Consider the following 111,058-nt stretch of genomic DNA (forward strand, 5'->3'; position numbering starts at 1 on the left):
TTTCGTGAAAGCTATGCGCAAAGCCGCAACATCCCGCGCAACCGGGTCTACAAGGACGACGCGCTGGTCGAGCTGGCCTCGACCAAGCCGACCAGCCTGAACGACCTCGGCCGGTCCCGCCTGCTGCTGCGCGAGGCGCGCAAGGGCGACATCGCCGACGGCATCCTCGCCGCCGTCAAGGCCGGGAACGACTGCCCGCCCGAGGACTTCCCAAAGGTCGACACCAGCCGCGACAAGATGCAGGTGAACCCGGCCCTGGCCGACCTGCTGCGCGTCCTTCTGAAGGCGAAAAGCGATGCCTCCGGCGTCGCTGCGCGGCTGATCGCGCCGACCTCGGATCTCGACGCGATTGCTGCGGGCTACCGCGACGTGCCCGCGCTGTCGGGCTGGCGGCACGAGGTCTTCGGCGCGGATGCGCTGCGGCTCTGCAAGGGCGAGGTCGGGCTGGCGGCCCGTGGCGCCCAGGTGGAAATCTTCGAACTCTGACGGTCGCGCGGGCGGCCTTCCGGCTCAGCGCCGGACGGTCATCACGTTGCGCACGCCCGCGACGCGGATGGTCCGCACCTCGCGCAGCACCTCGTCCGACACGTAATGCGCGGCGGTGATCCGGCGGGTCTGCACCGGGCCCACGACGGCAAAGCGCCGCGCGGTCTTGCGAGCCTTCAGCGTATAGGCCAGCACCCCGTCGACCGCCTCGTCGCCTTCGGTGTCCGGATCGACCTTCACCTCGTAGGCGCCCTGGTAGTCGGCCACGCCCTCGACGCGGATGATCGCGCCGCCGGGGATACGCTCCACGGTCAGGCCGGTGATCTGGTCCACCGGCGTGCCGGCATAGACACGCGGCTGGCGGCGCAGCGAAAAGCCCGACGACTCGGGGATCAGCGGGTTCGCATCCGCGCGCGGCGTCGACCGGGCCCCGCCGAACCAGTTCATCGGATTCAGCCGCGACCCGCCGCATCCGGCCAGAAGCGTGGAAGAGATCAGCAGCAGGGCGATGGTCTTGCGCATTCGTGGCCGGCCTTTGCGTCGCGTGGTCCCCATGGGGTTAACCGATCGGCACGGCGTTGAAAAGCGGCAAGGCGCCCCATTTGCCACTCCCCTCTGGACCTCGGCCCCCGGTGCGCATACCTCGGGGCGGAACAGGGGGATGCGCATGGCACAGGACGCCTTCGAAGACATCGTCGCGGATTTCGAGTTCCTCGAGGACTGGGAAGACCGCTATCGCCACGTGATCGAACTGGGCAAGGCCATGCCGCCGCTCGACGACGCGCTGAAATCGCCCGCGACCAAGGTCGACGGCTGCGCCAGCCAGGTCTGGCTGCATCCCAGGATCGAGGGCGGCACCTTCACCTTCGACGGCGACAGCGACGCGCTGATCGTTCGCGGCCTCATCGCCGTCCTGCGCGCGCTCTACAACGATCTGCCGGTGGCCGAGGTCCCCAAGGTGGATGCCGGTGGCCAACTCGCCCGCCTCTCGCTGCAGGATCACCTCTCCGCACAGCGCTCCAACGGCCTGCGCGCGATGATCGCCCGTATCCGCGAAACCGCCGCCGCAGCAGCCTGACGCCCAATTCCGGGCGCGGATCCCCTGCTTCTTCTGGTTCCAAATACTTCGGGGGAGTCGCGGCCTTCAGGCCGCGGCGGGGGCAGAGCCCCCACTTGGGCGCGGGGCGCGCCAGCCCCGCGCAACCCCGCCCGGCAACATCACCCGGACGGGACACCGCGCACCTGCGTCACTCCGTGACGGTGACGCTTTCCATCCGGTCCGGCTCGCCCACGACCTGGCCGTTCCCGCCCTGGCCGCGCTTGATCGCGTCGATCACGTCCATGCCTTCCGTCACGCGCCCGACGACCGTGTACTGGCCGTTCAGATGCGGGGCGGGGGCGAACATGATGAAGAACTGCGAATTGGCGCTGTCGGGATCCTGCGAGCGCGCCATGCCGACCGTGCCGCGCTCGAACGGCACGTCCGAGAATTCGGCCTTCAGGTCCGTCTCGGACGATCCGCCCATCCCGGCGCGGCGCATGTCGCCGCCCTGTTTCGCGAACTCCACATCGCCGGTCTGGGCCATGAAGCCCTCGATCACGCGGTGGAAATAGACGCCGTCATAGGCCCCCGCCTCGGCCAGCGCCTTCAGCCGCGCCGCATGCGCGGGCGCGACATCCTCGGCCAGCTCGATATGGACGGTGCCGTTCGCCTCGCCCCGGATCTCGATGTCGAGACCGGCGGCAAGGGCGGGCAGGGCGGGCAGCCCTGCCAGAACCAGTGCAAGCGCGACCTTACGCATCTGCCGCCACCTTGACCGAGATCATCCGGTCCGGGCTCATCGGCGGCTCGCCGCGGACGATCTTGTCCACGTGCTCCATGCCCGACACGACGCGGCCATAGACCGTGTACTGCCCGTTCAGGAAGTGGTTGTCCTTGAAGTTGATGAAGAACTGCGAGTTGGCCGAGTTCGGGTTCTGCGACCGGGCCGCGCCCAGCGTCCCGCGGTCATGCGGCAGGCGCGAGAATTCGGCCGGCAGGTCCGGCAGATCCGACCCGCCCGTGCCCGCGCGTCGGATGTTGAAGTCGTTTTCCATGTTGGCGAACTGCACGTCGCCGGTCTGGGCCATGAAGCCGTCGATCACCCGGTGAAAGGCCACGTTGTCATAGGCGCCCGAGCGCGCCAGTTCCTTCATCCGCTCGCTGTGCTGGGGTGCCACGTCGGGCAGCAGCTCGATGACGACGGTGCCGTCCTTCAGCTCCATCAGGATGGTGTTCTCGGGGTCCTTGTAATCGGCCATCGCGGCGCTCCTTTGACGTATGGAAACACACTATAAACGAGTGTTTGCGCTACCCCTAAGGCCTGCGGCCCATTTTGCCAAGGTGCCCCTGTTGACCCTTCCGCGATCACCCGCCATGAAGCGCGCGGACATTGGGCTTCAAGGGATTGGAACATGGGCTGGAAGACGCTGGACGAGATGGATCTCGCGGGCAAACGGGTTCTCTGCCGCGTGGATATCAACGTCCCGGTGGACAAGGGCAAAGTCACTGACGACACCCGCATCCGGCGCATCGTTCCGACCGTGCTCGACATCCTCGCCAGGGGCGGCAAGCCCGTCCTGATCGCCCATTTCGACCGCCCCAAGGGCAAGGTCGTGCCGGAAATGAGCCTGCGGGTCACGCTGCCCGCCCTGCGCGCCGCGCTTGGCCGGTCCGTGACCTTCGTCGAAACCCTTGAAGCGCTCGAGGCCGGGACCGAGGAACAGGGCGAGGCCGATGTCCTGCTGCTGGAAAACATCCGCTTCCATCCCGGCGAGGAAAAGAACGATCCCGACTTCTGTGCCCGTCTGGCCGGGCTCGGCGACATCTACTGCAACGATGCCTTTTCCGCCGCGCACCGTGCCCATGCCTCGACCGAGGGCGTCGCGCGTCTGCTGCCCTCCTGCGCGGGCCGTCTGATGCAGGCGGAACTCGAGGCGCTCGAGGCCGCGCTCGGCACGCCGAAACGGCCGGTGGTGGCAGTGGTCGGCGGGGCCAAGGTGTCGACCAAGCTCGACCTGCTGGGCAACCTCGTCGAAAAGGTCGACCACCTCGTGATCGGCGGCGGCATGGCCAACACTTTTCTCGCCGCGCGGGGCATCGACGTCGGCAAGTCGCTGTGTGAACACGAAATGACCGAGACGGCCGAGCAGATCCGCCTCAAGGCGCTGGATCTGGGCTGCAACATCGTCCTTCCCTCGGACGTGGTGGTCGCGCGCGAGTTCAAGGCCGGGGCCGAGAACGAGACGGTTCCGGCGACGGAATGCCCCGACGACGCGATGATCCTCGATGCCGGGCCCGAGGCCGTGAAACGGATCGAGGACCTGTTCGCGGGCGCCGCCACGGTGATCTGGAACGGCCCCCTCGGCGCGTTCGAGATCGAGCCCTTCGACACCGCCACCAACGCGGCGGCCCGTGCGGCGGCCCTGCTGACCAAGGCGGGCAAGCTGATCTCGGTCGCGGGCGGCGGCGACACGGTCGCGGCGCTGAACAAGGCCGGCGCGGCCGAGGCGTTCACCTATGTCTCGACGGCGGGCGGGGCCTTCCTCGAATGGATGGAAGGCAAGACCCTGCCGGGCGTCGCCGCGCTCGAGGGCTGATCGCCGGACTTGATCCGGACGGCCCTCAGGGTGTTTGATGAACGCATTCCTCCAGCGAAAGGGATGCTTTCATCATGCGATTTTACCCGACCATTACCGCCGCGCTGACTGCGGCCTTCATTATTTCCCCCGCCGCGCAGGTGCAGGCGCAGGATGGTCCCAGCCTGTGGGACATCATCAAGCCGGAACGGCTGATCGAACGCGCGGTCCAGACCGGGATCATGGCGCTTCGGACCCAGATGGACGTGGTCTATGGCGACATGACCGTATCGCCCATGACCGGCGAACTGCGGCTGAGCGACGTGACGCTCTATCCGCCCGTGCCATGGCAGACCAAGGAATTCTGCACCGTCACGCTCGACCGGCTGACCTTGCGCTCCGCCGCGCTGGACGAGGTCGACCGGATGCGTTTCGTGGGTCTCGCCTCCGGCGTGTCGGTGTCGCCCGACTGTCTCGACCTGCCGGTTCGGGCGATGGCCGGGGGGATCGGGCTGGTCGGAACGATCCGGGTGCCCACGGTGACGGTGGATCTGGATTACGATGTGCCCTCGGGCGGGGCGTTCGTGCATATGCGGGCGATGATCGACGGCTTTGCCGCGGCCGACCTGACCGCCGATTTCGACTACCTCTGGTTCGAGGATGACGAACCCCGCGATCCGATCCCGGTGGCCTACCTGAAATCCGCGGCGCTCGGGCTGGAAAACCTCGGGGGCTGGGACAGCGTCAAGGGCTTCCTGCCGCCGCCGCTGCTCGATCCCCAGACGGCCGGGCAGGCGGCCGTGCAGTTCCTGCAGTCCGCAATGATCGGCCTGACCGTCGACGCGCCGGAATGGGCGGACACGCAGACCGCCGTCCTGAACTCGGTCTCGACGACCTGGGCGGCCTTCCTCGCGGACCCGCGGGCGATATATCTGGACACCGGTTTCGATCCGGCGGAACCCGTCTACCTCGATCTTGAGACTTATGACGACGAAGGACCGGGCCGCGCGCTGATCGACCTGCAGCCCCGACTGGGGCTGCGCCCGATGCAATCGGCGCCGGCACTCTTGCCGGCGGCCCTCGTTGGGCAGGCGATGAACGATGCCTCGACCCTCTCCGAGGCCGACCGCCGCAAGCTGGGCCTCGCGTTCCTCACCGGCACGGGCGTGCCGCGTCACGTCGCCTTTGGCACGTCGCTCCTGACGCCGCTGGCGGACAAGGGCGATGGCGAGGCGGCGCTGGCACTGGCCAGGAGCACGGCGGGCACGGATGACGAACAGGCCTACAAGCTGGCGATGATCGCCGGGGCCACCCGGACCAAGGGCGCGGTCGCCGTGCTGGACGATATCGAGGCCCGGCTGGGGTTCGAGGACATCCTGCGCATCCAGTTCGACATGGTGGGCAAGGTCGATCACCCGGTCGAGCCCCTGCAGACCGTGGCGGGCATCCGCGAACAGGCGGTGGCGCGGGCGACGGGCGAGGGGGTGCTGCGATCCTACAGCATAGCCGCGCTGTGGTCCGGGCTGGGGGCCGCGCTCGGCGATGCGGAAAGCGCGCTGATGCTGGAGCTCATGGACGAACGCGCGCGGCTGGCCGGACCCGAGGCGCAGGCACTGTGGCGCAAGACGTCGGACGAGGCCGCGGTTCTGGGGCTGCGGGCCTGGTCGCAGATGGACCTGCCCGGTCGATATACCCCGCAATAACGGGGGGCATCGCGTTAGCGCCACCAGAATTGCATCCCCGTCGCCCGTCGCCTAGAACCGGCGCGGGCGGGCGCGCAGGCTCCGTGCGCCCGGATTTTTCACAGGGATTCAGGCGAAAAGATCATGGCGAACGCGAAACAGGCAGACCAGATGCGCAACGGCGGCGGCTTTGTCGCCGCCCTCGACCAGAGCGGCGGCTCCACCCCCAAGGCGCTGAAGCTCTACGGGATCGAGGAAAGCGCCTATTCCTCGGATGCCGAGATGTACGGCCTGATCCACGAGATGCGGACCCGGATCATCAAGTCGCCTGCCTTCACCGGCGAGAAGGTGCTGGGCGCGATCCTGTTCGAACGCACGATGGACGGCGAGATCGACGGGATCCCGGTCGCGGAATACCTGTGGGACAAGCGCGGCGTCGTGCCGTTCCTGAAGGTCGACAAGGGGCTGGCCGACGATGCGGGCGGCGTGCAGGTGATGAAGGCGATGCCCGATCTCGATGCGCTGCTGGAAAAGGCCGTGTCCAAGGGGATTTTCGGCACCAAGATGCGGTCGGTGATCAACGCGGCCACCAAGGACGGTATCGCGCAGGTCGTGGCCCAGCAGTTCGAGGTCGGCAAGCAGATCCTCGGCCACGGGCTGGTGCCGATCATCGAGCCTGAGGTGACGATCTCGATCGCCGACAAGGCCGAAGCCGAGGACATCCTGCGCGACGCCATCGCGGCGGAACTGGACCGGCTGGCGCCCGACCAGGACGTGATGCTGAAACTGACGCTGCCCGAAACGGCGAACCATTATGCCTCGCTGATCGCGCATCCCCGCGTGCTGCGCGTCGTGGCCCTGTCGGGCGGGTATTCGCGCGAGGAGGCGAACCGCCGCCTGTCCGAGAACGCGGGCATGATCGCGTCCTTCAGCCGCGCGCTTACCGAGGGGCTGTCGGCGCAGCAGTCGGACACGGATTTCGACGCGACGCTGGCGCAGACAATCGACGAGATCCACCAGGCGTCGATCGCGGGCTGATGCGCGGTTGCGCGGGGCCGGGGGCCCCGCGCCGAAGAGGGGGCTCTGCCCCCGCCGGCCCGTTCCGGGCCGACTCCCCCGAAGTATTTCTGACCAGAAGAAGCAGGGGCGGCTGCGCGGTTTCGTTGCGGGGGCGCATCTGTGGCACAGTGGGCCGGTGAATTTGCGGTGAGGGGGATTCCCTTTGCGAATCAGCTGTGTCATGGTGCCGTCATCGCCCGAAGAAGGCGGTGAATGAGGCAGTAATGACCGTCAGCAGTCGTCCCGCCATCGGAGCGGTGGTTTTCTTTGTCGTGGCTTTCGCGCTCGGGCTCTATTTCACCTTTGCCGCCGTGCAGGGGGATTACGGGCTGTTCCGCCGCGCCGAGATCCAGGCCGAGAAGCAGGAGCTGTCGCGCCAGCTGAGCCTTCTGCAGGCCGAGGTCGCGCGGCTGGAGAACCTGACGCGGCGCATGTCCGACGATTACCTCGACCTCGACCTGCTGGACGAACAGGCGCGCGAGGTGCTGGGCATGACGCGCACGGACGAGATCGTCATCCGCTAGACACGCGAAAGGGGCCGCCCGTGCGGACGACCCCATCCCGGAGAAGCTCGGGGTGTATCAGCCAGCCTGGCCGGCCGGCAGGAGCACGCGGTCGATCACGTGGACCACGCCGTTCGACTGGTCGACATCCGCCGTGGTGACGGTGGCGATGCGGCCGTTTTCGTCCTTCAGCTTCAGTTCGCTGCCTTCCATGTAGGCCTCGAGGTTGCAGCCGCCCACGGTCGGCACGACATGCATCCCGCCGTCGTCCGAGATCATGCCCGCGATATCGGTCGAGAAGGCCTCGGTCGCGACCACGTGGCAGGTCAGGATCTGGCGCAGCTGGTCAACGTTGCCTTCCTCCATCAGCGCGTTCAGCGAGGTTTCGGAGATCATGCCGAAGGCGCTGTCGGTCGGGGCGAAGACGGTGAACGGCCCGTCGCCCATCAGGGTTTCGGCCAGGCCCGCGGCCTTCACCGCGGCGACCAGCGTGCTGAGGTTCGGCGCATTGGATGCGTTCTCGGCGATGGTCATGTCTTCCATCATCGGCGCGCCGCCGACGGTCGGATTGGCGGCGAGCGCCGCCGTTGCGGCCAGTGCCCCGGTTGCGGTGATGGCGGCTGCTTTGAAAAAGCGCGAAATGGTCATGGATACCTCCTGTTTGTCTGCTGAGGATCTCGTCCTCGGATGCCCCAAACTACGGCGGCTTCGCGGCGGCAGTTTCGAAGTTCACGAATTCGTCATCGGGCGCCCTGCAAGCTCGCCGAGGCGAGCGAATGCGGTTCCGCTTGCCAGGTGCAGGCGTCGATGCGCTAATCGATGCGTGGACCTGCAGAACCGGGTGACAGCGCCCGTGACCTCTGCATCTTGGGGAGGGAGGGGCCATGAAGACCGATCACGATCATCTGCGTCACGCCGTCGAGATTGCGCGGCAGAGCCGGGCAGGCGGCAACCACCCGTTCGGCGCGCTGCTTGTCGGACCGGAGGGCGAAGTGCTGCTGACGTCCGGCAATACATATGCCACCGACCGCGGCACAGGTCATGCGGAGGCGAATGTCGCGCAGGCGGCGGCCCGGGCGTTCGAGCCGGATTTCCTGGAAGGTTGTACGCTGGTCACTTCGGTCGAGCCCTGCTGCATGTGCGCCGGGGCGGCCTACTGGGCCGGCATCGGTGCGGTTGTCTACGGTATGAGCGAGAAGCGACTGGCCGAACTGACGGGCGACAATCCAGAGAACCTGACGCTCGACCTGAGTTGCAGGCAGGTGTTCGCGGCGGGGCGACGTCCCGTGGCTGTGCGCGGGCCGTTCCCGGAACTCGAGGCCGAAATTGCCGAAGGTCACAAGGGCTTCTGGTGATCCTCAGGTCGGTTTCACGGCCATGCATTGCCGGATCGCCGCGTGCGTCAAATTCGCTCTCGCATGCCGTGACGGAATGTTGTAGCAATTAGTTTAACGCTAAACCATCTTCGGGAGGAGCGCGCTTATGGCGACCCGCAAGAGCACGGCCAAGCCCAACGTCTCGGCCGACGACCTCAAGGCATATTACCGCGACATGCTGCTGATCCGGCGCTTCGAAGAGAAGGCGGGCCAGCTATACGGCATGGGGCTGATCGGCGGCTTCTGCCACCTCTACATCGGCCAGGAGGCCGTCGTCGTCGGGCTGGAAGCGGCGGCGAGCGAGGGCGACAAGCGGATCACCTCCTACCGTGACCATGGTCACATGCTGGCCTGCGGGATGGACCCGAACGGCGTGATGGCCGAGCTGACCGGGCGCGAGGGCGGCTATTCCAAGGGCAAGGGCGGCTCGATGCACATGTTCAGCCGCGAGAAGCATTTCTACGGCGGTCACGGCATCGTCGGCGCGCAGGTGCCGCTCGGCGCCGGGCTGGCCTTCGCGGACAAGTACCTTGAGAACGACCGCGTGACCTTCGCCTATTTCGGTGACGGGGCCGCGAACCAGGGCCAGGTCTACGAGACGTTCAACATGGCGGCGCTGTGGAAGATTCCGGTGATCTTCGTGATCGAGAACAACCAGTACGCCATGGGCACCGCGCAGAAGCGGTCGACCTCGACCGAGGACATCCACACCCGCGGCGCGCCGTTCGGCATTCCGGGCGAGATCGTCGACGGCATGGACGTGCTGGCGGTGAAGGACGCGGGCGACAAGGCCGTCGCGCACTGCCGCGCGGGCAAGGGGCCGTATATCCTCGAGGTGAAGACCTACCGCTACCGCGGCCACTCCATGTCCGACCCGGCGAAATACCGGACGCGCGAGGAAGTGCAGAAGATGCGCGAGGAGAAGGACGCGATCGAACACGTGCGCGACCTGCTGATCTCGGGCAAGCACGCGACCGAGGATGACCTCAAGGCCATCGACAAGGAGATCAAGGACATCGTGAACGCCTCGGCCGACTTCGCCAAGGACAGCCCGGAGCCGGATGTCAGCGAGCTCTACACCGACATCTACGCCACCGACATCCCGCAGGGTGCTGCGGTCGAAGAAGACGCCTGAGGGGGAGAACGACGATGGCAACCAAGATCCTGATGCCCGCGCTGTCCCCCACGATGGAGGAAGGCACGCTGGCCAAGTGGCTGGTCAAGGAGGGCGACACCGTCTCCTCCGGCGACATCATGGCCGAGATCGAGACCGACAAGGCGACGATGGAATTCGAAGCGGTGGACGAGGGCGTGATCGGCAAGATCCTGATCGCCGAGGGCACCGAGGGGGTAAAGGTGAACACCCCGATCGCCGTGCTGGTCGAGGAAGGCGAAGATGTCGGCGACGTGGAGGCCGAAGCGGCGCCCGCGCCGAAAGCCGAGGCCGAGGCGGAGGCAAAGTCCGACGACAAGGCGCCGGCGAAGGCCAAGGCGCCCGAGGCACCGAAGCCCGACCAGACCCCGGACTGGCCCGAAGGCACCGAGATGAAGTCGCAGACCGTCCGCGAGGCGCTGCGCGACGCAATGGCCGAAGAGATGCGCGGCAACGCCAACGTCTTCGTCATGGGCGAGGAGGTGGCCGAGTATCAGGGCGCCTACAAGGTCACGCAGGGGCTGCTGGACGAATTCGGCGGCAAGCGGGTCATCGACACGCCGATCACCGAACACGGCTTTGCCGGCATCGGCGTCGGCGCGGCCTTTGGCGGCCTGCGTCCGATCGTGGAGTTCATGACGTTCAACTTCGCCATGCAAGCCATTGACCAGATTATCAACTCTGCCGCCAAGACGCTCTACATGTCCGGTGGTCAGATGGGCTGTCCCATTGTGTTCCGGGGCCCGAACGGTGCCGCGGCACGGGTCGGCGCGCAGCACAGCCAGGACTACGCGGCGTGGTATTCCATGATCCCCGGCCTCAAGGTCGCGATGCCCTATTCGGCGGCCGACGCCAAGGGCCTGCTGAAAAGCGCGATCCGCGATCCGAACCCGGTGATCTTCCTCGAGAACGAGATCCTCTATGGCCGGTCGTTCGAAGTGCCGGTGATGGACGATTTCACCGTCCCCTTCGGCAAGGCCAAGATCTGGCGCGAGGGCACGGACGTGACCATCGTCAGCTTCGGCATCGGGATGCAGTACGCGCTGGAAGCCGCTGACAAGCTTGCAGAAGACGGGATCGACGCCGAAGTCATCGACCTGCGCACCCTGCGGCCCATCGACTACGACACGCTGATCGCGAGCGTGCAGAAGACGAACCGCTGCGTGACGGTCGAGGAAGGCTTCCCCGTGGGCTCCATCGGCAACCACCTGTCGGCCTACATCATGCAGAACGCCTTCGACTATCTCGACGCGCCGGTCATCAACTGCACGGGCAAGGACGTGCCGATGCCCTATGCCGCGAACCTCGAGAAGCTCGCGCTCGTCACCACCGCCGAGGTCATCGAGGCGGTCAAGCAAGTGACCTACAGGTAGGGGGACCGCGACATGCCGACCGAAATCCTGATGCCCGCCCTCAGCCCGACGATGGAAGAGGGGACGCTGGCGAAATGGCTGGTCAAGGAGGGCGACACCGTCTCCTCCGGCGACCTGCTGGCCGAGATTGAGACCGACAAGGCGACGATGGAATTCGAAGCCGTGGACGAAGGCGTCATCGGCAAGATCCTGATCGCCGAGGGCTCCGAAGGGGTCAAGGTGAACACCCCGATCGCCGTCCTGCTGGAAGAGGGCGAGAGCGCCGACGACATCGGCGAGACCAAGGGCAAGGCCGAGGCCAAGCCCAACCCCGAGGAAAGCACCGAAAAGGCCCCCGCGCCGAAAGAGGCGCAGGACGGGCCCAAGGCGGCACCGGTCGGCAAGTCCGACACCAAGGCGCCCGCCGCGCCCAGGGACGCGGATGGCAAGCGCATCTTCGCCAGCCCGCTGGCCCGCCGGATCGCGGCGGACAAGGGGCTGGACCTGAGCGGCATCAAGGGCTCGGGCCCGCACGGCCGCATCGTGCGCGCCGATGTGGAGGGGGCGAAACCCGCCGCCGCTTCCGCGTCGAAGGAGGCCGCCGCGGCCCCGGTCGGCAAGGCCGCGCCCGCCGCCATGGCCTCCGGTCCGTCGACCGACGCCGTGCTCAAGATGTACGAGGGGCGCGAGTACACCGAGGTCAAGCTGGACGGCATGCGCAAGACCATCGCCGCCCGTCTGACCGAGGCCAAGCAGACCATCCCGCATTTCTACCTGCGCCGCGACATCCGGATCGACGCGCTGCTCAAGTTCCGGGGCGACCTGAACAAGCAGCTGGAACACCGGGGCGTGAAGCTCAGCGTCAACGACTTCATCATCAAGGCCTGCGCCCTCGCGCTGCAGGCCGTGCCCAAGGCCAACGCCGTCTGGGCCGGTGACCGCGTGCTGGAGCTGACCCCCTCGGACGTCGCCGTCGCGGTGGCCATCGACGGCGGGCTGTTCACGCCGGTGCTGAAGGACGCGGAGTCGAAATCGCTGTCCAAGCTCTCGACCGAGATAAAGGACCTCGCCGCCCGTGCCCGCGACCGCAAGCTGGCGCCGCATGAATACCAGGGCGGCAGCTTTGCCATCTCGAACCTCGGGATGTTCGGCATCGACAACTTCGACGCGGTCATCAACCCGCCGCACGGCGCGATCCTCGCCGTCGGGGCAGGGGTCAAGAAACCGGTCGTGGGCGAGGACGGACAGATCACCGCGGCGACGATCATGTCGGTCACGCTCTCGGTCGATCACCGGGTCATCGACGGTGCCCTCGGGGCGGAGCTGCTGCAGGCCATCGTCGACAACCTCGAACACCCGATGGCGATGCTGGCCTGACAGGGGCCTGCACAGGCAAAGGGCAACCGGCATCCCCCGGCATCATGCGGCGCATGGTCCGGGGGAATTCCGGAGGATGTGACCAATTGGTCCTTTCATATATCCGTCCGAGGCATTAGATACCCTCGGACCATACGGCCCGCCGGGAGACGGGCCACACTCAGGGAGTTACCCCCATGCTGAACAATATCGGACTTCCCGGCCTTCTGCTGATCGCCGTGGTCGTGCTGGTTCTTTTCGGTCGCGGCAAGATCTCCTCGCTCATGGGCGAGGTCGGCAAGGGCATCACCGCCTTCAAGAAGGGCGTGAGCGACGGCACGAAAGAGCTGGACGACGCAAGCTCGGAGGGCGCGCGCGATGTGACCCCGGCCGAGAAAGACAAGGCCTGACAGCCTTTTCCGGGTGATCCTTCATGTTCGACCTCGGCTGGACCGAGCTTTTGCTGATCGGCATCGTGGCGCTGATCGTGGTGGGTCCCAAGGACCTGCCCGTCCTGTTCCGCAACGCCGGTCGCTTCGTGGGCAAGGCCCGCGGCATGGCGCGCGAGTTCTCGCGCGCGATGGAAGAAGCGGCGGATGAATCCGGCGCCAAGGACATCTCCAAGACCTTCCGCGATGCCGTGAACCCCAAGAAGATGGGGCTGGACAAGCTGAAGGAGGCCACCGACTTCCGCAACTGGGAGCCGGACAGCGAGACCGGCAAGCTGGCCGAGGATCGCGCCGCCGCCGCCAAGAAGATCCACGCCGCCACCGCCGCCGCCGCCGAAAAGCGCAAGGCGCAGGAGGCCGAGACCGCGGCGCAGGCCAAGGCCGCCGCCGAGGCCACGCCTGACGCCGGGCAGGGCGACGCACCGGCTGATCCGGCGCCTGCCGCGCCGTCCGAGGACACCACCCGCACATGACCGCAGGCGACGAGATCGACGACAGCCAGGCCCCGCTGATCGAGCATCTGGCCGAGCTCAGGAACCGGCTGATCCATTCGGTCGTGGCCTTCATCATCGGGATGGTGATCTGCTTCACCGTCTGGAACCCGATCTTCAACTTCCTGACGCAGCCGCTCTGCAACGCGCTGGCGCAGCGCGGGCAGCTTGGCGACTGCGGGCTGATCCTGATCAAGCTTCAGGAAGGCTTCTTCGTCGCCATCTCCATCTCGCTGCTCGGCGGGCTGGTGCTGTCGTTCCCCTACATCGCGCTGCAGATGTGGCGTTTCGTGGCGCCGGGGCTCTACCGCAAGGAAAAGAACGCCTTCCTGCCGTTCATCATCGCCTCGCCCGCGATGTTCTTCCTCGGCGCGGCCTTCGCCTTCTACGTCGTGACGCCGCTCGCCTTCGACTTCTTCCTCGGCTTCCAGCAGCCCGGTTCCGTGATCGGAGAGGGCGGGGCGGAGAACGGGATCGCCGGGATCGCCTTCCAGGGCTCGGCGCAGGAATACCTGTCGCTGACGATCAAGTTCATCGTGGCCTTCGGCCTCTGCTTCCAGTTGCCGGTCCTGCTGACGCTGATGGGGCTGGCGGGGCTGGTGTCCTCGGAGGGCCTGCGCGCCGTTCGGAAATACGCGGTGGTCGGCATCCTCGTCCTGGCCGCGCTCGTGACCCCGCCGGACGTCATCACGCAGGTCATCCTGTTCGTCGTTGTCTACGGCCTCTACGAGATCTCCATCTTCCTCGTCCGCCGGGTCGAGCGGAAGCGCGACGAGCGCCTGCGTGAGGAAGGATACTTCGACGACGAGGATGAGGACGAGGAAGACGATCCGCTTCTCGCCGAATTCGACAGGGACAATGACAAATCCTGATCCGCTGATCCGCATCGCGGAGGCGCTGGAGCGCATGGCGCCCGCGCCTCTGGCCGCCCCCGATTTCTCCGCCGCCGACGCCTTCGTCTGGCATACGGAGCCCGAGCGGCTGGAACCCGTCGGCCGCGTCTCGCGCGTGGGGCTGGAGCTGCTGGTCGGCATCGACCGGTCCCGTGACACGCTGCTGACCAACACGCTGCAGTTCGCGCGCGGCCTGCCCGCCAACAACGCGCTGCTCTGGGGCGCGCGGGGGATGGGCAAGTCGAGCCTCGTCAAGGCCGTCCACGCCGAGGTGCTGCGCCAGGGGGTGCCGCTCAAGATCGTGGAACTCCAGCGCGAGGATCTGCCCTCCGTCGCCCGGCTGCTGTCGGTCCTCGGCGGGTCCTCGGACCGCTTCCTGCTGTTCTGCGACGACCTGTCGTTCAGCCACGACGACCAGCACTACAAGTCGCTCAAGGCCGTGCTGGACGGCGGCATCGCCGGGCGTCCGGACAACGTGCTGTTCTACGCCACCTCGAACCGCCGCCACCTGATGCCGCGCGACATGATCGAGAACGAACGCTCCTCGGCGATCAACCCCTCCGAGGCGGTCGAGGAAAAGGTCTCGCTCTCGGACCGCTTCGGCCTGTGGCTGGGCTTTCACCCCTGCGACCAGGACGAGTACCTTCGGATGATCCGCGGCTACTGCGCCGCCCACGGGGTCGAGATCGACGAGGACACCCTGCGCGCCGAGGCGATCGAATGGCAGGCCACCCGCGGCGCGCGTTCGGGCCGCGTGGCCTGGCAGTACTTCACCGATCTCGCAGGCCGCCGGGGCGTCGCGCTAAGCTGACCACGGGCCCTCGTCGGGCCCTGACGCGCCCGCCTCGGCCAGCGCCGGTCCCCTGCTTCATCTTGCCGAAAATATGCCGGGGGTCCGGGGGCAGAGCCCCCGGTCCGTCCCGCTCAGCCCGCACTCACCTCAGGTAGGGCAGCGGATCCGTGCTCTCCAGCCCCTTGCGGACCTCGAAGTGCACATAGGCCGAGGACCCGCCGGGCACCTCCGCCAGTTTCTGCCCGCGGCTGACCTTCTGCTTTTCCTTCACCGCGATCTTGGTGACGTTGGAATAGATGGTCAGCAGCTTGCCCTCGTGGCGCACCACGATCACGTGGTTGTTGTCCGCATCCGAGGTGATCGCCGCCACCTCGCCACCCGAGGCCGCACCGATGGCGGTGCCGGGCGCAGCCGAAATGTCGATGCCGTCGTTCTTGCCCTTGGCATATTCGCGCACGATGTTGCCCTTGACCGGATAGGCCATCTGGGCCGCCGCCTTCGCGGTCTCCTTGCCGACATCCGCGACCGGCTTGGCCGGTTTCGCCGCGGCGGCGGTCTGTGTCGCGAGCGGCACCGTCTTCTCGGCGGGCAGCGGCTTCGCCGCGCTCGGCGGCGTCGGGGTGGGCGAGCCCTGGCCCGGCGCGGTCGTCGCGGAAGACGCCGTGGCGGTGGCCGAGGCGGCCGCGGGCACCACGGTGGCGGGGGCGGAGGCGGCCGCGACCGGGATCATCAGGTACTGGCCTTCGCGGATGGTGTAGTTGCCATCCAGCCCGTTCCATTCGGCCAGCGAGGTGACCGAGACATTGTAGAGCCGGGCGACCGTATAGGCGGTCTCGCCCCGCACCACCTTGTGGCGGTCGGGTTCGGTGCGCGCGACCGCCGGCGACGCCGCCGGGGCGGTGGCGGACGCAGCAGCCGGGGCCAGCGTCGTCGTCTCGACCCTGCGGTCCCCGGCGCGGTCGATGGCGCCCCCGGCGATCGAGGTGATGTCGGTCCCGGCCGCGCCGGTCGCGGCCGTCGGTTCGGCCACCCGGTTGGGCAGCGACACGACCTCGCCCTGCCGCAGCTGCGTGTCCGGGTTCAGGCCGTTGTGCCGGGCCAGCTGATCGGCATCCGCGCCGATCCGGGCCGCCATGCTGCGCACGGTGTCGCCGTTGCGGGCCACCGCGACCTGGTAGTTCGGGTAGGAGATGATCCCGCGGTCATCGGGCCGTGGCCGGTCCAGCGTCGCCATGCGCGCGGCCTCGGCCGTGTTGAACTGGTTGAAGGCCCCGCGCATGTCGAGGTCCACGCCGTCGGTGCAGGCCGCCATAAGGGCCAGCGCCGATACCGCCGCGACGCCGCGCGCGGTTCTGCGGATAGTGTCCGTCATCTGTTCGTTCCTCACCGCCGCCCCTGTTGTCCGGGGCTGTTGTGCTGCCATGCCGCGCCGCCTTTGCGCGACCTCTCAATCCTTTGCCAGACCCTCGACCAGAGGCACGAAACGGACCGGGCTCAATTCGTCGTATTCCAGCCCGGTCTCCGTCCGGCGGACGCGGATCAGGCTTTGAACCGTGTCGGACTGTCCGACCGGCAGCACCATAATACCGCCAATCTTCAATTGCGCCAATAGGGGGCCGGGCGGGTCTTCGGCCGCTGCGGTCACAATGATGCGGTCAAAGGGGGCCTGATCCCCCAGACCGTGTGATCCGTCGCCGACAATCGCGGTAATGTTGTTGAGATCGAGCGCGTCGAACACCTCGCGCGCGGCCTGCACCAGCGGGGCGTGGCGGTCGATGGTGTAGATGCGGCGGGCCAGCTGGCTGAGCACTGCAGCCTGGTAGCCCGAGCCTGTGCCGACCTCCAGAACCTTGTCCCGCGGCTGCACGTTCAGCGCTTGCGTCATCAGCCCCACGACCGAGGGCTGGGAAATCGTCTGGCCGCAGTTGATCGGCAGCGGCGTGTCGTCATAGGCGCGATCGGCAAAGATGCCCCGGACGAAGGCGCCCCGGTCGATCTTTTCCATCGCCGTCAGCGTGCGCATGTCCGTCACCCCGCGCGACCGCAGGGTGTAGAGGAACTGCATCTTCCGTTCGGCGATCTCGTCCGTCATTCGATGGTCCTGAGCCGGTCCAGCATGTCATGTGCGGTCAGATCCGCCCGCATCGGCGTGACCGAGATATAGCCCTCGAGGTTCGCATGGGCATCCGATCCCGGCAGCGTCGGTATCTGCTGGTCGCCGCCCTTGATCCAGAGGAACTTCCGGCCCGAGGGGGCATAATGCGGTTCGGTCGAAAAGCGGGTGTTGCGGCGGAAGCCCTGCGTCGTCACCCGCGCGCCCTTGACCTTGTGGGCGGGCATTGGCGGGAAATTGACGTTGTAGAACAGCCGGTAATCCCCGGTGTCCTCGGGCTGTGCCGCGAGGATGGAGGCGATCAGCGCCGCGCCATGTTCCGCCGCCGCCTCGAACGGGTCGTCGATCTGGTAGTTCTCGGGCCCGAGATACTGGGACAGGGCAAACGAGGGGATGCCCTGCAGCGCGCCTTCCATGGCCCCGCCGAGCGTGCCGGAGTAGAGCGCGTTCTCGGCCGAGTTGTTGCCCTTGTTGACGCCGGACAGGATCAGGTCGACCGGCCCGCCGTCCACCACGTCGTGCAGCCCGGCCAGCACGCAGTCCGCGGGCGAGCCTTCGGCGGCAAAACGGCGCGTGCCGAGTTTCGAGACCATCATGGGATGCGTGTAGGAGATCTTGTGCGCCACGCCCGACTGTTCGAAGGCGGGCGCGACGGTCCAGACCTCTCCATCCGGCCCGGCGAGCGTCGCGGCGATGCCTTCCAGCGTCTTCAGGCCGGGGGCGGAAATGCCGTCGTCGTTGGTGATGAGAATGCGCATGTCGCCCGCCCTTTTTTCTTTCCCCGATGAATAGGCGAGGGGCGGCGCGGTCGCAAGCGGATGGGGCAGGCCGGGGGACCGGCCCTAGCCGAGTGTGGCCAGAAGGCGCGCGGCCTCGTCGAAGGGCTTCGCCAGCTTTTCCCGGTCCTCGCCGGGATGGAACCGTGCGCGCAGCGCCGTCGCCATCGGCGCGGGCGTCGCGACGTGGACCTGTGGCCCGGTCGACACGGTTTCCAGCGCCCAGGCCCGCGCCAGCGCGATCTGCGCCCGCTTGGAGGCCCCGTAGGCGCCGTGGAACTTCAGATCGGCCGCCGGATCCTCGAAGAACAGCGCAGTGCCGTCGCGGCCCAGCAGGGGCGCGACATAGGGGATCAGGATGCCGGTGGCGGTCACGTTGGTCGCCAGCGTCTTGTCCCAGTCCTTGGCGTCGATGAACGCGGCGGGCGTGAGCGGCGGCACATGGATCGCCGTATGCGCCCAGATCGCCACGCCGCCCCAGCGGTCGTGGATCGACCGGCAGAGCTGCGCCATCGCGTCCCGGTTGGTCACGTCCATCGGCGCCAGCGTCGCCTGACCGCCCTTCGCGCGGATGCGGTCGTCGAGCTCTTCCAGCCCGCCCACGGTGCGGGCGACGGCGACGATGTGATGGTCGGGCGCCAGTGCTTCGGCCAGGGCTGCGCCAAGGCCGCGCGACGCGCCGGTGATAAGGGCGATGCGGTCAGTCATGCCGCGCGGTGTGAGCGGAATTCGCGGCGGCGTCAAGCGCCGGGAATGGTCAGCCGCTTCGCGATGCCCGCACTGGCGATGACGATGCTGTCGTCGGCGATGGCGACGACCGGTGCGCCGGTCACCTTGTCGCCCACATGCACCGTCAGGGTGCGTCCGTTCGGCAGCCGCAGCAGGGCCGAGCGGCTGGCATCGCTGCCGAAGACACCCAGCACCAGCGGTTCGGTCGGATCATAGGTCACGGTCTGCGTCGCCTCGCGGCTCACGTCGGCCGAGACGGGCAGATCGGGCGCATCGCCGCCACGGGTCGAAACATGGGCCTGGGGCGCGGGGGTCGTGTCCAGATCATCGGGCCGCGCCCGCGGCCTGAGCGAGGATTTCAGAGCGTTCATGTCGGGGGTCACCTTGTTCGCCGGGCACCTGTTTTCCCGGTCGCGGCGGCCTGCTACAGCGTCGCCGCGCCGCAGGAAACCCGTCATTTCCCGGGGTGGCGACGTTTCGCCGCCTGTCCCGGTCATATCGGCAGGAACTTACCGTTCCCTTGCCTCAGCTGCCGATTTCGGCCCGTCTGAGCGCAACAATGCGTGAGATCAAATCGTCCGGCACACTCAGGTCCCACGGGACCCGAAGCGTTCCGCCCTGGGCCGTCATGCCGTCCGGCAGGTCGCTGACACCCGCCAGCGTGCTCCCGGAATGGGGGTAGATCGCGTAATGCGCCTTCCACGCCGCATAGCCCATCACGACCTTGCCGCCGGGCAGGCGGAAACCGGGCATGGCGTAGGAGATGACCTCGACCGCGTCGGGCACCTGAGCGGCGATCCGACGCCGCAGGTCGTTCAGACATGCGGCGCGGTCCGGGGGCAGGGTGGCGAGATAGGCGTCGTGATCCGCGGGCGCGGTCACTCCGCCGCCTTCAGCTCGAAGCCCTTCTCGATCATGTCGGCGGGTTCGATCGGGTATTCGCCCGAGAAGCAGGCGTCGCAATACTGCGGGCACTTGGCGTTGCGGCCCCCGGCCTCGCCGACGGCGCGATAGAGCCCGTCGAGCGAGATGAACTTGAGGCTGTCCACCGCCAGATGATCGCGCATCTCGTCCTCGGACATCGTCGCCGCCAGCAGTTTTTCCCGCTGCGGCGTGTCGACGCCGTAGAAGCAGGGCCACGCGGTCGGCGGGCTCGCGATGCGGAAATGCACCTCGGCCGCGCCGGCATCCAGGATCATTTCCTTGATCTTGCGGCTGGTGGTCCCGCGCACGACCGAATCGTCGACGAGGATCACGCGCTTGCCCTCGATCAGCGCACGGTTGACGTTCAGCTTCAGCCGGACGCCCATGTTGCGGATCTGTTCGGAGGGTTCGATGAAGGTCCGGCCCATGTACTGGTTCCGGATGATCCCCATGCCGTAGGGAATCCCCGACTCGTGCGCGAACCCGATGGCCGCCGGCGTGCCGCTGTCGGGCACCGGGCAGACGAGGTCCGCGTCGACCGGTGCCTCGCGGGCCAGCTCCACGCCGATCTGGCGGCGGGTCTCATAGACCGACCGGCCACCGAGGATCGAATCCGGGCGGCTGAAGTAGACGTGTTCGAAGATGCAGAAGCGGGGCGCCTGCGGGCGGAAGGGGCGGCGGCTCTCGATACCCTTGTCGGTGATGACGACCATCTCGCCCGGCTCGATCTCGCGCACGAAATCCGCGCCGATGATGTCCAGCGCGCAGGTCTCGGACGACAGGACATAGCCGTCGGCGACCTTGCCCAGAACCAGCGGCCGGACGCCAAGCGCGTCGCGCACGCCGATCAGCTGCGTCGCGGTCATGGCGACGACGGAAAACGCGCCCTCGACCCGGCGCAGCGCGTCCTCCATCCGTTCCGGCAGGCCCTTCTGCAGGGACCGGGCCATAAGGTGGATGATGCATTCGCTGTCCGACGAGGACTGGAAGATCGAGCCGCGTTCGATCAGTTCGCGCCGCAGGGCGTCGGCATTGGTGATGTTGCCGTTGTGCGCGATCGCCGCGCCGCCCATCGAGAATTCGCCGAAGAAGGGCTGCACGTCGCGGATCGCCGTCTGGCCCTTGTTGCCCGCCGTCGAATAGCGGACGTGGCCGATGGCGATGGTGCCCGGCAGCGTGTCCATGACCGACTGCGAGGTGAAGTTGTCGCGGATGTAGCCCATCCGGCGCGCCTGGTTGAAGCCGAGCTGGTCGTCATGCACCACGATCCCGCCGGCTTCCTGCCCGCGATGTTGCAGTGCGTGCAGGCCGAGCGCGGTAAAGCTCGACGCATCGGTCGTGCCGATCACGCCAAAGATGCCGCACTCTTCGTGCAGCTTGTCGTCATCCCACGGGTGGCCGGGCCATGACTTCGGGGTTTCGGGCGAGGAGGTGGACAAGGGGCAGCTCCGAATCCGTTCGCGTCTGTCCCCTAGTTAAGCCTTTGTGCCCCGAGTGTCACGAAAGGATCACAGAGTGTTGTCACCCTTTTGCCGCGGCGCGGCAAAGATGCCGGTCCGTCGGCTCAGGCGGTGCGGGCAAAGCCGAACGGACGCAGGATGAGCCGGCGCAGCCAGCCCGCGGGGGCGGCAGCCGCGCTGCGGCCGAGGCTGTGCGCCTGTTCGCTGCGCATCATGCGGCTGCGCGCGATGTAATAGGCGGTGTCGATCGAGCCGTCGGGGCGGGTGCGGATGTCTTCGAACTGGTGGTCCATGATGGGTCTCCTTCTGATGTGACACCATCCTGCGCCCCATTGCCGACCGGCGCTTGAAGACCGCCTTCTGAAACCCTTGAGATACCCCTGATTTCGCAGGGTTCCGGCTTGAGAAACTCGGAAACCGCGCCTTAACTGGTTCCATGATCTACCGTTTCGCAGATTGCGCGCTGGATACGGAGCGCCACGAACTGACCCGCGCAGGCGGGCCGGTGCATGTGGAGCCACAGGTCTTTGCCCTGCTGCGCCTGCTGGCCGAGGGCGGCGGGCGGCTGGTCACGCGGGACGAGATGGTGGCGGCGGTCTGGTCCGGCCGCATCGTGTCCGAGGCGACGATCAGCGCGCGGATCAACGCCGCGCGGGTGGCGGTCGGGGATGACGGTCAGCGGCAGGCGGTCATCCGCACGGTGGTGCGGCGTGGATTGCAGCTGGCGGTGCCGGTGGAAACGGGGGCCGGGGATGCCGGGCCGGGGCAGGCGACCGCAATAGCGCGACCGGTCGAAAGCGCGCATCAGGTGGTGCGGATCACCCGGTCGGCCGACGGCACCGGCATCGCGTGGGCCAAATCGGGCGAGGGACCGCCGCTGCTGCGGGCCGGGCACTGGCTCTCGCATCTGGAGCTCGACTGGCAGAGCCCGGTCTGGCGCCCGCTGATCGACCGCTTCGGGGCGACCCGCTCGCTCTATCGCTACGACCCGCGTGGCACGGGCCTGTCGGACCGGGACTGCGGGCCGCTGACGCTGGACGCCTTCGTCGCGGACATGAAGGCGGTGGCGGATGCGGCGGGTCTGGACCGGTTCGCGCTCTATGCCGTGTCACAGAGCGTGCCGGTCGGCATCGCCTTCGCCGCGCGCTACCCTGACCGGGTCAGCGCGCTGGTCCTGCACGCGGGCTTTGTCCGTGGCGCGGCGGTGCGCGACCGCGAGGAGGGGACGGCGCTGTCCGAAACCTTCCTCAGCCTGATCCGCAATGGCTGGGGCACACCCGGCAGCGCCTTCATGCGCGCGTTTTCCTCGCTCTTCCTGCCGACGGGCACGGCCGAGCAGATCGACAGCTTTCTCGACATGCAGGTCCAGTCGGCCACGCCCGAGTTCGCCGAACGCCTGCGCCGGGCGATCAACGAACTGGATGTCCGCGACCTGCTGGCCGATGTCCGCTGTCCGGCGCTGGTCAGCCATGCGCGGGGCGACGCCGCGCAGCCCTTCGATCAGGGGCGGGCACTGGCGTCGGGGATCCCGGACGCCCGCTTTGTCGCGCTGGACAGCCCGTCACACATCATCCCGCCGCAGGAACCCGCGTGGGAGGCGGTCATGTCCGCCATAGAGGAATTTCTGGCCGAGCAGGGGGCCTGAGATCAGGAACAGGCGCCGACGAGGCGTTCGTACTGTTCGGTGATCCAGCCAAGTGCGCGGGTCGGATCCTCTTCCTCGATCCGGCCGGTCAGCTGGGCGAACACCTGTGCCGAACGGCTGTCGTCGACCATCGTGATCTGCTGCGAGGTCAGCACGGTGTCGTAGACGAAGAAGGCGATGGCGACCAGCAGCACACCGCGCGCCGCGCCGAAGAAGAACCCGAGCGCCTGGTCCAGCCCGCCGAGGACGGTACGCTGGACGAGCGAGGAAAAGAGCGGCGTGAACAGCGAGGCGATGACCAGCGCGACCGCGAAGACGGCGGCAAAGGCGGTGATGATCGACAGTTCGCAGCTGTCCGCGATGAAGTCGCCGATCACCGGCACTTCCTTGACCAGCGGCTGGACCTGCGGCGCAAAGATGAAAGCCAGAACCGCCGCGACGACCCATCCGGCGATCGCCATGACCTCGCGCAGGAACCCGCGCGAATAGGCGAGGATCGCCGACAGGATGATGACCGCGGCGACGACGCCGTCGATGATCGTGAAACCTTCCATTCGCCTGCTCCCCGGCCGCCAGTGGTGCGGATCAGCCCGCGCCGAAAATCTCGCCCACGAAAGCGGTGAGGTCTGACATACGCGTCACTGTCATCCCGCTTTCACCGCCCGGCTTGCCTCCGGCCGGTGCGATGGCCGAGGAAAAACCAAGTTTCGCCGCTTCTTTCAACCTGTTTTCCGTCTGGGACACCGGACGCAGTGCGCCGGACAGGGAGATTTCGCCAAAAACGACACAGTCTGCGGGCAGCGCGGTGTCTTCTCGGGCGGAAAGTAGCGCCGCGGCCACAGCCAGATCCGCCGCCGGCTCGCCGATCTTCATGCCGCCGGCGACGTTCAGATAGACGTCGAGGCCGGCAAAGGGGATGCCGCAGCGGGCCTCGAGCACCGCGAGGATCATCGCCAGCCGCCCGCCGTCCCAGCCCACGACCGACCGGCGCGGCTGCGAATGCGGGGTGGGGGCGACGAGGGCCTGAAACTCCACCAGAACCGGCCGCGTGCCCTCGATCCCCGCGAAAACGGCCGAGCCGGGCGCGGGCTGGCCGCGTTCGGACAGGAACAGGGCCGAAGGGTTGGTGACTTCGCTCAGCCCGCCGCCGGTCATCTCGAAGACGCCGATCTCGTCCGCCGGCCCGAAGCGGTTCTTGACCGCGCGCAGGATGCGGAACTGGTGCCCGCGCTCGCCCTCGAAATAGAGCACCGTGTCGACCATGTGCTCGACCACGCGGGGACCGGCGATCTGGCCCTCCTTGGTGACGTGACCGACAAGGATCACCGCCGACCCGCGTCGCTTGGCGAAGGCGGTCAGCTCGTGCGCCGCCGCGCGGACTTGGCTGACGGAGCCGGGGGCGCTGTCGACGCTGTCGGACCACATGGTCTGGATCGAATCGACCACCACGAGGTCCGGCCTGAGCTGGTCCAGCGTGGTCAGGATGTCGCGCAGCACCGTCTCGGCGGCCAGCTGTACCGGCGCGTCGGTCAGGCCAAGCCGTTCGGCGCGCATGCGGATCTGTCCTGCCGCTTCCTCGCCCGAGATGTAGACGACCTTGAGCCCGGTCCCGGCGAACCGCGCGGCGGCCTGCAGCAGCAGCGTGGATTTCCCGATCCCCGGATCGCCCCCGACGAGGATGGCCGAGGCCGGCACCAGCCCGCCGCCCAGAACGCGGTCCAGTTCGCCCATGCCGCTGGCGGTGCGAGGCAGGGGCGCCTCGCGGGTGCTGAGGTCGGTCAGGTCGATCGCCCGGCCGCGCGCAGTCCCGAGCGATGTCTTGCCCGAAGCGGCGGAGAGCGGTGCTTCCTCGACGATCGAGTTCCATGCGCCGCAGGCGTCGCACTGGCCCGACCACTTGGTGTGGACGGCGCCACAGGCATTGCATGTGAAGGAGGTTGTCGCGCGGGCCATGGCCGCTTCTTGCCCCGGCGGGCGCGGACGGTCAATCGCGCAGCGACGTCCCGCCCGGCGTCCGGATCATTCGGCGGCGGGTTTCGTCATGCCGATGACGTTCAGGCGCTGCTGGCCGGTGAGCGGCGGAAAGTCCTCCGCATCGGCATGTTCGTCCTCGTAGCTGTCCAGTTCATAGCCCGACAGCTTCATCGCATCGGCCAGCGAGGTGACACGCTCGGCCTCTTTCCTGCGGACGCGCGCGGGGGCAGGGGCAGCGACGACCGGTGCGGCCGGAACCGGTGTCGGCACGGCACGCGGTTTCCTGTCCTGCTGCACGTCCTTCTGGACGGCCGCAGCGACACCCATGCCTAGTTCGGGCAGCAGGTCGTCCAGTTCGGCCAGCATCCGGTCCAGCTGCGACCGCGCGATGCTTTCCTCCATCTCGACGGCATCGAGCCAGCGGCGCAGGTCGTTGGTGATCGCCTTGGCCGTGTCGAGACGGTCGTTGAACTGTTCGATCTCTTCCTGACGTTGTTTCAGGAAGGTCCGCGCGCGGTTCACTTTTTCCTCGGAATAGATCGACGCCAGTTCGTGGCTGACCTGGCTCATCTGCGCCGCGGCCTCGAGGATCTCGGGCTCCAGCCCGTCGAGGTCGGGGTGGTCGCGCAGGAATGCGATGCGTTCGCGGACGGCATCGAATTCGTGGCTCATGCGGAACACGCCTTCGCGGTCGGCGGCATGGGCCTTGTGATAGGCATGGGCGACGTCGTGCATCGAGATGTGGAAGTTCCGGTGCGAGGTTTCCAGCGCCATGATCCGGCCGTTGGAGGGGACGAAGCTGCACAGCCCGATCGCCAGCACGGTCAGACCGATCAGCGCCCACATACCCGCGCCTTCGACCGGTGCGCCGTTCCACGCAAGTGCCAGTTCGGGCCAGGGCAGAACACCGAAGGCACAGAGCAGGGTGACGGTGACGAGGGAGAGTGCCAGCAGCGCCAGCGCCGCGGTGGCGAGAGGTTGCACAATGCGCGTTGCCAGAAGCGCGGGCGTGCCCTGCCGCGGTGCCGTCACACCGTTCCGTGTCGTATTCATATCCTGTCGCCCCCTGCAGACTCGCAAACCATGACCGGCAAAAAACCGCGAATCGGCGTCTTTCTGCCGATTAGTTAACACAGGTTTTCGGATTTGGTTCCGTCCGGTCCGTCACTTGGCTCTGCGCCAAGCGCTCAGGCGGACGGTTTCGAGGCATGGGACAGCGCCAGCGAGGCCAGCACGCAGCCGGTGAAGAGATAGAGGCCCCAGCCGGTTTCCACCCGCCCGATACCGATGCCCTTGGCGATGGCAATATATAACGAAATCAGGAATATGTCGGCCATTGCTAACCTGCCGAACCAAGTCAGGACAGGCTTCGCCCGCGGGACGAGAAAGCCGGTCTGGAACGCGAGTAGCGCGAGCGTCTTGGCGTATGGTGCGAGGATCGCGAAGAAAACCACGATTGAGGCAAGAAAACGGTCTGTTTCCCATAACGACACAATCCCGGACCATACGGAGATCTCGGACAGGCCGAACAACGGCAACAATCCCGCGCGCAGCAGCGGTGCGTTCCATGCGACTGGATAGAGCAGCAACAGCGCCGCATTGCCGAGGATCAGCAGACGCCCGAGCGGCGGAACGCTCACCGGACCGCCTCGATGGGCCCCTCGGCGCGACCGTGGATGAACTGGTCGAGATAGGGATCGCCCGAGGTGTCCATCTGTCCCACGGGGCCGGTCCACTGGATCACCCCGTCGTGCAGCATCGCCACCCGGTCCGCGATGGCGCGGACGCTGGTCATGTCGTGGGTGATCGTCATCGCGGTCGCGCCCATCTCGGTCACGATCTCGCGGATCAGTTCGTTGATGACGCCCGCCATGATCGGGTCCAGCCCGGTGGTGGGTTCGTCAAAGAAGATGATCTCGGGGTCCGCACAGATCGCGCGGGCAAGGCCCACCCGTTTCTGCATCCCGCCCGACAATTCGGCCGGGAATAGGTCCGCCACGTCCGGCTTCAGCCCGACCCGGCGCAGTTTCTCGACCGCGATGGCCTTGGCCTCGTCCCGCGGCCGCTTGAGCGAGCCGCGCAGCAGGCGGAAGGCGACGTTTTGCCAGACCGGCAGACTGTCGAACAACGCACCACCCTGGAACAGCATGCCGAACCGGGCGAGAAAGGCGTCGCGGTCGCGGCCCTCGCCGCCCTCGACCGTGATGGTGCCGCTGTCGGGCCGGATCAGCCCCAGCACGCATTTCAGCGCCACGGATTTACCGGTGCCCGAGCCGCCGATGATGACCATCGACTCGCCCTTCGGCACCTCCAGCGTCATGCCCCGCAGCACCTTCTTGGGGCCAAAGCTCTTATGGACGTCGTCGAACCTGATCATAGCGAGAAGAAGACCCCGGTCAGCAGGAAGTTCGCGGCGAGGATCATCACCGCCGCCGCCTCGACCGCGCTTTTCGTCGCGCGGCCCACGCCCTGCGCGCCACGGCCCGAGTTCATGCCGGAATAGCAGCCCATGAGCGCCGCGATCACCCCGAACACCGCGCCCTTGACCAGCGAGGAGATCACGTCGAGCGGTTCGAGGAAGTCGATGGTGTTCTTGAGATAAGCCGCCGGGTTGAAGCCGAGCTGCCCGGTCGCGACCTGGTAACCGCCGAGGATGCCGATCACGTCGCCCACGCCGACCAGCACCGGCACGGTGATCAGCGCGGCCAGCACGCGCGGCACGGTCAGGTATTTCATCGGATGGGTCGACAAGGTGACGAGCGCGTCGATCTGCTCGGTCACTTTCATCGTCGCGATCTCGGCCGCGATGGAGGAGGTGACGCGCGCCGCGATCATCAGCCCGACCAGCACCGGCCCAAGTTCGCGGACCATGCCGATGGCAACGATCTGCGGCACCACCGCCTCGGCGTCGAAGCGCGAGCCACCGGCGTAGATCTGCAGCGCCAGCGCACCGCCGGTGAAGATCGCGGTCAGGCCCACCACGGGCAGCGACAGCCAGCCGATGGTCAGCAGCGCCGATCCGAATTCACGGGGGTAGAACGGCGGGCGCACCATGTGCGACAGGGTCTGGCCGAGGAATATCGTCACCCGCCCGATCATCGCCAGCAGGCCCAGCACCGTCGCGCCGATCCCGCCGAGGATCCCTGTCAGGACCCCCGTCACCTCAGCCGCCCGCGTAGCGCCGGGCGAAGCGATTGCCGAGCGAGGTCAGGATCTCGTAGCCGATGGTGCCGGCATTGTCGGCCAGGTGGTCGACGCCCTGACGATGGCAGAGCAGCGACAGCTCCTCGGGGTCTTCGTCCAGATGGGTCACGTCCACGGTGATCAGGTCCATCGAGATCCGGCCACGCACCGGGCAGGGGACATCGCCGGCAAAGAACGCGGTCTTCGGCCCCATGATGCGGTGGATGCCGTCGGCATAGCCGCCCGAGACGGTGGCGATCCGCACCGGCCCGCGGGACGTCCATGTGTTGCCGTAGCCGACCGTTTCCGACGGGTCCAGATCGCGGACCTGGATCACCGGCAGGTCCAGCCGCACGACCGGCCGTGCCTGTTCGAAGGGACGGCCGCCATAAAGCCCGATGCCGGGGCGGGTCAGGTCGAAATGGAACTCCGGCCCCAGCAGGATGCCGCCGGTGGCCGACAGCGACCGCGGCACGTCCAGCCCTTCGGTCATGTCGATGAACGACGAAAGCTGCAGCCGGTTCATCGCGTGGTCGGGTTCGTCCGCGCAGGCGAGGTGCGACATGATCAGCGTCGGGCGCTGTTCCAGCACGATCTCGCGCACGGCGGCCCATTCCGCGGGCTCCATTCCCAGCCGGTTCATCCCGCTGTCCAGCTGGATGCCGAAGCGGTGGCCGGGCAGGGCCTCCACGTGCCGCAGCAACTGGTCGATGGAGTTGATCATCGGCACGAGGTCGAGATCCGCGATCATGTCGCGGTCGCCGCGCATGTGCCCGCCGAAGACGTTGACTTCGACGCCGGGTCCAAGCGCCTCGCGCACCGCCGCGCCTTCTTCGGCCACGGCGACAAAGAAGCGCCGCGCACCGGCCCGCGCCAGCGCCTTGGCCACGCGTCCGACGCCAAGGCCATAGCCGTCGGCCTTGACCACCGCGGCAGTTTCCACCCGGTCGGCGGATGCGGCATTCAGCGCCCGCCAGTTGTCGGCGAGCGCGTCGAGATCAATGGTTAGCTGTCCGGTTCCCATGCGGCTGTTGTGACGGCCAAGCGCCCGCAGCGCAAGGGGGAACACCCCGCGCGGAGGTGCGACTCAGGGCTCCCACATGCGGCGGTAGTTGTCCCAGATCTTTTCGCCCACCAGACAGTCGTAGCCGCCGTCCTGCGCGGGCCTCACACCCATCCGGTTGACGGGCGGGGCGGGGGGCGGGACGTCGCCCGCGATCTCCAGCACCAGCTTCTTGCGCACGGCGCCGGCGAACTCGGCCCAGTCGGTCACGGGGATGACGAAGCTGCCGGAGCCGCCGACCACGCAGTTGATGTAGTACTGATCGAGGTCCGGCAGGTTCCACTGGGTCCCGATGCCTTCCTGCGTCATCAGCGGCAGGCCGTTGATGGTGATCCCCTGCGCCAGAACCGTGTCGCGCGCCGGAATCACCGGGCCGCCGTCGTTGTTCGGGCCGTCACCGGATATGTCGATGACCCGCCTCAGCCCCGTGAACCCGTTGTCCTTGAACAGGTCCGCCCCGGTCGTCAGCGCGCCCGAGATCGAGGTGCGGCGCATGCCCTGGCTGAAGTGCCGGGTCAGGGTCTGCGCGAAGGCCTCGGCATCCTCGCGCGATCCGATGATCGCCCAGTCATGCACCACGTTCTGCGACCATGCCCCCGCCCATTCGACATAGGCGATGGCGATATGGCCGAGGAACCCGTCCCCGATCACCTGCAGCACCGCGTCCGAGGTCAGCGCCTCGGCATAGCCGCGACGCTGGATCTCCAGCTCGTTCGGGGTCATGGAGCGGGACACGTCCACCAGCAGCAGCAGTTCGACATCCACCTCGACCGAATTCGGATCGTAGGGCTCGACCTGGGCTGTGGCAGGCGCGGCGAATGCGGTGGCAAACAGGGCGGCGAGTGTTCGGAGCATGGACCAAGTCTTGCCCCGCCGCCCTGACCTGTCCAGCAGAACAGGCGCATGCAAGCAAATGTGATGTCTGACGCCCCCGCGCGACCGAAGTCCCGCCGCAAACGACGGCGCTCACTCGGGCAGGATGCGCCGGACGGCCGAGCGGGCGGTCAGCCCGTGAATCACCGTCGAGGCAAAGATCACATGGACCACCAGCGCCCAGAGGGCCCGGTCATTCGCGAACTCGATATGACCCGAGGCATAGGCGAGGTAATAGACCGACCCGATCCCGCGCACGCCATAGAATGCGGTCAGCCAGCGCGCGCCGCCTTTCAGGCCCGACCCCAACAGACCCAGCCACCCGGCCAGCGGCCTGATCACTAGCAACAGGCCGAAGCCGATCAGGCTGTGCCGCCAGTCCAGCTCGCTCCACAACAGCGGCATCAGGCTGCCCAGCAGGACCAGCAGGATCGCCGTCGCCGCCTGTTCGATACTGTCCGAAAAGTCGTGCAACTTGCGATGGATACGGTGCTCCGCCTCGCCCCTGCGGCAGACGAACCCGGCGACGAAGGCGGCGATGAAGCCATAGCCCTCGACCAGTTCCGACGCGCCATAGCCCAGCAGGACGGCCCCGAGCGCCAGCGATCCCGGTCCCGCATCCGCCAGCCGCTTGTTCTCCATCCCGGAAAACAGCAGCCGCGCCACGATCCACCCGATCCCGGCCCCGATCACCGCGCCGACGACGATGCGGTAAAGGACATCCAACAGCGCCCAGTCCAGCAGCCAGCCGCCCTCGGGCGCCATCGCGACATGGATGGCGAGGTAGACGAACGGAAAGGCCAGCCCGTCGTTCAGCCCGGCCTCGGTCGTCAGGGTGAACCGCACCGGATGCTCGCGCCCTTCCAGCGGCGGGCCGATCTGCACGTCGCCCGCCAGCACCGGGTCGGTCGGCGCCAGCACCGCCCCCAGCACCAGCGCGCCCGCCAGCGTGAGCCCGGCCAGCCAGACCCCGAGGAAGGCCACCGCGGCGATGGTCAGCGGCATGGTGATCGCCAGCAGCCCGATGGTCGACCGCCAGGTCCGCAGGCTGCCCGGATCGTCGATCCTGAGCCCGGTGGCGAAGAGCACGACTATCACGACGATCTCGGTCGTGATCTCCCAGATCTTGGGGTTTTCCGAAGGGTCGAGGAACGCGGTCGCGCCCGGAAAGACCAGGGCCGCCAGAAGCCCGGCCAGCATCAGGAGCGCCGAGCCCGCGGGCGGGCGCGGGAACAGCCGCACGGGCAACCACAGCGACAGCAACAGCGCGCCGCCCGTGATCGTCATCAGGATGTGGTAGGAGGTGAAACCGAAAAAGTCATTCATTACCGGGTGCAACGCCGATCCCCCGGCCCGGTTCCCGCTCACCATACGGAACCGCCACAAATCCAGCGGCGGCCCCTCCTCCCGCAGAAGGAAGGGCCTGCGCCGCTCGATTATTCCTTAATGGCCGTAGCCGTCGTCGCCGCCGTTCTGCCAGGGCTTCACGAGGTTGCCGAAGCGCGTGAACCGGCCTTCGAAGCTCAGCTCCACCGTGCCGATCGGGCCGTGACGCTGCTTGCCGATGACCACCTCGGCCTTGCCGTGCAGGCGCGCCATCCGCTCCTGCCACGCGGCGATTTCCTCGATCCGGTCGTCCGAGGGCTTTTCCCGCTCGACGTAATATTCCTCGCGGAACACGAACATCACGACGTCCGCGTCCTGCTCGATCGAGCCCGATTCACGCAGGTCCGACAGCTGCGGCCGCTTGTCCTCGCGGCTCTCCACCTGACGCGACAGCTGCGACAGGGCGATCACCGGGATGTTCAGCTCCTTGGCGATGGCCTTGAGCCCCATCGAGATCTCGGCGATCTCGTTCACCCGGTTCTCGGCGGTGCCGCGCACCAGCTGCAGGTAGTCCACGATCAGCAGGTCCAGCCCGTGCGTCCGCTTCAGCCGCCGCGCCCGCGCGGCCAGCTGCGCGATCGGCAGGGCAGGGGTGTCGTCGATGAACAGCGGGCAGGCTTCCAGCTGCTTGGCGGCCTCGACGAAGCGGCGGAATTCCTCCTCCGTCATGTCACCCTTGCGGATCTGTTCCGACGGCACCTCGGCCGCCTCCGACAGGACCCGCGCGGCCAGCTGCTCGGCGCTCATTTCGAGCGAGTAGAACCCGACCACGCCGCCGTCCACCGCACCCTCGGTGCCATCGTGCTTCATCCCGCGCTTGTAGGCCTTGGCCACGTTGAACGCGATATTGGTCGCCAGCGACGTCTTGCCCATCGACGGCCGCCCGGCGAGGATCAGCAGGTCCGAGGGATGCAGGCCGCCCAGCTTCTTGTCGAGGTCGATCAGCCCGGTCGAAATCCCCGCCAGCCCGCCGTCCCGCTGGTAGGCGGCGTTGGCGACGTTCACGGCATCCGTCACGGCCTTCAGGAAGGACTGGAACCCGCTTTCGGTATGGCCCTGCTCGCTCAGCTTGTAGAGCTTCTGCTCGGCCTCGACGATCTGCTCCTTGGGCTCGTTCTTGACGTCGACCTTGGCGGCCTTGGAGCTGATCTCCTGCCCCAGCTCGATCAGCTGGCGGCGGATCGCCATGTCATAGATCATCTGCGCATAGTCGCGCGCCGCGTAGGCGCTGACCGCGGCCCCCGCGATCCGGGCGAGGTAGGCGGGCCCGCCCAGCTCCTTCAGCCCGGCGTCATCTTCCAGGAACGCCTTCAGCGTCACCGGAGAGGCGAGGTTGTTGCGCGCGATCCGGGCGGCGGCGGTTTCGAAGATCCGCGCATGCACCGGCTCGTAGAAATGCGAGGGCCCGATGATCCCCGCGATCTTGTCGTAGATGTCGTTGTTGGTCAGCAGCGCCCCCAGAAGCTGCTGTTCCGCCTCGATCGAATGCGGCACCCGCTGCGCGGCATCATCCGCGCCCGGCACCGGCAGACCGGCCCCGTCAATCCGTGTATGATCGTTCATATCGTCCCCTTCGGCCACAGACGGCCCCGGCGCTCCCCAGCACCGCGTCTGCCCAACCTGACCTCGATCGCGCGCCTCGGACGGCGCATCTGATGGTGTGCAGGTGTCTTAGCGAACCCGCCGCGAGTCGGGCAACCTGTATAACCTGTGGATGGCCTGTGCATAACGCCACCCTACCAGATCTATGGCGGTCTGGCGATCCTTCAGCGAGATCTTGCGATTATTTGCCGGGCAGGCCGAAATAACGCTGCGCGACTTTCCACCACCGGGCACAAGCGTGGGGCCCTGACACGGCGCGCGCCGGGGCAGGGCGCGGCGCAGCCGTGCCCTGTGGCAAGGAAGGCGGCCTGTTGCGATTCGTCAGGTGGCCTTGCGGGCCTCCTGCCAGGCGCGGGGCGCGGTCAGGAACGCCTCGACCTCGGCCAGCGTCTCGTCGTCGAAGGCCGCGCGCCGCCGCGCCTCGGCCAGGACGTCCCACCAGGTGCAGAGGTGGTGCAGGCTGACGCCATGGTCGCCCAGTGTCTTCTCGGTCTCGGGGAAAATCCCGTAATAGAAGATCACCGCCGTATGCGCACAGCTCGCGCCCGTCTCGCGGATTGCGTCGACGAAGCTGATCTTCGACCCGCCATCGGTGGTCAGATCCTCGACCAGCAGCACCCGCTGGCCTTCGGTCATCTGCCCCTCGATCCGCGCGTTGCGGCCGTACCCCTTGGGCTTCTTGCGCACATAGGTCATCGGCAGCGCCATCCGCTCGGCTACCAGCGCGGCAAAGGGGATGCCCGCCGTCTCGCCGCCGGCGATGTTGTCGAAGGCCTCAAGCCCCGCGTTCCGCATCACGGTCACGGTCAGGAAATCCATCAGCGTCGACCGGATCCGGGGGTATGAGATCAGCTTGCGGCAGTCGATATAGGTCGGCCCCTGCAGCCCGGAGGCGTAGGTGTAGGGCTCGCGCGCATTGAAATGCACCGCCTGGATGTCCAGCAGCATCCCGGCGGACAGCCGGGCGATCTCCTCGGGCGACGGATAGGACGACGGTATCATGCGCAACTTCTCCCTTTAGGCCCGATCCCATGCTTCATCTGGCCATATGAACTCCCGCCGGAGGCTTCGTCCGCGCCCGCGCGGGCGAAATCCCCGCGCGTCGCGGACACGCCCTCAGGCATCGACCCGCCAGTGCAGCGGATATCCCGGATCGAAGACCGTCACGGTCTCGCCCCCGGCCTCGATCTTGGCGGGATACGTCACCGCATCCCCCCTGGTCAGCGTGATCGTGTCCTCGTTCACCGGCAGTCCGTAGAACCCCGGCCCGTTCAGCGACACGAAGGCCTCAAGCCGGTCCAACGCGCCCTCCTGCTCGAATACTTCGGCCAGCACGGACATCGTGTTCGTCGCCGTGAAGCAGCCCGCGCAGCCGCAGGGATGTTCCTTCAGGTGGTCCGGATGCGGCGCGCTGTCGGTGCCGAGGAAGAACCGCGCGTCGCCGCTGGTCGCCGCGGCGCGCAGGGCAAGGCGATGCTCCTCGCGCTTGGCCACCGGCAGGCAGTAATAATGAGGGCGGATCCCGCCGACGAGGATGTGGTTGCGGTTGATGACAAGGTGGTGCGTCGTGATCGTCGCGCCCAGGCCCCGGTCCACGCTGCGCACGTAATCGGCGGCCTGCGAGGTCGTGATATGCTCCATCACCACCTTCAGCCCCGGATGCGCGCGGCGCACCGGGTCGAGCACCCGGTCGATGAACACCGCCTCGCGGTCGAAGATGTCGATCTCCGCCGCCGTCACCTCGCCATGGGTGCAGAGCGGCAGGCCGATCTCGGCCATCTTCTCCAGCACCGGCGCGATCCTGTCGAAATCCTTGACCCCCGAGGCCGAGTTCGTCGTCGCGCCCGCGGGGTAGAGCTTCACCGCCTTCACCAGCCCCGAGGCGTGCGCCGCGGCCACGTCCTCCGGATCCGTATCCTCGGTCAGGTAGAGCGTCATCAGCGGCTCGAACGCCATGCCGTCGGGCAGGGCGGCCAGGATGCGGTCGCGGTAGGCGGCGGCATCCGATCCCCTGACCACCGGGGGCACGAGGTTCGGCATGATGATGGCCCGCGCGAAATGGCGGGCGGTTTCCGGCAGGACGGCCTTCAGCATCGCGCCGTCGCGCAGGTGCAGGTGCCAGTCGTCGGGGCGGCGGATGGTGAGGGAGGTGCTCATGCCGTTCGCATAGCGCAAGCCCCCGACGCTTTCCAGTCCCGGCGCGCGGGCACGTGGGTCAGGCTGTCTCGACTGCCTTCCGCATGAGCGCAAGGTCGGCGCGGCGCTGTTCCGCGGCCGCTTCCAGACCCTCCAGCTTTCGGGCGAACCGCGGGGCCTTCATCCGCTTCACCACGTTCCGGCAGACGGCGGCGGCGAGGATCGGGCGGTCGGCGGCCTCGGCGGCGGCCATCAGGCGGCGCAGGTAGGGCGGGTGCGACCGGCGCGTCCGGCTCAGCCGGGCAAAGGCGGCGCGCGTCAGCCGGTCCGCGCCGGCCAGTTCGATGATCCGGCCGAGGACCTGCATCTCCTTAAGCTCGCCCTCGATCGCCGGTCCCATCCGGCGCATCGGCAGCAGCCGCACATGCCGGCGACGGAAGAGGGCGGCATGCATCGCGTCCTCGGTCTCGGCGGGATCGTAGATCAGGAACATCCGGTCGGCGGCATCGACCATGTCCGGCGCGAACCCGTAGCGGTCGCTGAAGGACGTGCGGCGCATGTGGGTGAACCGCCCGTCCCAGATGCTGACCTCGGGGTCCAGCGAGGCCTGCGGCGAGATGGCGATGACCGTGGCCCCCGGCGCGGCGACCGAGAAGGCGGCGGCGGCATAGCCGCAGGGGCCCGCGCCATAGAAGATGACCTTCTCGAAATCCTCGAGGAACCCGTCGTCGACCAGCCGGTCGAAATAGCCGTAGACCTTGGGATCGCGGAACCAAGTGTCCCCGTCCGAAGCGAGGCAGAGGTGCGACCAGCCCTGTTCGCGGACGAACCGCCAGCCGAACGGCTCACCCTCGGTCCGCATGCCGGGCAGTGTCTCGAAGCTGACGAAGAGCGTCTTGTTCCCGTTCTCGACCAGCGCCGCGAAATGGCGTTTTCCGAGCGGCTGGAAATAGCCGTGTTCCTCGGCGATCTCGACCAGCCCGTGCAGCCAGTCGGCCTCGCCATACTCAGACAGCCCTTTAGCGAGGGCTTCCTCGACCTCGTTCATTGATATGTGCCCCGTCTACCCAGTGCCCGCCGGTGTCCGGCGTGCGGGGTAAAGTCTGCAACATTTCAAGCGCGATGCGAAGATTGCCGTGCGGATTGTTGCCCCGAAGCGGCCTTATTCTTCCTGTGCAACGGAATTGTTGCCGGATTTTCCGAGATTTGCGTGGTGAACAAGGAAACGTGCCGCGTTCAGCGGAACCGGCCGCGTCGGCGGCGCCATCAGCAGCCGTCCGAACAGGGCGCGGAACGGCTCCTGCTGCAGCAGCGCCTCGAATCGCGCCTTGCGCCATGCGACGGCGGCCTCGTGCAACCGCGCGATTTCCGGGTCCGCCATAAGCGCCGCGCGTTCGCCTTCCATCGCCGGGGCGAGGGCGAGGATCGTGCGGTCCTCGTCGGTGTTGAAGTTCCGCTCGACCCAGTAGTCGAGGCCTAGCAGGTGGTCCGAATGCACCGCGCGTCCCCGGTCGGCCTTGACCACGTAACTCTCCATCGCGCCGAGGGGGTAGTGGTTCAGCTGCACCAGCCCGTTGTTCGGACGTCCGTAGCTGGAAAAGATCCGCTCGGTCCTGAACTTGGCGTCCAGTTCGCGGCCCGAGGAATCGAACCACCGCGACTGTTCCAGCCGGTCCGTGACCGGAGAGCGCGGGCGGTGAACCCCCAGCTTCCGGTAGGTCCCGTCGTTGCGGTAGAGCGTCTTGAACATCGACGCCCGCCACGGCCAGTACATGACCTCGGGCGCGGCGCGGGTGAACTGCTGCGTCACGGGGCGGTCCTCGTAACGGGCGACCTCCGCATTGCCGAACAGCCGCCACGTCAGTGTGATCGCTGTGGCGGCGGGCAGGGCGGCCAGCAGGTCGGGCAGGCGGTGATCGCCCACGTGGATGTTCACGAACTCGTCCACGTCGAAGGGCAGGATCCAGTCCGCCGCCTTCACGATGTCCAGCCGGTCCGCCTGCTTCAGCGCGGTGAACTGGATGCCGCCCTGGTCATAGGGCCCGTCGTTTCGGATGTGGGTCAGCACCCCCATCCCGGCCAGCCGGTCCAGCATCGTGTCCGTGCCGTCCTGACAGTCGTTGGAAAAGACGAGGAAGTCGGTGAACCCGACCGCGCGATGATGCGCCAGCCATTCGATCAGGAAGGCCGCTTCGTTCCTGACACAGAGAACGGCGAGGAATTTCATGCGGTTGCCGGGGAAAGTTGCGGCATCACCTCAGCTCTCCATGTCGAGGGCGAGGGCATAGGCCACGCGCTCCGTCTCGTTCAGACGGACCTTGAGCGCCTGCTGGTAAAGCTCTTCGAACTCGGGGTTTCCGTGCAGTTCCTCGGCCTTGGCGCGGTGCCACGCAACACCGTCCTCATGCAGCGCGCGAAGCTTGGCATCCGCCAGCAGCCGGTCACGCTCCGCCTCGACCCGCGGCACGTTGCGCTTGATCGTCACGTCCTTGAAATCGCTCCAGTCCATGCGGATCCAGTAGTTCAGCCCGATGGACCGGTCGACATGCAGCGCCCGCCCGCGCTGGCGCTTGATCAGGTAGCTTTCGGCGGACCGCAGGGCGTAGTGGTTCAACTGGATCAGGTCATAGCCGATCGACCGCTTGGAACTGCGCCAGCCGTTCTTGATCACCTCGCGCCCCATCGGTGCGCCCGATCCGTTGACCCAAGTCACGTCCTTGACCCGGTCATGCGCGATCTTGTTCGGGCGGTGGCAGGACAGCTTTTCGTAGGCCCTGATGTTGCGGAACATCGTCTTGAAGCCCCAGACGGTGTGCGGCTTGGGGCAGTATTTCGGCGCACAGCTGTCGAACTGGTCGATAACCAGCCGGTCCTCGAACGCCTTGACCCCGTTGTGCCCGAACAGCCGCCAGGTCATCGCGACATTGGTGGCATCCGGCACGGCGGCAAAGAAATCGTCCAAGGTGCCGTTGCCGGTGCGGACGTTCACGAACTCGTCCACGTCAATATGGGCGATCCATTCGGCGTTCTTCAGCACCGGCTCTTCCAGCGCCATGTCCAGCGCGTATTGCTGGGGGGAATTGCCTTTCCACCCATTGTTGTCACGGTGGTGGACGATGCCCATGTCGTCCAGCCGCTGCAGGATCGCGTCGGTCCCGTCCGTGCAGTCGTTGGTGTAGATCAGGAAATTGTCGAAGCCGACCGCCCGGTGATAGGCGATCCATTCGACGATGTATGGGGCCTCGTTCTTCATGCAGCCGACGATGACGCGACCGGTTGACCCCTCGGGCAGCACGCGCGGCGGGGCAGGGGCGTAGGCCTCGCCCTCCGCCTCCTCGTCGACCTTGCCGATCCGGTTGTGCGGGCGGAAGGGCGAACGCATGATCTCGTCGAACTTGCGGATCGCCAGGTCGGGCATCTGCGCCTGCGCGGCCTTGCTCGGCTCGTGCGCGGGCGGCGGCGGCGCATCGCCGTCGAGCGCGGCGAGGGCCGCGACCTTGGTTTTCTTCTCCTCCGCCGTTGCCTTGTCGATCCGCCAGCGGAAGGCGGTCAGGTATTGCGAGGCGCGGTAGCCAAGCGTCGGGTCCGCCTCCGTCCAGTCCGGCGCGGGGGCCGGGGCGTCCAGCCTGCCGGCCAGGGCCGGGAACCGGGCCTCCAGCCGGGCCGTCGCCTCGGCGAACCGCTTCGACACCGCCGAGAGCGAACCGGGCTCGATCGGCGCACCGTCGATGCGGATGTCCTCCATGAACCGGGCCCAGACCGGGCGCGGCAGGACATAGGTCTTCTTCGCCAGCATCCGCAGCAGCAGGTCGTTCATCTGCCGTCCGCGCGCCACCCAAGCCGCCGAGGGCTGGACCGGAGGCACCGCCGGGTCGGCTTTGCCGATAGTCTCCCCGATCCCGAAGGCCGCGCGCAGCTCCTCGGTCGCGCCTGCGCCGAAGAAGCCCTCGTCGACGGGCCTCAGCTCCACCGAGCCCGCGCCGAACACGCCTTCCCAATGCGCCACCAGCCGCTCGGTATCCAGCCAGAACGCCGGTCCCTGCGTTTCGCGGAACAGGCCGCCCTGCGCGTCCACCTCCGGCATGGCCGCCAGCGCGTCGCCCCACCAGTCGGACCCGAGGCCCAGTTCCACGTCCAGCGTCGTGGCGCGGCCCTCCATCACCTGCGTCGCGTAGTGCCGCGCCAGCATCCGCGCCGGTTCGTCCACGTGGGCGAGGATACGGATGTCCTCCGACAACGGCGCCAGCAGCGCCCGCAGGCGCTCCAGCTCCGACACCTGCGACAGCGAGGCGCCAAGCTGCGCGACCGACAGGATCAGCGTCTCGGGTTTGTGGGTGTCGACCTCCTTGGCGATCCCGTCACCGACGCTCTTCAACAATTCCGCCTGCCGGTCGGGCAGGATGAAGCCCCGGTTGAACCGCAGCGGGTCGATGTGATCCGGATCCGTCACCGCCATGAACAGCCGCGTATGGTTCCGGTTTCCCGGACTGCGGGCATAGAGCACGCCCTTGGACACCAGCTGATCCCGCTTGGACGCCAGCACCGCCTGCAGCCGCCCGACATGCGTCTGGTCCAGCCCGATGTGAAGGAAGATCCTCATGCCTCAGCGTCCTCGTCTTCGTCCTCGTCGTCCATGTCCGCGCCCAGCCCGTCCGGGTTCACGTTCGCGCGCCCCCACCACGGCACCTCGATCCCGAGGTAATCCGAAAGCTGTTCCCGCGCATCCGGCGCGGCCACGTCCAGTTCCAGATACTGGTCCGAATGGCCCCGGAACAGCCGCCGCAGATGCGCGTAATGCGCCTTGATCCACATCACCCGTTCGACCGTCGTATGCCCGTAGCCATGCGGCAGGCCGGGAATGTCCGCCTGCTCCAGCCGCTGGCTCATGTTGCTCCAGGCCAGCATGGACCGCGACAGCGCCTTGGCGCGCCGCTGCGTGGCGACGAACCTGACGCCGGGGTGATGTTCGCGGATCGCCTCGATCAGGCCGAAGTCCATCTGCGGCCAGACCGAATGCTTGCCCGCCAGATGCGAGACCTCGGCCACCGCGTCGAACTCCTCCAGCTCCGCGAGCGGATCGCCGGTGTGGAAATACCCGCGGTAGAGCAGGTCGCCCACGAACAGCCGCGCGATCTCCGGATCGTCGGTCTGCCGCGCCCGGATGCGATGATCGGCCACCTTCAGCCCCGCGCTCTTCAGCGCATTGCCCAGCGTCGTCGTCCCGCTTTTCGGCAGGCCGAGGTTGATGACCCGCAACCGGCTCAAGGGGCGATCCCCAGGTCCGCCAGCAGCTTTTCCTCGGCCGGGGGCAATGTGCCCACCGATTTCAGCTGCGCCCGCATCTCCTGATACTCGGGCTGCGCATTCAGTTGCGCCAGCTTCGCCCGGTGCAGCGCCACCGCCTCGTCATGCAGCGCGCCGATGTCCGGCAGCGCCTTCAGGCGGTCCATTTCCCGTTCCAGCGCAGGCAGATAGCGCCGGATGCTCAGGTCTTCCCAGGCGACATCCGCCCGTTCGCGCCAGTAGGTGTCGTCGAAATGCCGGTGCTCGCGGTTCACGTCACCCCGGTCGTTCTTGACGAGGTAACTGTCCAGCGAGCGCAGCGCGTAGTGGTTCAGCGTCGCGAAATCCCGCGCGCCGCGCGCCGGGAACTTGCGGATGCGCCGCTCGTTCGCCGCCAGCAGGTAGGCCTCCGGCACCGGGCGGCCCGATCCGTCGGTCCAGACCGGCTGCCGGTCCTTGGGCACGCTCTTGCGGGTAAAGGGCCGGTGTGCGCCGTAGTATTGGACGGGGAAATCCTTGCGCACCAGCGACTTGACCTCGATCGCCATTTCGCCGCACCAGATGTCGGGGTTCTGCGAGCGGGTGAACTGCTCGATGACGGGCCGGTCGACATAGGCCTCGACCCCGCCGTTCCCGAAGAACTGGAAGTTGAGCGAGATCGCCTGCGGATCATTGCAGGCCGCGATCAGCGCCGGAATGGTGTGGTCGCCCACGTGGATGTTCAGGAACTCGTCCACATCCGCGATCCAGACCCAGTCCGCATCGGTCACGACGTCCTGCGCCTTGGCGTCCTTCAGCGCCTCCATCTGGTAGTTGCGCCCCTCGGCCGGGTTCGGCAGGTGGCGCACTACGCCGTGGTCCGCCAACCGGTCAAGCATCCGGTCGGTCGCGTCGGTGCAGTCGTTGGAATAGAACAGGAAATCGGTGACCCCGATCAGCCTGTTGAAGGCGATCCATTCCAGCAGGAAGGGCCCCTCGTTCTTGACACAGGTGACGGCGGTTATGCGCATGGCCGCGCCCCGGCCCGCAGGATCGGCTTCATCTGTCTGCTCATTCTTGTCCTCGGCGGGCTCCAGACCCGTCTTCTTGGGCGAAACAATGGCAGCACCGGGATCTTCCGTCAATTCACGGGCCCCGTAACCCTGCCGCCACGTGTCATTTCCGCAGCCCGGCGGCCTCCGCTTGACTGTCCCCGCCCGACATGCAGGCTGGCGCCCGCACCACCGAGGACCGCAGACAATGACCCTTCCCGCCGGGATCGACGACACGCAGGCCATGCTCGCCGCCCAGAACTACGTCGCCTCGCGCGCGCTTTCCACGGTCACCTACCTCTCGCTCACCCTCGGCCGTCCGCTCTTCCTCGAAGGCGAGGCCGGCACCGGCAAGACCGAGATCGCCAAGACGCTGGCGGCGGCGCTTGGCCGCGACCTGATCCGCCTCCAGTGCTACGAAGGGCTCGACGCTGCCTCCGCCGCCTACGACTGGAACTTCTCGGCCCAGATGATCGCGATCCGCACCGCCGAGGCCGCGGGCACCGCCGATCCCGAGATGCTCAACCGCAACCTCTTCGGTCCCGACTTCCTGATCGAACGCCCGCTGCTGCAGGCCATGCGCCCGCACGAGGCCGGCCCGCCGGTGCTGCTGATCGACGAGGTCGACCGCGCCGACGAACCGTTCGAGGCCTACCTCCTCGAAGCCCTCTCCGACTTCCAGATCACCATCCCCGAGCTCGGCACCATCCGCGCGCCGGAACCGCCGATCGTGATCCTCACCTCCAACCGCACGCGCGAGATCCACGACGCCCTCAAGCGCCGCTGCCTCTACCACTGGGTCGACTATCCCGATTTCGCCCGCGAGATGGAGATCCTGCGCGCCCGCGTCCCCGGCGCCGCCGACCGCCTCGCGCAGGAGGTGACGGCCTTCGTTCAGGCCCTGCGCGCCACCGACCTCTTCAAGAAACCCGGCGTCGCCGAGACCATCGACTGGGCCCGCTGCCTGATCGCGCTCGATGCCGTCGCCCTCAGCCCGGAACTCGTCTCCGACACTCTCGGCGCGCTCCTGAAATACCAGGACGACATCGCCCGCATCGAAGGCGCCGAGGCCACCCGCATCCTGAACGAGGTCCGCAGCTCCCTCGGCCCGGCATGAGCACCGGTCCCTTGCTTCTTCTGGTTCCAAATACTTTCGGGGGGGCGGCCCCACGGGCCGCGGGGGGCAACGACTCCGCGAATGCGCGCATTCGCTCTGTCGTCAACGCAGATGCTGGCGCATCAGCTTGGAAAGCCCCCCTCGACACCACCACCCCATGACGCCCGCCACGGATCTCCCCCAGACCCAGCCGAAACTGGCCGAGAACATCGCCCATTTCGCCCGCGCCCTGCGCCGCGCGGGCCTGCCGATCGGACCGGGCCGCGTGATCGACGCCATCCGCGCGGTCGAGGCGGCGGGCTTCACCCGGCGCGAGGATTTCTTCTGGACGCTCTACGCCGTCTTCGTCACCCGCCCCGAACAGCGCGAGGTCTTCGCCCAGCTCTTCCGCCTGTTCTGGCGCGACCCGCGCGAGTTGCAGGAGCTGGTCGCCGCCACCATCCCCGCGCTGCGCCAGGCCGAGCCGTCTCCGCCAGGAGCGGCCGAGGCCCGCGCCGCCGATGCGCTGCTCGGCGGCAACTGGCCCGAGGACAACGCCGATCCCGACCGGCCCGAGATCCGGCTCGACGCCTCCGACAGCGCGTCGACGGCGGAACGCATCCGCACCCTCGACTTCGACCAGATGACCAATGCCGAACTGGCCGAGGCGCGGCGCATGATCGCCCGGCTGACCCTGCCGGTCCCGCCGCTGGCCACCCGCCGCCGCGCGCCCGCCGCCATCGGCCGCGTCGATCCCGCCCGCACCCTGCGGCAGGCGCTGCGGCGGGGCGGCGAGCTTCAGCGTCCGGCGCGCACGAAACCGAAGGACCGCTGGCCCGACCTCGTCGTGCTCTGCGACATCTCCGGCTCGATGACCCGCACCAGCCGGATGATCCTGCACTTCGTCCACGCGGTCGCGCAGGCCAGGGGGCAGGGCTGGGCGCGGGTCCATGCCTTCACCTTCGGCACCCGCCTGACCAACATCACCCGCCACATGCGCGCCCGCGATGTCGATGCCGCGCTCGCCGCCGCCGGGGCCGAGGCGCAGGACTGGGAGGGCGGCACGCGGATCGGCAACTGCCTGCACGACTTCAACCGCGACTGGTCGCGCCGCGTCATGGGGCAGGGGGCGGTCGTCCTGCTGGTCACCGACGGTCTCGACCGGGGCGACCCGGCCCGGCTGGCGGCGGAGGCCGAGCGCCTGCACCTCTCCGCCCGTCGCGTCATCTGGCTGAATCCGCTCCTGTCCTTCGACGGTTTCGCCCCCAAGGCGCGCGGCATCCGGGCGCTGCTGCCGCATGTCGACAGCTTCCTCGCCGGGCACAGCGTCGCCTCGCTGGACGCGCTTGGCGCGGCTCTCGCCAGATCCGGGGATATGGGCGAAAAACCCCTGCATATCAGCAAGCTACGCCGCGCCTGACCGCGCCGCTCTGCCGATTTCGCGCCGGAGTGATGAAACCAAGCGGCCGCTTCCGCGTTTCGACCTTCAAACCGCCCTCGATTCGAGCACGGGCGGCTGTGAAAGGAATGAACGAATGCAGACCAGGTTTCTGAAATCGACCACCGCGATCCTTCTCGCGCTGTCGGTCGCCGTCCCCGCGCCCGCCGTGGCCCAGCAATCCGCCGTCCAGGACGAGGTGGAGAAGGTCCAGAAGAAACTCCAGGAGGAGCTGGACAAGGTCACCGGCAAGGAAAAGAAAGCCGAAGAGGGTGAAGTCGAGGCGGAGGCAAGCGCCGACGGCTCCATCGAGTCCGAAGAGAACTCCGAGACCGCCGAGGCGCGGGACGAGATGAAGCCGGACGAGAACGCCAGCGACACCGCCGAGGCCGCCACGACGGCAGCCCCCGAGGCGACCGCGGAGGCCGTCCAGGAAACCACCGACGCCGCACCGCAGGCCGAGGCGACCGCCGAAGCGGGCACCGAGGTGAAGCCGGAGGCAGACGCCGCGGAAAATGCCGAAGCTCCGGCTGAAGCTCCGGCTGAAACGACGACGACCGCCGAAGGCGCCGCGACGACGGAAGAACCCGCGACGGAGCAGGCGACGGACGCCACCGCCGCACCGGCAGAAGAGACCACCGAGACGGCCGAAACCACCGGTGACCAGCCCGCGACCGAACAGGCAGCGGACGCCACCGGCGAGCCGCAGGACACCCGTCCCGCCGAAACGGCCGAAGGCACCCAGCCGGCTGCCGACGGTGAGGTGACGACCACCGCGGAATCCGGCGACGCCCCGGCGGATGCCGAGACGACCACCACCGCCGAAACCGAAGGCGCGACGACAGACACCGAAGCCACGACCACCGCGGAAACCGGGTCCGAGACGACCGAGGCCGAGACGACCACGACCGCCGAGACGGACACCACGGCCGCAGACACCGAAGCGCAGGAACGCGCCGAAGCGGCCGCCGGCGACCAGCCGACGGCCGAATCAGGCGAAGCGCCCGAAACGATGGCCGCGCAGGCCGGTGAAGACGGCGGCACGCTGATCGAGGAAACCGTCACCGAAGAGTCGCAGCGCTCCTCCTCCGAGGAGTTCAACACCGCCGTGGACGGTCAGGCCGACGCGAACGCCCAGACCACCGCGCAGGCGGAAAGCGACGATGACGGGGGTCTCTCGACCGCCGAGAAGATTGCCGTCTTCGGTCTCGGCGCCCTTGCCGTCGGTGCCCTGCTGAACAATGGCCAGCGGGTCGTGTCGAACTCCGGCGACCGCGTCGTGGTCGAGGAAAACGGCACATACCGCGTGCTCAAGAACGACGACGTTCTGCTGCGCCAGCCGGGTGCGGACGTGAAGACCTATGCTTTCAACGACGGCTCGACCCGCACCGTGGTCGTGAATCCCGATGGCAGCCAGGTCGAAACCATCCGCGCCGCCGACGGCCGCGTCCTGACACGGACCAAGGTTCTGGCCGACGGCCGCCAGGTCGTGCTGTTCGACGACACGCAGGCGGTCCAGCAGGTGGCTGTGAACGAACTGCCGCAGGCCACCAGCACCCGCAGCTCGGTGACCGCCAACAGCGGTGACGAGGCCGCGCTGCGCGATGCGCTCCGTGCCAGCCTTGCCACCGATCCGGGCCGCAACTTCTCGCTCGCCCAGGTGCGTGGCATCGACGGCGTGCGCAAGCTGGCCCCCGAGGTCGAAGTGGACAACGTGAACTTCCGCACCGCCTCGGCCGTGATCGAGCCGCAGGAAGCCGAAGCGCTGTCCTCGCTCGGCAATGCCATGCGCTCGGCGATCGAGGAGAACCCCGGCGAGGTCTTCCTGATCGAAGGCCATACGGATGCCGTCGGCGACGCGGGCTACAACCTCGCCCTGTCCGACCGCCGTGCGGAATCGCTGGCCCTCGCGCTGACAGAGTATTTCAACGTGCCGCCGGAAAACATGGTGATCCAGGGCTACGGTGAAGCCGACCTCAAGGTCGAAACCGCCAGCGCCGAACGCCAGAACCGCCGCGCCGCGGTCCGCCGGATCACGCCGCTGCTGGAAGGCCGCAGCTAAGCCTCTGGCCGCGCATTCCGCGTCCGACTGAAACCAGACGCCCCCGCAGTGTCCTGCGGGGGCGTTTCCATGTCCGGGCATCCCGTGACGGCGTCACCGCTTTCCGAACAACGAGCCAAGCCAGCCCGACCGGCGCGGGGGCGGATTGTGCCACTCGCCCGACCAGAGATCGTAATAGGTGAGATCGGCAAGCGCGCGGGGCACGGCATCCTCGCCGATCGCCTCGATCACCTTCTCGGGCACCGACACGCCAAGGTCGCCGTCGTCCAGCGCAAAGACCTCGATATGGGCGTCGAGGGCAGTCAGCCGCTGTCCGACCTCGTCCGCCCGGCCCTCCGACCGGACCACCAGATGTCGCGCCATGCTCAGCCCCGCATGAACGTGACCACATCCGCACCAAGCGCGGCGGCGGTCAATGTCGTATCGGCCGTGCCGTCGAGCGTCTGTCCCCGGACGTCGAAAATCACCTCCAGCGACCGGATCTTGGGCGGCAGGTTCGCGCGGCCCTGCGCGATGCGCGCCCGTGTGAAACGCGCCGCCAGCGTCACGCCTTCGGGCGTCTCGAGATAATGGTTGTGCACGAGGATGCAGCGCTCCCCGTGGATGACTTCCGGTACGAACATGGCAACCTCCGATTGCGCACTCTTGCCGATGGCGACCGTTTCGGCAACCGGCCTGTCTGTTCGGCACGACACCCGGCGCGCCTCCGCCAAATCCTCCGCGGGACCGCATCCCCTTGACCCCGCCGACCGCAGGGCCGACATATCGCGCACCAAACGGAGGCCCCCATGCCCGAACGCAATCAAGCCGCCCTCGATTTCCTGCTGTCGCGCCGGTCGCGCCCGGCCAAGACGCTTTCCGCCCCCGCGCCGGGGCGGGACGAGCTGGCGACGATCCTGACCGCCGCCGCCCGCACGCCCGACCATGGCAAGCTTGAGCCGTGGCGCTTCATCGTGCTGGAGCGCGGGGCGCTGGACCGGCTGGCCGTGCTCGCCAAGGAGCGGGGCAGGGCGCTCGGCAAGGATGACGTGGACACCGGCAAGGCGGTCAGCCAGTTCGCCGACAGCCCGCTGGCCGTCGTCGTGGTGGAAAGCCCGGTCGACAGTCCCAAGATCCCCCCGCTGGAACAGACCTATTCCGCGGGCGCCGTCGGCCTGTCGCTGCTGAACGCGGCCCTCGCCGCGGGCTGGGGCGCGAACTGGCTGACCGGCTGGGCCGCCCATGACCGTGCCTTCGTGACCGAGGGCCTCGGCCTCGCGCCCCATGAGCGCGTGACCGCCATCGTTCACATCGGCACCGAAGGCTCGGCCCCGCCCGACCGTCCCCGCCCGGATCTGGAACGGAAGGTCACATGGCTGTCGGCCTGATCCTCCGCGCCTTCTCGCTGACGCTGTCGCAGACCGGCGACCCGCGCTTCCGCCGGGTGCTGTTCCTCGGCGTCGGGCTGACCTTCGCGCTGCTGGTCGCGGTCTTCGCGGCCTTCCTGCTGCTGCTCAACTGGCTGATCGGCCCCGAGGCGACGCTGCCGCTGATCGGCGAGGTGACGTGGATCAACGATCTGGCCACGCTGACGACCTTTTTCGTGCTGATGATCATGTCGGTCTTCCTGATGGTGCCCGTCGCCTCGGCCATCACCTCGATGTTCCTCGACGATGTCGCGCAGGCGGTGGAGGACAAGCATTATCCCACGCTGCCCCCCGTCGGCCGCCAGCCCGTGGGCGAGGCGATCCGCGACACGGTCAACTTCCTCGGTGTGCTGATCGGCGCGAACGTGGTGGCGCTGATCCTCTACGTCCTGCTGCCGCCCTTCGCGCTGTTCATCTTCTGGGGGCTGAACGGCTTCCTGCTGGGCCGCGAATACTACACGCTGGCCGCCATGCGCCGGGTCGGCCGGGAAGAGGCGAAGCGCCTGCGCAAGCGCCATGCGCTGACCATCTGGGCGGCGGGGGTGCTGATGGCGATGCCGCTGTCGATCCCGCTGGTGAACCTCGTGATCCCGATCCTCGGGGCCGCGACCTTCACCCACATCTACCACGGGCTGGACGGCCGCCGCGGTTAGTTCCGCGGCGTGTCGCGCCACATGGAATCGCCGGTCCCCATCCGTCCGAACCAGTCGATATCGCGGACGCTGATCCAGCCCGACAGGATGATCCCGCCGATGATGACCCAGAGCACGGCGGAAATGCCGGTCGTGATCCAGATCTTCTTTTTCAGGTGATGCACCTCGGGCGCGCCCGACTGGGTGCCCGGCGTCACCTCGCCCATGTCCTGCTGTGTCTTGATCCGCACGGGCGCGATGATCAGCAGCACCATGAACCAGATGACCGCGAACAGGACGAGGGCGGATGTCGGTCCCATCAGACCTGCTCCAGCTCCACGAGGCAGCCGTTGAAGTCCTTGGGATGCAGGAACAGCACCGGCTTGCCATGCGCGCCGATCTTGGGATTGCCGTCGCCCAGCACCCGCGCGCCGGTCGATTTCAGGTGATCGCGCGCCGCGATGATGTCGTCGACCTCGTAGCAGACATGGTGGATGCCGCCCGCCGGGTTCTTGTCGAGGAAGCCCTGGATGGGCGAGCCTTCGCCAAGCGGATAGAGCAGTTCGATCTTGGTGTTCGGCAGTTCGATGAACACGACGGTCACGCCGTGATCCGGCTCGTCCTGCGGGGCACCGACCTTGGCGCCGAGCGCGCTGCGATACTGCTCCGACGCGGCCTCGAGGTCGGGCACGGCGATGGCGACATGGTTCAGGCGGCCGATCATGGGTCTCTCCTTGCTCAGGTTTCAGACCTTATGCGCTGGCCCGGCCCGCCGTTCAAGCGCCCCCGCCGCGACCAACGCGCGCGGACATCCGCCGCCCTTCCGCGCGGTGACGGCCCTTCACAGCACCGCGATCCGCGCCCCGGCCCTTGACGGCGGGGGCAGGGACGGAAACAACGTCCCCAACGACCATGCCGGCCCGAAGGAGTCCCCATGAAGTTCCGTTTTCCCATCGTCATCATCGACGAGGACTTCCGGTCCGAGAACACCTCGGGCCTCGGCATCCGCGCGCTGGCCGATGCGATCACCGCCGAAGGCTTCGAGGTGCTGGGCGCCACAAGCTACGGCGACCTCAGCCAGTTCGCGCAGCAGCAGAGCCGTGCGTCGGCCTTCGTCCTGTCCATCGACGACGAGGAATTCACCCCCGGCCCGGACCTCGATCCCGCGGTCGTGAACCTGCGCAACTTCATCGAGGAGGTGCGCTGGAAGAACGACGAGGTGCCGATCTACATCTACGGCGAGACCAAGACCTCGCGCCACCTGCCCAACGACATCCTGCGCGAGCTGCACGGCTTCATCCACATGTTCGAGGACACGCCGGAATTCGTGGCCAAGCACATCATCCGCGAGGCCAAGACCTACCTTGAAGGCATCCAGCCGCCGTTCTTCAAGGCGCTTCTGGATTACGCCGAGGACGGATCCTATTCCTGGCACTGCCCCGGCCATTCCGGCGGCGTCGCCTTCCTGAAAAGCCCGATCGGGCAGATGTATCACCAGTTCTACGGTGAGAACATGCTGCGCGCCGACGTCTGCAACGCGGTCGAGGAGCTGGGCCAGCTCCTGGACCACAACGGCGCCATCGGGGCGTCGGAACGCAACGCCGCGCGGATCTTCAACGCCGATCACTGCTTTTTCGTGACGAATGGCACCTCGACCTCGAACAAGATGGTCTGGCACCACACCGTCGCCCCCGGCGACGTGGTGGTCGTGGACCGCAACTGTCACAAGTCGATCCTGCATTCGATCATCATGACCGGCGCGATCCCGGTCTTCCTGCGCCCGACCCGCAACCACTGGGGCATCATCGGGCCGATCCCGCATTCGGAATTCGAACCCGAGGCGATCAAGGCGAAGATCCGCGACAACCCGCTGCTCGAAGGCTACGACGCCGACACCGTCAAGCCGCGCATCATGACGCTGACCCAGTCGACCTATGACGGCGTGCTCTACAACACCGAGGTCATCAAGAACCTGCTCGACGGCTATGTCGAGAACCTGCATTTCGACGAGGCATGGCTGCCCCACGCCGCCTTCCACCCGTTCTACGGCAGCTACCACGCCATGGGGAAAAAGCGCGACCGGACCAGGCATTCCGTCACCTACGCCACCCAGTCCGTGCACAAGCTGCTGGCCGGCATCTCGCAGGCCAGCCACGTGCTGGTGCAGGACAGCGACGAGACCAAGCTCGACCGGCATCTCTTCAACGAGAGCTACCTGATGCACACCTCCACCAGCCCGCAGTATTCGATCATCGCCTCCTGCGATGTCGCGGCGGCGATGATGGAGCCGCCGGGCGGCACCGCGCTGGTCGAGGAAAGCCTGATGGAGGCGCTCGATTTCCGCCGCGCCATGCGCAAGGTGGACGAGGAATTCGGCAACGACTGGTGGTTCCAGGTCTGGGGCCCCGACACCCTCGCCGAAGAGGGCATCGGCCGCACCAAGGACTGGGAGCTGAAGAAGACCGACAGCGAAGGCGTCGAATCCTCGGGCGAGGACGCATGGCACGGCTTCGGCGACATGGCGCGCGGGTTCAACATGCTGGACCCGATCAAGGCCACGATCATCACCCCCGGCCTGAACATCGACGGCCGGTTCGAGGAGACGGGGATCCCGGCCTCCATCGTGTCGAAATACCTGACCGAACACGGCGTGGTGGTCGAGAAGACCGGCCTCTATTCGTTCTTCATCATGTTCACCATCGGCATCACCAAGGGCCGCTGGAACACGCTGCTGACCGCGCTGCAGCAGTTCAAGGACGACTACGCCAAGAACCAGCCGATCTGGCGCTCCATGCCCGAATTCTGCGAAAAGCAGCCGCGCTATGAAAAGATGGGGCTGATGGACCTCTGCCAGCACGTCCACGCGCTCTATGCGAAATACGACGTCGCGCGGCTGTCGACCGAGATGTATCTCTCCGAACACCGCCCCGCGATGACGCCGCACGCCGCGTTCTCGCACATCGCGCGCCGCCAGACCGACCGGGTCGCCATCGACGATCTGGAAGGCCGGATCACCACCAGCCTCGTGACGCCCTATCCGCCGGGCATTCCGCTGCTGATCCCCGGCGAGGTGTTCAACAAGCGGATCGTGGACTACCTCAAGTTCAACCGCGAATTCGCGCGCGAATGTCCGGGGTTCGAAACGGACATCCACGGTCTGGTGCAGGAGGTCGGTGACGACGGCACGATCACCTACTTCGCGGACTGCGTGGCCGAATAGCCGGCGTGCCCCCGCGCATCAGCGGTTGCGGGGGTGGTTCCGGGCGTCCCGCTCGTTCCCGCGCCGGTAGTTGCCGGTCAGTCGGGCCATCTCCTGCTGGCGGGCGTCTTCGTCCATGGTCGCCGCCTCGGCCAGAAAGGCCGCCGCGTCGGCACCCCTGAGAACGGTGGCCTGCCGCCCGCGGTGGCTGATGACGACCTCGCCACTCTTGCGGGCCGAGTAGCGGAAGCCGAGGTCCGTCAATGCCTTGCAGCCCGTTCCGAAGGTGATCCCGTTCGGGGGCGGAGGGTCGCGATCATGACCCGTATTCCGCCTTCAGCCGGTCGGCGAGCCTCACCGCCAACGCCATCATCATCAGCGTCGGATTGGCGTGCCCGGTGGTCGGCATCACCGATCCGCCCGCCAGATAGACCCCGTGCACGTCGTGCAGGCGACAGTCCGGCGTGACGACGCCCGTGGTCGGGCTCTCGGACATCCGCGTCGTGCCGGTCGTGTGGCCCATGTCGATCACCGGCACGGCCCCGGCCTCCCCGGATGCGGCCCAGTCGGGCAACTCCGGCACCGGCAGGCAGGCCTCCGCCAGCCCGTCCCGCAGCATCTGCGTCATTCGCAGCAGGGTCCGCCGTTCCCGCGTGCCAACGCGCCAGCGCACCTCGGGCAGGGGCAGGCCGAACGGGTCCGACTGGTCCGACAGCACCACCCGGTTGTCGCGGTCCGGCGCCTGTTCCACGATGCCCTGCGCCTCGGCCCCGACCAGCTTGTGCGGCACGCCGCGGAACTGGAATTCGCGCGCCGCCGTGCCCGGCATCCGCCGCAGCACCGTGTCGACGATGAACCGCCGCGCGCTGTCCGGCATCCGGTCGCTCTGCAGCGCCCGCAGCCCCACGGCCTTGGCCACGTGACCCGGCCCGAGCGCCACCGTCACCGCGTCCCGGTAGGGCGAGGGGCTTGTGCGGCGCACGAGTCGGGCCAGCGCGCTGACCGGATCGTCCTCGGCCCGCGTCTCCATGAAGAAGACCGCGCCGTTGACCAGTTCCTCGGCCTCCTGCCGCGTCTCGGACAGGGCCAGCCCGTGGGCGTACATGTGGCTATGCCCGTCGTGCCGCAGCCCGTAGAACCCGAACCGGCCGGCGATGCCGGGCGCGGCGGCGGCGTCGAACCGCCCGACCGGGGCCAGCAGGTGGTCGGAAAGGTGACGTCCGACCAGATCGTTGCGATTGCCCAGCCCCGGCGCGTGGCTGCCGCGCGACACCAGCAGCAGGCGCGCGTTCTCGATCGCGCTGGCCGCCAGCACGCAGGCCCTCGCGCGCACCGTCGCGCGCCCGCCATCCGGCGTCGCGACCTCCAGCCGGTCGAACCGGCCGCCGTCCGGGTCCGTATGCACCTGCGTCACGGTGGCGTTCAGCAGCACCCGGACATTGTCGGCCTCCAGCGCCGCGAACTCCGCCCCGAAGCGCATCACGTCCATCGGGTTGATCCGCCCGCGCGAGAACTGCCAGAAGAAGTCGCGGAACGCCGCCGGATCCACCTCCGGCTCCGGGCGGGCACTGCCGGCCAGGTCCCAGAACCTCGCGTCATAGACATTCGGCCCGAGGTTCAGGAACCCCGCCGCCCGGTCCACGTAGGGCGCGAGCGCTTCGTGCGACACCGGCCAGCCGGACCCCGGAACCCACGGCCGCGCCGCAAAGTCGATCGCGTCGAACGACGCCGACTTCCCGGCCCATGCCTGCGTCGAGCCGCCGAGCCCCCGGCACCGGACCCCGAACCGCTGGACCTCGCCCGACCAGGCCGAGGGCAGGGCGCTGTGATAGGCCGCGCGGCGGGCCTGGAACCCGTCCTCCGCCGCCCCGTCGACCGCCGCGACCGCATTCAGCGCCGCATGCTCCGGCGTCTCGGCGCTCAGCCCGCTTTCCAGCACCAAGACCCGCAGACCGGAGCCGATCAGCTCCTGCGCGACGCTCAGGCCGCTCGGGCCGCCACCAACGATAACGATATCCGTTTCAAGCGGCGTCTGCGGGGGCAGGTCGTCAAATCGGTCGATCTGCATGGGCGAATGCGGGTCCTCGGCAACGTTCCGGAATTTCCCGCACCGGATAACGCAAATTTTTTGCAGGCGGGTATTGGTGACTGACATAGTCATTATAGCAACCGGCAACGACCGTTAAGGCCAAGAATAATACATGCAAAGATTGGGATTTAAGGAATGGCTTGCCGCGGGCCGTGCCATTGCGCGCGGGGACCTGCTGCGCGACAGCAGCCCCGGACAGGCCTGCGCGAAGTTCGAGGAACGGCTCTGCGCCATGCTCGGCGCGCGCCACGCCCTGACCGTGAACAGCGGCACCACCGCGCTTGTCACCGCGCTGGCCGCGCTCGAGGTCGGGCCGGGGGACGAGGTGCTGGTGCCCGCCTACACCTGGATGTCCAGCGCCGCCGCCCCCGTCCATGTCGGCGCCGTCCCGGTCCTCGTCGACATCGACGAGACGCTGACGATCGACCCCGAAGACATCGAGCGCAAGATCACCCCCCACACCCGCGCCATCATCCCGGTGCACATGAACAACCGTCCCTGCAACATGGACGCGATCATGGCGATCGCCCGGAAACACAACCTGCTGGTGATCGAGGACGCCTGTCAGGCCATCGGCGTCAAATACGGCGACCGCTACTGCGGCACCATCGGGGATGCCGGGACGCTCAGTTTCAACCAGCACAAGAACATGACCGCGGGCGAAGGCGGGGCCGTGCTGTTCAATTCCGACCGCGCCTATGCCCGCGCGTTCAATTTCCACGACATCGGCATGTCCTTCCGCAACCGCAAGTTCGCAGATGCGGAGCCGGAGTTCCTCGGCTTCAATTATCGGGCGAGCGAGATCACCGGCGCGATGCTGAACGTCCAGCTTTCGCGGCTGCCGCGGCGGCTTGCCGGAATGCGCCGCCGCCGCGACATCCTGCGTGCGGCGCTTAGGGACGGCGGCCATCCGGTCGCGCCCAGCCATGACGACGATGCCGCGCTCGGGCTGGTGGTCACCTTCGATACCGAGGACGAGGCGACCGCCTTTGCCACCCGGCGGGGCGTGGCGCGGATCCACGACAACACCAAGCACGTCTACACCAACTGGGCGCCGATCATGAACAAGCGCACCTTCCATCCCCGGATGAACCCGTGGGAATGGGCGCAGAGCCGGATCGAATACACCCCCGACATGTGCCGCAGGACGCTCGACCTGATGCGGCGCAGCTGCCGGATCGGGCTGGGCGAAAGCTATCCCGTGCCGCTCGTCCGGGCCTCGGCGCGGCAGTTCCGACAGGGCTGACCCGTTCGTCAGTCAGGCTGGCCGCCGCTTCGACAGGGACTGTTTCAACCCCTGCGTGCCGGATGCGCACCCTTTGCACGCATCCCGGAAGACATGATGTGCCGCATTTCCTGCAGGGCGCGAATACTCCGAGCGTATCCGGCAACAGGGCCATGTTCGCCACATTGTCGCCATATTCCTTTACGATCAAAGGCTAATCGTGTCGAAAAAACGGCCAATGCGCAGGCTTTCGAAAGCCTTTCGCGGATAAAGAGCCTTGGCGCGATGTGTAGTGACCAGTCGAGCGGCGAGAAATGGCAACGATCTATGACCTGATCGAAGTCACGGGTATCAATTCCAACACCACCTATTCGAATGCCAACGGTGGCATTCTGGGCGTGGTCGAGGGTGCGACCTCCACCGACCTCGACGACGGTGAATTCGACATCGGCGACATCGTCAGGATCGACGGGGTCAACTACACGGTCAGCATCATCCGTGAACCCTCGTCGACCGGGAACTTCCTGCTGGGCGACGGCAGCACCGAGACATTCACCTCGGGCAGCGAATCCAATCTCGACGTCATGTTCCTGGCCCTGACGAACGGCGGCACCACCCGCTATTTCGTCCTGCCGAACGACAGCTACGGCGACATGAACGTGCAGGCGGTGAATATCGCGGGCACCACCAACGTCGGCGGCAGCGACGCGGCGGTCATCGGCACGACCAATGACGAGGTCAACATCGTCTGCTTCTGCCGCGACACGCTGATCGAGACCGAGGGCGGTGCGACCGTGCCGGTGCAGGACCTGCGCGTCGGCCAGCGCGTGCGCACGGCGGATCACGGCTATCAGGCCATCCGCTGGATCGGGCGGCGGCGGCTCGGTGCGACCGAACTCTCCGCGATGCCCCGACTGCGGCCCGTGCGCATCCGCGCCGGTGCGCTCGGTCCCGATCTGCCGGTCCGCGACCTGCTGGTCTCGCCGCAGCACCGGATTGTGATCCGCTCCCGGATCGCGCAGCGGATGTTCGGGCAGGCTGAAGTGCTGGTGCCCGCCTGTTTCCTGCTGCCGCTCGATGGCGTCGAGATCCTGCCCGAGACGGAAGAGGTCACCTATTTCCACCTGCTGTTCTCGCGGCACGAAATCATCTTCGCGAACGGGACACTGGCCGAAAGCCTCTACACCGGGCCCGAGGCGATGAAGGCGCTGACGATCGACGCACGCGAGGAAATCCGCAGGATCTTTCCCTCGCAGAACGGGGTCGACCCGGCCCATCCCGCCGCCCGGACCTTCGCGGCCGGCCGACGTGGCCGGCGGCTGATCGAAAGGCATCTCAAGAACGACCAGTTTCTGCTAGCACCGGCCGGACGCTGTCCGCAGCCGGCCTGATGCGTCGCGCACAGCAGACCTGCATCTTTTACCCCCTGACACTGCCGTCCCAAGTGCTAGTCTCCACCCCGACAGGAGGCGCCTTATGGACCGTTTCGACGACATCCCCGAAATCGCACTCGACTGGCACCGCGCGGGCAAGGGCGCGGTCATCGCCACCGTGGTCGAGACATGGGGCTCCGCCCCGCGCCGCACCGGCGCCATGCTCGCCGTCTCGGGCGAGGGCGAGCTCGAAGGCTCCGTCTCCGGCGGCTGCGTCGAGGGCGCGGTCGTGACCGAGGCCTTCGAGGCGCTGGAGACCGGCCAGACCAAGCTGCTCGAGTTCGGCGTCTCGGACGAAGACGCCTTCGCCGTCGGCCTCGCCTGCGGCGGCACGATCAAGGTGCTGGTCCAGCCCGTAGGCAAACCCGGCGGCATCGCCGAGGCGACGCTGGCCGAGCTGACCGCCGCCCGCGCCGAACGCCGCGCCGTGGCGCTGGCCGTGAACGTCGAGACCGGCGAGACGAAAATCGCCGGGGCAGGGGATCACGCCGCCCGTTTCCGCGCCGACCGCTCGGGGATGGAGGAGGACGGCATCACCTTCGTCGCCATCCACAACCCGCCGCTGCGGCTCTTCGTGGTGGGCGCGGTCCATATCGCGCAGGCGCTGGTGCCGATGGCGCGGATCGCGGGTTACGACCCCGTCATCATCGACCCGCGCCCCGCCTTCGCCGCCGAACACCGCTTTCCCGGCGAAACCATCCTCGACGATTGGCCGGACGAGGCGCTGGCGGCCCGTGGCCTCGACGCCCGCACCGCACTGGTGCTGCTGACCCACGACCCCAAGATCGACGACACCGCGCTGGCCGCCGCCTTCGCCTCGGACGTGTTCTACATCGGCGCCCTCGGCTCCACCCGCACCCACGCCAAGCGCGTCGCGCGGATGGAGGCGGCAGGCCACCCGGCCGGGGCCATCGCCCGCATCCACGGCCCCATCGGCCTCGACATCGGGGCGGCCACGCCGTCCGAGATCGCGGTCTCGATCATGGCCGAGATGACGAAAGTGCTGCGACAGGCATGAGGTTCGGCGACGTCCCCACGCCCGAGGCCGAGGGCGCGATCCTCGCCCATTCCGTGGCACTGCCCAAGGGCCGCCTGCGCAAGGGCCACGTCCTGACCGCCGAGGACCTGACTGCCCTGACCGAGGCGGGCCATGACGCGGTCATCGCCGCCCGCCTCGACCCCGGCGACGTGGCCGAGGACGAGGCCGCCACCCGCCTCGCCGCCGCCCTGCTGCCCGATCCGCAGGGGCAGGGCCTGACCGCCACCACCGCCTTCACCGGCCGCGTGAACCTCAAGGCGGCGGGGCCGGGGGTGATCGTGCTCGACGAGGAACGCCTGACCGCGCTGAACCGCATCGACCCGATGCTAACGCTGGCGACGGTGCCGAACTTCCAGCAGGTCGGCACGGGCCAGATGGCGGGGACCGTCAAGATCATCTCCTACGCCGTTCCCGGCACCGCCCTCGACGCGGCGGAAACGCTGCTCTCCGCCGCCCCCGCCATCCGCCTCGCGCCGCCGGTGCTCCGCACCGCCCGCCTGATCGTGACCGAGATCCCCGGCGGCGCGGGCGAGAAGGGCGCGCAGGCCGTGCAGTCCCGCCTCGACGCCTTCGGCATCGCCATGACCGGCCCCGTCACCGTCCCGCACCGCACCGCGCCGCTGACCGAGGCGATCGCGTCGGCGGACGAGGACCTGATCCTGATCCTCACCGGCTCCGCCACCTCCGACGCCCATGACGTCGCGCCCTCGGCCCTCCGCGCGGCCGGCGGGAGCGTCGAGCGCTTCGGCATGCCGGTCGATCCGGGCAACCTGCTCTTCACCGGGCACCTCGACACCCGCCCCGTGATCGGCCTGCCGGGCTGCGCCCGCTCGCCCGCGCTGAACGGCGCGGACTGGGTGCTGGCCCGGATCGCCTGCGGGATCGCGGTGACGCCCGACGACATCGCGGGCATGGGCGTGGGCGGTCTGCTCAAGGAAATCCCGACACGTCCACAGCCACGTGAAAGACGCAAGGGTTAGGCCAGATCGGCCTTTTCCTCCCCTGCCGCCCATGTTTAACTCCCCCCGACACCTGCATTCCCGCGGAGGACCCGATGCCCCAGATCAGCATGACAGTGAACGGCAAGAGCGCCAGCGGCGAGGTCGAGGGGCGCACGCTTCTCGTTGAATTCCTGCGCGAATCGCTGCGCCTGACCGGAACGCATGTCGGCTGCGACACCTCCCAGTGCGGGGCCTGCACGGTGCATGTGAACGGAATGCAGGTCAAGGCCTGCACCATGTTCGCCGCCGAGGCGGACGGCGCCGAGGTCACGACGATCGAGGGCATCGCCAAGGGCGACGAGCTTTCCGCCGTGCAGCAGGCGTTCCAGGACCACCACGGCCTGCAATGCGGCTTCTGCACGCCGGGCATGATCATGGCGGCGGAATCGCTGCTCAAGGTCAACGCCAAGCCCTCCGAGGCGGAAATCCGCGAACACCTGCACGGCAACATCTGCCGCTGCACGGGCTACCACAACATCGTCAAGGCGATCATGGCCGCATCCGGCCAGGACGTGAGCGCGCTGACCCCGGCCGAGTGACCGGGCCGCGCCGTCCCGGCGTCCACGCTTGTCGCCAAGGTTGGGATCGGGGGCTCTGCCCCCGCCGCGGCTGTGCCGCGACTCCCCCGGCATATTTCCGGCAAGATGAAGCAGGGGAGCTCCCTCGGCTTCATCTTGCCAGAAATATGCCCGCCGGAGGCATCCGGCGCAGCCGGATTTCCCGCGCGGCCTCAGGGCTTGCGAAAGATCAGGACCCGGTTGTTGGCGGGCATCGCCAGCACCGCCGCCATCTCCAGCCCCTCCGCCGCCGCGCCCTCGCGCAGGTCCGCGATGTCGCGCAGGCCCCAGTCGGGGTTGTCAGCGCGCAGACCCGCGTCGAAGCGGGCGTTGCCCTCGCCGGTGTGGCGGCCGTTCTCCATGAAAGGGCCGTAGAAGATCAGCAGGCCGCAGGGGCCGAGGACCTGAGGGGCGCCGCGCAGGATACCCGCGAGAACGGCGGGCGGCGCGATGTGGATGACATTGGCGGTGAAGACCGCCGTGAAGGGCCCCGCCGCCGTCACCTCCGGCCCCCAGTCCGCCGCCGCGTCGAGGGCGAGCGTGTCGCGGGACGGCAGTTTCAGCGCGAGGCGCCAGGATTCGGCCGAGGCGCAGTGTTCGGGGTAGGGGTCCGACGCCTGCCACGCGATGCCGGGCCAGGCCAGTTCGAAGGCCGCGCCGTGCTGGCCGGTGCCGCAGCCGATCTCCAGCACCTTGCCCGTCCGGCCGCCGAGCCACGGCGTCAGCGCCGCGATCAGCGGCGGCGAGTTGCGCGGGAAGACTGGCGAGGACAGCCGCGCATCGCCGTAATCCGCATGCCGGTCCGGCGTGTAGCGCGCCACGTGGGCGCTGGTCGGCTGGTTGCCCGTGTCTTCCGTCGTCACCTGTCTCTCCCTGCGTCGTTCCGCCGGAGCCTAGGGCGCACCCGCCGCGGCGGCAAGCTACTGCGCCGCTGCGGCGATCCGGTCCGCCGCAGCCCGCGCCCGGACCGCGCCGGGGGTCTCACCGGTCCAGCCGTGAAAGGCGCGGTGGAACGAATTCGCGTCGCGGTAGCCCAGCAGGAAGGCGATCTCGGCCAGCGACTGCGGCGTCTCGGTCAGGTAGAGCCGCGCGAGATCGCCGCGCACCTCGGCCAGCAGGTCCTGATAGCGCAGGCCTTCCTCGCCCAGCTTCCGCTGCAGGGTGCGCTGGCTCATCGCCAGCCGCGCCGCGAGGCGTTTCACATCCGTCTCGCCCGCCGGCAGCGCCTCGACCAGCGCCGCGCGCAGGCGCTGCGCGACGGCCCCGGTCGCGGCCAGCCGTTTCTCCAGCACCGGGCGGAAGATGGCGTAGAGCGCCGGGTTGGCTGCCGTGAAGGGGCGCGTGGCCTCCGTTTCCTCGAACTCCACCGCCCATGTGTCGGCGAGGGTCAGCTCGCGCCCGAACCACGCGCGGCAGAGGCGGGTTTCGGTGTCGTCCGGCAGCGCCGCCACGGTGACGCGGGCCGGGACAACGCGGTGCTGCGTCCCGGCGCGGGCGAGGTTCACCTTGAACATCAGTTCCATCATGGCCATCAACGGCGGCAGGTCGAGCCCCGGCTGGCCCGCGATCTCGCCCCTGAGCCGCCCGCCGGTGCGCGACACCGTCAGCCGCATCGGCCCGATCAGCGCCTTGTAGGTCGCCAGCCGCTCCAGCGCCGTGGCGAGGTCGGGCGAGGAGAAGCAGGCCAGCAGCGGCGGCGAAAACCCCTCGGGCGTCGTCGCCTCGACCACCCGGATCGGCAGGCCGGGGGCGGGCGACATCAGCTCCATCGCCTGCCACAGCCGCAGGTATTCGTCGGCGCTGAGCGTCGGGGCCTCGCGCGACAGCAGGTCGGCGGGCAGGCGGGCGGCGCGCAGCAGGGGGGCGGCGTGGAGGCCCAGCCGTCCCAGCACCAGCGGCCAGCTCAGGTCCATCGTGAATCGCTGCATCCCCGGCCTCCGCCCCTCACTTGACCTGGCTCATGATCACGCGGTCGAACAGCCGGTCGCTCAGCAGGCCGCGCAGGAAGATCAGCGGCTTTGCCATGGAGCCGACAGCATAGCGCGTCCGGGGCCGTGTTGCACGGATCGCCGCGATCATCGTGTCGGCCACGACGCCGGGCTTGGTGGCGTTCGGCTGGTTGCCCGCCGCCCGATCCAGCGCCGCGACCAGCCGCCCGTAGGGCCCGTCCGCCTGTCCGCGCGTCATGTTCCGGTCGAGCGCGCCGTAGAAGCCGGTGTCGATGATGCCGGGCCGGATGACGATCACGTCGATCCCGAGCGGCTTCAGTTCCAGCCGCAGCGCGTCGGACCAGCCTTCGAGCGCGTGCTTGGTGGCGTGGTACCACGCGCCGAGCGGGGTGTAGATCCGCCCGCCGACCGACGAGACGTTGATGATCCGCCCGTGCCCCTGCCGCCGCATGATCGGCAGGATCAGCTGGGTGATCCGGGCGAGGCCGAAGATGTTCACTTCGAACTGCTCGCGGGCCTTGTCGATGGCGACCTCCTCGACCGGGCCGTAGACCGCGAAGCCCGCGTTGTTGATCAGCACGTCGACCCGGCCCGCCTCGGCTTCGATCCGCGCGACGGCGGCGGCGATCTGGTCGTCCTTCGAGATGTCCATCCCGATCACGGTGGCGCCGGCCGCTTCCAGTCCCTTCATTCTGTCGACCGAACGGGCGAGGGCAAAGACCTTCGCTCCCTCCGCCAGCAGCTTCTCGGCCACCGAGAGGCCCATTCCCGACGAGGCGCCGGTGACGACGACAACGCTGTCCCTGATCTGCATCTTCCGTCTCCTGTTCATCGCCCCCGGTGCGGGCGGCGTCTGACCGGAGAGATAAACGAGCGGCTGGAAACCGCACTCGCGGATCGTGCCAATGGACTTGCGGATCGCGCCAATCGGCTTGCGATCTGCGCCATCGGACGCGTGGACTGTCCGAACAGCTCGCTGGCGTTGCGGCCCGCGACCGGCTACGCCTGACGGACCTTGCACAGCCAGGCGGGTTTCGGGGAGTGCTTCGGTATGCCAACGACACTGCGCATTTTCGTCCCCACGGCGATCCGGGCCTTCATGGACCGCATCGCGCCGCGTCTGGAGGCCGAGACGGGCGTGCGCCTCGTCCAGCTGGTCGATCTGAATCCGGTGATACCGGAACGGATCAGGGCCGGCGAACCCTATGACATCGGCCTGACCAATCCGGACTATGCGCAGGCGCTGATCGACGACGGGTTTGCAGTGCGCGACAGCCATCGTGCCTTCGGTCGCGTGTCCCTTGCGATCGCGCGAAAGGGCGGGTCGGATGGTCCGGTACTGGCGGAGCAGGACGATATCGAGGCGCTCCTGCGCGGCGCGAAGAGCATCGCTTACACAGGCGCGGGCACCAGCGGGCGCACGTATCTGGATGCGATGGCGCGCTTGGGGCTGAGCGATGTCGTGGTCCCGAAAAGCCATGCGCTTGAGGGGGGCGTGCCTGCGGCATCGGTCGCGGACGGGACATACGAGCTGGCGATTGCCCCGCTCACGACGGTGGTCGCCACGCCCGGTGTCGTTGCCGCAGCGGTGTTCCCGGACCACCTCGGGACACATATCGACATGTCCGCGTTTCGGGGCACTACATCATCTGCCGCCGCTAAAAGGGTGGTCGACGTCCTGACCGATCCCAACCTCGACGACGACTGCGCGGCGGCGGGAATCTCGCGTTTCCACCTGATCTGAGGGTGCCGGGTTCGACCCTCTGCGTTCAGGGCGGCGTGGCCAAACGCCGCCGCAATGAAAAACGCCCGCCGTCAGCGGCAGGCGTTTGGCTTTGGCAAATGCCGGGAGCGGTTACTTGGCCGGGCCGATCATCATGACCATCTGGCGGCCTTCCATCTTCGGCATGTTCTCGACCTTGCCGATCTCCTTGACGTCTTCGGCCACACGTTCCAGCAGCTCGCGCCCGAGGTTCTGGTGCGCCATCTCGCGGCCGCGGAAGCGGAGCGTGACCTTGACCTTGTCGCCGCCCTCGAGGAAGCGCATGACGTTGCGCATCTTGACCTCGTAGTCGTGCACGTCGGTGTTGGGGCGGAACTTCACCTCCTTCACCTCGATGATCTTCTGCTTCTTCCGGGCTTCGGATTCGCGCTTCTGCTGTTCGTACTTGAACTTGCCGAAATCCATGATCTTGCAGACCGGGGGTGTGGCGTTCGGCGAGATCTCCACCAGATCCAGACCCGCTTCCTCGGCGAGGGCCATCGCCCGCGCCGGTGTCACAACACCGATGTTTTCGCCTTCCGCGCCGATCAGGCGTATCTCGTTTGCGCGGATTTTGTCGTTGACACGCGGGCCGGTGTCACGGGTAGGGGGGGCATTGTGGGGTCTGCGAGCCAGTTTTTCGTTCCTTCGATGGTGGCGTGATGTGAGGGCGCAAGGTAGTCGCGCGGCCGTTATTCTTCAAGTCGCAAAACGGCGAAGAGTTCCTGGTCGAATCCCGTCCGTCGGTCGGACCGCCGGCTGTTCATGTCGGGATCGGGCGGCCCGTCACGTGACGGGCACGCCATGGGGATCGCTGGTGCCCTTGACGTATTTGAAGGTCCCGACGCCGTGCGCGCAGAGCGTGCCGAAATCGTCGTGCACCTCGATCTCGGACGAGAAGATCTTGCGCCCCGCCGACTTGACGCGGGAGCTGACGTGCAGCGCCTCGCCCTTGGCCACGCCGACGAAGTTCGCGGTCAGCGACAGGGTCACGCATTGCCGGGTGCGGCCGGGGTAGGGGCACCAGCAGCCCGAGCCGGTGCCGACCGAATCCATCACGGCAGACAGCAGCCCGCCATGGGCCGTGCCCGCCTTGTTCAGAAGTTCGGGCCGCAGCGGCAGGACGCCCTTCACCCAGCCATCGCCCCGCGCCACGTAGCGCAGGCCGATCATCCGGTTGAAGCCGCCAAGGCGGAACATCTCGGGGTTCGGGCCGGGATTATCCTCGGTCGCACTGTCGATATACCCGTCCGGGTGGGCGGGCGTCCTTGCGTCATCCATCACTGGGTCGTGTCCTCGGGCAGTCCTCAGGCGGCTTTCGTCAGGTCGGGCAGGGTTCCGCAGCCCTCGGCAAAGCGCAGCTTGGCCTCGGAGCGGTTCTGCAGTTCCTCCTGCGTCATGCCGTCGACCATCTCGGTCACGAGGAAACCCTCGGGCGTCACGTCGATCACGGCAAGGTCGGTGTAGACCCGCTTGACGCAGCCCTGACCGGTCAGTGGCATGGTGCAGGCGTCGAGCAGCCGCTTGTCGCCGTTCTTGGAGTTGTGCTGCATCATCACCCAGATGCGCTGTGCGCCCGCGGCAAGGTCCATGGCCCCGCCGACGGATGCGATCGGATCGTCGTCCGTCACGCTCCAGTTCGCCAGATCGCCGTTCGACGCCACCTGGTAGCCGCCGAGGCAGCACAGTTCCAGATGCCCGCCGCGGATAATGCCAAAGCTCATCGCGTGGTCGAAGATCGAGGCGCCGGTGATCATGGTGATCGGCTTCTTCCCGGCGTTCACGAGGCTCTCGTCTTCCTCACCTGCGGGGGGCGTCGGGCCCATGCCGAGGATGCCGTTTTCCGAATGCAGCAGGATGTCGCGGCCTTCGGGCAGGAAGTTCGCCACGCCCTCGGGCATCCCGATGCCGAGGTTGACGTGCCAGCCGTCCTGAATGTCCTGTGCCACGCGGGCGGCGATGCCTTCTCGGGTCAAGGGTGTCATGCAGCAATCCCCCATTCGTTCGCGGCGACGGGCCGCCATTGCACCAGTCGGTTCACGCAGACGCCGGGCGTCATGATGACGTTCGGGTCCATATCGCCCAGTTCGACGATGTGGCGTGCCTCGACTATCGTAGTCTTCGCGGCCATCGCCATCAACGGGGCGAAGTTGCGTGACAGATTCTTGTACATCAGGTTGCCCCAGCGATCCGCCTTCTCGGCATGGACAAAGGCATAGTCGGCATGAAGCGCCGTCTCAAGAACGTGGCCCTTGCCATTGAAATCACGGGTTTCCTTTCCTTCGCCCAGCTTCGTTCCGTAGGCCGTCGGCGTGAAGAACGCGGGGATGCCGCAGCCCGCCGCGCGAATCCGTTCGGCCATCGTGCCCTGCGGGTTCACCTCGACGGTGAGCGAACCGTCGCGCACCCAGGACGAGATCTCCTTGCCCAGATCACCGCGCGGGAAGGAACAGGTCAGGCGGCTGATCATCCGGTGCCGGAACAGCATCGCCAGCCCCTCGAACCCCGATCCGGCGTTGTTCGAAATGATGTGCAAGTCCTTGACGCCCTTGTCGATCAGGCCCTTCAGCAGCAGGTTGGGACGCCCCGCGTCCCCGAACCCCGACACCATGATCGACGCGCCGTCCTCGATCCCGTCAAGCGCCTCTTCCAGCGATTTGCATCTGCGATCCAGCATGGCTCCTCCCAAAACCGTTTGCCCGAAGGTCAAGCTTATTTACCGGCAGGTCAATACGTATTGACGCAAGCTGCCGGGCTTTCTAGCGTGTCCTAGAACGCAGAACAATTTTCCGCAACGCGGAATGACTATCCGTTGTCTGCGCAAGGGAGGAGAATAGTCGTGTCCGACACCAAGGTCACCATCCAAAAGGATGGCGAGGTCGCCGTCATTACCATCACAAACCCGCCTGTGAACGCGCTGTCCGGCGCTGTGCGGCAGGGGATCTGGGGGCATCTGCAGGATGCGCTTGCGGACGAGTCGGTCAAGGCGATTGTCCTTGCCGGCAGCGCGCGGGCGTTCTCCGGCGGGGCGGATATCACCGAATTCGGCAAGACCCCGGTGGAGCCGGGGCTGAACCCGCTGATCGACGGGATCGAGGCGGCCGACAAGCCGGTGGTCGCGGCGATCGAGGGTCTGGCCTTTGGCGGCGGGTTCGAGATCGCGCTCGGCTGTCATTACCGGGTGATGGGGCCCAAGGGCTCGCTCGGGCTGCCAGAGGTCAAGATCGGCCTGATCCCCGGCGCGGGCGGCACGCAGCGTCTGCCGCGTCTGATCGGCGCGACGGCCTCGCTCGCCCCGATCGTGACGGGCGATGCGATTTCGGCGGACGACGCGGTCAAGCTCGGCATCGCGGACAAGCTGATCGAGGGCGACATGCTGGCCGGGGCCGTGGCCTTCGCCAAAGACGTCGCCGACAAGCGCCCGCTGCGCCGGGTCTCGGAACTGGACGTGCCGGCGGGCGATGCGGAGGCGTTCGAGAAGGAGGCCAGCCGCCTGATCGCGCGCAATCGCAAGCTGCAGGCCCCGCAGGCCTGCGTCGAGGCGGTCCGCGCGTCGATGTCCCAGCCGTTCGCCGAGGGCATGAAGACCGAGCACGACATCTTCCACAGCCTGCGCGAGGGCGACGAGAGCAAGGCGCAGCGGCACCTGTTCTTTGCCGAACGCGCGGCGCTGAAGCTGCCGGGCGTGGACAAGGACGTGAAGCCGCGCAAGGTCGAGAAGATCGCCGTGCTTGGCGCGGGCACCATGGGCGGCGGCATCACCATGTCGATGGCCACCGGCGGCTATGACGTGACGATCATCGACCTGAACCCCGACAACCTGAAACGCGGCCTGGGGATCATCGAGAACAACTATCGCAAGACCGCCGCGCGCGGGGGCTTCACCGAGGCCGAGGTCGAGGATGCGCTGTCGCGCATCCACGGCGCGACCGATTTCGACGCCGTCAAGGACGCCGACATGGTGATCGAGGCGGTGTTCGAGAAGATGGAGCTGAAGAAGAAGATTTTCGCCGACCTCGACCGCCTGTGCAAACCGGGCTGCGTGCTGGCGTCGAACACCTCGTCGCTGGATATCGACGAGATCGCCAGCGTCACCTCGCGCCCCGAGGACGTGCTGGGGATGCATTTCTTCAGCCCCGCCAACGTGATGCGCCTGCTCGAGAACGTGAGGGGCGCCAAGACCGCCCCCGACGCGCTCGTCACCGCGAATACGGTCGGCAAGCAGGCGGGCAAGGTGCCGGTGACGGTCGGCAACTGCAACGGCTTCGTCGGCAACCGCATGGGTGCGGCCCGCGCGCGGCAGGTGCATGCGCTGATGCTGGAAGGCGCGATGCCCCAGCAGATCGACCGCGCCGCCAAGAACTTCGGCTTTGCCATGGGACCGCTGGCCACAAACGACCTGGCCGGGATCGACGTCGGCTGGCTGGTCCGCAAGGAACGCGGCGAGGTCATGCCGATCCACGACACGCTGGCCGAGATGGGCCGCCACGGGCAGAAGACCAAGCGCGGGTTCTACATCTACGAGGAAGGCTCGCGCGCCGGGGTGCCCGACCCCGAGGTCGAACAGCTGATCCGCAAGATCGCAGGCGAAAAGGGCTACACCCCGCGCGAGGTGTCCGACGAGGAGATCGTGGAGCGGCTGATCTTCGCCCTGATCAACGAGGGTTCGCAAATCCTCGAGGAGGGCTTTGCAAACCGCGCCAGCGACATCGACCTGATCTACATTTACGGCTTCGGCTTCCCCGTCTGGACCGGCGGCCCGATGAAATACGCCGACCGGCTGGGGCTCAGGACCGTGGCCGACAAGCTGGCGCAATATGCCGAGGTCTCGGGCATGGACGAGCTGAAGCCCAAGCCGCTGCTGGCCCGGCTCGCCGCCGAGCAGTCGAGCTTTGCCGACTACGACAAGACGCGCTGAGGGGAGGGGACGATGACCAACGCGACCCCGCTCTGGGCCACGCATTACATGCCGGGCGTCGACCCGCATTTCGTGCCCGAACAGGTCTGCCTGAACACGCTGCTCAAGCGTGCCTTCGACCAGTGGGCCGACATGACCCAGTTCGAATATTACGGCAAGACCTACACTTACGCCGAGATGCGCCAGTGGGCCGCCACCGTCGCCTCGGCGCTCAAGGCGGCGGGCATCAAGCGCGGCGACCGCGTCGCGCTGCACCTGCCGAACGCGCCGTGGCACCCGATCTTCTTCTTCGGCACGATGACGGCGGGGGCGGCGGTGACGCACCTCTCGCCGCTCGATGCGGAGCAGGAGATCGCGCACAAGGTGCATGACGTGGACGCCAAGATGGTGATCTCGCTCAGCACGCCGGAATTCGCGGGCCGGTTCCAGAACCTCGTGAAGGACAAGGACTTTCCGCCGGTCTACCTCTGCCCCGACCCGGTCTCGGCCGCTGGCCGGCCCTGTCCGGTCCCCGAGAGGATGCACGACGTGGCCGACCTGCTGGCAGGGCACGAAGGCGCCGCCTACGACCCGCCGACCATGGCGCTGGATGAAATCGCGCTGCTGCAGTTCACCGGCGGCACCACCGGCACGCCCAAGGCGGCGATGCTGACTCATGGCAACCTCTCGGCCTCCGAACAGACCTACTGCCACCTGTCGTCGGCGGATCCCGAGGCCGGACCGGGCCAGCCGGGGATGCTCTATGCGCCGCTGTTCCACATCATGGGCCTGACCTCGGCCATGCTGAAACGCACGATCGAGGGCGGCCAGATGCACCTGCGCCTGCGCTTCGACGCGGCCAGCGTGATCGACGACGTGGAGAAGTTCGGGATCGTGTCGCTCGGCGGTGTGCCGACGACGTGGATCGCGATCATGCAGCTGCCGAACATCGACAAGCGGAACCTCAGCTCGATCAAATACGTGGGCTCCGGCGGTGCGCCGCTGCCGCGCGAGGTGTTCAATCGGATCAAGCAGCTGACCGGGCTCAAGATCCGCGGTGGCTGGGGCATGACGGAAACCGCCTCAAACGGGACCAGCGTGCCCAAGGACTTCCCCGACAACAAGCTGGGCACCATCGGCATCCCGCTGCCGGGCATGGACATGGCGATCGTCGATCTGGAAGACCCGACCAAGCGCCTGCCCGTGGGCGAGACCGGCGAGATCATCATCAAGGGCCCCGCCGTCACGGTCGGCTACTGGCAGAAGCCGGAAGAGACGCGGGAGGCCTTTGTCGACGGCTACCTGCTGACCGGCGACATCGGCTACATGGACGATGACGGGTATTTCTACATCGTGGACCGGAAAAAGGACCTGATCCTGTCCGGCGGCTTCAACGTCTACCCGCTGACGATCGAGAACGCGATCCACCAGCACCCCGACGCGGCCGAATGCCTCGTGATCGGCGTGCCCGATCCGTATCGCGGAGAATCCGCCAAGGCTTTCGTGGTTCTGAATAAAGACGCCAAGGAGTTTACCCTGAACGAGCTACAGGGTTTTCTTGCCGACAAGTTGGGACGCCACGAAGTGCCGCGATTCCTCGAATTCCGGGCGGAACTGCCCCGGACATCGGTGGGGAAAGCGTCGCGGAAGATGCTGAAAGACGAAGAAAAAGCGAAACGACAAGCCGAAGCAGGCTGAGGAGGACATCATATGGAACTGAAATTCACCCCCGAGGAGGAAGCGTTCCGGCAGGAGGTGCGCGATTTCATCGACGCAAACCTGCCCGACGAGACCCGCGAATACATGAAGCTCGGCAACGCGCCGACCAAGGAAATGACCGTTCAGTGGCAGAAGACGCTGAACAAGAAGGGCTGGGCGACCCCGCGCTGGCCCGAGGAATGGGGCGGGCCGGGCTGGACCGTGACCCAGCAGTACATCTTCCAGCAGGAAAACCAGAGCGCCCCCGCGCCGGATCCGCTGGGCTTTGGCGTGAACATGGTCGGGCCGGTCATCATCCAGTTCGGCAACGAGGAGCAGAAGAAGCGTTTCCTGCCCCGCATCGCCAATATTGACGACTGGTGGTGCCAGGGCTTCTCGGAACCCGGTGCGGGCTCTGACCTTGCCGGCCTCAAGACCCGCGCGGTCAAGGAAGGCGACTACTGGATCGTCAACGGGCAGAAGACCTGGACCACGCTGGCGCAGCACGCCGACTGGATCTTCGCGCTGGTCCGGACCTCGAACGAGGGCAAGAAACAGGAAGGCATCAGCTTCCTGCTGATCGACATGAAGTCGCCCGGCGTCGAGGTGCACCCGATCCAGACGATGGACGGCGGGCACGAGATCAACTCGGTCTTCTTCACCGACGTGAAAGTGCCGGCCGAAAACATGGTGGGCGAGGTCAACAAGGGCTGGACCTATGCCAAGTTCCTGCTGGGCAACGAACGCCTCGGCGCGCCGCGCGTCGGCGCATCGCAGGCCAAGCTGAAGGAACTGAAGGAGATCGCGCAGAAGCGGATCGTCCGGGGCAAGCCGCTCTGGGATCATCCGCGGTTCCGCGACAAGTATGTCGAGGCGCAGATCGAACTGAAGGCGCTGGAAATGACCGTGATGCGCGTACTGTCGGGCATCGCCAACGGCGCGGACCAGTCCAAGCCCGATCCGGCGACCTCGGTCATCAAGATCAAGGGCGCGCAGATGGTGCAGCGCATGACCGAGCTCTACGTCGAAGCGGCGGGCGAGCAGGCGGCTCCCTGGATCGACGACGAGGGCGGCAACGCTCTGGTCGGTCCGGACTGGACCGTGCGCGCGGCGCCGAACTACTTCAACTTCCGTAAATCCTCGATCTATGGCGGCTCGGACCAGGTGCAGAAGGGCATCATTTCCAAGGCGATCCTCGGGCTGTAAGGGACTGACAACACAATGAACTTCGAACTGAACGACGAACAGCGGATGCTGTCGGAAAGCCTGACCCGCTTCCTGAACGACCGCTACGATTTCGAGAAACGCAAGAAATACGTCGCCATGGACGGCGGGTTCGATCCCGCCGTCTGGAAGAGCTACGCCGAGATGGGCCTGTTTGCCCTGCCGTTCTCCGAGGACGAGGGCGGGCTTGGCGGCACGGCCACCGACACCATGCTGGTGGCCGAGGCCATGGGCCACGCCATCACCGTCGAGCCCTGGCTCGAGGCGATGGTGATCGCGCCGGAACTGCTGAAAGCGGGCTCGGCCGAGCAGCGCGCCACGGTGGCCGAGGGCATCATCGGGGGCGAGATCGTGCCCGCCTATGCGCATCTCGAACCCGGCATGATCGAGCGTGACGAGTCGCTGAAGACGCAGGAAAACGGCGGCAAGCTGTCGGGAACCAAGACCGTGGTGGGCTTCGGCGAAGAGGCCGACGTGATCTTCGTCACCGCCGTGGACGGTGCGGGCAAGACCGGCATCTACATGGTCAGGAAGGGCGCGGACGGCATGGAAGCCCGCGGCTACCGCACGCAGGACGAACAGCGCGCGGCGGAACTGACCTTCGACGGCACCCCGGCCGAGAAGCTCAAAGGCGGCGTGGCGGCCGAAAAGGCCATCAGCTCTGCCGAGGCCAAGGCGCTGGCCGCCTCGATCGCCGAGTCGTTGGGCGCGATGGAAGAGGCGATCGACCTGACCGTCGAATACATCAAGGGCCGCGAACAGTTCGGCCGCCCCATCGGGACCTTCCAGGCGCTCCAGCACATCGCGGCGCAGGCCGTGGTGGAAAAGGAGCAGGTCAAGTCGATGGCGATGTATGCCGCGCTGATGTGCGAGGACGAGAACGAGGAAAACCGCGATCTCGCCATGTCCACGGCCAAGGTCAAGATGTGCGACAGCTCGCGCTTTGTCGGCCAGATGTCGATCCAGCTGCACGGCGGTGTCGGCATGACGATGGAATATTCCATCGGGCGCTACTTCAAGCGGCTGACGATGCTGGAAATCGCATGGGGTGACCGGGACTTCCACATGGATCGTCTCTGCGCCGCGGGCGGGTTGGCTGCCTGATAGCGGGGAGGGGGGCCAGCCCCCCGCCGCGGCCCGTTGGGCCGCGACTCCCCCCGGAGTTTATCGGGCCAGATGAAGCAGGGGGCGGGGTGATCCGCCCCCGGCGGGTTTTACAGGGAGAGCAGGGATGGAACTGGATCAGGCGATGCACGACCGGCGGTCGATCCGCGGGTTTCAGGACAAACCGGTGCCGAGGGCGCTGATCGAGGAATTGATCTCGCTCGCGATCCGGGCGCCGTCCTCGATGAACACGCAGCCATGGCACATGCATGTGCTGACGGGCGAGCCGCTGCGCCGCGTGCGCGAGGGGAACACCGAGCGGATGCTGGCGGGGGTGCCGCCCAAGCGGGAGATTCCGAGCCACGGCAAGTATGAGGGCATCCACCGCGACCGGCAGGTCGAGATCGCCAAGATGCTGTTCGCGGCCATGGGGATCGAACGGCACGACGCCGATGCGCGGCAGGACTGGGTGATGCGCGGCTTCCGCCAGTTCGACGCACCGGTGTCCATCGTCGTGACCTACGACCGGTCGCTGAACGACCATGGCCCCGTCGCGATCTTCGACGCGGGTGCGGCGGTCTATGGCCTCGTGCTGGCGGCATGGAGCCGGGGGCTGGGCTGCGTCATCAACGGGCAGGGGATCATGCAGTCCCCGGTGGTCCGCGAAAGCGCCGAGATCCCCGAGGACGAGGTCATCCTGACCTGCGTCGCGCTCGGCTGGCCGAACGAGGATTTCGCGGCCAACGACGTGAAATCGCTCCGCCGCCCGATCGAGGAGGTCGCGACCTTCCAGGGGTTCGACTGACCCGTCAGATGCCCTGCACCATCCGCGCCTTGCGGGTGGATGTCAGCTTCATCCCCGGATCGGCCAGCTTGCCCTCGGACCCGACCCAGGCATAGGCCAGCAGGCAGGGTTCAAGCTCCGCCGTGGTGATCCTGTGCTCGTCGCCGGGCCGGTTCAGGATCAACGAGCCGGGGGCGTGCACCGCAACCTCGTTCTCGGACCAGTCGCCTGAGACGGAGATGTAGCTCTCCTCGATCTCCTTGTGGGAATGCTGCGGATAGGTGGTGCGCGGCGCGAAGAGGACGAAGCCGAGGATCAGCCGCTCGGCCTTCACCGGTCCGCGCGGCCCCAGCACCTCGCAATAGGCGTATTTCTGCGCCAGCGCCTTCGGCACCTTCTCGTAGCCGTATTCCCAAGTCAGCTTGTCCGCCACCCGGCTCAGCGCGCGGCCCAGTCCGGCGACCGCCCCGCGCTCGGCCTTGTCGAAGGCGCGGTTGAGGTAGGCGGTGACGGGTTTCTCTTGGGGGGCCCGTGCGACCAGCTCGGGGTTCGCGTCGATGATCGCCGCCAGCGTGTCGCGCACCTTTTTCCGGTGGCTGCGGATCGGGCGGCTGCCCCCGGCCGAGCCGAAGCGGTAGAGCGCCTCGAACTCGCGCAGCAGGAACAGCCAGTCGGGCCGGTCCATCAGGCGGGTGATCGTTTCGGGTGCGGGGGAGCTGTCGTTGGGCATCGGGCCGGTCCGTCTTGCGTGCCGGCCGAGGAAACCACAGCCCGTGCCCTGCGCAAAGCCCTGTCAGCGGGGTTTCGCCCGGACCCCGATCTCGTCCAGTATCTTCTCGATCCCCGCCGGTGCGCGGCTGCCCGCCGCTTCGGACTTCAGCCGGTCGAAGACCACGCGCAGCGCCGCCTTCTCCTCCGGCCCGCAGTCGTTCCAGGGCCGCCCCTGCAGGCCCATGACAAGCGCGTAGAACCCGATGAAATGCGGCATGCCCCCGGCGCGGAGATAGGCGAGATAGGCGGCCTCGGCCCCCATCTGCCGTATCTCGTCGGCGCTGGTGATCCCGGCGCGGTGGAAATCCTCCGCCGTCGCCGGGCCGATGTTGCGGATGGCGGTGACAGGCTCCGCCATCTGGGTCAGATCTGCCGGACCGCGCCCTTGGCCGCCGAGGTCGTCAGGGCCGCATAGGCCTTGAGCGCGCTCGACACCTTGCGCTTGCGCGGCTTGGCCGGGACCCAGCCCTTGGCCTCCTGCGCCTCGCGGCGGGCGGCCAGCGTGGCGTCGTCGACGGCAAGGTTGATCGTGCGGTTCGGGATGTCGATCTCGATCAGGTCGCCATGCTCGACCAGCCCGATCAGGCCGCCCTCGGCCGCCTCGGGCGAGACGTGGCCGATGGACAGGCCCGAGGTGCCGCCCGAGAAGCGCCCGTCGGTGATCAGGGCGCAGTCTTTGCCGAGGCCCTTCGATTTGAGGTAGGAGGTCGGGTAGAGCATCTCCTGCATCCCCGGCCCGCCGCGCGGCCCCTCGTAGCGGATCAGCACCACGTCGCCCGCCTTGACCTTGCCGGTCAGGATGTCGCTGACGGCGTCGTCCTGGCTCTCGACCACATAGGCGGGGCCCGAGAACTTCAGGATCGAATCGTCGACGCCCGCCGTCTTCACGATGCAGCCTTCCTCGGCCAGGTTGCCGAAGAGCACGGCCAGACCGCCGTCCTGGCTGAAAGCGTGTTCCTTGCTGCGGATCACGCCACCCTCGCGGTCGAGGTCGACGTTCTTGTAGCGCCGGTCCTGGCTGAACGCGACCTGCGTCGGCACGCCGCCGGGGGCCGCCGAGTAGAACTCGTGCACCGAGTTGGACTGCGTCTGCGCGATGTCCCACTGTTTCAGCGCCTCGCCGAGGCTGGCGGCATCGACCCGCGGCACATCGGTGTGCAGCAGGCCCGCGCGGTCCAGTTCGCCCAGGATCGCCATGATCCCGCCGGCGCGGTGAACGTCCTCCATGTGCACGTCGCTCTTGGCGGGTGCGACCTTGCACAGGCAGGGCACGCGGCGCGACAGGCGGTCGATGTCGGTCATGGTGAACTCCACCTCGCCCTCGATCGCGGCGGCCAGCAGGTGCAGCACGGTGTTGGTCGATCCGCCCATGGCGATGTCGAGGCTCATTGCGTTCTCGAAGGCCTCGAAGGTCGCGATGTTGCGGGGCAGGGCGGTCACGTCCTCCTGCTCGTAGTAGCGGCGGCAGAGGTCGACGACGAGGTGCCCCGCCTCCACAAACAGCCGCTTGCGGTCCGCATGCGTGGCCAGTGTCGAGCCGTTGCCGGGCAGCGACAGGCCGAGCGCCTCGGTCAGGCAGTTCATCGAGTTGGCGGTGAACATGCCGGAACAGGAGCCGCAGGTCGGGCAGGCGGCCTGCTCGATTTCCTTGACCTGCTCGTCGGAGTACTTGTCATCGGCGGCGGCGACCATCGCGTCGATCAGGTCGAGCGCGTGTTCCTTGCCCTCGATCACCACCTTGCCGGCCTCCATCGGTCCGCCAGAGACGAAGACGCAGGGGATGTTCAGCCGCATCGCCGCCATCAGCATGCCGGGGGTGATCTTGTCGCAGTTCGAGATGCAGACCATCGCGTCGGCACAGTGGGCATTCACCATGTACTCGACCGAGTCGGCGATGATCTCGCGCGAAGGGAGCGAATAGAGCATCCCGTCATGGCCCATGGCGATCCCGTCGTCGACGGCGATGGTGTTGAACTCCTTCGCGACACCGCCCGCCGCCTCGACCTCGCGCGCCACAAGCTGGCCCAGGTCCTTGAGGTGGACATGGCCGGGCACGAACTGGGTGAAGCTGTTGCAGATGGCGACGATCGGCTTGCCGAAGTCGCCGTCCTTCATGCCGGTCGCGCGCCAGAGGCCGCGGGCACCGGCCATGTTGCGGCCATGGGTGGATGTGCGGGAACGGTAATGGGGCATCTCAATCCTCCTGAACTTGATACCCCCATAAATGAAACGCGCGGCCTAGGCCATGCCCAAGCCGCGCGTGCTGAGACCCGAGGGAAAGGTCAGCGTCTCAGATATCCGCCCAGTCGGTGAACTGCCGGGGCGCCGCGGGGGCGCTCGGCTGGGCCGCGGGGGCCGGCTGTGCCTGCTGGGGCTGCGACGGCTGCGGCTGCACGGTCGGGGCTTTGGGGGTCGTCATGATCTCTGTCACACTGTCTGCTCTCGCGGCTGATCCGCGATCACCGCGCATCTGCGCTTCGGCCATGACAAAAGCAAGCCCCCGCAGATCACGTCCCCGCGCGGGCTGTGGCGCCGCCGCCTCAGGCGGCAGGGCCCCGCCGAAACGGGCTCACGAAATGTGTCAGATCGCGACCGCCGACAGCCGCTCGCGCCACCGCGCCGCCATGTCCTTCAGCGCCCGCGCACGGGCCACGCCCGGCGTCTCGGGATCGAGCTCTTCCAGCCGTTCGAACACCACGCCATCCGCCCCGTGCGCATCCCATGCCGCCTGCAGCGACCGGTGCGGATTGCCGCCCTGCCGCAGCGTGAACAGCACCCGGTTCTCGATGGTCGCCAGGTCCGGCGCACTGCCCACCCAGACCTCGCCCGAGGCCGCACAGCGCAGCGCATAGACACCCGCCGCCTTCGGCACCTCCTGCCAGGCCGCCACCGCCGCCTTGCGCTCCGACTTGCTCACCATCGCACGATCCCCTGCTTCATCTGGCCCGCTAAACTCCGGGGGAGTCGCGGCCACAGGCCGCGACGGGGGCAGCGCCCCCAGTCCGACATCCCCGCAAGACGCCGACGGCCCCGGAAAGCCCGGCCTCCCATCTTCATCTTGCCCGAAATATGCCGGGGGGTGTGGGGGGCAGCGCCCCCCACCTGCGGCGCGGGCCCCGCCCGCGCAACGTCACTTCTTCCAGCCGAGCTGTCCGCACAGCCGCTGCTGCGCCGCCTCGAACTCGTCCGCCAGCCGGTCGATCAGCACCGACGCCGGAACGACCTCCTTGACCATCCCGATGCCCTGTCCGGACCCCCAGATGTCCTTCCACCGCTTGCCCTTCGACCCTTCGCCCGAGCCGAAGTTCATCTTGGACGGGTCGGCCTGCTCCAGCGCGTTCGGGTCCATGCCGGCCCGCGCGATGGAGGGCTTCAGGTAGTTCCCCCAAACCCCGGTGAAGAGGTTCGAATAGACGATGTCCGACGCCCCGTGCTGGGTGATCATCTCCTTATAGCCCTCGACCGCATTGGCTTCCTCGGTCGCGATGAAGGCCGTCCCGGCATAGCCGCCGTCCGCCCCCATGGCGAGCGCCGCCAGCAGCGAATCGCCCTTGGCGATGGCCCCCGACAGGTAGAGCGGCCCGTCGAACCACTCCCGGATCTCCTGCACCAGCGCGAAGGGCGACAGCGCCCCGGCGTGACCGCCGGCCCCGGCGGCAACGGCGATCAGCCCGTCCGCGCCCTTCGAGATCGCCTTGCGGGCGAACATGTCGTTGATGATGTCGTGCAGCACGATGGCGCCAACCGAATGCGCGGCCTCGTAGACCCATTCCTGCGCGCCGAGCGAGGTGATCCAGACCGGCACCTTGTGCTTGACGCAAAGCTCCACGTCCCGCTCCAGCCGCGCGTTCGTGCGGTGCACGATCTGGTTCACCGCGTAGGGCGCGGCGGGGGCGTCCGGATTCGCCTGGTTGTAGGCGTCGAGTTCCTCGTTCAGCCGGACCAGCCACTTCTCCAGCTCGATCTCCTCGCCCTCCTTCTCGCGCGCGTTCAGCGCGGGGAACGAGCCGACGACGCCGGACTTGCACTGGGCCAGAACGAGGTCGGGGTTCGAGATGATGAAAAGCGGGCTGCCGATCAGCGGGATGCGCAGCTTTTCCAGCACGGCTGGTACGGTCATTCAGGGTCCTCCCTTGGTCATTCGCCATGCGGAAAGACATTCCGGCGGCGATCGCGACCACCCTATCGGCCCGGACCGGAGGCGCAATCGCTAGTTCGCCGGTTTCCCGTCCGTGGCAGTCCGAAGCGCGCGAGTCGCCGCAACGTCAATCCCGCCATCGGCATCCAGCACGACCGAGAACAGCGTCCGCGCCGCCTCGGCGGAATAGTAGCCAAGCCGCACATCCTCCGCGACCGCCTCGGGATCACGGGTCGCCGGATCGCCCCAGCCCCCGCCACCGGGGGTCCTGACATGGACAACGTCGCCGGGCCCCAGCGGGATGTCCTGTTCCTTGGACAGGTGCGGCGGCACATGGGCCACGCCGTCCCGGATCACCTCCACCCGGTTCACCCCGCCATCGCCGCCGCCAAGGGCGCCCTGCGGCCCGACCCGCCCGTGATCCATGACGAAGCTCGCCCGCGCCGCGCCCCGACGCAGTTCCAGCGCGTAGTCCAGCCCGAAGCCGCCCCGCTGCGCACCCGCGCCGCCCGACCCCTCGTGCAGCGCGTAGTGGTGGTAGAGCACCGGAAAGGCCTGCTCCATGATCTCCACCGGCGGCGCCTTGGAGATCCCGATGGTCGAGCACCCGTTCGACAGCCCGTCGTGATCCGCATTGCCGCCGTAGCCGCCGCCCGACAGCTGGTACATCACGAAATCCCGCCCGCGCTCCGGATCGTGCCCGCCGAGGGCGAAGTTCCCGCTGGTGCCCGCCGGGGCGGCCGTGCAGCGGTCGGGCAGGGCGGGGGCCAGCGCGGCAAAGACCGCCTCCGCGATCCGCTGGCTCACCTCCGCCGCGCAGCCCGACACGGGCCGGGGATAGCGCGCGTCGAGGAAGGTGCCCTCGACCCCCGTCACCGTCAGCGGCTCGAACGCGCCCGCGCTGATCGGCACCTCGGGGAATATGTGCCGCATGGCGAGGTAGACCGAGGACAGCGTCGTCGCCATGACCGAATTCATCGGCCCGGTGCAGGGGGGCGAGGATCCGGCGAAGTCGAAGACCAGCCCGTCGCCCGCGCGCGTCACCGCCAGCCGGATCGCCAGCGGCGTGTCCACGACACCGTCGCTGTCCACCCAGGCCACGCTCTCGTGCCGCCCCTCGGGGATCTGCGCCACGAAGGCGCGCATCTGCTGCGCCGCCCGCGCGCGCAGCTCCGCGATGGCCCCGCGCACCGTGTCGTCACCGTAGCCGTCGAGCAGGGCGGTCAGCCTTTCCGCGCCCACCTCCAGCGCGGCGGCCTGCGCCTGCACATCGCCGATCCGCTGATCCGCCACCCGGATGTTGGAGCAGATGATCGCGTAGATCTCCGGGTCCAGCACGCCTTGCTTGAACAGCCGAACGGGCGGCAGCCGCAGTCCTTCCTGTTCGACACTCGTGGCAGAGGCCGAGAACCCGCCCGGCACCGCGCCGCCGGTATCCGGCCAGTGCCCGGTGTTCGACAGCCAGCAGAAGATCTCGCCGTCGCGGTAGAACGGTTTCGCGAACCGCACGTCCATAAGGTGCGTGCCGCCGAGGTAGGGATCGTTGACGATATAGATGTCGCCCGGCTGCGGCGCGGGGGTCAGCCCGTCGCGGATCCGCTCCACCAGAACCCGCGTCGAATATTGCATCACGCCGACGAAGACCGGCAGGCCGCCGGCCCCCTGCGCGATCAGCGCGCCGTCGGTGGCGTAGATGCCGTCGGACCGGTCGTTCGCCTCGGCGATCACGGGCGAGAAGGCGGCGCGGGAAAAGGCGAGGTCCATCTCGTCGCAGACCTGCTGCAGCCCCGCCTGGATGACGGACAGGGTGATCGGATCTAGCGTCATGACCGGCCCTCCGCAGGGCGGGGTTCAACTCTCGATACACATGGTGATGAAGCAGCGAGCCCTGCATGGACGCTAAATTCGGCGCGAGACCGAAGCGCAATCGACATGATACAGACGTGTCCCGACCCCATCACACCGCCCCTCCGACCGTCACCACGATGTTCCCGATCCCGTCTCCCGCGGCCCGGTCGCCCGGCGGGATCAGGATCGTCGTGTCCATCTGTTCCAGCACCGCCGGTCCCTCGATCACCGCATCGAGGGGCAGCGCCTCGCGCCGGTAGACTGGGGTGTCGTGCCATACACCGTCGAACATCACCTGACGCCGCTCCCTCAGCGCCGCCGCGACAGTATCCAGCCGACCCTCCGGGTCGATCAGCGTCGACAGATCCAGCGCGGGGCGTTGACCGATGACCGAGCAATTGGCGTTCACGACGACCGCGCGGATCGTCTCCAGCCGCACCCGGAAGCGGTTCCAGTAGACCTCTTCGAACCGCGCCTGCAGGGCCTCCCGCGTCACCTCCGGGACATCAAGATCGACCCGCAACATATGTGTCTGTCCCAGAAACTGCATGTCGAGCGACCAGATCGCGCGCACGCCGTCGAGCGCGACGCTCTCCCTGCCGACCAACGCGCGCCCCTCGGCCTCCTGCGCCCGCAGCACCCGGGCCAGTTCGTTCATGTCCAGCGTGTCGAGCGGCCGGTTCACCGTCGTGACGAAGTCATGCCGCAGGTCCGCCACCACGCAGCCGAGCGCGTTTGTGATCCCCGGCCGGGCTGGGATCAGCACCCGTGGCACCCCCAATTCCCGCGCCAGCGCGCAGGCATGCAGCGGCCCGGCACCACCGAAGGCGAACAGGGCGAAATCGCGCGGATCGGCGCCCAGAGACACCGAGACCATCCGGATCGCGCCCGCCATCTTCACATTCGCCATCCGCACCACGGCCTCGGCTGAGCTTTCCACGCTAACCCCCAGAGGTCGCGCAAGTTTCTCATCGAAGACACGCCGCACATGCTCCAGCGTCACGCCGCCCTCGACGGACTTCAGCCGGCCCGGATCGAGCCGTCCGAGGATCAGGTTCGCGTCCGAAATCGTCGGGGCTTCGCCGCCACGACCGTAACAGATCGGCCCCGGCACCGCGCCCGCGCTCTCCGGCCCGACCTCGAGCAGACCGGCGGCGTTCACCCGCGCGATCGATCCGCCGCCCGCACCCACGGTGCGCACGTCGACCATCGGCACGTGGATCGGCATCGCGTATTCGACCTCGATCTCGTTCGACACCGCCGGCTGCGCCCGCCGGATCAGCGCCACGTCGGTCGAGGTGCCGCCCATGTCGTAGGTGATCAGGTCCTCCATCCCCGCCGCGCGCCCCGTGACCGCCGCCGCCATCACGCCCGACGCGGGGCCCGACATCACCGTCTTGGCCGCCTCCCGCGCGACGCGCGAGGCCGAGACCATGCCGCCGTTCCCGTTCATCACCAGCAGGTCGCCGCGATAGCCGCCGCCCCGCAATTCTCCCGCGAGCCTGGACACGTAGCGTTCCAGGAGCGGCTGGACCGAGGCATTGACGGCCGCCGTCACCCCGCGTTCGAACTCTCGGCTTTCGGACAACAGGGCGTGGCCCAGCGTGACGTGATCGTTCGGCCAGAGCCGGGCCAGAATCTCGCCTGCGCGCAGTTCATGCGCGGGGTTCGCGTAGGCGTGCAGGAAATGCACGACGACCGAGACGCATCCCGCCGCGATTAGCCGCTCCGCCGCCGCCGCCAGCGCGTTTTCGTCCAGCGGTGTCACGACGCGGCCCTGCGCGTCCATCCGCTCGGGCACCTCCAGCCGCAGGTCGCGTGGGATGACGGGGCGGAATTCGCCTTTCATTCCGTAGGCTTGCGGGCGCGTCCTGCGGCCCAGTTCCAGCACGTCCCGAAAGCCCGCCGTGGTGATCAGCCCGGTCCGGGCCAGCTTGCGCTCCAGCACCGCGTTGGTCGTGGTCGTGGTCCCGTGCACGATCAGCCCGACGCGGGACAGATCGGCCCCGGCCTCGTTATGCGCCGCGATCACGCCGCGCGCCTGGTTGTCGAGCGTGGTCGGCACCTTGGCCAGACGCACGGCGCCGGTGGCCGGGTCCATGAGAATCAGGTCGGTGAAGGTTCCGCCGACATCGACGCCGACGACCTGATCGGACATGGGGAGCCTCGCTTTGTTGGTATGCAAATGATTTGCGCGGGGCGGGGGTGCTGTCAATCCGGGGTTTCATCCGGTGTCATTGGCATCGACCGATGGTACCGGTGTCGACCCCCGGGGGCTCTGCCCCCGGACCCCCGAAGTATTTGTGACCAGAAGAAGCAGGGGACGATTTGTCTCTGGCACCGGCGGCGGGAACGGGGATGATGCGGACATGCGCATTGTCCTGATCTTCCTTGGTCTTCTGCTGCCCGGACGGGCATTGGCCCACACGTCGGAAGGCGCCTTCGTGCTGCTGCTGCCGACCGGGCATTACATCGCGGGGGGCGTGGCGACCGTTGCCGTGACCGTTCTGCTGATGGCCCTGCTGCCCGCCCGGCGGGCCGAGGCGATTTTCCGGCCCGTGCCCCTGCACCGTGTCGGGCGCAGGGGGCGGAGACCCTGGCCGAGCCTGCTCAGCCTGCTGGTGCTGCTCTGCGCGCTGTGGATGGGGCGGACGGGCAGCCAAGACCCGACGATCAATGCGCTGCCGCTGCTGGTCTGGACGGGGTTCTGGCTGTTTCTGGTGTCGCTGCAGGCGGTTGTCGGCGACATCTGGCGCGTGCTGAATCCGTGGACCGGCCTCTGGGCGCTGGCGGGGCGGCGGGCGTGGCTGAACTATCCGCGCGGGTTGGGGCGCTGGCCGGGGCTGGTGTCGCTGATGGCCTTCGCCGCCTTCCTGCTGGCCGACATCGCGCCGGCCGCGCCGGAGCGTCTTGCGCTCGCGGCGGGGGGCTACTGGGCGTTTCACATGGCGGGCACGCTGATCTTCGGGCTGCGCTGGCTGCTGAGCGCCGAGGCGCTGACGATCCTCATGCGCGCCTATGCCGGGCTGGCCCCCGTCGGCCGGAGGCGAGGGCGGCGGTCGCTGGGGCTGCCCGGATGGCGCTGGATGGCGCGGCCCGCGCCGCCGATGGCGCTGGCGGTCGTCATGATCGCGCTGCTCGGGATCGGGAGCTTCGACGGCATCAACGAGACCTTCTGGTGGCTGGCGCGGATCGGGATGAACCCGCTGGAGTTCACCGGGCGTTCGGCGGTCACGATCCAGACGCTGACCGGGCTGTTCCTGTCCGTCGGGCTGCTGGTCGCCGTCTTTGCCGCCACGCTGCAGACGGGGATGATACTGGCCGAGGGCGAGGAGGGCGGCGCCGGCCGGGGCGGGCTGGCCCATGCGTTCCGCGTCTTTGCGCCGACGATCCTCCCGATCGCCATCGCCTACCACGTCGCGCATTACCTGACCGCGATGCTGGTCGAGGGGCAGTACCTGGCGCTCTACCTCAACGACCCGTTCCGGCAGGGCTGGCACCTGCTGGGGATCGAGGCGCGGCACGTGACGACCGGGTTCTTCAACACGCGCGCCACCGTTCAGGTGATCTTCCTCGCGCAGGCCGGGACGGTGGTTCTGGGGCACGTTCTGGCGATCCTGATGGCGCATGTCCTCGCGCTGCGGCTCTACGGAGACGGGCGCCGCGCGCTGCTGTCGCAACTGCCGCTTGCCGCTTTCATGATCGCCTACACGCTTTTCGGGCTCTGGCTGCTCGCTTCGCCGCGCGGGGCATGACCCGCGCGGCAATTTTCTGGACAACTCGTTTGTGTGCATACAGACTTTCAGCACGTCCCCCGGCTAGAGGGGACCAGTCACAACAGGGAAGACCGTCATGACCAAGTCCATCGACCGCCCCCAGTCCGCCTCGCGCCGCTCCGCACTCAAGACGCTCGGCGCGGCCGGCGCCGCCGCGACGCTGCCGCTCTGGGCGCGCTATACGAACGCGCAGACCGCCGAGCCGATCCGCATCGGGTTCCAGAAGCACGTCACGGGAATCGGCGCCGCCTATGGCCGCTGGTATGACCGCACCAGCCAGGCGGCGGTCGCCAAGATCAATGCCGAGGGCGGCATCAACGGCCGCATGATCGAGCTGGTCACCGAGGATGACGGCACCGATCCCAAGCGCGGCGCGGAAGTGCTGGAGAAATTCGCCAACCAGTCGAACTGCGACGTCGCCTTCGGGACGCTGTTCAGCCACGTCGTCATCGGCTCCGCCCCCCGCGCGGGCGAGCTGAAGCTGCCCTATTTCGTCGTCTCCGAAGGGCACCACGTCGCCTCGGGCATGCTGAACCGCTGGACCTTGCAGCCGGGCATCACGGACGTGAAGAGCCAGGTTCAGGCGATGGCGCCCTTCGTCAGCAACAATCTCGGCAAGAAGGTCACGATGATCTTCCCCGACTTCGCCTTCGGTCACGATCACCGCGACTACTTCTCCAAGGCGATCGAGGCGCAGGGCGGGCAGGTGCTGGAGATGATCGCCATCCCGCCGACCGAGACCTCGTTCACCAAGTATTTCCCCAAGATCCCGCGCGACACCGAGGTGATCTATCACGTGATGGTCGGCCCTGCCGTGCTGACCTTCGTCAAGGAAATGGGCGAGTTCTTCGGCCCCTCGCGGCCCGAGATCTTCGGCTTCATCGACTCGCTGGAGGCGGTGGACCTGTCCTCGCCCGGCCTCGATTTCCTCGAAGGCACCTATTTCTGGGAGGGGATGCCCCGCTACCTGCAGCCGGACGCTGCGGATTACGTCAAGAGCTACCGCGACGCGGTCGGCGTGGACGAGAACGGGGCGAGCACCGAGGACGCGAAGGACGTGTCGACGGCGGCCCACATGTTCGGATGCTGGGAGACGCTGCACATCATCAAGGCGGGGATGGAGGCCAGCGGCTATTCCGGCCCCGGCGACCGCCAGGCGCTGGTCGAGGCGGTCGAGGCGATGACCGACATGCCCGCCGGGATCGAGCATCCGCAGGGGGCCAAGGTCTTCAACGGCAAGACGCACCAGGTCTTCGGCTCGCAATACATCAGCCAGGTCGAGGGCGGAAAGTTGATCGTCAAGCACACCGCCTCGATCGAGGACACGCTCTATCCGGACGAGGTGGATTACACCACGCAGAGCTTCTGATATCGGACAGCCGCCCCGCCCGGATCTCTGGGCGGGGCGCTTGACGCGGGCGGCATAAGCGTCGCCGCGTAACACTCAGGGAACAATATGGAATTCGGCCCCTACCTGATGCTGGCCATGCTTGAGGGCGCGGTGCTGGCCGCTGTCCTTGCGCTCATGGCTTCGGGCCTGTCGCTGACCTTCGGCGTGATGCGCGTGGTCAACGTGGCGCATGGCGAGTTCTACATGCTGGGCGCGGTCATGGCATGGTTCGTGGCGCATCTGGTGGGCGGCGGCGCGGCTATTGCGTTCATCGCGGCGGCGGTGATCGCGCCGCTGGCGGTCGGGGCGATGGCGGCGGCGGCGGACATGACGATCCTCAAGCGGATCGACTATGATCCCGAACGCACCATCGTGGCCACCATCGGCCTGCTTTACGTCATCCAGCAGGTCACGCTGATGACCTACGGCGCCGACGCGCGGCCGGTGGAGCCGCCGTTCAACAGCCGTATCGCGCTGCCATGGTTCGAATGGGGCGAGGAGGGGCTGGCGCTCTACTATCCGTGGGGGCTGTCCACGACATCCTACAAGCTCTTCGTGATCGCCGCGGCGGCGGTTCTGATCCTTGCCGTGCGTCTGTTCATGACGCGGACCAAGGCCGGTCTGATCATGCGCGCGACGCAGCTCGACAGCGAGATGGCGACGGCTTTCGGCATTCCGGTCGAACGGGTCTATGCGGCGGTCTTCGGGATCGGCGCGGGGCTTGCGGCGCTGGCGGGGGTGCTGATCGTGCCGGTCCAGCAGGCGCATTACCTGATGGGGGGCGACGCGCTGCTCTTGTCCTTCATCGTGGTCATCATCGGCGGGCTTGGCTCGATGGCGGGCACCATCGTCGCGGCGATCCTGATCGGGATGTCGGACGGGATCATCTCGGTCTTCTTCTCGCCGACGCTGGCCAAGATCCTCGCCACGCTGCTGGTCGCGCTGGTGTTGGTATTCCGGCCGCAGGGCCTGTTCGGGAGCCGCCCGAGATGAGCCGCAGCCTGATCCTGCACCTCGGACTGATCGCGGTCCTCTTCGCGCTGAACTTCGTCCTGCCGCCCTATGCGCATGGCAATATCGCGCGGGTCATGACGCTGGCGGTCTATGCCATCGGCTACAACATCGCCTTCGGGTACACCGGGCTGCTGTCGCTGGGTCACGCTATGTTCTTTGCCGCCGGGATGTATGGCGCGGGGCTGCTGCTCCGGTTCACGGACATGGGCGCTCTTCCGGCCTATGCGGCCGGCCTCGCCGCCGGTGGCGCGCTGGCGCTGGCGGTCGGGCTGCTGGCGCTCAGGACGGCGGGTGTGTCGTTCATGATCGTGACGCTGATGTTCAGCCAGGCGGTCTACCTCGCCATCCTCTATTTCGGCGAGTGGACGCGGGGCGACGAAGGTTTCGTCATCGCGAGCGCCGACCGGATGATCGCGGGCGTCGACCTCGCCGCGCCGCAGGCGCGCTACCTCGTGGCCTGGGGGCTGTTCTCGGTGGCTCTGATGTTCCTGCTGTGGCTGGTGCGCCGTCCCTCGGGCCGGGTCTTTGTCGCGATCCGCGAGAACGAGGACCGTGCGCGGCTGCTCGGTTATGACACCTTCCGGCTCAAGCTGCTGTCGCTGGTGATCTCGGGTGTGATCTCCGCCGCCTCGGGCGCGGCCTATGCGATCCTCTTCGGCTATGCGGGGGCGAGTTTCGCGGGGGTGCAATACTCGATCTTCCCAATGCTCTGGGTGCTGCTCGGCGGCGCGGGGACGGTGATCGGGCCGTTCCTCGGCACGCTCTTCATGTTCTACCTGATCGACCTGTCCTCGGGCCTGACCGACGCCTACATGCTGATCGCGGGCGTGGCGCTGATCGGCCTCACGCTGTTCGCGCCGCAGGGCATCGCGGGCGAGATCCGGCGGCGGTTCTGGAAGGACCTGCCATGAGCACGATCCTGTCCACACGCGGGCTGTCCCGCTCCTTCGCCGGGCTGCGCGCGGTGCACGAGGTGGATTTCGACCTGCCGCAGGGCGAGATCCGCGCGCTGATCGGGCCGAACGGGGCGGGCAAGACGACCTTCGTGTCGATGCTGATCGGCCGCCTGCCGCCGTCCTCGGGCCAGATCAGTTTCGACGGGCGCGACGTCACGCGCCTCTCCGCACCCGAACGTGTACGGCTCGGCATGGCCTACACGTTCCAGATCACCTCGGTCTTTTCGCGTTTGTCGGCGCATGAGAACGTCGCGCTCGCCGCCCGCCGGCGGCTCGGCACGGACGCGGCTGCGGTCGAGGCGGAAGTCGCCGGCGCGCTGGAGCGGACGGGGCTGAGCGGGCGCGGCGGGGAGGTGGCCGAGGATCTGTCCTACGGGCACCAGCGCCTGCTGGAGATCGCCATGGGCCTCGCGCAAAGGCCGCGGCTGATGATCCTCGACGAGCCGACGCAGGGTCTGGCCGAGAGCGAGATCGAGAGCTTCAAGGCGCTGATCCGCGATCTGGCGCGCGAGACGACGATCCTGCTGATCGAGCACAACATGGCCGTGGTCATGGCGCTGGCGCAGCGGATCACCGTGCTGAACTTCGGCGAGGTGCTGGCCGAGGGGACACCGGAGGAGATCCATGCCAACCCGGAGGTTCAGGCGGCCTATCTCGGGACGGGAGGGGCCGATGTGTGACCGGGCGCTCCGCTGGACCCGCATGCCTTCTGGCTGGGGGCGGAAGTTAGATTTCATGCCTCCGGCGGAAGTATTTTCGGCCAGAGGAAGCAGGGGAACCGGTTCCGGCTTCCTCTGGCCCCAAATATCCCCGCCGGAGGCTGCGCCCCCGGGCGCATCCGGACGCGACGGAGGCCGCAAGTGCTGAGGATCGAGGGACTGACCGCCGGATACGGGGCCGCGACCGTGTTGCGCGACCTGACGCTCAGCGCCGCGCCGGGGCGGATCACCTGCCTGATGGGGCGCAACGGGGCGGGCAAGACGACGACGCTCAAGGCGATCATGGGGCTGGTGCGGCCGCAGGCGGGGCGCATCCAGCTGGACGATACTGTCATCTCCGACCTGTCGCCGCACAGGGTGCCGGCGCAGGGGATCGGCTATGTCCCGCAGGGGCGGCGGCTCTTCGGCGAGTTGAGCGTGGCGCAGAACCTGAGGGTCGGGCTGATGACGCGTGGCAGCGGGGCCGAGGTGCAGGAGGAGGTGCTGGACCTGTTCCCGCGCCTGCGCGAGCGGATGGGGCAGCGGGCGGACACGCTGTCGGGGGGCGAGCAGCAGATGCTGGCCACCGCGCGGGCGCTCTGCCTGCGCCCGCGTCTGCTGCTGCTGGACGAGCCGACCGAAGGGCTCCAGCCCTCGATGATCGAGGCGATCCGGCAGGTGATCCTGACACTGCGCGACCGTGGCGCCGCCGTGTTGCTGGTCGAACAGCGGATCGACGCGGTGCTGGCGATGGCGGACCATGTCCACTTGATCGAGAACGGTCGCAACCTCGAGGATTTCGACGCGGCCCAGCTGACCCGCGCGCCGGACCGGCTGCGGCGGCACCTCGGGGTCTGATCCTCAGCCGAGCCGGGCGAGCAGGTCGAGGAACTGGCGCTGTTCGTCCTGCGACAGCGGCGAGAGGGTTTCATCGGACACCGCGAGCCCTTCGTCCACCAGCCGCTCGAACAGGGTCTGCCCGGTGGCGGTCGCCGACAGGATCATCCGCCGCCGGTCGTCGGGATCGGGCGCGGCGGTCACCAGCCCCTTGGCCCGCAGCCGGTCGGCGACGCCCTTGATCGTCGCCGCATCCATCGCCACCGCACGGCCGAGCGCGTTCTGCGACAGCGGTCCGATCTCGCAGAGCCGGGCGAGGGCCGCGAATTGCGTCGGCGTCAGCGCCGGGATATGGGCCGCGAAGATCGCGAGGTGGCGCTGGTTCGCCCGGCGCATCAGGTAGCCGACCTGTGCGTCCAGAGAGTAGGCCGGTTGTGTCATCGCTCGCGCTCTCCAGTCCGGCGCCGCTTGACAGGGTGGGTCCGCGGCGCTCACAATCCGTTTGTACACCAACAATTCCGCGCGCCCCAAGGCGCCGAGCCGAAAGCGCCCCGATGTCCGCCTTTCACCGGCCGACCGACCTGACCGAAGCCCTTGCCATCGCGGCCGGGCCGGGGGTCAGGCCTGCGGCGGGCTGTACCGATCTGTTTCCGGCGACCGAGGCGCAGGTGCTGGCTGGCCCGGTGCTGGACCTGACCGCCATCTCCGGCCTACGCGGCATCGCGCGCGACGGCAAGGGCTGGCGGATCGGGGCGGTGACCACCTGGGCCGACGTAATCGCGGCGGACCTGCCGCCGGCCTTCGACGGGCTCAAGGCGGCCGCGCGGGAGGTCGGGTCGGTCCAGATCCAGACCTCGGGCACTGTCGCGGGGAATCTGTGCAACGCCTCGCCCGCCGCCGACGGGGTGCCGCCGCTGCTGACCCTCGGGGCGGAGGTGGAGATCGCGTCGGCCACCGGTATGCGCCGCCTGCCGCTCGGGGCCTTCCTGACCGGCGTGCGGCAGACGGCGCTTGCGCCGGGCGAGATCGTGACGGCGATCCTGATCCCAGAGGTGGCCGGACAGGGCGCGTTCCTGAAGCTGGGGGCGCGGCGGTATCTCGTGATCTCGATCGCGATGGTCGCCGTGCGGCTTGTGGTCGTCGACGGACGGATCGCTGAGGTCTCACTGGCGGTCGGCGCCTGTTCTCCTGTGGCGCAGCGGCTTTCGGCTCAGGAGGCCGCACTGGCGGGTCTGACACTGGCCGAAGCCGAAGGCGCGGTGACCGAGACGCTGGTGGCCGATGCCCTGTCGCCGATCGCGGATGTGCGGGCGGACGCGGCCTATCGCATCGCGGCGGCGACCGATCTGGTCCGTCGCGCGGTGGCTGAGGCGGGGAGGGGCGCATGACCATCCGGCAACCGGTTCCGCTGGGTCTGACCGTCAACGGGCGCGATCACCACGTCGCCACCGATCCGACGCGGCGGTTGTCCGACGTGCTGCGGCGCGATCTGGGGCTGACCGGCACGAAATCCGGCTGCGACGCGGGCGACTGCGGGGCCTGCACGGTGCTGATCGACGGCGCGCCTGTCTGTGCCTGCCTGACACCTGCCGCGCAGGCGGTCGGGCGCCGGGTCGAGACGGTCGAGGCGCTGGCTGCCGCGCCGGAAACCGCGGCGTTGCAGGACGCCTTTCTGCGCCACGGGGCCGCGCAATGCGGGATCTGTACGCCGGGCATGCTGATGGCCGCGACCGCCCTGATCCGCCGGACGCCGCATCCGACGCGGGCCGAGGCGGAGGCGGCGCTCGGTGGTGTGCTCTGCCGGTGCACGGGTTATGCAAAGATCATCGACGCGGTTTGCAACGTTCATCCCGGTCCCACGCCCGAGATGCCGCAGGCGGGCGCCGCGGTCGGGGCCCGGCTGCCGCGTCTTGACGGGGCCGACAAGGTCACCGGCGCGGAACGGTTCGGGGCCGATCACCTGCCCGAGGGCGCGCTTGTGGTCCGTGCCATCCGCTCGCCGCACCCCGCGGCGCGGTTCGTGTTCAGCGACCTCGACGGGTTCGCGCGCCGCACCGGCCTTATGGTGTTCACCGCCGCCGACATCCCCGGCGAGAACCGCTTCGGCGTGATCCCGCCCTTCGCCGATCAGCCCGCGCTGGCCGAGACCGAGGCGCGGCTGCGGGGCGAGGCCATCGCGCTGGTCGCAGGCCCGCGGGCGGCGATCGAGGCTGCGGACCTCTCAGCCTTTCCCGTGAGTTGGGAAATACTGGACCCCGTGACCGACCCGGCACAGGCGCAGGGTGCGCGGCCGGTTCTGGCGGAGCGTCCCGACAACGTGCTGACCCGTGGCCGCGTGGTCCGTGGCGATGCAGCCACCGGAATTGCCGATGCAGAGCATGTGGTTACGGGCGAAACCTCAACCGCGTTTGTCGAGCATGCCTATATCGAGCCCGAAGCCGGTGCCGCGTGGATGGAGGGCGAAACGCTCTGCATCCGCGCCTGCACGCAGGCCCCTGTCATGGACCGCGACGACGTGGCAAAGCTGCTCGCCCTGCCGGTGGAACGCGTCCGCATCCTGCCCTCGGGCACCGGCGGCGGCTTCGGCTCCAAGCTCGATGTCTCCCTCCAGCCACTGATCGGGCTGGTGGCGCTGAAGACGGGCCGCCCCGCCGTCATGACCTACACGCGGCGCGAGTCGATGCAATCGACCACCAAGCGGCACCCGGCCCGTATGACCGCCAGCATCGGTTGCGACGCCGGGGGCCGGATCACCGCGATGGAATTCGACGGCACCTTCGACACCGGCGCCTATGCCTCCTGGGGGCCGACGGTGGCGAACAGGGTGCCGGTCCATGCCTCCGGCCCCTATTTCACGCCCACCTACCGGGCCGAAACCATCGCGCTCCACACCAACAATCCGATCGGCGGCGCATTCCGGGGCTTCGGCGTGCCGCAGGCGGCAATCCTGCAGGAAACGCTCTACGACGACCTCGCCGAAAAGGCCGGGATCGACCGGCTGGAATTCCGCCGGATCAACGCTTTGCGGGACGGTCAGCCCACGGTCTGCGGCCAGAGCCTCGGCGGTGTCGGGATCGGCGCCTGCCTCGATGCGCTGTCGGTGGAATGGGTTCGCGCCGTGGCCGAGGCCGAGAGCTTCAACGCCACGGCGGGGCGCATGCGCCGCGGCGTCGGGGTCGCCTCATGCTGGTATGGCTGCGGCAACACCGCGCTGCCGAACCCCTCGACCATGCGTGTCGGGCTGACTCCCTCGGGCCGTGTCGTGCTGCATCAGGGCGCGACGGATATCGGGCAGGGGTCGAACACGGTGATCCCGCAGATCTGCGCCGATGCGCTCGGCCTGCCGCTGGCCGCGTTCGACCTGATCGGCCCCGACACCGCGCTGACACCCGACGGCGGCAAGACCTCGGCCTCGCGCCAGACCTACGTGTCGGGCAAGGCCGCGATGCTGGCCGGGCAGGCGCTCAGGGCGCAGGTCCTCGCCCTGACCAACCGCGCCCCGGATGCCGCGCTTTTGCTCTCAGGCGCGATCCTGACCGTCCGCGACAGCGCCGGTGAAACCACGCTCGACCTCGCCCGGCTGCCGGTGGCGGAGGGTTACGCACTGGTGGCCGAGGAAAGCTACGACCCGCCGACCGCGCCGCTGGACGCGGACGGGCAGGGCGCGCCCTATGCGGTCTACGGCTATGGCGCGCAACTGGCCGAGGTGGAGGTCGACACGGTCCTCGGCACCACCCGTGTCCTGCGGATCGTCGCGGCCCATGACCTCGGCCGGGTCATCAACCCGCTGCTGGCCGAAGGCCAGATCGAGGGCGGCATCGCGCAGGGCCTCGGCCTCGCGCTGATGGAGGAATACCTGCCCGGCCGCACCGAGAACCTGCACGATTACCTGATACCGACGACGGGCGACATGCCCGAAATCCGCTCGATCCTGCTGGAGGTCCCCGATCCCGAGGGACCCATGGGCGCCAAGGGCCTCGGCGAACACGCCCTGATCCCGACCGCCCCGGCGATCCTCAACGCGATCCGCCACGCCACCGGCGCCCGCATCCGCCAGCTGCCCGCGCTGCCGCACCGCGTCCTCGCCGCCATGTGGGAGGCGGGCAGATGACCGCCAACGCCGCATCATCCCGTGTCGTCGCCCGGCACGCCCGAGGGTCTCTGACATGACCGAACCGGCCCCGAAACCCGACAAGATCCGCTGCGACGCCTGCCCGGTGATGTGCTACGTGGCCGAGGGCCGGACCGGCGCCTGCGACCGCTATGCCAACGAGAACGGGCGGATCGTCCGCTGCGATCCGCTGACCATCCTGGAGGAGGCCACAGCCCACGGGACACCGTTGCGCCCCTTCCTCGGCGCCGGCTGGACGGGCGATCTGACTCCTGATGACGGGCGCGTGGTGACGGCGATCGGGGCGGGCACGACCTATCCGGATTTCAAACCGGCACCCTTCATCGTCTCGCGCCAGTTCGACGGGATCGACGCCGTGACCGTGGTGACCGAGGCGATCTATTCCTACTGCGGTGTCAAGGTGAAGATCGACACCGACCGCCATCTCGGCCGCGAAGGCGCTCGCGTTCTGGCGCAGGGCGAAGAGGTGGGGCTGGTCATCACCTCGGAATACGGGTCCCAGATGCTGTCGCTCGGTGGGGTCGACCACCTGACCGGCGGCTCGAAATCCGAAGGCCGGGCCACCTGCGACACGCTCCTCGCGCTTTGCAACTGCGAAGCGGTGGATTTGCAAATCGACGGAGGCGCGCAGGTCACCGTTCAGGCTGGCCGTCCGCCGATCGTCGACGGCCAGCCCGAGATCCGGATGCGCGTCGGCTGCGGCTCGGCCACCATCGGCATGTTCGCCTCGCAATGGCAGGGGCTGGTGGACGAGGTGGTGGTGGTCGACGACCACATCACCGGCGTCGTGTCGGAGCATCAGGCCGGCAAGGTCATCGGCTGGCCCGACACCGGCATCCGCATCCGCGGCCACCGCTCCACGCCCGGTCGCTATTTCCGGGTGGCCGAGCCGGGGCTCGGCTGGGGCGGCACCGATATCGACGACCCGCTGTCGATCCTGAACCCTTGGCTGGCGAAAAAGGGTGCGCGGCCGGGCCTGACGCTGCTCATGGTCTCGACCACCGGCGAGCACGCGGCGTACTACGTGCTCGACGACGACCTCGTCCCGCGGCAACAGCCGATGCCCGCCGCCCTTCAGCCCAGTGTCGACCTGATCGCCGAGAACTGCGAACCCGCGCTCTGCACGGTGATGTTCCAGGCCGGCGCGGGCGGATCGCTCCGGTCCGGGGCGACAAAGAACCCGGTGCAACTGACGCGCGCCGTCCAGTCCGGCGCGGTCCGGGTCACCGTCGGCGGGGCGCCGGCCTACGTCTGGCCCGGCGGCGGCATCACCCTGATGGTGGACGTCACCCGCCTGCCACCCGGCAGTTTCGGCTACGTCCCCACACCGGCCCTCGTCGCTCCGCTGGAGTTCACCACCGACCGCGCCACTTACCGGGCGCTCGGCGGCCACGACGACGCGGTGCGTGACATTGCCGAGGTTCTCGCCAACGGCAATGAATACGGCGCGCGCCACCGCATTCTCGGAGAGGGCGACCGGTGACCGGCCCGCAGGCCGCATGGCTGGCGGACGGACGTCTGCACCTGAATCACGGACCCATCGACCTGATCGTCAGTGCCGAGGGGCAGGGCGCCCAGACCGCCTATGACGCCGCCGCCGCCCGCTTCGCCAGCGTCCTGACCGAGCTTGTGGCCGATCTCCCGCGCCTCCGCCAGCCGGAGCCCCGGCCCTTCACTGCTCCGATTGCCCGTGCCATGGCCGCCGCCACGCGGCCCTTCGCCCCTGAATTCATCACCCCGATGGCCGCCGTCGCGGGTGCCGTGGCCGACGATATCCTTTTGCAAATGACCCGCGCGGCGAATTTGCATAAGGCGATCGTGAACAACGGCGGCGACATCGCCCTGCACCTCGCCCCCGGCGCGTCCTTCACCGCGATGATGCCCGGCGGCCGCATCACGCTCGACCACGTCTCGCCATCCCGCGGCATCGCCACCTCGGGCCGGGGCGGCCGGTCGCATTCTCTCGGTATCGCTGACGCCGTCACGGTCCTCGCGGCCAACGCCGCCGCCGCAGATGCCGCCGCCACGATGATCGCAAATCAAGTCGATCTGCCCGGCCACCCTTCCGTGCTCAGGACCCCGGCCAACCTGCTCTCGCCCGACAGCGACCTCGGCGACCGACCCGTCACCACCGGCCTCGGCCCGCTCACCGCGGATGAGGTCGCGCAGGCTCTCGCCCGCGGGGCCGCCTATGCCGCTGCACTTATCGCCCGCGGACTGATCCACGCCGCGCATCTCTGCCTGAATGACCAAAGCCGAACGGTCGACCCCGAGACTGCAATCGAAAAGGACCCGGCCCATGCCTGACTTCACCCTCCGCAAGACCATGCTTTTCGTCGAGGAGGTCCACCATGACGGTGGCCCGGCACCGGACACCCCGCGCCTCCGCGCCGCCATCGTCGCCCTCGTCACCAACCCTTTCGCCGGCCGCTACGAGCCCGACCTGCAGTCGGCGATGGACGACCTGAAACCGCTCGGCCTGATGATGACCGACCGCCTGATCGCCGCTCTCGGGCGCGACGGCATCGACGGCTACGGCAAAGCGGCGATGTGCGGCACGGGCGGAGAGCTGGAACACACGGCGCTCTGGCACGTCCCCGGCGGCTACGCCATGCGCGACCGTCTTGGCCAGGCGCTGGCGATTGTCCCCTCGGCCATGAAGCAGGGCGGCCCCGGCACCCGCATCGACGTGCCCCTCGGCCATATCGACGCCGCCTATGTCCGCTCCCATTTCGACGCGATGGAGGTCGGCCTTCCCGACGGCCCGCGCGAAAACGAACTCCTCTTCGCCCTCGCGATGTCCAGGGGCCCGCGCATCCATTCCCGCATGGGTGGCCTCGAATCCCACCAGATCGAAAAACGCGACGGCCTCAGGTAAGGCGCGGTTCCCCTGCTTCTCCTGGTTACAAATACTTTGGGGGAGCGCGAGGGGGCAAAGCCCCCTCGTCCACAACCAGTGAAAAGAATGCGCCGCAGGCGCGCAATCCGGTCAGACCCGGCCCGTCAGGCGAACCCGCGGGCCTCCTCGATCGCGCGCAGCATCGCCGTCGCCAGCTCCAGGTTCGGCATGGGCACCCCGCGCGCCGCGCCGAGCGCCACCGTCGCGCCGAAGATCGGCTCGATCTCCAGCGGTTTGCCCGCGCGCAGATCCTGCAGCGTCGAAGGCGCGTGATCCGGCCCGTTCGCCGCATGATACAGCCGCTTCTCCGAGGTCATCCGGATCTCCGCCCCCTCGACAAGGCCGAGCGCCCGCACCTCTTCCATGATCCCCGCCGCCATCCGGCTCAGCACCGGGTCGGTCGCGATCCGCTTCTGCGCGGCCTGCGAGATCGCCGCGACCGAATTCATCGCGCAGTTGCTGAAAAGCTTGGAGAACAGCGAGTTCTGGAACGGCTCCGTCTCGCGCACCGTCCAGCCCGCGCCGCGCAGCATCTCCGCCACCCGCACAACATCGGATCTGTCTTCGCCCGGCAGACGCCCGAGGTCCAGATAGCCCTCGATCTCGACCGAGATCACCCCCGGCTCCGGCACCGAAGCACCCATGTAGGCGATGGACCCGATCGCCCGCTCCGGCCCGACCTCGCGCCACAGCGCGCCGCCCGGATCGACGGCCTCGGCGCCACGGAACCCGCCCTGGCCGTCCGGCAGCGGATACCACCAGGGCAGCCCGTTCACGACCGGCAGCATCCGCCCCTCCGGCGCCAGCAGCCGCCCGAGCGCTGCTGCCATCGGTGGGATCTGGTGCCCCTTGAGTGCGGTGATCACGATGTCCTGCGGCGGCAGGTTGTCCGGATCGGACACCGCCTCGACCTCGACCGTCACATCCTCGGTCGGCGTCACCAGCCGCAGACCCTTATCGCGGATCGCCGCCAGATGCGCGCCCCGCGCGACGACCGACACGCGACCGATGTCCCCGGTCCCGGAGGCCGCGGCCAGCCGTGCGGCAATGGTGCCCCCGATGGCACCGGGGCCGACGACGCAGATGGACAGGGGGCGGTCGGGCAGGGGCGGCGGGGTGGTGGTCACGGGACGGTCCTTTCACTTCGGTGCGGGCGGAATACGGGCGGGACGATAGCAGCGCCGCTCCGGGGGGCAAGCCCGCCCCGGCAATGGTTTACAAGCCAAGGGGCGCTTGCTAGAGCTATCGCGCCTGAAGAAGGAGCCGGGCCCTTAATGTGCACTCTGCGATGGCAAAGCCGGAACGAAAACGGGCGATGGCGCGGGCTGTCGCCGCTCTGACCCTTTTCCGGAAACGGGGCGCCTGCGATGCGCCCGGCACATGAGATCCTGACCAGATGACCGACCTGACCTTTGTGACCAAGGGTGGCGTGACAGTTTCGCGCCGCGAAACCGAAGCCCGATACCTCGAGACCGCCGAAGAGCTGATCCAGACGCTCGACAACCGGCACGGTGCGCTGTTCTCGTCCAATTACGAATACCCCGGCCGCTACACCCGTTGGGAATTCGGCTTTGCCGAGCCGCCGGTGATGATCGAGGCGCGCGGCCGCCGCATGGCGATCCGCGCCCTGAACGAACGCGGGACCGTGCTGATCGGCATCATGCGCCCGGCGCTCGAAGGGCTGGACGCCCTGTCCGCCGTCGAGACGGCCGACGACGGCCTGACCCTGACCATCCGCGAGCCCGACCGGGTCTACAACGAAGAGGAACGCTCGCGCGCGCCCTCCGTCTTCTCGGTCCTGCGGGCGCTGACGGACCTGTTCCACACCGACGAGGATCATCACCTCGGCCTCTACGGCGCGTTCGGCTACGATCTTGCCTTCCAGTTCGAGCCGATCCAGCTCAAGCTCGAACGCCCGGCCGACCAGCGAGACCTCGTGCTGTTCCTGATCGACAGCCTGCTGGTCACGGATCACTATTCGACCCGGTCCTACTGGCTGCATTACGATTTCGCGCAGGGCGGGGCCTCGACACAGGGCCTTCTGGGCGGCAGCCCCGAGGCGGCCTTCGTGCCCGGCCCGACGGACGTTCCGCGCGGCGACCACGTGCCCGGCGAATATGCCGAACTGGTCAAGGAGGCCAAGAAGAGCTTTCGTCGCGGCGACCTGTTCGAGGTCGTCCCTGGCCAGGTGTTCTACGAGCCCTGCAAGGATCTGCCGTCCGACATCTTCCGCCGCCTGAAACGGATCAACCCCGCGCCCTTCGGCTTCATGATGAACCTCGGCGATCAGGAATACCTCGTCGGCGCAAGCCCCGAGATGTTCGTCCGCGTCACCGGCCGCCGGGTCGAGACCTGCCCGATCTCAGGCACCATCAAGCGCGGTGCGGATCCGATCGAGGACAGCGAACAGATCCTCAAGCTGCTGATGTCCAAGAAGGACGAGAGCGAGCTGACCATGTGCTCGGACGTCGACCGCAACGACAAGAGCCGTGTCTGCGTCCCCGGTTCCGTCCGTGTCATCGGTCGCCGCCAGATCGAGATGTATTCCCGCCTGATCCACACGGTCGACCATATCGAGGGGCGGCTGCGCGAGGGGATGGATGCCTTCGACGCCTTCCTCAGCCACGCATGGGCCGTGACCGTGACCGGCGCGCCCAAGCTCTGGGCGATGCGGTTCATCGAGAACCACGAAAAAAGCACCCGCTTCTGGTATGGCGGCGCGGTCGGGGCCATCGGCTTCGACGGCGACATGAACACCGGCCTGACCCTGCGCACCATCCGCATCAAGAACGGCGTGGCCGAGGTGCGGGCGGGCGCGACCCTGCTGAACGACAGCGATCCGGACGAGGAAGAGGCCGAGACCGAGCTCAAGGCCTCTGCCATGCGTGCGGCCATCCGCGGCGACGTGAAGGGCAACGAGGGTGGCGGCGACGGCTACCGCGTGCCGGTCGGCAAGGGGCGGCGCATCCTGCTGGTCGATCACGAGGACAGTTTCGTCCACACGCTGGCCAACTATTTCCGCCAGACCGGGGCCGAGGTGCTGACCACCCGGACGCCGGTCGCGGACACGGTGTTCGAGGACTACAGGCCCGACCTCGTCGTCCTGTCGCCCGGACCCGGCAACCCCTCGGACTTCGACTGCCGCGCCACCATCGGCAAGGCGCTCGACCGCGATCTGCCGCTGTTCGGGGTCTGCCTCGGGCTTCAGGCCATCGCGGATTATTTCGGCGCTGAGCTCGACCAGTTGGACGACCCGATGCACGGCAAGCCGTCGCGCGTCAGCGTGCATCACGCGGGCACGGTCTTTGCGGGCCTGCCCGAGGCCGTGACGATCGGGCGGTATCATTCGCTCTACGCCCGTCGCGATACGCTCCCGAACGAGCTGACCGTGACCGCGACGACCGAAGACGGCACCGTGATGGGGCTGGAACATGCGAATCGCCCGATCGCAGCGGTTCAGTTTCACCCCGAAAGCATCATGTCGCTGGGGCAGGACGCGGGCATTCGGATGATCGAGAACGTGGTCAGCCGATTGGGCATTCGGTAATATTACCTGTGTGCCCGGAAAGTCTTATTTCCGGGCATTTATTTTGCATTAATTAATTTCGGCTAATTTCGGCGGAATGTCGCCTGTGCCACCGGTTGCTCGGTTCCCGAAATGGCACATGTTTGCCACGAACAGGAATACATGCCCCGAACAGGGCACATGATTGTTTCCCACCTGAATTTGCCGTGATGCAACAATGCGTTGTGCGGGCATTGATACGCACCTGACACAATCCGCTTCTTGACGGCCATGTGCTTCTGGTTCAGATCGGACATTACGCCTCCGTCGAAACCACGTAACAAGTTGCAGAGGAAACGCAATTGACCAGGACGATTGATCTGGACGCGCTGTCGCTGGATGAGCTCAAGCAGCTCAGGAAAGACACCGATACCGCGATCCGCTCCTATCAGGACCGTGAGCGAAAGAAGGCGCTCACCGCCTTGGAGGACAAAGCGCGGGAAATGGGGTTCAGCCTGTCTGAACTGACCGGCAACAGCCCCAAGTCCCGCAAGGTTCATCCCCCCAAATACCGCGATCCGTCCGATCCGGCCAACACCTGGAGCGGCCGTGGCCGACAACCTGGTTGGGTCAAGGACATCCTTGCCAGCGGAAAAGACCTAGAAGATTACCTGATAAAACGGTAATCGCGGTCTCCGCACTTCCCATCAGATGAATGCGCCCTGCGCAATCAGACGGTTCTGCAATTCCGCAGGAATGACCGTGCCCTGACCCTGTGCCGCGAAATGGGCTGCGACCCCTGCCGCTTCGCCGGTGGCAAAGGCCGTGCCCATTACGCGGGTGGAGCCGTAGGCGCGGGCATCGGCGCCGATGACGCGGCCCGCGTAGAACAGGTTGTCGATGCCCTCTGCGCGGATCGCATCCAGCGGCACGTGGTAGAACCCGCGGCCGCCGATGAATTCGTAGACGGGCTTGCCCGCCTCGGAATGCAGCTCGATCGGCCAGGAGGCGCGGGCGATCCCGTCGTCGCGCTGACGGCCGGAGAGCACGTCGGCATGGGTGATCTCGTAACGGGCCGCCGGATGGCGCGTCTCGCGGATGCCGATCTGCGGGCCGGTCTGCACCAGCCAGGCATTGCCGAACCCCTCGACCGTGTCGCGCAGCGTCTCGAGCATGACCTGCGCCATCTCGCGGGCTGACTGCTCAGCGGCGGTGAAGCTGCGGATCGACAGGTCGGGCATGTCGCGGTCGATGATCAGCCACCAGAAATCCGGCGTGCCCTCGACACGGGTGTAGATGCCGCCGTCGGTGCGGTGGATCGGGTAGGGCGAGCGGGTGTTGAACTCCTCCACCGCCGCCTGCATCCGCGTCCGGTCGATCCTCAGATCGGGCGAGAGGCCGCCGAACCGCAGCGGCATGGTGTAGGCGTTGATCCGGCCTTCGCCATTGCCGACGCGGCAGTCCTGGTCGGCCACCAGCGCCAGCGCCGCATCCCCGGTGGCATCCACGTAGGCGCCGGCGGACAGGTGCAGCACGTCGTCATGGCCCTCGACGGTCACGCCGTTCAGCACGGCGCCCCGCCGGTCCGCACCGGTGACGCGGGCGTGCAGCATGACATCGACGCCGTGTGCGCGCAGCAACCGGTCAAGGCCCAATTTGAGCCGCTCGGGGTCCAGCAGGACAATCCAGTTGCCGGTGGTCGGGGAATGATAGGGCTGACAGGACAGGCCGAGGCGCTGCATTTCATCCAGCACATCCTGTCCAACGCCTTTCACGGACTGGGTCGCCGCATTGCCGCCGTGGTGAAAGAAGCCGCAATAGGCCAGCACCTGCGCGTTGGTGGCCGCACCGCCCGGAAAGCCGTATTTCTCGACCAGCGCCACCTTCGCCCCGGCCTTGGCCGCCCCGATCGCGGCACCGACGCCGCCGGCACCGCCGCCTGCGACAATGACATCGTAATCGCGGGCGGGCATCAGTTCCTCCAGCTCAGGAAATGGCGTTCGGCGCGGGTGATCAGGAAGTTCACCGTCAGCCCGAGGATCGACAGCATCGCGACGCCAGCGATCAGCTGATCGGTGGACATCAGGTTGCCGGCCAGCAGGACATAGGCCCCGATCCCGTATTCGGCGCCGATCATTTCCGCCGCGACCAGCAGGATGATGGAAATGGAGGCCGAGATTCGCATGCCCGACAGGATCGCGGGCAGGGCGGCGGGCAATACGATCTTGCGGATGATGTGCCACCTGCTGAGGCCGAAGGACTGGCCCATCCGGATCAGGGCCCGGTCGACGCTGTCGATACCGCCGTAGGTGGCGATGACGGTCGGAAAGAAGCAGCCGAAGAGAATGGTGGCGACTTTCGATCCCTCGCCGATGCCGAACCAGATGATGAAGAGCGGCAGCAATGCGATTTTCGGGATCGGGAAAATGGCGGAAACGAGCGGGGCGATCGCGGCGCGGGCGAGGGAGCTGAGCCCGACCGCCGTGCCGACGATGAGACCGAGAAGCGTGCCCGCGGTGAAGCCGAGGGCAAGACGCTGGAGCGAGGCGCTGACATGTTTCTGCAGGTTGCCGGAGGCGGCGAGGTCGGTGAACGCCTCCCACGCCTCGGAGGGTGCGGGCAGGACGAGGGCCGAGATGACCCCGGTGCGGCTGCCGATTTCCCAAAGGACGATGAGGACGAGGAACACGGCGAGCCCGACGAAGCGGCGCGGGCGGGGCAGGAAGCCGCCGCCGCGGAAGCGGACGGGGCGCGCCTCGTCGCGCTCTTGCGTGCGCGCCTCGGGGGATACGGGGGCGGCGGTCAGGTCGGCCATCGTGCGGGCTCCTTCGCGGGGTGGAGAGGGGGGACGGGGGCTGTCTGCCCCCGCGCGGTCCGTTCCGGACCGCTCCCCCGAGCATACTTGGGGCAAGATGAAGCAGGGGGCCTTGCGCTATGCGGGGCCGGGTCAGCCATCTGCCAGTTCGTGGTCGGCGGCCTTGGCCTCGTCCCGCATCATGGTCCAGAGCTGCTGCTGGATCTCGCCGATGCGCGGGTTGGACAGGCTGCGGTCCTTGAGGGGCATGTCGATCTCGACGATGTCGCGGATCATGCCGGGGCGGCGCGACAGGACCACCACCTTGTGGCCGAGGCGGACCGCTTCGGCGAGGTTGTGGGTGATGTAGCACGAGGTGAAGCGTTCGCGGTCCCACAGGTCGATCAGGTCGTCCATCAGGAGCTCGCGCGTCTGGCTGTCGAGCGCCGAGAGCGGTTCGTCCATCAGCAGGACCGCCGGGTTGACCGAGAGCGCGCGGGCGATGGCCACGCGCTGTTTCATGCCGCCCGAGAGCTGCTTGGGCACCGCGCGGCGGAAATCCGAGAGCCGCGTGCGGTCCAGCACGTCGGCGATCCGCTCTTCCTTTTCGGCGGCGGAGAGGCCGTGGCCCTCGAGGACCAGCGACACGTTGCCCTCGACCGTGCGCCAGGGCAGCAGGGCGAAGTCCTGGAACACGTAGGTGAGGGGGTTGAGAGAGCCGGCGGGCGGCTCTCCCACTTGCAGGACCTGTCCCGAAGTCGGCTGTTCCAGCCCGCCGAGCATCCTGAGCAGGGTGGACTTGCCGCAGCCCGAGGGCCCGATCACGCAGACGATCTCGCCCGCCCGGATCTCCAGGTCGATGTCCCTGAGGACCTCGAGCCGGTCATACAGGTGGGACAGGCGGTCGACGCGCAGATCCATGCCTTCGGGCCTTTCGCTCAGTAGGTTTCGACGAAGGAGCTGTCGACCAGCTGGTCGACGTTCAGGTCGCTGTCCACCAGCTTCTGATCCTTGAACCACTGCATCTGCGCGGCCACGTCGGTCTTGTTCAGCGCCATGCCCTCGTTCAGGTACATCGCGCCCTTCTGGATCGACGGCGCGGCCTTTTCGTAGGGCTGGTCGGGCGAGACGTATTTCGCGACCATCTTCGTCATCTCTTCCAGTTCCGCCGGGTCGGCGTTCGGGTCGAGGAAGACGCGGTTCATGTCCGCGATCCCCTTGGAATAGGCGCGGACGAAGCGTTCGACGACATCGCGGCGGTCCTCGATGTTCTTCACCGAGGTCAGCATGGCCGAGATCTGGTATTCCGTGTACTCGTTCAGCCAGCCGAGCTCATGCGCGGCGCCCGCGCCGGTCAGCGCCTTGGCGATATGCGGCACCATGATCATCACGTCGACCTGGCCCGACTTGAGCGCGGCGACCATCGCGCCGACCTTCTGCAGCGGGACCATCTTCATGTCGTCCATCGACCAGCCTTTGCTGTTGGCGATCAGGTTGGTCATGTAGTGGAAGGTGGAGCCGACCTGCGTCATCGCGACCGTGTGGCCCTTGATGTCGTCGACCGTTTTCATGCCCGCGTCATAGGCCTGGTTCGAGGCCATGATCATCATGCCGTCGACGCCCTTCTTCTCGTGCAGGACGCCGCCGACCAGGCGCACGGCGTTCTTTTCCGCCAGGTTCATCAGGCCGCCGGTCACGCCGGCGATGCCGAAGTCCACGTCGCCGCTGGCGGTGGCGACGGCGATCGGCTGTGCGGCCTGGAAGAATTCGAACGACACGTCGAGTCCTTCATCCGCGAAATAGCCCTTTTCGAAGGCGACGAAGCCCGCGCCGTGGCTGGTGAAGCGCAGCGCGCCGACCTTGATCGCGTCGTTGGCGGTGGCGGCGGTGGCGCCGAGCGTCATGACGCCCGCGGTGACGGCAGAGACGCCGGCAAGCCACGCGCGGCGTGTGAGTTTCGTGAACATTGGTGGTCCTCCCTTATCCCCGTTCGGGGTCGTTCTGTCCTGTCGCGGGGCAAGACGCCCCGAGGTCGCGAGACTTTGGCCTAAAACGTCTGTTTAGAAAAGGGGGTGTACTTATCAATTCCGGCAAAGCCAAGCAGGTCCAGCACGAGGGGAAGCTGAGCCGCGGCCATCTCGGCGCCGGTCTGGATCGGGGCGCCCTGCGCGGCGGCGCGGGTGAGGAACGGGGTGCGTTCGGGGCTGGTCACGACATCCGCCACGAGGGTGCCGGGGGCGAGGCCGGCAAGGTCGTGGGGCAGGCCGTTGCCATATAGCCCGACGGCACTGGCGTTCACGATCAGGCGGTAGGGCGAGACGTCTTCGGGGGAAGGGATCGCGCGCGCCTGCGGTCCGAGTGCTGCGGCAAGTGCGGCGGCCCGGTCGCCCTGCGGATCGGTCAGGTCGAGTGTCGCGCCGGCCTGCGCCAGCGCCACGGCGATGGCCGATCCCGCGCCGCCGCAGCCGAGGATCAGGGCGCGGAGGCCCTTCGGATCGACGCCATGCGCGGTCATGGCCGCAAGTAAACCGGCGCCGTCGGTGTTGTCCCCCCAAAGCGAGTCGCTCCCGCGCCGCGCCACCACGTTCACCGCCCCGGCCAGCCGGGCGGCGTCGGACATCGCATCGACCGCCCGCGCCGCCGCCTGTTTGTGCGGGGCGGTGATCACTGCTCCCGCAAGGTTCGGCGCGCGCCTCAGCAGCTCCATCACGCCCATGAACCCTTCGGGCGGGACGTCGAGCGGCACCATCACGGCGTCCGCGCCGGTCTCCGACGCCCATGCGTTGAAGCACCCCGGCATCACCGTCTGCGCGACCGGATGGCCGATCATCAGCACAACCCGCGACGCCGCCGTCACGCCCATTGCCGCCCCCTCTGGACCCTTGCCGTCATCCCGGCCATCTTGCCGCCCGGAATCGGGAGAGGAAAGACGATGACGCAACTCACGCCGCAGCAACGCGCCGCCTGCGCCCGCGCCGCCGGGGGCGGTCTGCCTTTCGCGCTGTGGCGGATGCCGGGGGCTGATGCGTTCTCGATGATCGTCTCGACCTCCGATCCGTTCGAGGGGCCGGTATTCGGCGACGACATCGCGCCTGCCTTCGCCGTCGCCCCGTTCCGGACGGAGGACGGCAACGTCGCGTGGCACCTGCCTGCGGATATCGTCGTGACCGATACGCTGGCCTATCGCCATGGGGCGGAGTTCCGGCCCGATGCCGCGACCAACGCGCAGGACGCCTTCGCGGCGCTGCCACAGGCGGAGCCTGTGCAGGCCGCACCGTCGGACCTGCCCGATCCCGCGCCGACACCACGCGCGGCGTATGAGGCGCGCGTTGCCCGTGCCGTCGCGGCGATCAAACGGGGCGAGGCGGAAAAGATCGTCTGTTCCCGAGTCGACCCGCGCCCGCTGGCGCCGGACCACGACCTGCGCGACTTGGCGGAAGCGCTGGCGCGGGCTTATCCGGCGGCCTTTGTCTGTCTTATCTCATCCGCACCCTCGGGCACATGGCTGGTGGCGACGCCGGAAATCCTGCTCTCCGCCGACGACAGCGGGGTCGAGACGATGGCGCTGGCCGGGACCCAGTGGCCCGAACCGGGGGCGGACATCGCGGCGCTGACGTGGCCGGAGAAGATCGTCGACGAACAGGCCGTGGTCGCCCGCGAGATCCGGCGCGCTTTCGAGGCGGCGGGGCTCAGCCGCTTCACCGAAACTCCGGCGGGCACCGTGCAGGCCGCGAACCTCTGCCACCTGCGGTCCGACTTCCACGCGCCGCCCGCTCCGCCCGCGCAGCTGGCCGATCTTCTCCGCCGCCTGCATCCGACCTCGGCCGTCTGCGGCATGCCGCGGGCCGCCGCCCGTGACTTCATCCTGGACGAAGAGGGTGCGACGCGCGGCTTCTACACGGGTTATCTCGGACCCGTGGCGCTGGACGGTCTGACCCGGCTTCAGGTGAACCTGCGCACGGCACGGATCACGCCGACCCATGCCTTCCTGCATGTCGGCGGCGGGATCGTCGCGGCCTCGGACCCGGCGACGGAATACGAGGAAACGGTGCAGAAGGCCCGCACCATCGGGGCCGTGCTCTAGGCTACTTGCGGATGCCCATGGGGCGACCGACCCAGTCGGGCACCGGATCCTTGCTGTGCTCGGCCAGCATCGCCTCCATCTTCGCCAGCACCTCGGGCGGGTAGGGCACGACCTTGGGCCCGGTCCGGTCGACATGCAGCGAGATGCCTTCGCCGGTGGCCGACAGCCAGCCGTCCTCGTGATAGAGCTCCTGGCAGAAGTGATAGGCCTTGGGCCCCACGTCCAGCAGGCGGAAGATCGAATAGACCGTCGAGCCGGGCGGCAGTTCCCGGACATAGCGGATCCGGAACTCGGCCGAGAAGGTTGTGAACGGATGATCCGCGTCGGAATAGGGCACGCCGAGGCCGAAGACCTCCTGCACCTCGTCCACGCCCCAGTCGAACAGGACCACGTAATAGGCCATGTTCAGATGGCCGTTGTGGTCGATCCATTCGGGTTTCAGCGTCTGGTTGGCGGCGCGGTAGCTCATGCGGGTTCCTTTCTCAGCCCCATCGGGCGGCCGACCCAGTCGAGGGGCGGCAGGTCTTTCTGGCTCTCGTGGATCGCCAGCAGCTTGTCCATGATCTCCGGCGGATAGGGCGCAACGCGCGGGCCGGACTTGTCGATATGCAGGCTGATGTTCTCGCCCGTGGCCGCCAGCCAGCCGTCGACGTGGCGCAGTTCCTGAGCGTAATGGAACGCCTTGGGCCCGACCTCGAGCATGCGGAAACTGACGCGGACCTTGTCCTCCAGCTTCAGCTCGCGGATGTAGCGGACCCGGAATTCCCCGGCAAAGGTCGTGTGCCGCGTCGCCTCGCGGTACTTGGGACCGAAACCGATCTGGCGGAACACGAAGCTGCATCCGGTGTCGAACAGCACGCCGTAGAAGGCCATGTTCAGGTGCCCATTGTGGTCGATCCACTCGGGTCTCAGCGTCATCTCGGGCGAGATCAGTTCCATCAGCCGCGTACTCCCAATGGCGCGCCCACCCAGTCCGGCAGGCCGATCGCCCTGTGTTCCTGTTCCATCGCCTCCAGCCGCGCCTGAACCTCGGGCGGATGCGGCACGACCTTGCGGGTCTGCATGTCCACGTGAAGGTTCAGTGTCTCGGCGGTGGCCGATATCCAGCCGTCCTCATGGACCAGCTCCTGCGCGAAGTGGAAGGTCTTGGTGCCCGCCTTCACGAGTATGAAGCTGCAGCGCACCATGTCGCCCGAGTGGATTTCGCGCAGGTAGCGGACGCGGAAATCCCCGGTGAACGAGGTGAAGCCCGAGGCGTCCCGATGCGGGCCGCCCAGCCCGAGCGCGCGGAAGCCGGGGCCCGAGCCCCAGTCGAACAGCACGCCGTAAAAGGCCATGTTCAGATGCCCGTTGAAGTCCTCCCATTCCGGGCGGACCTCCATCGGGTCGCTCATGTAGCGGTTGCCGACCATAGCGCCCTGAAGGACAGGGCGCTGCAGGTCAAAGCTCATGCGCCCTTGGCCTTTCGCTCGGCCACGGGCAGCTCGGCTTTCTTCCAGCCGCCGAAGCCGCCCTTGAGGTTGATCGCCTTGACGCCCATCTCCTGCGCGACCTGCGTCGCCAGCAGGCTGCGCCAGCCCGACGCGCAGTAGAAGACGAAGGTCTTGTCCTCGGCGAACCAGTCCTTGTGGTAGGGGCTTTCCGGGTCGATCCAGAATTCGAGCATCCCGCGCGGCGCGTGCTTGGCGCCGGGGATCATGCCGTCACGTTCCAGTTCGCGCACGTCGCGGATGTCGACGAACACCACGTCCGCGTCATCGCGCTTGGTGTTGGCATCCGTGTTTTCCCAGCTCGTCACCTGCGCTTCGGCGCGGGCCATGAGGTCCTTGATTCCGACGGCCATTGTCTCTTCCTCCGTATGGTTGCCGGGAAGGTGCCGCGTGGTGCGGGGAAGGGCAAGGGGGAGGTGGGAGATTGGTGGTGTTGGCGGGTATGTGGGCGAAGTGAATGCGCGTTTGCCCGCTGGATACCTCTCCCGACCGGGCGCGGAATCAAGGCGAAGCCGCCGCGCCGAGCGCCTGCCCGTCCCGGCGGGTAGGCGCTGTGTCACCCGCGCGATGACCTTGGGCAGAGGAGGAACGTGGGGGGATAAAGTGCGTCGTTCGGTCGTCAGGGCGCCCACCCACGGGCAGGCTTGCCCGGCGTTGTGAATGCGGAGAGAGCCTGCAGTCTGCGCAGCCGCACCCGAGCGACAACGGGGCCCCGTGCGGCCGCGCAGGGCGGGGATCACCCCGCCCGCCGCCTCACAGACCGAGCTTCTGCGTCACCAGTTCGTTGACCGCCGCCGGGTTGGCCTTGCCGCCGGTGGCCTTCATCACCTGACCGACGAACCAGCCCGCCAGCTTTGGGTTCTGCTTGGCCTTCTCGACCTGCGCCGGGTTGGCCGCGATCACCTCGTCCACCGCCGCTTCGATCGCGCCGGTGTCGGTGACCTGCTTCATGCCCTCGGTCTCGACGATCTCTTCCGGATCACGACCGGAAGTATACGCGATTTCAAAGACATCCTTGGCGATCTTGCCGCTGATGTCGCCCTTGGTGATCAGGCCCACGATCTTGCCGAGCGCCTCGGGAGTGATCGGGCTGTCGGTGATCTCGTGATCTTCCTTCTTCAGCCGGCCGAACAGCTCGTTGATGACCCAGTTCGCCGCGAGCTTGCCGTCGCGCCCCTCGGCCACCTTCTCGAAGAAGGCCGCGTTCTCGGCCTCGGCGGTCAGCACAGACGCGTCGTATTCGGAAAGGCCGAAGTCATTGACGAACCGCGCCTTCTTCGCATCCGGCAGTTCCGGCAGCGATCCCGCGATCTCGTCCACCCACGCCTGTTCGATCTCCAGCGGCAGGAGGTCCGGGTCGGGGAAATAGCGGTAATCCTGCGCCTCTTCCTTTGACCGCATCGACCGGGTTTCGCCCTTGTCGGGATCGTAGAGCCGTGTCTCCTGATCGACTTTGCCGCCGGCCTCAAGGATCTGGATCTGCCGACGCGCTTCGTAATCAATGGCTTGCTGGATGAACCTCATGGAGTTCATGTTCTTGATCTCGCACCGCGTCCCCAGATGCGAGAAATCGCCGCTCTCGCGGTATTTCTCGTACTGCCCGATCCGGCAGACCGAAACATTGACGTCCGCGCGCAGGTTGCCGTTCTGCATGTTGCCGTCGCAGGTCCCGAGATAGCGCAGGATCTGGCGCAGCTTGCCCATGTAGGCGGCGGCTTCTTCCGGGCCGCGGATGTCGGGGCGCGACACGATCTCCATCAGCGGCACGCCGGTGCGGTTGATGTCGATGAAGGACATGTTCGGATCCATGTCATGGATCGACTTGCCCGCGTCCTGTTCCAGATGAATGCGCTCGATCCGCACCAAGCGTGCCACGCCCGGAGCCATGTCGACCAGGATTTCCCCTTCGCCGACAATAGGATGGTAGAGCTGGCTGATCTGATAGCCCTGCGGGTTGTCGGGGTAGAAGTAGTTCTTGCGGTCAAAGGCCGAGAACAGGTTGATCTCCGCCCGCAGTCCAAGCCCCGTCCGGACCGCCTGCGCCACGCAGAATTCATTGATCACGGGCAGCATGCCCGGCATGGCCGCATCCACGAAAGAGACGTTGGAATTGGGTTCCGCCCCGAACTGCGTCGAGGCGCCCGAGAACAGCTTGGCGCGGGCCGAGACCTGTGCGTGCACCTCCATCCCGATGACCAGTTCCCAGTCGTGCTTCGCCCCTGCGATCACCTTGGGTTTCGGCGTCTCATACGCGAGATCCAGCATGGCCCGTCCTTTCCGGCTGTCGATCACAGCCTTCTAGGACAGGGCCGATAGGGGGGCAAGTGCCTCAGTCCGCCTCGCGCAGATGAACGCCTTCGGCGGTGAATTCGACGATGTGTCCCTGTGCGAGTTCCTCGTGAAACTCGCGCGAGATCAGCGAACGCGCGATGGCCTCGCCTTCCTCGGCCAGCACGTCGGAGGCGGGCAGGGCGACAAAGGGCGACTGCTGGGCTTCGGCCCAGTAACGCGGGTAGAGTTCGCGCAGGTCGTTGCGCAGGACCTTTCCGAACCGTTCATGGATGGCGGCACGGTTTTCACGCGCGCCGGCACGCATGTCGTCGGGCGCGCTGCTCGGGTCCATGACGATGCCGCAATGCGCGGCGATCAGGTTGGCCATCCGCTGGCCGGGGCGGAACTGCAGGATGTCGTTCAGCCCCTCGAGATAGCGGTCGAGGTCCAGCCGCCCGGCCGCTTCGGGCACGGCGCGCAGCACGTCGAGCCAGACCCAGGCATACCCGGCATCTCCCCACAGGTCCTCGGTCCGTTCGGCGGTCTCGTGGGCCTGATCGTCCAGCATCTCGAAGGACCCGAACCACCGAGGCAGCAGCTGGAGGCCGTAGGTGCGCATGTGGCGCGGGTTCGTGGGGTCGAGGTCGATCAGATCGGCATAGTCGTCCGCCACCCGGTCCCGCGCATCGGGCGCACCCAGAAGCGCGGTGCAGCGGGCCTCGGCCAGCAGGGCGCTGTTTTCCTCGACCGGGCAGAACTGGTCCAGGATCTCGCCCGCGCGGCGGAAGTGATACAGGAACTCGGGGTTGTCCGCGGGCGGACGGGCCGAGGGCCGGCGGGGGCCGAGCATGGCCATGCCGATGTCCATATGCGCCTGCGCGACGACGACGCCCACACCCCAGGACGAGCTGTAATCCTCCAGCGCTTCCTCCAGCGAGGCGATGATCGAGGTGTCGGGTGCCTCGCCCGCCGCGACGGCGACGCGGGCGGCTTCCACGAAATCGGATCGCGCACCGAGCGACAGCAGCGCCGCATGGCTCTGACCGTCCATGATGGTTTCGCGGTTCCGGTCGGTTTCCGCGATCAGGCGGCCGAGCACGTCCCACTGGTCCTGCCGGACAAGGAACTGGCCCTTGCCGATATAGGTCTGGCGCACCTGATCTTCCTGCGCATGCGAGTGCACGGGGAGCAGCAAGCCGCGATCGCGGCTGTTTCGCGGCTGGCGCCCCTTGGTCAGGCTCATGGCGAACTGGGCAAAGCCTACGGCGTCGGTCTGGCTGCGGGCCGCTGGCTTCGGTGCACCTTTACGCGCCTTGCCATCGGCACCGGGCGAACGCCCGCGATCTCCGCGCCCGGAGAGGGGCAGGGCAGAAAAGATGTCGTTGATCCGGTCGATACCGCGCATGTCGTGGCTCCGCTGATGCGATGCACAACAGATGCGCGTGGTTTCCGGCTGAATAATGGCTGCTTTCAGGAGATACGGCGGAAGTTTCGCGAAGGATAACCATGAAAATGCCCCCGGTCAGCGGGATTGTGACCGGGGGCGGGGGCGTCAAAGCCCTGATTCACAGGCGATATCAGCGCTTATGCGGCGCGGCGGGTGTGTTCGCCTTCCTCGATTTCCTCGACGATTTTCGCCACGAAGGCGTCAAGATCGCCCGGATTTCGGCTTGTTACGATGCCCTTGTCGCAGGCCACCGCGGTGTCACGCCACTTGCCGCCCGCGTTTTCGACGTCGCGGCGGATGGAATGATAGGACGTCACCTCGCGGCCCTTGACCGCATCGGCCTCGATCAGCAGCCACGGCGCGTGGCAGATCGCGGCGACGACTTTGCCGGACTCGAGGAAGTCGTGGATCACCGACATCGCGTCTTCGTCCACCCGCAGCAGGTCGGGGTTGATCTGGCCGCCGGGCAGGACCAGCGCGTCGTAATCCACGGCCTTGGCGCCGTCGATCTTGTCATCGACAGGGACTTCGCGACCCCAGTCGCTTTCGTCCCAGCCCTTGATCGGCTTGCCGTCGGGGCTGCGGACCTCGACCGTGGCGCCATGTTCGCGCAGCTTGTCGCGGGGGACCTCAAGTTCCGATTGTTCGAACCCGTGGGTGGCGATGATGAGGATGCGTGCGTTCTTGATGGAAGGCATGTCCGTCTCCTTTCCTTTGTTGGTAGGAGAAACGGACGGCCCCGGCACCTTGTTCCAGCCTGTCGGGCTCTCAGCGGCCTCCCGCCACGTCAAGGATCGTGCGGGTGGTGTAGGATGCGGCATCCGACAGCAGCCACAGCACCGCCTGTGCCACCTCGTCCGCCGTTCCGGCCCGGCCCATGGGCAGGTTGGGCGCGAAGCGCGCTGCGCGGTCGGGTTCGCCGCCCTTGCCGTGGATCCCGGTGTCGATGATGCCGGGGCGGACGCCGTTCACGCGGATGCCCTCGGCGACCAGCTCATCCGCCAGCCCGAGGGTGAAGGTGTCG

110 protein-coding genes (2 of these 110 running past the window's edge) are annotated in these 111,058 nt (G+C 67.7%); 46 read left to right on the plus strand and 64 right to left on the minus strand.

Translation table 11 applies throughout. The features are described 5' to 3' along the window. Nucleotides 1–486, plus strand: the 3' portion of a protein-coding gene (rnd, locus tag ATO6_RS10375; RefSeq protein WP_088623933.1) for a ribonuclease D. 672 nt of this gene lie to the left of the window's left edge; only the last 486 of its 1,158 coding nucleotides appear in the window; the start codon falls outside the window, past its left edge; its stop codon occupies nucleotides 484–486. 24 nt (nucleotides 487–510) lie between these two features. Here rnd and ATO6_RS10380 read toward each other — a convergent pair whose 3' ends face one another. Beyond that, nucleotides 511–1,008, minus strand: a complete 498-nt coding sequence (locus ATO6_RS10380; protein ID WP_088623934.1) for a hypothetical protein — start codon at nucleotides 1,006–1,008, stop codon at nucleotides 511–513. Between the two features lie 145 nt (nucleotides 1,009–1,153). On the opposite strand from ATO6_RS10380, the gene ATO6_RS10385 reads away from it, so the two are divergent. Further along, nucleotides 1,154–1,564, plus strand: coding sequence for a SufE family protein (locus ATO6_RS10385; RefSeq protein WP_088624197.1), 411 nt, complete (start codon nucleotides 1,154–1,156; stop codon nucleotides 1,562–1,564). Between the two features lie 169 nt (nucleotides 1,565–1,733). Here the strand turns inward: ATO6_RS10385 and ATO6_RS10390 are convergent, their stop codons facing one another. Beyond that, a complete protein-coding gene (locus tag ATO6_RS10390; protein WP_088623935.1) occupies nucleotides 1,734–2,288 on the minus strand; it encodes a peptidylprolyl isomerase in 555 nt (184 codons plus the stop codon). Beyond that, entirely contained in the window at nucleotides 2,281–2,787 is a 507-nt protein-coding gene (locus ATO6_RS10395; protein WP_088623936.1) for a peptidylprolyl isomerase, read from the minus strand. Before ATO6_RS10395 ends, ATO6_RS10390 begins: the two co-directional genes overlap by 8 nt. A gap of 153 nt (nucleotides 2,788–2,940) precedes the next feature. Here ATO6_RS10395 and pgk point away from each other — a divergent pair, with 153 nt between their 5' ends. The 4 genes from pgk (at nucleotide 2,941) to ATO6_RS10415 (ending at nucleotide 7,369) form a co-directional block, all read left to right on the plus strand. Then, complete coding sequence (gene pgk, locus ATO6_RS10400) at nucleotides 2,941–4,125, plus strand: phosphoglycerate kinase (protein WP_088623937.1); 1,185 nt, start codon at nucleotides 2,941–2,943, stop codon at nucleotides 4,123–4,125. A gap of 74 nt (nucleotides 4,126–4,199) precedes the next feature. Then, nucleotides 4,200–5,807, plus strand: coding sequence for a hypothetical protein (locus ATO6_RS10405; protein WP_088623938.1), 1,608 nt, complete (start codon nucleotides 4,200–4,202; stop codon nucleotides 5,805–5,807). A gap of 123 nt (nucleotides 5,808–5,930) precedes the next feature. Beyond that, the gene (locus tag ATO6_RS10410; protein WP_088623939.1) at nucleotides 5,931–6,824 is read left to right on the plus strand and encodes a fructose bisphosphate aldolase; all 894 of its coding nucleotides are present in this window, start codon (nucleotides 5,931–5,933) and stop codon (nucleotides 6,822–6,824) included. A 245-nt stretch (nucleotides 6,825–7,069) separates the two neighbouring features. Next, on the plus strand, nucleotides 7,070–7,369 hold the full coding sequence (locus ATO6_RS10415) for a septum formation initiator family protein (protein WP_088623940.1): 300 nt from the start codon (nucleotides 7,070–7,072) through the stop codon (nucleotides 7,367–7,369). A 57-nt stretch (nucleotides 7,370–7,426) separates the two neighbouring features. On the opposite strand, the gene ATO6_RS10420 is transcribed toward ATO6_RS10415, so the two are convergent. Beyond that, entirely contained in the window at nucleotides 7,427–7,996 is a 570-nt protein-coding gene (locus ATO6_RS10420) for a fasciclin domain-containing protein (protein ID WP_088623941.1), read from the minus strand. Between the two features lie 236 nt (nucleotides 7,997–8,232). Here ATO6_RS10420 and ATO6_RS10425 point away from each other — a divergent pair, with 236 nt between their 5' ends. From ATO6_RS10425 to ATO6_RS10460, 8 genes are all read left to right on the plus strand, one after another. Further along, a complete protein-coding gene (locus tag ATO6_RS10425) occupies nucleotides 8,233–8,703 on the plus strand; it encodes a nucleoside deaminase (protein WP_088623942.1) in 471 nt (156 codons plus the stop codon). A 127-nt stretch (nucleotides 8,704–8,830) separates the two neighbouring features. Further along, complete coding sequence (pdhA, locus tag ATO6_RS10430; RefSeq protein WP_088623943.1) at nucleotides 8,831–9,859, plus strand: pyruvate dehydrogenase (acetyl-transferring) E1 component subunit alpha; 1,029 nt, start codon at nucleotides 8,831–8,833, stop codon at nucleotides 9,857–9,859. Between the two features lie 14 nt (nucleotides 9,860–9,873). Further along, nucleotides 9,874–11,250, plus strand: a complete 1,377-nt coding sequence (locus ATO6_RS10435; RefSeq protein WP_088623944.1) for a pyruvate dehydrogenase complex E1 component subunit beta — start codon at nucleotides 9,874–9,876, stop codon at nucleotides 11,248–11,250. 12 nt (nucleotides 11,251–11,262) lie between these two features. After that, a complete protein-coding gene (locus ATO6_RS10440) occupies nucleotides 11,263–12,606 on the plus strand; it encodes a pyruvate dehydrogenase complex dihydrolipoamide acetyltransferase (RefSeq protein WP_088623945.1) in 1,344 nt (447 codons plus the stop codon). Nucleotides 12,607–12,782: 176 nt separating this feature from the next. Beyond that, a complete protein-coding gene (locus ATO6_RS10445; RefSeq protein ID WP_088623946.1) occupies nucleotides 12,783–12,995 on the plus strand; it encodes a twin-arginine translocase TatA/TatE family subunit in 213 nt (70 codons plus the stop codon). A gap of 23 nt (nucleotides 12,996–13,018) precedes the next feature. Further along, nucleotides 13,019–13,507, plus strand: a complete 489-nt coding sequence (tatB, locus tag ATO6_RS10450) for a Sec-independent protein translocase protein TatB (RefSeq protein ID WP_088623947.1) — start codon at nucleotides 13,019–13,021, stop codon at nucleotides 13,505–13,507. Further along, nucleotides 13,504–14,397 carry a twin-arginine translocase subunit TatC gene (tatC, locus tag ATO6_RS10455; RefSeq protein ID WP_088623948.1) on the plus strand — a complete coding sequence of 298 codons (894 nt, stop codon included), beginning with the start codon at nucleotides 13,504–13,506 and terminating at the stop codon, nucleotides 14,395–14,397. Before tatB ends, tatC begins: the two co-directional genes overlap by 4 nt. Beyond that, complete coding sequence (locus ATO6_RS10460) at nucleotides 14,384–15,229, plus strand: ATP-binding protein (RefSeq protein ID WP_088623949.1); 846 nt, start codon at nucleotides 14,384–14,386, stop codon at nucleotides 15,227–15,229. Before tatC ends, ATO6_RS10460 begins: the two co-directional genes overlap by 14 nt. A 124-nt stretch (nucleotides 15,230–15,353) precedes the next feature. Here ATO6_RS10460 and ATO6_RS10465 read toward each other — a convergent pair whose 3' ends face one another. From ATO6_RS10465 to ATO6_RS10500, 8 genes are all read right to left on the minus strand, one after another. Next, nucleotides 15,354–16,583: a peptidoglycan DD-metalloendopeptidase family protein gene (locus ATO6_RS10465; protein WP_088623950.1), complete on the minus strand. Its 1,230-nt coding sequence runs from the start codon at nucleotides 16,581–16,583 to the stop codon at nucleotides 15,354–15,356. Nucleotides 16,584–16,658: 75 nt separating this feature from the next. Then, entirely contained in the window at nucleotides 16,659–17,303 is a 645-nt protein-coding gene (locus ATO6_RS10470; RefSeq protein WP_088623951.1) for a protein-L-isoaspartate(D-aspartate) O-methyltransferase, read from the minus strand. Then, entirely contained in the window at nucleotides 17,300–18,082 is a 783-nt protein-coding gene (surE, locus tag ATO6_RS10475) for a 5'/3'-nucleotidase SurE (RefSeq protein WP_088623952.1), read from the minus strand. Before surE ends, ATO6_RS10470 begins: the two co-directional genes overlap by 4 nt. A gap of 84 nt (nucleotides 18,083–18,166) precedes the next feature. Next, nucleotides 18,167–18,808 carry an SDR family oxidoreductase gene (locus tag ATO6_RS10480; RefSeq protein ID WP_088623953.1) on the minus strand — a complete coding sequence of 214 codons (642 nt, stop codon included), beginning with the start codon at nucleotides 18,806–18,808 and terminating at the stop codon, nucleotides 18,167–18,169. Nucleotides 18,809–18,840: 32 nt separating this feature from the next. Next, the gene (locus ATO6_RS10485; protein ID WP_141101966.1) at nucleotides 18,841–19,200 is read right to left on the minus strand and encodes a hypothetical protein; all 360 of its coding nucleotides are present in this window, start codon (nucleotides 19,198–19,200) and stop codon (nucleotides 18,841–18,843) included. A 154-nt stretch (nucleotides 19,201–19,354) separates the two neighbouring features. Beyond that, nucleotides 19,355–19,711, minus strand: a complete 357-nt coding sequence (locus tag ATO6_RS10490; RefSeq protein WP_088623955.1) for an iron chaperone — start codon at nucleotides 19,709–19,711, stop codon at nucleotides 19,355–19,357. Continuing rightward, the gene (gene purF / locus ATO6_RS10495) at nucleotides 19,708–21,192 is read right to left on the minus strand and encodes an amidophosphoribosyltransferase (RefSeq protein ID WP_088623956.1); all 1,485 of its coding nucleotides are present in this window, start codon (nucleotides 21,190–21,192) and stop codon (nucleotides 19,708–19,710) included. The genes ATO6_RS10490 and purF overlap by 4 nt, the downstream gene beginning before the upstream one ends. Nucleotides 21,193–21,317: 125 nt before the next feature. Further along, complete coding sequence (locus tag ATO6_RS10500; protein WP_088623957.1) at nucleotides 21,318–21,506, minus strand: hypothetical protein; 189 nt, start codon at nucleotides 21,504–21,506, stop codon at nucleotides 21,318–21,320. Between the two features lie 143 nt (nucleotides 21,507–21,649). On the opposite strand from ATO6_RS10500, the gene ATO6_RS10505 reads away from it, so the two are divergent. Next, nucleotides 21,650–22,858, plus strand: coding sequence for an alpha/beta fold hydrolase (locus ATO6_RS10505; protein WP_088623958.1), 1,209 nt, complete (start codon nucleotides 21,650–21,652; stop codon nucleotides 22,856–22,858). A gap of 2 nt (nucleotides 22,859–22,860) precedes the next feature. Here the strand turns inward: ATO6_RS10505 and ATO6_RS10510 are convergent, their stop codons facing one another. From ATO6_RS10510 to ATO6_RS10590, 17 genes are all read right to left on the minus strand, one after another. Then, entirely contained in the window at nucleotides 22,861–23,412 is a 552-nt protein-coding gene (locus ATO6_RS10510; protein WP_088623959.1) for a CvpA family protein, read from the minus strand. 31 nt (nucleotides 23,413–23,443) lie between these two features. After that, entirely contained in the window at nucleotides 23,444–24,811 is a 1,368-nt protein-coding gene (radA, locus tag ATO6_RS10515; RefSeq protein WP_088623960.1) for a DNA repair protein RadA, read from the minus strand. 66 nt (nucleotides 24,812–24,877) lie between these two features. Beyond that, entirely contained in the window at nucleotides 24,878–25,885 is a 1,008-nt protein-coding gene (locus ATO6_RS10520; RefSeq protein ID WP_176440892.1) for a DNA repair protein, read from the minus strand. 134 nt (nucleotides 25,886–26,019) lie between these two features. After that, nucleotides 26,020–26,448, minus strand: coding sequence for a paraquat-inducible protein A (locus tag ATO6_RS10525; protein ID WP_088624198.1), 429 nt, complete (start codon nucleotides 26,446–26,448; stop codon nucleotides 26,020–26,022). 20 nt (nucleotides 26,449–26,468) lie between these two features. After that, entirely contained in the window at nucleotides 26,469–27,209 is a 741-nt protein-coding gene (locus tag ATO6_RS10530) for an ABC transporter ATP-binding protein (RefSeq protein WP_088623961.1), read from the minus strand. Further along, the gene (locus ATO6_RS10535) at nucleotides 27,206–27,931 is read right to left on the minus strand and encodes an ABC transporter permease (RefSeq protein WP_088624199.1); all 726 of its coding nucleotides are present in this window, start codon (nucleotides 27,929–27,931) and stop codon (nucleotides 27,206–27,208) included. The genes ATO6_RS10530 and ATO6_RS10535 overlap by 4 nt, the downstream gene beginning before the upstream one ends. 64 nt (nucleotides 27,932–27,995) lie before the next feature. After that, nucleotides 27,996–29,039 carry an alanine racemase gene (gene alr / locus ATO6_RS10540; RefSeq protein WP_088624200.1) on the minus strand — a complete coding sequence of 348 codons (1,044 nt, stop codon included), beginning with the start codon at nucleotides 29,037–29,039 and terminating at the stop codon, nucleotides 27,996–27,998. A gap of 63 nt (nucleotides 29,040–29,102) precedes the next feature. Continuing rightward, a complete protein-coding gene (locus tag ATO6_RS10545; RefSeq protein WP_088623962.1) occupies nucleotides 29,103–29,933 on the minus strand; it encodes a DUF1194 domain-containing protein in 831 nt (276 codons plus the stop codon). Between the two features lie 111 nt (nucleotides 29,934–30,044). Further along, entirely contained in the window at nucleotides 30,045–31,277 is a 1,233-nt protein-coding gene (locus tag ATO6_RS10550) for a sodium:proton antiporter (protein WP_088623963.1), read from the minus strand. A 117-nt stretch (nucleotides 31,278–31,394) separates the two neighbouring features. Beyond that, nucleotides 31,395–32,900 carry a replicative DNA helicase gene (locus ATO6_RS10555; RefSeq protein WP_088623964.1) on the minus strand — a complete coding sequence of 502 codons (1,506 nt, stop codon included), beginning with the start codon at nucleotides 32,898–32,900 and terminating at the stop codon, nucleotides 31,395–31,397. A 360-nt stretch (nucleotides 32,901–33,260) separates the two neighbouring features. Beyond that, a complete protein-coding gene (locus tag ATO6_RS10560) occupies nucleotides 33,261–33,941 on the minus strand; it encodes an orotate phosphoribosyltransferase (RefSeq protein ID WP_088623965.1) in 681 nt (226 codons plus the stop codon). A gap of 114 nt (nucleotides 33,942–34,055) precedes the next feature. Then, nucleotides 34,056–35,096: a dihydroorotase gene (pyrC, locus tag ATO6_RS10565; protein ID WP_088624201.1), complete on the minus strand. Its 1,041-nt coding sequence runs from the start codon at nucleotides 35,094–35,096 to the stop codon at nucleotides 34,056–34,058. A gap of 58 nt (nucleotides 35,097–35,154) precedes the next feature. After that, entirely contained in the window at nucleotides 35,155–36,123 is a 969-nt protein-coding gene (locus ATO6_RS10570) for a phosphoadenosine phosphosulfate reductase (protein WP_088623966.1), read from the minus strand. 114 nt (nucleotides 36,124–36,237) lie between these two features. Next, nucleotides 36,238–37,302, minus strand: a complete 1,065-nt coding sequence (locus tag ATO6_RS10575; protein ID WP_088623967.1) for a glycosyltransferase family 2 protein — start codon at nucleotides 37,300–37,302, stop codon at nucleotides 36,238–36,240. Between the two features lie 30 nt (nucleotides 37,303–37,332). After that, entirely contained in the window at nucleotides 37,333–39,675 is a 2,343-nt protein-coding gene (locus ATO6_RS10580) for a glycosyltransferase family 2 protein (RefSeq protein WP_088623968.1), read from the minus strand. Next, complete coding sequence (locus ATO6_RS10585) at nucleotides 39,672–40,340, minus strand: sulfotransferase family protein (protein ID WP_254919118.1); 669 nt, start codon at nucleotides 40,338–40,340, stop codon at nucleotides 39,672–39,674. Before ATO6_RS10585 ends, ATO6_RS10580 begins: the two co-directional genes overlap by 4 nt. Next, nucleotides 40,337–41,368, minus strand: a complete 1,032-nt coding sequence (locus tag ATO6_RS10590; RefSeq protein ID WP_088624202.1) for a glycosyltransferase family 2 protein — start codon at nucleotides 41,366–41,368, stop codon at nucleotides 40,337–40,339. The genes ATO6_RS10585 and ATO6_RS10590 overlap by 4 nt, the downstream gene beginning before the upstream one ends. 229 nt (nucleotides 41,369–41,597) lie before the next feature. Here ATO6_RS10590 and ATO6_RS10595 point away from each other — a divergent pair, with 229 nt between their 5' ends. From ATO6_RS10595 to ATO6_RS10605, 3 genes are all read left to right on the plus strand, one after another. Beyond that, nucleotides 41,598–42,506, plus strand: coding sequence for a MoxR family ATPase (locus tag ATO6_RS10595; protein ID WP_088623970.1), 909 nt, complete (start codon nucleotides 41,598–41,600; stop codon nucleotides 42,504–42,506). Between the two features lie 157 nt (nucleotides 42,507–42,663). Further along, nucleotides 42,664–43,905 (plus strand): VWA domain-containing protein, encoded by a 1,242-nt coding sequence (locus tag ATO6_RS10600; RefSeq protein WP_088623971.1) that lies wholly within the window; start codon nucleotides 42,664–42,666, stop codon nucleotides 43,903–43,905. A gap of 115 nt (nucleotides 43,906–44,020) precedes the next feature. After that, on the plus strand, nucleotides 44,021–45,985 hold the full coding sequence (locus tag ATO6_RS10605) for an OmpA family protein (RefSeq protein WP_088623972.1): 1,965 nt from the start codon (nucleotides 44,021–44,023) through the stop codon (nucleotides 45,983–45,985). 93 nt (nucleotides 45,986–46,078) lie between these two features. Here the strand turns inward: ATO6_RS10605 and ATO6_RS10610 are convergent, their stop codons facing one another. After that, the gene (locus tag ATO6_RS10610; protein ID WP_088623973.1) at nucleotides 46,079–46,348 is read right to left on the minus strand and encodes a hypothetical protein; all 270 of its coding nucleotides are present in this window, start codon (nucleotides 46,346–46,348) and stop codon (nucleotides 46,079–46,081) included. 2 nt (nucleotides 46,349–46,350) lie between these two features. Beyond that, complete coding sequence (locus tag ATO6_RS10615) at nucleotides 46,351–46,608, minus strand: hypothetical protein (RefSeq protein WP_088623974.1); 258 nt, start codon at nucleotides 46,606–46,608, stop codon at nucleotides 46,351–46,353. A gap of 165 nt (nucleotides 46,609–46,773) precedes the next feature. Between ATO6_RS10615 and ATO6_RS10620 the strand changes: the two genes are divergently transcribed. Beyond that, nucleotides 46,774–47,352, plus strand: coding sequence for a nitroreductase family protein (locus tag ATO6_RS10620; RefSeq protein ID WP_088623975.1), 579 nt, complete (start codon nucleotides 46,774–46,776; stop codon nucleotides 47,350–47,352). After that, nucleotides 47,337–48,044: an EI24 domain-containing protein gene (locus tag ATO6_RS10625; RefSeq protein ID WP_176440893.1), complete on the plus strand. Its 708-nt coding sequence runs from the start codon at nucleotides 47,337–47,339 to the stop codon at nucleotides 48,042–48,044. The genes ATO6_RS10620 and ATO6_RS10625 overlap by 16 nt, the downstream gene beginning before the upstream one ends. Here ATO6_RS10625 and ATO6_RS10630 read toward each other — a convergent pair. Both ATO6_RS10630 and mce read right to left on the minus strand, forming a co-directional pair. Then, nucleotides 48,041–48,343, minus strand: a complete 303-nt coding sequence (locus ATO6_RS10630) for a DUF1467 family protein (protein ID WP_088623976.1) — start codon at nucleotides 48,341–48,343, stop codon at nucleotides 48,041–48,043. The two genes, ATO6_RS10625 and ATO6_RS10630, sit on opposite strands and share 4 nt — an antisense overlap. Next, entirely contained in the window at nucleotides 48,343–48,747 is a 405-nt protein-coding gene (gene mce, locus ATO6_RS10635) for a methylmalonyl-CoA epimerase (RefSeq protein WP_088623977.1), read from the minus strand. Before mce ends, ATO6_RS10630 begins: the two co-directional genes overlap by 1 nt. Nucleotides 48,748–48,957: 210 nt before the next feature. Here mce and ATO6_RS10640 point away from each other — a divergent pair, with 210 nt between their 5' ends. Continuing rightward, nucleotides 48,958–51,243, plus strand: coding sequence for an arginine/lysine/ornithine decarboxylase (locus ATO6_RS10640; RefSeq protein ID WP_088623978.1), 2,286 nt, complete (start codon nucleotides 48,958–48,960; stop codon nucleotides 51,241–51,243). 18 nt (nucleotides 51,244–51,261) lie between these two features. Here ATO6_RS10640 and ATO6_RS10645 read toward each other — a convergent pair whose 3' ends face one another. Both ATO6_RS10645 and ATO6_RS10650 read right to left on the minus strand, forming a co-directional pair. Then, nucleotides 51,262–51,486, minus strand: coding sequence for a hypothetical protein (locus ATO6_RS10645; protein ID WP_088623979.1), 225 nt, complete (start codon nucleotides 51,484–51,486; stop codon nucleotides 51,262–51,264). 52 nt (nucleotides 51,487–51,538) lie between these two features. Continuing rightward, nucleotides 51,539–53,290 (minus strand): FAD-dependent oxidoreductase, encoded by a 1,752-nt coding sequence (locus ATO6_RS10650; RefSeq protein WP_176440894.1) that lies wholly within the window; start codon nucleotides 53,288–53,290, stop codon nucleotides 51,539–51,541. 133 nt (nucleotides 53,291–53,423) lie between these two features. Between ATO6_RS10650 and ATO6_RS10655 the strand changes: the two genes are divergently transcribed. The 5 genes from ATO6_RS10655 to ATO6_RS10675 all read left to right on the plus strand — a co-directional run bounded on the left by ATO6_RS10655 (nucleotide 53,424) and on the right by ATO6_RS10675 (nucleotide 58,548). Next, a complete protein-coding gene (locus tag ATO6_RS10655; RefSeq protein WP_088623981.1) occupies nucleotides 53,424–54,557 on the plus strand; it encodes a DegT/DnrJ/EryC1/StrS aminotransferase family protein in 1,134 nt (377 codons plus the stop codon). A gap of 293 nt (nucleotides 54,558–54,850) precedes the next feature. Continuing rightward, a complete protein-coding gene (locus ATO6_RS10660) occupies nucleotides 54,851–55,927 on the plus strand; it encodes a Hint domain-containing protein (RefSeq protein WP_254919119.1) in 1,077 nt (358 codons plus the stop codon). An 85-nt stretch (nucleotides 55,928–56,012) separates the two neighbouring features. After that, the gene (locus tag ATO6_RS10665; RefSeq protein ID WP_088623982.1) at nucleotides 56,013–56,987 is read left to right on the plus strand and encodes an XdhC family protein; all 975 of its coding nucleotides are present in this window, start codon (nucleotides 56,013–56,015) and stop codon (nucleotides 56,985–56,987) included. After that, on the plus strand, nucleotides 56,984–57,988 hold the full coding sequence (locus tag ATO6_RS10670; protein ID WP_088623983.1) for a molybdopterin-binding protein: 1,005 nt from the start codon (nucleotides 56,984–56,986) through the stop codon (nucleotides 57,986–57,988). Before ATO6_RS10665 ends, ATO6_RS10670 begins: the two co-directional genes overlap by 4 nt. Nucleotides 57,989–58,062: 74 nt before the next feature. Continuing rightward, a complete protein-coding gene (locus ATO6_RS10675) occupies nucleotides 58,063–58,548 on the plus strand; it encodes a (2Fe-2S)-binding protein (RefSeq protein WP_088623984.1) in 486 nt (161 codons plus the stop codon). A 191-nt stretch (nucleotides 58,549–58,739) separates the two neighbouring features. Here the strand turns inward: ATO6_RS10675 and ATO6_RS10680 are convergent, their stop codons facing one another. The 3 genes from ATO6_RS10680 to ATO6_RS10690 are packed head-to-tail and all read right to left on the minus strand — an operon-like array spanning nucleotide 58,740 to nucleotide 61,329. Next, complete coding sequence (locus ATO6_RS10680; protein WP_088623985.1) at nucleotides 58,740–59,429, minus strand: DUF938 domain-containing protein; 690 nt, start codon at nucleotides 59,427–59,429, stop codon at nucleotides 58,740–58,742. A gap of 57 nt (nucleotides 59,430–59,486) precedes the next feature. Next, nucleotides 59,487–60,494 (minus strand): AraC family transcriptional regulator, encoded by a 1,008-nt coding sequence (locus ATO6_RS10685; RefSeq protein WP_088623986.1) that lies wholly within the window; start codon nucleotides 60,492–60,494, stop codon nucleotides 59,487–59,489. A gap of 16 nt (nucleotides 60,495–60,510) precedes the next feature. Next, nucleotides 60,511–61,329: an oxidoreductase gene (locus ATO6_RS10690; RefSeq protein ID WP_088623987.1), complete on the minus strand. Its 819-nt coding sequence runs from the start codon at nucleotides 61,327–61,329 to the stop codon at nucleotides 60,511–60,513. 237 nt (nucleotides 61,330–61,566) lie between these two features. Between ATO6_RS10690 and ATO6_RS10695 the strand changes: the two genes are divergently transcribed. Continuing rightward, entirely contained in the window at nucleotides 61,567–62,259 is a 693-nt protein-coding gene (locus tag ATO6_RS10695) for a substrate-binding domain-containing protein (RefSeq protein ID WP_088623988.1), read from the plus strand. Nucleotides 62,260–62,370: 111 nt separating this feature from the next. On the opposite strand, the gene infC is transcribed toward ATO6_RS10695, so the two are convergent. The 4 genes from infC to ATO6_RS10715 all read right to left on the minus strand — a co-directional run bounded on the left by infC (nucleotide 62,371) and on the right by ATO6_RS10715 (nucleotide 64,954). Further along, nucleotides 62,371–62,913 (minus strand): translation initiation factor IF-3, encoded by a 543-nt coding sequence (infC, locus tag ATO6_RS10700; protein ID WP_088623989.1) that lies wholly within the window; start codon nucleotides 62,911–62,913, stop codon nucleotides 62,371–62,373. 150 nt (nucleotides 62,914–63,063) lie between these two features. Then, nucleotides 63,064–63,558 carry a PaaI family thioesterase gene (locus ATO6_RS10705; RefSeq protein ID WP_088623990.1) on the minus strand — a complete coding sequence of 165 codons (495 nt, stop codon included), beginning with the start codon at nucleotides 63,556–63,558 and terminating at the stop codon, nucleotides 63,064–63,066. Nucleotides 63,559–63,584: 26 nt separating this feature from the next. Beyond that, complete coding sequence (locus ATO6_RS10710; RefSeq protein ID WP_088623991.1) at nucleotides 63,585–64,262, minus strand: 3-oxoacid CoA-transferase subunit B; 678 nt, start codon at nucleotides 64,260–64,262, stop codon at nucleotides 63,585–63,587. Then, complete coding sequence (locus tag ATO6_RS10715) at nucleotides 64,259–64,954, minus strand: 3-oxoacid CoA-transferase subunit A (RefSeq protein WP_088623992.1); 696 nt, start codon at nucleotides 64,952–64,954, stop codon at nucleotides 64,259–64,261. The genes ATO6_RS10710 and ATO6_RS10715 overlap by 4 nt, the downstream gene beginning before the upstream one ends. Before the next feature lie 162 nt (nucleotides 64,955–65,116). On the opposite strand from ATO6_RS10715, the gene ATO6_RS10720 reads away from it, so the two are divergent. The 5 genes from ATO6_RS10720 to ATO6_RS10740 all read left to right on the plus strand — a co-directional run bounded on the left by ATO6_RS10720 (nucleotide 65,117) and on the right by ATO6_RS10740 (nucleotide 72,005). After that, nucleotides 65,117–67,195: a 3-hydroxyacyl-CoA dehydrogenase NAD-binding domain-containing protein gene (locus ATO6_RS10720; protein WP_088623993.1), complete on the plus strand. Its 2,079-nt coding sequence runs from the start codon at nucleotides 65,117–65,119 to the stop codon at nucleotides 67,193–67,195. 12 nt (nucleotides 67,196–67,207) lie between these two features. Then, nucleotides 67,208–68,872 carry an AMP-binding protein gene (locus tag ATO6_RS10725; protein ID WP_088623994.1) on the plus strand — a complete coding sequence of 555 codons (1,665 nt, stop codon included), beginning with the start codon at nucleotides 67,208–67,210 and terminating at the stop codon, nucleotides 68,870–68,872. A 12-nt stretch (nucleotides 68,873–68,884) separates the two neighbouring features. After that, complete coding sequence (locus tag ATO6_RS10730; RefSeq protein WP_088623995.1) at nucleotides 68,885–70,078, plus strand: acyl-CoA dehydrogenase family protein; 1,194 nt, start codon at nucleotides 68,885–68,887, stop codon at nucleotides 70,076–70,078. Between the two features lie 15 nt (nucleotides 70,079–70,093). Further along, nucleotides 70,094–71,200, plus strand: a complete 1,107-nt coding sequence (locus ATO6_RS10735) for an acyl-CoA dehydrogenase family protein (RefSeq protein ID WP_088623996.1) — start codon at nucleotides 70,094–70,096, stop codon at nucleotides 71,198–71,200. Between the two features lie 127 nt (nucleotides 71,201–71,327). Further along, complete coding sequence (locus ATO6_RS10740) at nucleotides 71,328–72,005, plus strand: nitroreductase (RefSeq protein ID WP_088623997.1); 678 nt, start codon at nucleotides 71,328–71,330, stop codon at nucleotides 72,003–72,005. Between the two features lie 4 nt (nucleotides 72,006–72,009). Here ATO6_RS10740 and ATO6_RS10745 read toward each other — a convergent pair whose 3' ends face one another. The 7 genes from ATO6_RS10745 to ATO6_RS10780 all read right to left on the minus strand — a co-directional run bounded on the left by ATO6_RS10745 (nucleotide 72,010) and on the right by ATO6_RS10780 (nucleotide 80,899). Then, on the minus strand, nucleotides 72,010–72,714 hold the full coding sequence (locus ATO6_RS10745) for a dimethylsulfonioproprionate lyase family protein (protein ID WP_088623998.1): 705 nt from the start codon (nucleotides 72,712–72,714) through the stop codon (nucleotides 72,010–72,012). A gap of 63 nt (nucleotides 72,715–72,777) precedes the next feature. Further along, nucleotides 72,778–73,113: a TfoX/Sxy family DNA transformation protein gene (locus ATO6_RS10750; protein WP_088623999.1), complete on the minus strand. Its 336-nt coding sequence runs from the start codon at nucleotides 73,111–73,113 to the stop codon at nucleotides 72,778–72,780. Nucleotides 73,114–73,118: 5 nt separating this feature from the next. Then, a complete protein-coding gene (ilvD, locus tag ATO6_RS10755) occupies nucleotides 73,119–74,948 on the minus strand; it encodes a dihydroxy-acid dehydratase (protein WP_088624000.1) in 1,830 nt (609 codons plus the stop codon). Nucleotides 74,949–75,336: 388 nt separating this feature from the next. Then, nucleotides 75,337–75,675 carry a GIY-YIG nuclease family protein gene (locus tag ATO6_RS10765; protein ID WP_088624002.1) on the minus strand — a complete coding sequence of 113 codons (339 nt, stop codon included), beginning with the start codon at nucleotides 75,673–75,675 and terminating at the stop codon, nucleotides 75,337–75,339. A gap of 210 nt (nucleotides 75,676–75,885) precedes the next feature. Continuing rightward, nucleotides 75,886–76,875 (minus strand): nitronate monooxygenase family protein, encoded by a 990-nt coding sequence (locus ATO6_RS10770; RefSeq protein ID WP_088624003.1) that lies wholly within the window; start codon nucleotides 76,873–76,875, stop codon nucleotides 75,886–75,888. Between the two features lie 90 nt (nucleotides 76,876–76,965). Next, nucleotides 76,966–78,720: a hydantoinase B/oxoprolinase family protein gene (locus tag ATO6_RS10775; protein WP_088624004.1), complete on the minus strand. Its 1,755-nt coding sequence runs from the start codon at nucleotides 78,718–78,720 to the stop codon at nucleotides 76,966–76,968. Nucleotides 78,721–78,850: 130 nt separating this feature from the next. After that, complete coding sequence (locus ATO6_RS10780) at nucleotides 78,851–80,899, minus strand: hydantoinase/oxoprolinase family protein (protein ID WP_088624005.1); 2,049 nt, start codon at nucleotides 80,897–80,899, stop codon at nucleotides 78,851–78,853. A 211-nt stretch (nucleotides 80,900–81,110) separates the two neighbouring features. Here ATO6_RS10780 and ATO6_RS10785 point away from each other — a divergent pair, with 211 nt between their 5' ends. From ATO6_RS10785 to ATO6_RS10810, 6 genes are all read left to right on the plus strand, one after another. Next, a complete protein-coding gene (locus tag ATO6_RS10785) occupies nucleotides 81,111–82,496 on the plus strand; it encodes a hypothetical protein (protein WP_088624006.1) in 1,386 nt (461 codons plus the stop codon). 97 nt (nucleotides 82,497–82,593) lie between these two features. After that, nucleotides 82,594–83,886, plus strand: a complete 1,293-nt coding sequence (locus tag ATO6_RS10790) for an ABC transporter substrate-binding protein (RefSeq protein ID WP_088624007.1) — start codon at nucleotides 82,594–82,596, stop codon at nucleotides 83,884–83,886. Between the two features lie 87 nt (nucleotides 83,887–83,973). Continuing rightward, complete coding sequence (locus ATO6_RS10795) at nucleotides 83,974–84,900, plus strand: branched-chain amino acid ABC transporter permease (protein ID WP_088624008.1); 927 nt, start codon at nucleotides 83,974–83,976, stop codon at nucleotides 84,898–84,900. Beyond that, nucleotides 84,897–85,832 carry a branched-chain amino acid ABC transporter permease gene (locus tag ATO6_RS10800; protein ID WP_088624009.1) on the plus strand — a complete coding sequence of 312 codons (936 nt, stop codon included), beginning with the start codon at nucleotides 84,897–84,899 and terminating at the stop codon, nucleotides 85,830–85,832. Before ATO6_RS10795 ends, ATO6_RS10800 begins: the two co-directional genes overlap by 4 nt. Then, entirely contained in the window at nucleotides 85,829–86,557 is a 729-nt protein-coding gene (locus ATO6_RS10805; RefSeq protein WP_088624010.1) for an ABC transporter ATP-binding protein, read from the plus strand. The genes ATO6_RS10800 and ATO6_RS10805 overlap by 4 nt, the downstream gene beginning before the upstream one ends. A 180-nt stretch (nucleotides 86,558–86,737) precedes the next feature. Beyond that, nucleotides 86,738–87,433 carry an ABC transporter ATP-binding protein gene (locus ATO6_RS10810; RefSeq protein WP_088624011.1) on the plus strand — a complete coding sequence of 232 codons (696 nt, stop codon included), beginning with the start codon at nucleotides 86,738–86,740 and terminating at the stop codon, nucleotides 87,431–87,433. A gap of 3 nt (nucleotides 87,434–87,436) precedes the next feature. Here the strand turns inward: ATO6_RS10810 and ATO6_RS10815 are convergent, their stop codons facing one another. Beyond that, nucleotides 87,437–87,853, minus strand: a complete 417-nt coding sequence (locus ATO6_RS10815) for a MarR family winged helix-turn-helix transcriptional regulator (RefSeq protein WP_088624012.1) — start codon at nucleotides 87,851–87,853, stop codon at nucleotides 87,437–87,439. 113 nt (nucleotides 87,854–87,966) lie between these two features. Here ATO6_RS10815 and ATO6_RS10820 point away from each other — a divergent pair, with 113 nt between their 5' ends. Genes ATO6_RS10820 through ATO6_RS10840 form a run of 5 tightly spaced genes read left to right on the plus strand, consistent with a single transcriptional unit; the run spans nucleotide 87,967 to nucleotide 94,422 of the window. Beyond that, nucleotides 87,967–88,800: a xanthine dehydrogenase family protein subunit M gene (locus tag ATO6_RS10820; protein WP_088624013.1), complete on the plus strand. Its 834-nt coding sequence runs from the start codon at nucleotides 87,967–87,969 to the stop codon at nucleotides 88,798–88,800. Beyond that, on the plus strand, nucleotides 88,797–91,523 hold the full coding sequence (locus ATO6_RS10825; protein WP_088624014.1) for a molybdopterin cofactor-binding domain-containing protein: 2,727 nt from the start codon (nucleotides 88,797–88,799) through the stop codon (nucleotides 91,521–91,523). The genes ATO6_RS10820 and ATO6_RS10825 overlap by 4 nt, the downstream gene beginning before the upstream one ends. Nucleotides 91,524–91,578: 55 nt before the next feature. After that, entirely contained in the window at nucleotides 91,579–93,027 is a 1,449-nt protein-coding gene (locus ATO6_RS10830; RefSeq protein WP_088624015.1) for a 6-hydroxynicotinate reductase, read from the plus strand. After that, nucleotides 93,024–93,851, plus strand: coding sequence for a hypothetical protein (locus ATO6_RS10835; protein ID WP_088624016.1), 828 nt, complete (start codon nucleotides 93,024–93,026; stop codon nucleotides 93,849–93,851). The genes ATO6_RS10830 and ATO6_RS10835 overlap by 4 nt, the downstream gene beginning before the upstream one ends. Continuing rightward, a complete protein-coding gene (locus tag ATO6_RS10840; RefSeq protein WP_088624017.1) occupies nucleotides 93,844–94,422 on the plus strand; it encodes an amino acid synthesis family protein in 579 nt (192 codons plus the stop codon). The genes ATO6_RS10835 and ATO6_RS10840 overlap by 8 nt, the downstream gene beginning before the upstream one ends. A 125-nt stretch (nucleotides 94,423–94,547) precedes the next feature. Here ATO6_RS10840 and ATO6_RS10845 read toward each other — a convergent pair whose 3' ends face one another. Further along, nucleotides 94,548–95,570 carry a ketopantoate reductase family protein gene (locus ATO6_RS10845; RefSeq protein ID WP_088624018.1) on the minus strand — a complete coding sequence of 341 codons (1,023 nt, stop codon included), beginning with the start codon at nucleotides 95,568–95,570 and terminating at the stop codon, nucleotides 94,548–94,550. 269 nt (nucleotides 95,571–95,839) lie between these two features. Here ATO6_RS10845 and ATO6_RS10850 point away from each other — a divergent pair, with 269 nt between their 5' ends. Both ATO6_RS10850 and ATO6_RS10855 read left to right on the plus strand, forming a co-directional pair. Beyond that, entirely contained in the window at nucleotides 95,840–97,990 is a 2,151-nt protein-coding gene (locus ATO6_RS10850) for an anthranilate synthase (RefSeq protein ID WP_088624019.1), read from the plus strand. 320 nt (nucleotides 97,991–98,310) lie between these two features. After that, nucleotides 98,311–98,634 (plus strand): H-NS family nucleoid-associated regulatory protein, encoded by a 324-nt coding sequence (locus ATO6_RS10855; RefSeq protein ID WP_254919120.1) that lies wholly within the window; start codon nucleotides 98,311–98,313, stop codon nucleotides 98,632–98,634. Between the two features lie 21 nt (nucleotides 98,635–98,655). Here the strand turns inward: ATO6_RS10855 and ATO6_RS10860 are convergent, their stop codons facing one another. From ATO6_RS10860 to ATO6_RS24800, 5 genes are all read right to left on the minus strand, one after another. After that, nucleotides 98,656–99,921 carry an FAD-dependent oxidoreductase gene (locus tag ATO6_RS10860; protein WP_088624020.1) on the minus strand — a complete coding sequence of 422 codons (1,266 nt, stop codon included), beginning with the start codon at nucleotides 99,919–99,921 and terminating at the stop codon, nucleotides 98,656–98,658. Next, a complete protein-coding gene (locus tag ATO6_RS10865; protein ID WP_088624021.1) occupies nucleotides 99,921–100,763 on the minus strand; it encodes an ABC transporter permease in 843 nt (280 codons plus the stop codon). The genes ATO6_RS10860 and ATO6_RS10865 overlap by 1 nt, the downstream gene beginning before the upstream one ends. 132 nt (nucleotides 100,764–100,895) lie before the next feature. After that, nucleotides 100,896–101,663, minus strand: a complete 768-nt coding sequence (locus ATO6_RS10870) for an ABC transporter ATP-binding protein (RefSeq protein WP_088624022.1) — start codon at nucleotides 101,661–101,663, stop codon at nucleotides 100,896–100,898. 17 nt (nucleotides 101,664–101,680) lie between these two features. Beyond that, entirely contained in the window at nucleotides 101,681–102,709 is a 1,029-nt protein-coding gene (locus ATO6_RS10875; protein WP_088624023.1) for an ABC transporter substrate-binding protein, read from the minus strand. Between the two features lie 80 nt (nucleotides 102,710–102,789). After that, the gene (locus tag ATO6_RS24800; RefSeq protein WP_176440895.1) at nucleotides 102,790–103,605 is read right to left on the minus strand and encodes a shikimate dehydrogenase; all 816 of its coding nucleotides are present in this window, start codon (nucleotides 103,603–103,605) and stop codon (nucleotides 102,790–102,792) included. A gap of 69 nt (nucleotides 103,606–103,674) precedes the next feature. On the opposite strand from ATO6_RS24800, the gene ATO6_RS10890 reads away from it, so the two are divergent. Beyond that, the gene (locus ATO6_RS10890; RefSeq protein WP_176440896.1) at nucleotides 103,675–104,826 is read left to right on the plus strand and encodes a chorismate-binding protein; all 1,152 of its coding nucleotides are present in this window, start codon (nucleotides 103,675–103,677) and stop codon (nucleotides 104,824–104,826) included. A 1-nt stretch (nucleotide 104,827) separates the two neighbouring features. Here the strand turns inward: ATO6_RS10890 and ATO6_RS10895 are convergent, their stop codons facing one another. From ATO6_RS10895 to ATO6_RS10930, 8 genes are all read right to left on the minus strand, one after another. Beyond that, a complete protein-coding gene (locus ATO6_RS10895; protein WP_088624026.1) occupies nucleotides 104,828–105,295 on the minus strand; it encodes a thioesterase family protein in 468 nt (155 codons plus the stop codon). Beyond that, entirely contained in the window at nucleotides 105,292–105,765 is a 474-nt protein-coding gene (locus ATO6_RS10900) for a thioesterase family protein (protein ID WP_088624027.1), read from the minus strand. Before ATO6_RS10900 ends, ATO6_RS10895 begins: the two co-directional genes overlap by 4 nt. Further along, entirely contained in the window at nucleotides 105,765–106,277 is a 513-nt protein-coding gene (locus ATO6_RS10905) for a thioesterase family protein (protein WP_254919121.1), read from the minus strand. The genes ATO6_RS10900 and ATO6_RS10905 overlap by 1 nt, the downstream gene beginning before the upstream one ends. After that, nucleotides 106,274–106,669, minus strand: coding sequence for a rhodanese-like domain-containing protein (locus tag ATO6_RS10910; protein ID WP_088624028.1), 396 nt, complete (start codon nucleotides 106,667–106,669; stop codon nucleotides 106,274–106,276). Before ATO6_RS10910 ends, ATO6_RS10905 begins: the two co-directional genes overlap by 4 nt. 400 nt (nucleotides 106,670–107,069) lie before the next feature. Next, the gene (gatB, locus tag ATO6_RS10915; RefSeq protein ID WP_088624029.1) at nucleotides 107,070–108,581 is read right to left on the minus strand and encodes an Asp-tRNA(Asn)/Glu-tRNA(Gln) amidotransferase subunit GatB; all 1,512 of its coding nucleotides are present in this window, start codon (nucleotides 108,579–108,581) and stop codon (nucleotides 107,070–107,072) included. Nucleotides 108,582–108,645: 64 nt separating this feature from the next. After that, nucleotides 108,646–109,992, minus strand: coding sequence for a hypothetical protein (locus ATO6_RS10920; protein WP_088624030.1), 1,347 nt, complete (start codon nucleotides 109,990–109,992; stop codon nucleotides 108,646–108,648). 179 nt (nucleotides 109,993–110,171) lie between these two features. Further along, nucleotides 110,172–110,732: a type 1 glutamine amidotransferase domain-containing protein gene (locus tag ATO6_RS10925; RefSeq protein ID WP_088624031.1), complete on the minus strand. Its 561-nt coding sequence runs from the start codon at nucleotides 110,730–110,732 to the stop codon at nucleotides 110,172–110,174. Nucleotides 110,733–110,802: 70 nt separating this feature from the next. Continuing rightward, nucleotides 110,803–111,058 carry the end of an SDR family oxidoreductase gene (locus tag ATO6_RS10930; protein WP_088624032.1) on the minus strand. 497 nt of this gene lie beyond the right edge of the window, so 256 of the gene's 753 nt are visible here — the last part of the coding sequence; its start codon lies beyond the right edge, outside the window; the stop codon is at nucleotides 110,803–110,805.

The organism is Oceanicola sp. 22II-s10i, assembly GCF_002210105.1.
In the GTDB taxonomy this organism is placed as follows: domain Bacteria; phylum Pseudomonadota; class Alphaproteobacteria; order Rhodobacterales; family Rhodobacteraceae; genus Pseudooceanicola.

What these genes read in the sequence shown, in the direction of transcription:
- ATO6_RS10735 (WP_088623996.1), top strand. Translation starts at nt 70,094, where the DNA reads ATGAACTTCGAACTGAACGACGAACAGCGGATGCTGTCGGAAAGCCTG.
- ATO6_RS10765 (WP_088624002.1), bottom strand. Translation starts at nt 75,675, where the DNA reads ATGGTGAGCAAGTCGGAGCGCAAGGCGGCGGTGGCGGCCTGGCAGGAG.
- ATO6_RS10780 (WP_088624005.1), bottom strand. Translation starts at nt 80,899, where the DNA reads ATGTCCGATCAGGTCGTCGGCGTCGATGTCGGCGGAACCTTCACCGAC.
- ATO6_RS10710 (WP_088623991.1), bottom strand. Translation starts at nt 64,262, where the DNA reads ATGACACCCTTGACCCGAGAAGGCATCGCCGCCCGCGTGGCACAGGAC.
- ATO6_RS10435 (WP_088623944.1), top strand. Translation starts at nt 9,874, where the DNA reads ATGGCAACCAAGATCCTGATGCCCGCGCTGTCCCCCACGATGGAGGAA.
- ATO6_RS10510 (WP_088623959.1), bottom strand. Translation starts at nt 23,412, where the DNA reads ATGGAAGGTTTCACGATCATCGACGGCGTCGTCGCCGCGGTCATCATC.
- ATO6_RS10900 (WP_088624027.1), bottom strand. Translation starts at nt 105,765, where the DNA reads ATGGAACTGATCTCGCCCGAGATGACGCTGAGACCCGAGTGGATCGAC.
- ATO6_RS10825 (WP_088624014.1), top strand. Translation starts at nt 88,797, where the DNA reads ATGACCATCCGGCAACCGGTTCCGCTGGGTCTGACCGTCAACGGGCGC.
- ATO6_RS10850 (WP_088624019.1), top strand. Translation starts at nt 95,840, where the DNA reads ATGACCGACCTGACCTTTGTGACCAAGGGTGGCGTGACAGTTTCGCGC.
- ATO6_RS10795 (WP_088624008.1), top strand. Translation starts at nt 83,974, where the DNA reads ATGGAATTCGGCCCCTACCTGATGCTGGCCATGCTTGAGGGCGCGGTG.
- ATO6_RS10605 (WP_088623972.1), top strand. Translation starts at nt 44,021, where the DNA reads ATGCAGACCAGGTTTCTGAAATCGACCACCGCGATCCTTCTCGCGCTG.
- ATO6_RS10615 (WP_088623974.1), bottom strand. Translation starts at nt 46,608, where the DNA reads ATGTTCGTACCGGAAGTCATCCACGGGGAGCGCTGCATCCTCGTGCAC.
- ATO6_RS10685 (WP_088623986.1), bottom strand. Translation starts at nt 60,494, where the DNA reads ATGCAGCGATTCACGATGGACCTGAGCTGGCCGCTGGTGCTGGGACGG.
- ATO6_RS10875 (WP_088624023.1), bottom strand. Translation starts at nt 102,709, where the DNA reads ATGTTCACGAAACTCACACGCCGCGCGTGGCTTGCCGGCGTCTCTGCC.
- surE (WP_088623952.1), bottom strand. Translation starts at nt 18,082, where the DNA reads ATGCGCATTCTCATCACCAACGACGACGGCATTTCCGCCCCCGGCCTG.
- ATO6_RS10665 (WP_088623982.1), top strand. Translation starts at nt 56,013, where the DNA reads ATGGACCGTTTCGACGACATCCCCGAAATCGCACTCGACTGGCACCGC.
- ATO6_RS10405 (WP_088623938.1), top strand. Translation starts at nt 4,200, where the DNA reads ATGCGATTTTACCCGACCATTACCGCCGCGCTGACTGCGGCCTTCATT.
- ATO6_RS10520 (WP_176440892.1), bottom strand. Translation starts at nt 25,885, where the DNA reads ATGAATACGACACGGAACGGTGTGACGGCACCGCGGCAGGGCACGCCC.
- ATO6_RS24800 (WP_176440895.1), bottom strand. Translation starts at nt 103,605, where the DNA reads ATGGGCGTGACGGCGGCGTCGCGGGTTGTGCTGATGATCGGCCATCCG.
- ATO6_RS10625 (WP_176440893.1), top strand. Translation starts at nt 47,337, where the DNA reads ATGGCTGTCGGCCTGATCCTCCGCGCCTTCTCGCTGACGCTGTCGCAG.
- ATO6_RS10660 (WP_254919119.1), top strand. Translation starts at nt 54,851, where the DNA reads ATGGCAACGATCTATGACCTGATCGAAGTCACGGGTATCAATTCCAAC.
- ATO6_RS10595 (WP_088623970.1), top strand. Translation starts at nt 41,598, where the DNA reads ATGACCCTTCCCGCCGGGATCGACGACACGCAGGCCATGCTCGCCGCC.
- ATO6_RS10415 (WP_088623940.1), top strand. Translation starts at nt 7,070, where the DNA reads ATGACCGTCAGCAGTCGTCCCGCCATCGGAGCGGTGGTTTTCTTTGTC.
- ATO6_RS10770 (WP_088624003.1), bottom strand. Translation starts at nt 76,875, where the DNA reads ATGACCGTACCAGCCGTGCTGGAAAAGCTGCGCATCCCGCTGATCGGC.
- ATO6_RS10705 (WP_088623990.1), bottom strand. Translation starts at nt 63,558, where the DNA reads ATGGATGACGCAAGGACGCCCGCCCACCCGGACGGGTATATCGACAGT.
- ATO6_RS10560 (WP_088623965.1), bottom strand. Translation starts at nt 33,941, where the DNA reads ATGATACCGTCGTCCTATCCGTCGCCCGAGGAGATCGCCCGGCTGTCC.
- ATO6_RS10860 (WP_088624020.1), bottom strand. Translation starts at nt 99,921, where the DNA reads ATGCCCGCCCGCGATTACGATGTCATTGTCGCAGGCGGCGGTGCCGGC.
- ATO6_RS10925 (WP_088624031.1), bottom strand. Translation starts at nt 110,732, where the DNA reads ATGCCTTCCATCAAGAACGCACGCATCCTCATCATCGCCACCCACGGG.
- tatB (WP_088623947.1), top strand. Translation starts at nt 13,019, where the DNA reads ATGTTCGACCTCGGCTGGACCGAGCTTTTGCTGATCGGCATCGTGGCG.
- ATO6_RS10505 (WP_088623958.1), top strand. Translation starts at nt 21,650, where the DNA reads ATGATCTACCGTTTCGCAGATTGCGCGCTGGATACGGAGCGCCACGAA.
- ATO6_RS10535 (WP_088624199.1), bottom strand. Translation starts at nt 27,931, where the DNA reads ATGATCGGGCGGGTGACGATATTCCTCGGCCAGACCCTGTCGCACATG.
- ATO6_RS10465 (WP_088623950.1), bottom strand. Translation starts at nt 16,583, where the DNA reads ATGACGGACACTATCCGCAGAACCGCGCGCGGCGTCGCGGCGGTATCG.
- ATO6_RS10690 (WP_088623987.1), bottom strand. Translation starts at nt 61,329, where the DNA reads ATGCAGATCAGGGACAGCGTTGTCGTCGTCACCGGCGCCTCGTCGGGA.
- ATO6_RS10410 (WP_088623939.1), top strand. Translation starts at nt 5,931, where the DNA reads ATGGCGAACGCGAAACAGGCAGACCAGATGCGCAACGGCGGCGGCTTT.
- ATO6_RS10425 (WP_088623942.1), top strand. Translation starts at nt 8,233, where the DNA reads ATGAAGACCGATCACGATCATCTGCGTCACGCCGTCGAGATTGCGCGG.
- ATO6_RS10610 (WP_088623973.1), bottom strand. Translation starts at nt 46,348, where the DNA reads ATGGCGCGACATCTGGTGGTCCGGTCGGAGGGCCGGGCGGACGAGGTC.
- ATO6_RS10500 (WP_088623957.1), bottom strand. Translation starts at nt 21,506, where the DNA reads ATGGACCACCAGTTCGAAGACATCCGCACCCGCCCCGACGGCTCGATC.
- ATO6_RS10570 (WP_088623966.1), bottom strand. Translation starts at nt 36,123, where the DNA reads ATGAACGAGGTCGAGGAAGCCCTCGCTAAAGGGCTGTCTGAGTATGGC.
- ATO6_RS10380 (WP_088623934.1), bottom strand. Translation starts at nt 1,008, where the DNA reads ATGCGCAAGACCATCGCCCTGCTGCTGATCTCTTCCACGCTTCTGGCC.
- pyrC (WP_088624201.1), bottom strand. Translation starts at nt 35,096, where the DNA reads ATGAGCACCTCCCTCACCATCCGCCGCCCCGACGACTGGCACCTGCAC.
- ATO6_RS10820 (WP_088624013.1), top strand. Translation starts at nt 87,967, where the DNA reads ATGTCCGCCTTTCACCGGCCGACCGACCTGACCGAAGCCCTTGCCATC.
- ATO6_RS10460 (WP_088623949.1), top strand. Translation starts at nt 14,384, where the DNA reads ATGACAAATCCTGATCCGCTGATCCGCATCGCGGAGGCGCTGGAGCGC.
- ATO6_RS10775 (WP_088624004.1), bottom strand. Translation starts at nt 78,720, where the DNA reads ATGACGCTAGATCCGATCACCCTGTCCGTCATCCAGGCGGGGCTGCAG.
- ATO6_RS10445 (WP_088623946.1), top strand. Translation starts at nt 12,783, where the DNA reads ATGCTGAACAATATCGGACTTCCCGGCCTTCTGCTGATCGCCGTGGTC.
- ATO6_RS10815 (WP_088624012.1), bottom strand. Translation starts at nt 87,853, where the DNA reads ATGACACAACCGGCCTACTCTCTGGACGCACAGGTCGGCTACCTGATG.
- ATO6_RS10655 (WP_088623981.1), top strand. Translation starts at nt 53,424, where the DNA reads ATGCAAAGATTGGGATTTAAGGAATGGCTTGCCGCGGGCCGTGCCATT.
- ATO6_RS10910 (WP_088624028.1), bottom strand. Translation starts at nt 106,669, where the DNA reads ATGGCCGTCGGAATCAAGGACCTCATGGCCCGCGCCGAAGCGCAGGTG.
- ATO6_RS10470 (WP_088623951.1), bottom strand. Translation starts at nt 17,303, where the DNA reads ATGACGGACGAGATCGCCGAACGGAAGATGCAGTTCCTCTACACCCTG.
- ATO6_RS10580 (WP_088623968.1), bottom strand. Translation starts at nt 39,675, where the DNA reads ATGAGGATCTTCCTTCACATCGGGCTGGACCAGACGCATGTCGGGCGG.
- ATO6_RS10650 (WP_176440894.1), bottom strand. Translation starts at nt 53,290, where the DNA reads ATGCAGATCGACCGATTTGACGACCTGCCCCCGCAGACGCCGCTTGAA.
- ATO6_RS10590 (WP_088624202.1), bottom strand. Translation starts at nt 41,368, where the DNA reads ATGCGCATAACCGCCGTCACCTGTGTCAAGAACGAGGGGCCCTTCCTG.
- ATO6_RS10890 (WP_176440896.1), top strand. Translation starts at nt 103,675, where the DNA reads ATGACGCAACTCACGCCGCAGCAACGCGCCGCCTGCGCCCGCGCCGCC.
- ATO6_RS10390 (WP_088623935.1), bottom strand. Translation starts at nt 2,288, where the DNA reads ATGCGTAAGGTCGCGCTTGCACTGGTTCTGGCAGGGCTGCCCGCCCTG.
- ilvD (WP_088624000.1), bottom strand. Translation starts at nt 74,948, where the DNA reads ATGCCCCATTACCGTTCCCGCACATCCACCCATGGCCGCAACATGGCC.
- ATO6_RS10895 (WP_088624026.1), bottom strand. Translation starts at nt 105,295, where the DNA reads ATGAGCTACCGCGCCGCCAACCAGACGCTGAAACCCGAATGGATCGAC.
- ATO6_RS10550 (WP_088623963.1), bottom strand. Translation starts at nt 31,277, where the DNA reads ATGAATGACTTTTTCGGTTTCACCTCCTACCACATCCTGATGACGATC.
- ATO6_RS10750 (WP_088623999.1), bottom strand. Translation starts at nt 73,113, where the DNA reads ATGGCGGAGCCTGTCACCGCCATCCGCAACATCGGCCCGGCGACGGCG.
- pgk (WP_088623937.1), top strand. Translation starts at nt 2,941, where the DNA reads ATGGGCTGGAAGACGCTGGACGAGATGGATCTCGCGGGCAAACGGGTT.
- ATO6_RS10485 (WP_141101966.1), bottom strand. Translation starts at nt 19,200, where the DNA reads ATGAACGCTCTGAAATCCTCGCTCAGGCCGCGGGCGCGGCCCGATGAT.
- ATO6_RS10920 (WP_088624030.1), bottom strand. Translation starts at nt 109,992, where the DNA reads ATGCGCGGTATCGACCGGATCAACGACATCTTTTCTGCCCTGCCCCTC.
- ATO6_RS10575 (WP_088623967.1), bottom strand. Translation starts at nt 37,302, where the DNA reads ATGAAATTCCTCGCCGTTCTCTGTGTCAGGAACGAAGCGGCCTTCCTG.
- ATO6_RS10640 (WP_088623978.1), top strand. Translation starts at nt 48,958, where the DNA reads ATGAAGTTCCGTTTTCCCATCGTCATCATCGACGAGGACTTCCGGTCC.
- ATO6_RS10385 (WP_088624197.1), top strand. Translation starts at nt 1,154, where the DNA reads ATGGCACAGGACGCCTTCGAAGACATCGTCGCGGATTTCGAGTTCCTC.
- radA (WP_088623960.1), bottom strand. Translation starts at nt 24,811, where the DNA reads ATGGCCCGCGCGACAACCTCCTTCACATGCAATGCCTGTGGCGCCGTC.
- ATO6_RS10695 (WP_088623988.1), top strand. Translation starts at nt 61,567, where the DNA reads ATGCCAACGACACTGCGCATTTTCGTCCCCACGGCGATCCGGGCCTTC.
- ATO6_RS10805 (WP_088624010.1), top strand. Translation starts at nt 85,829, where the DNA reads ATGAGCACGATCCTGTCCACACGCGGGCTGTCCCGCTCCTTCGCCGGG.
- ATO6_RS10670 (WP_088623983.1), top strand. Translation starts at nt 56,984, where the DNA reads ATGAGGTTCGGCGACGTCCCCACGCCCGAGGCCGAGGGCGCGATCCTC.
- ATO6_RS10675 (WP_088623984.1), top strand. Translation starts at nt 58,063, where the DNA reads ATGCCCCAGATCAGCATGACAGTGAACGGCAAGAGCGCCAGCGGCGAG.
- ATO6_RS10440 (WP_088623945.1), top strand. Translation starts at nt 11,263, where the DNA reads ATGCCGACCGAAATCCTGATGCCCGCCCTCAGCCCGACGATGGAAGAG.
- ATO6_RS10395 (WP_088623936.1), bottom strand. Translation starts at nt 2,787, where the DNA reads ATGGCCGATTACAAGGACCCCGAGAACACCATCCTGATGGAGCTGAAG.
- gatB (WP_088624029.1), bottom strand. Translation starts at nt 108,581, where the DNA reads ATGCTGGATCTCGCGTATGAGACGCCGAAACCCAAGGTGATCGCAGGG.
- ATO6_RS10545 (WP_088623962.1), bottom strand. Translation starts at nt 29,933, where the DNA reads ATGCTCCGAACACTCGCCGCCCTGTTTGCCACCGCATTCGCCGCGCCT.
- ATO6_RS10730 (WP_088623995.1), top strand. Translation starts at nt 68,885, where the DNA reads ATGGAACTGAAATTCACCCCCGAGGAGGAAGCGTTCCGGCAGGAGGTG.
- tatC (WP_088623948.1), top strand. Translation starts at nt 13,504, where the DNA reads ATGACCGCAGGCGACGAGATCGACGACAGCCAGGCCCCGCTGATCGAG.
- ATO6_RS10745 (WP_088623998.1), bottom strand. Translation starts at nt 72,714, where the DNA reads ATGCCCAACGACAGCTCCCCCGCACCCGAAACGATCACCCGCCTGATG.
- ATO6_RS10630 (WP_088623976.1), bottom strand. Translation starts at nt 48,343, where the DNA reads ATGGGACCGACATCCGCCCTCGTCCTGTTCGCGGTCATCTGGTTCATG.
- ATO6_RS10715 (WP_088623992.1), bottom strand. Translation starts at nt 64,954, where the DNA reads ATGCTGGATCGCAGATGCAAATCGCTGGAAGAGGCGCTTGACGGGATC.
- ATO6_RS10740 (WP_088623997.1), top strand. Translation starts at nt 71,328, where the DNA reads ATGGAACTGGATCAGGCGATGCACGACCGGCGGTCGATCCGCGGGTTT.
- ATO6_RS10830 (WP_088624015.1), top strand. Translation starts at nt 91,579, where the DNA reads ATGACCGAACCGGCCCCGAAACCCGACAAGATCCGCTGCGACGCCTGC.
- ATO6_RS10555 (WP_088623964.1), bottom strand. Translation starts at nt 32,900, where the DNA reads ATGAACGATCATACACGGATTGACGGGGCCGGTCTGCCGGTGCCGGGC.
- ATO6_RS10870 (WP_088624022.1), bottom strand. Translation starts at nt 101,663, where the DNA reads ATGGATCTGCGCGTCGACCGCCTGTCCCACCTGTATGACCGGCTCGAG.
- ATO6_RS10790 (WP_088624007.1), top strand. Translation starts at nt 82,594, where the DNA reads ATGACCAAGTCCATCGACCGCCCCCAGTCCGCCTCGCGCCGCTCCGCA.
- mce (WP_088623977.1), bottom strand. Translation starts at nt 48,747, where the DNA reads ATGATCGGCCGCCTGAACCATGTCGCCATCGCCGTGCCCGACCTCGAG.
- ATO6_RS10840 (WP_088624017.1), top strand. Translation starts at nt 93,844, where the DNA reads ATGCCTGACTTCACCCTCCGCAAGACCATGCTTTTCGTCGAGGAGGTC.
- alr (WP_088624200.1), bottom strand. Translation starts at nt 29,039, where the DNA reads ATGGGAACCGGACAGCTAACCATTGATCTCGACGCGCTCGCCGACAAC.
- ATO6_RS10905 (WP_254919121.1), bottom strand. Translation starts at nt 106,277, where the DNA reads ATGAGCTTTGACCTGCAGCGCCCTGTCCTTCAGGGCGCTATGGTCGGC.
- ATO6_RS10530 (WP_088623961.1), bottom strand. Translation starts at nt 27,209, where the DNA reads ATGATCAGGTTCGACGACGTCCATAAGAGCTTTGGCCCCAAGAAGGTG.
- ATO6_RS10420 (WP_088623941.1), bottom strand. Translation starts at nt 7,996, where the DNA reads ATGACCATTTCGCGCTTTTTCAAAGCAGCCGCCATCACCGCAACCGGG.
- ATO6_RS10865 (WP_088624021.1), bottom strand. Translation starts at nt 100,763, where the DNA reads ATGGCCGACCTGACCGCCGCCCCCGTATCCCCCGAGGCGCGCACGCAA.
- ATO6_RS10480 (WP_088623953.1), bottom strand. Translation starts at nt 18,808, where the DNA reads ATGACTGACCGCATCGCCCTTATCACCGGCGCGTCGCGCGGCCTTGGC.
- ATO6_RS10725 (WP_088623994.1), top strand. Translation starts at nt 67,208, where the DNA reads ATGACCAACGCGACCCCGCTCTGGGCCACGCATTACATGCCGGGCGTC.
- ATO6_RS10620 (WP_088623975.1), top strand. Translation starts at nt 46,774, where the DNA reads ATGCCCGAACGCAATCAAGCCGCCCTCGATTTCCTGCTGTCGCGCCGG.
- ATO6_RS10785 (WP_088624006.1), top strand. Translation starts at nt 81,111, where the DNA reads ATGCGCATTGTCCTGATCTTCCTTGGTCTTCTGCTGCCCGGACGGGCA.
- pdhA (WP_088623943.1), top strand. Translation starts at nt 8,831, where the DNA reads ATGGCGACCCGCAAGAGCACGGCCAAGCCCAACGTCTCGGCCGACGAC.
- ATO6_RS10800 (WP_088624009.1), top strand. Translation starts at nt 84,897, where the DNA reads ATGAGCCGCAGCCTGATCCTGCACCTCGGACTGATCGCGGTCCTCTTC.
- ATO6_RS10600 (WP_088623971.1), top strand. Translation starts at nt 42,664, where the DNA reads ATGACGCCCGCCACGGATCTCCCCCAGACCCAGCCGAAACTGGCCGAG.